The organism is Pseudomaricurvus alkylphenolicus (assembly GCF_011683955.1).
Lineage (GTDB): Bacteria > Pseudomonadota > Gammaproteobacteria > Pseudomonadales > Cellvibrionaceae > Pseudomaricurvus > Pseudomaricurvus alkylphenolicus.
The window spans coordinates 230,685-337,690 of the sequence record NZ_JAAQPI010000011.1 but is presented as its reverse complement, the minus strand read 5'-3'; the positions used below and the strand labels follow the sequence as shown (position 1 = coordinate 337,690).

Below are 107,006 nucleotides of genomic sequence, written 5' to 3'. Positions count from 1 at the left end.
TCTTTCCCGGTCAAAGATTGACCAGATTGTAGGGCTTCCAGTGCTTTGTTAAAGTCGAACTCGTTGGACATGTGTCGTTCCTTTTGGGTCGTGATTATAGGAATGACACAGAATTTTTAACAGTCCCAATAATAATGATTTTCTTTATCACTCTCTCCTGCTAACAAGACGACCAAGCAGCTCCTCCTCCAAGGTCTCTGCGTCAACTAAGCATGCGCTTGCAGAGCAACCTGTCTGTAAACTCCAGTGCACACTTCTTTACTAACGTACCTTTCACCGTATAATGGCCATCATCAACACGGATGATCCGTAAACCCCAAGGAATAGGACATTGTCAGCATGCCCCTCACCTTTAAATCTTTAACCGTCGCCATTTCCGTTCTGGCGTTGTCTGGCTGCATGAGTGCATCTCAACATCGCGCAGACGTACACGATGATTCTACAGACCGCGTGACTGTAGGTGTAGTGCAAAAAGAAATCCGCATAGGAATGGCTGGCGGAGAAGTCGCAGCCACCCTGGGATCTCCAAATATCGTTTCAACAGATGAAAATCGCCGTGAAGTATGGATATACGATAAGATCTCAACCGACGTATCCTATTCCAAGAGCTCTGCAGGGGTGTCGTCCCTCATCCTGGGAGCGAGCAGTGCTGTTTTAGGTGGCGTGGGTGGCAGCGCTAGCCGAAGCGCCGGCGCAGCCTCCAAGTCCCAGAAAACTCTGACGATTATCATCAAATTTGATGAAAACCGCCTGGTAAGGGACTTCGCTTACCACACCTCAAGATTCTAATCACTATATAACACTAGGGTATTTCTCTTGAAAAACTTCACTCTCCTCTGCGTTATCATTGCTGGGTTGGTCGGCTGTACTCCGACGATTCCCAAGGATGCCTTTAAACTCTCTCCAACTAGCCTCGAAGACCGTCAACTTCAAAGCAGAAAATTCGACACACTCGACAGAAAAGTCTTACTGGCATCTGGTGCCGCAGTATTGCAAGACATGGGCTACGCGCTGGATGAGTCAAATGCCACTCTGGGCATACTTACAGCATCCAAGAAAGCTGACGCTACCGACGGCGCTCAGATTGCTGGAGCCGTTGTGGTTGCCCTGCTAGGTGGAGGCGCCATGCCCGTCGACAAAGAACAAAAAATACGAATATCCCTCGTTGTGAACGAGAATCTGAGTGACAGTGAATCCTCGATAGCTCGTATTTCATTCCAACGCATCGTGTGGAATACACAAGGACAGATCAGCCGCGTTGAGACACTAAAGGAGCCAGACCTTTATCAAGGGTTCTTTGAAAAATTATCCAAATCTGCATTTCTTGAGGCTCACCTGATATGACTAAGAACTCTTTTATTTTCGCATTTACTGTAACGATCGCGCTGCTGACCGGCTGCGCCAGCCAGAACAGCCATGTGCTTGCCGGAGGCAGTCAGGTTGAGCTTCGGAGCATTCAAACTAGGTCTTTTGATTCAAACGACCGCACCAAGATGCTTCGCTCAATTGTTGCAACGACTCAAGACTTGGGCTTTATTGTCGATAAAGCGGATAGCGATCTAGGCACAGTAACAGCAACCAAACTGAGTGGCTACCAGATCCGCATGACTATCACTGTTAGGCCGAAGGGAGACTCCCAACTGCTAGTGAGAGCAAACGCCACTTACAATTTGCAGGCGATTGAAGATCCACAGCCCTATCAGGACTTCTTCAATTCGTTGAGCAAAGCCGTTTTCCTCACTGCACACAATGTAGACTAACTCTGTCGCTATCGGCAAGCGGGGGCTGCAGCGCCCTTCCGGATAGATCATTGGAACAGCGCCAGTTGTGGCTGTAATGCTTCACCGAGCATGATTATCCTTCCGGAAGGGCGGCACCTACAAAGAACGCGAAGCTGCCAACTTTGTGCCCTCAAAGCCTGTGTGGAAAAAGTCAGCGAGGAGGAGCTACCAAGCGTAGCGATACCGCTCGGGATGAGCTGGTTACTGGCGGTGGTCGATTGAAAGTGCCTTGTTTGCGCATTGAGGAAGCTTCCGGGGAGAGGCGCTGGATGTATGAGTCCGGCCATATTATCCGGTATCTTGAGGGGCGGTTTGGGCAGGCAGTCTGAGGGTTGCCGTCCAAATTCAACATTTCCATATACCCACCTTCCAACGGTCCACGTCATGAATCGCCGTAAAAAGGCCAAGCAGATATTCGAGAAGAAGCTGAAAAAGGCCAAAGCCAAGCTGGATCCCAGGAAGAAGCCGCGCTATGTAGCCAAGGCTGACCGGGAGAAGGCTGTGGAAGGTGAGGCTGGGACCTAAGCTGGGTCTTGGTTAGCGTTGGCCTTTTTTCCTTTCCTTGGCTCAAAGAACGATATTGGTCAGCATAATTGCCTCATAGCCATGAAACTCTTCACCCTTTTGACTTTACTGTCCGGCTCAGTGTTGGCATCTGACGCAAAGCTGAAGCCATTTACCAGTGATGGCTGCAGTGCCTTTCCGGACGGCTCCCTGGAACAACGCCAGCTGTGGCTGCAATGCTGTACCGAGCACGACTATGCCTACTGGAAAGGTGGCACCTACCAAGAGCGCGAGATTGCTGATTTTGCACTCAAGGCCTGTGTTGAGAAGGTTGGCGAAGAGGAGATCGCCCTGTTGATGCTTGCCGGGGTTCGCGTGGGTGGGACGCCCTTTCTGCCGACCAAGTTTCGTTGTGGTTACGGTTGGTCATACCCCAGGTTCTATGGGGAGTTGTCTCAGGAGGAGTTACAGCAGGTTGAAGAGGCCGCCAAACAAGCCAGTGGGATACCATAGGCCCACCCCGCAACCGATCACTTTTTGATCAGCCATTTTCTCCAGGTAATAAAAAGCCCCGATCAGTGTCGAGGCTAAAGCAGTCATGAGGAGAGAGTCATGAAATCTGTATACTCTGACCGGGCGATTTGGGGATAGTTCCATCTGCATCCCAAAAAAACCAAATATTTGTCTAAACTTATGAGCGCCCTCGAAATTGATGTGCAGGGAGGCTCACATGGAACACCGGCACACCAAAACAACTGCCTCCCTGTTGCTGGCCGCTATCGCCCTTCCCTGTAGCGAAGCCCTCATCCTTGTATAAGAAGGGACTGATATACGGGCTCTCTACCACCCGGTATCACCCTGTCCGAAAACGGCTTCACCAACCCGGCCAGATCACTCGGCGGCATCATGGCTAGAGCCGCACCAGTACTCCTTTAAGCCACCCAGAACGAGTCCCAGAGGGCTTGATCATCGATCACTCCTGCTAGAGTAACTTCTTCTTCAAACACATAGTCAATAATATCGATAGCACGATTCACGCTATCTACGTCAGAGGTCACCGCCGAGAGCAACTCATTGATGCTGTTATCAAAGCCTTCATCAGGATAAAGCATGGTTTGCTCAGCATAGTAGATGGAAACATCGTGCTTGTTGCTCAAGAGCTGCCGATCTTGCTCGCCGCCAGTTGGAGAGTATGCTGCATTGATAACAGCCAGCAGGAACACTGCCTTATCCATACCGTTGTTCAGCTCTTTCTCCCAGTAGTCCCAACCGGCTGCTTCTGGTGCACGGTTGAACATGTTTTGGTAAACCGATTCTACAAACTCTCGGTTTGTGGAACCTTCCGGGTAGGTTGTTCTGAATTCTGTTTGATCGGCAAAACTCTTCGCGGTAGACAGAAAATCCAGTGATCCTGTGTAGTTTTCTTTAAACCAATAAGTCAAGCCTTCCGCAGCGGGGGCGCGGCCGAAATAGGCGATGTACAGGTCACTGATTTTGTCGAGCAGCTCAGCCGCGTAGGTTTTTTGCGTACCGACCTCACCATCTGGATCGACAAGATCATCCAACTCCACGTCAACGATGTAGGCATCATGACCCATGCCGTAACCAAAACCAATGGACTCTATGCTATCCAAGTGGTCATCACCCTCGCTGCCAGACAGGATTCCGTCTGATAAAATGTATTGACTCGGAAGATAGCGAGCTGTCATCACATCGAAACCATTACCTCCACTTATCTCGTCATCCGCCAAGGTGCCACTAAGAATATCATCGATGTCGCCACCAAAAACCTCTGCCCCAACCAACAGTGCATCGGAGGTTACACTTTCTTCAACACCGTAGCCGTCGGTGTAGCTGACCACGGCCTGGAGCTTTGATTCGACATCATCTTGCTGCAGTTGGTATTCTTGAACAAACGCCCCCGCTATTTCAGTGCCATCACGCAGCCATTTATAAATGAAAGACCCGAGCCCATCGGGATCCTCAAGATCGACCTCTACTGAAACGGTTTGTCCAACCCTTACAACACCACGGATTAAAACGCTTCCCTGTGGATCGTCATTGAGGTTGGCCACAAGACTATCCACCGTTGTGGTTACCGCTTCTTCCACGTCGAAGCCATCGGTATATCTGGCAGTAACGGTAATACTTTTGCCGACCAGATCTTGCTCCAGAGTTAACCGATCACTGGTGGCACCGTCGATGGCCACACTATCTGCATACCACTGGTAAGAAACTACCCCCAAGCCGTCTTCATCAGACAGGGTATTAGATACCGTTAAGATTTGATCTTCTTCAGCTGTGCCGACAATGGTGACGACGCCCAAGGGCTCATCATTCAGATTGTCAACGATACTGGTGTTTTCGCTAGCGACAGACTCTGCGGTGCCCCAATCATCGGTATAGTAGGCAGCAACGTTAATGGCTTTGCCAACCTGATCCTGTCCCAGAGTTAGTTGATCGCTAGTGGCGCCCTCGATGGCCAGACCATCGGCGTACCACTGGTAAGAAAGCGCCTCAAGGCCGTCCTCATCCGCCAGGGTACTGGATACTGTTAAGGTCTGATCTTCTTCAGCAGTGCCAATAATAGTGACTGTGCCCAAGGGTTCATCATTCACATTGACAACGATACCGGTGCTTTCACTGAATACAGACTCTTGCGTACCCCGCATATCGGTATAGCGAGCAACGACACTGAGGGTTTTGCCAACCTGAGTTTGCTCCAGAGTCAACCGATCACTGGTGGCACCCTCAATGACAAGACTGTTCGCGTACCACTGGTAAGAAACCACACCTAAGCCGTCTTTATCGACCAGGGTATTGGACACCGTTAACGTTTGATCTTCTTCCGCTGTTCCGACAATGGTGACGGCGCCCGTGGGCGCATCATTCACATTGACAACGATGCTGGTGCTCTCACTGAATACAAACTCGTCTGTGCCCCAGTCATCGGTATAGCGGGCAGCAACGCTGATGGTTTTGCCAACCTGATCCCGCCCCAGTGTTAGTTGATCACTGGTGGCACCATCGATGGCCAGACTGTCCGCGTACCACTGGTAGGTAACCACACCCAGCCCGTCCTCATCCGCCAGGGTATTGGACGCCGTTAACGTTTGATATTCTTCCACTGTGCCGACAATATCGACGGTGCCCGTAAGCTCATCATTCACATTGACAACGATACCGGTGCTTTCACTGAATACAGACTCTTGCGTACCCCAGTCATCGATATAAAGGGCAGCAACACTGATGGCTTTACCAACCTGATCCTGCCCCAGAATTAGCTGATCACCAGTGGCGCCATCAATGGCTAGATCATCCGCATACCAATGATAGGAGACCACACCCAGACCGTCTGCATCAACCAAACTATTGGATGCCGTTAAGATTTGATCTTCTTCGGCGGTACCGACAATGGTGACGGCGCCAGTGGGTTCGTCATTCACATTTTCAACGATATCGGTGTTGTCACTGATGACAGATTCTGCGGCCCCAAAGCCATCAACGTAACTCACCTGCAAACTGAATACCGATCCAACGTCGTCCTGCGTTAACTGATACGCGTCAGCCGTAGCCCCCTCAACTGGATCGCTGTCGCGCAACCATTGAAAGTGGAGTTCACCAAGGCCATCTTCGTCTTCTATGTTGTGACTGTATTGCAGTACTGCACCTTGACGAGCGGCGCCAATGATTTCATCACCACCGATAGGATCATCGTTTACATTGGAAACCGCGTCTGCTGTGCCAGCGGTCAGCTGTTTTTCTTCTCCCAGACCAGTGGTGTAAGCAACGGTAACCGAAATCGATTTGTTAACGTGGCTCTGAGCCAACAATAGTGTCGAGCTTGTCTCTCCATCAATGGCCATTCCATCGGCGAACCATTGATAAGATAGCTGTTCATACCCGTAGGGTTCCTGAATACCGTCAATCTCTGCAGTTAGAAGCTCCCCCTCAGTCGATGAGCCCGATACCGAGATGAACTGGTGAGAAATGCCAAGCTGGTAGCCATCGGCATCATAGCGCTGGGCATAGATGTCATAACCAGAACCGTCCTCGTCATTGACGGTCCATGTGACTACCCAGCCACCATCCGCCAAGGTGGCAATCCTTAGGGAAGACTCCCAGTGACCAGACTCGTAGTGCCTGCTGTCAACATTGAGCCGAAACTCCGACCCCACCGAATTGCCATTGCTGTCATAACGCTTGACGTAGACGTCACTGCCTGAGCCAGTCAGCGCGTAGGATGCCCAAATCACTAGCCAGCCGCCATCCGCCAAGGGCTCAACCGCTCGTACAGACTGGGAGCCAAGGGAGAAGGTATTGACCTGAAATTCCGACCCTACCGAATTGCCATCGCTATCATAGCGCTGAGCAAAAACGCCCCCCCTAGAGCCGTCCTGCTGATAGGAGTTCCAGCTCAGTAGCCAGCCTCCATCCGCCAAGACGGCAATCTTTGGTGAAGACTGGGAACTATAGGTATAGGTGTTGACCCGAAATTCAGATCCCACCGAATTTCCATCACCGTCATAACGCTGGGCATAAACCCCAGAGCCAGAGCCATCCTGCTGATAGGAGTTCCAAGCCACCAGCCAGCCGCCATCCGCTAAGGCAGTAACCACGGGTTGATACTGGCGGTCATCAGTGTAAGTGTTGACCTGAACTTCCGCACCCACCGCATTGCCATCGCTATCATAACCCTGGACATAGATCCCATTGTCAGAACCGTCCTGAAACCAGGATGACCAGGTCACCACCCATCCGCCATCCTTCAAAGCAGCAACCGCAGGATAATACTGGGAATCGTCAGTGTGGGTGTTGACCTGAAATTCCGACCCGATCCTATTGCCATCACGATCATAACGCCGTGCAAAAATCCCGTTGTAATTACCGTCCTGAGACCAAGATTCCCAGGTTACAACCCAGCCGCCATCCGGTAAGCCGACAACCGCTGGAGCTTGCTGGTGGCTGAAGGTGAAAGTGTTGACCAGGAACTCCGACCCCACCGCATTGCCATCGGCATCGTAGCGCTGCGCATAGACTTCTTCGCCCCATCCACCCAACTGTTTGTCGGAATGCCAAGTCACGATCCAGCCGCCATCCGCCAAGGGGGCAACCTCGTGCTCGAACTGATCGTCATCGATGTAGCTGTTTACCCGTACATCAGGAAACGCCACCCGAATATTGGAGAAAGACACCGCAGAACTGCCAGAGGTGTCTGTCGCGATAATCTTTATCGCCAATTCACCATGATCATAATCTCCGGGAGCCGCAGTAATTGCACCCGTTTGCGAGTCTATGGACAGCCATGAAAGCAGGTCAGTGCTGTCTTGCATTTCCAGAGAGAAAGTTAATTCATCCCCGTCCGGGTCTACAAACAAACCCTCAGGAAGCTCGAAGCTTGATGAAATACCGGGCGCTACGATTTGATCAGCAAGAATCCCAGCCAGATATGGGGCGGTGTTGTCCGTCATGAAAGTACGTTCCTTGTCTAGGTCTTGGCAGCCGTGCCAGGGTTCGGTTGTAGAGTGAGGAGTTTGTCCAGCGTTTAATAAGACTGAGGCAGACACCAAGTGTCTGCCTTAGAGTGGAAACGCCGCCATTCATCCTTGTTTGCCACCATCCGTTCAAAGATGAAGATAATATCACGGAACTCCCCTCCCCAATATCCCTCACAGCCACCTCAAGAACATCGGCATCCCATTTGGAGAAGTCCTTCATCACCATCTATCGAGGAATTACCAAGGGCGACACCTTCCACATCATCAACAGATCCACGGACCCAAGCTACTCTCGGACTGCCACCGGAGCAATCACCTGCCACGCCACTGTCGACAGTTCAGACTCCACCCCCGAAGAGGCCCGGACTATGAATCATGAATCGCCGTAAAAAGGCCAAAGCCAAGCTGGATCCCAGGAAGAAGCCGCGCTATATCGCCAAGGCTGACCGGGAGAAAGCTGTGGAAGGTGAGACTGAAGCGTAGCGCTGTCTCGTGTAGAACACCGGCCTTTTCACTTTCTTGATGCTACTGTCCAGCTCAGTGTTGGCGTCAGACGCAAAACTGAAGCCATTTATCAGCGACGGCTGCAGTGCCTTTTCCGATGGTTCCTTGGAACAACGACAATTGTGGCTGCAATGAGCATGATTATGCCTACTGGAAGGATGGCACCTTCAAAGATCGCGAGAATGCCGATTTTGCTCTCAAGGCCTGTGTTGAGAAGGTCGGCGAGGAGGAAATTCCCTGCTTATGCTGGCCGGGGTTCGCGTGGGTGGGACACCCTTTCTGCCGACGAAGTTCCGCTGGGGCTACGGTTGGCCATATCCCAGGTTCTATGGGGAGTTGTCTCAGGAGGAGGAGTTACAGAAAGGGTCACTATTTGACGCCGTCAACAGGAAGAAGTCTGGCAGAATGCCAAGGTTGAAGCCCTGTATCGCCTCGCCGCTGCCAGCGTGAGAGTACCAAAACCTTTTGGGTGCTTTGGCGGTGTGCTGCTGATGGAACTGGTCACCGATGACGACGGCGATGCCGCTCCGAGACTGGGCGAAGTGTCAATGTCAGCGGAACAGGCCCGAGAAGACCACGCCCTGATAATGCATTACGTTATGCTTAAAGCATCTTCCTTGCAGCTAAACCGCCTTGCTGGGTGTTCTCCCTGCTGTTTATCAGGTTATGGGATCGCTTCTGAGCTGGCACCTGGCGACACGCGAGGCATTCATCGAACCTGCGCCAAGTGGCGTAGCTGAAAATGACACTACTCGTAGGGCACTATCCGAACAAAGCATACAAGATCATCGCCCATAGCGATGACCCCTCCACCTGGTGCTTCTACAATTGACTTCACGTCTTCCAAGTTGCACCCCCACTCTTGGCGACCGACTTTCGCCGTCGTGTTAACGTCATACACACCTACTGCGTTGAGCTCACCTTCTGCGATATAGAGGTTTGTCCCATCATTGGACAACCAGGATTTCCCAGATGGGAATTTGGCCACCTGATTGAACTGAGACGTAGCCAATACCTGACCAGAGCTCAGGTAAATCAAACTGCCATCAGCGCTAAGAGTGAGATTATCGGTCCCACTGACCTGCCCGTGGTCGTCTTCAAGTACGATGGGCAAACTAGCATCGGACGCGTCCAGCTTGTACAGGGAGTTCGGTGAGAATCCCGAGCCAATGTAGACGGTTTGGTTCGCTGGATCGGCTGCGAAGATTGGTCGAGCCCTGATAATAGTTCCACCGGCGACTCGTGTCGCGGCATTATCCTCATCTCTTCGAACTTCTACTATATAGGCGAAACCATTACTTCCAGGATTGGAAGAAACGACTATTCTGTTATGTTCCACTTCAGCGACATCCCAAGTCCTGTCATCATCCAACTGCGTAGACAGATCCACAACGTCTGTTTCACCCGTGGTCAGATCTAGATAACCGATATCACCGTCTCCAAAAAGCGCGGCGTATAGTGTTTCTCCATCCGCTGACAGGTCAATCCCTTGCGGCGTCCCAGGCATTGCATATCGGTTAGCAATCGAAACTTCATTCAAATCTACCTCTGCAATCTGTTGCATCGATGGGATCGAAACCAGCAACCTTTCCTCCGCCCTATTAAAAGCCATATCAGCTCCAACCGCGCCTAACTCAATTCTGGCATGACTGGTGCACTTTTCAGCCGACACCCCAGTTCCTCCCTGAGCAAGAATATCTAGCTTGTCGCAGGTAATATTATCGTTTTCCCGTACATCAAGGGCCGTTAGCGATGTTAGTCCAAATAGGTATTCAACGTCTGACACATTGGTATTTCTTAGCGACAAAGACTCGATACTTTCCGCACTCGCCAGAGGTTCGAGAGAGAGGACACCATGACCTGACAGATCCAAGTGCTTTAGGTTTTGCATCTTTTGAATGGCGTTTAAATTCAGTATGTTGGTTTCGGAACCGCTGCAATCCAACGCTTCAAACTGATCGGGCGATGTATACCCGCGTTCCTGGGCCGCATCGATCACACATCGTTCCAGCCCAAGATCGTCAAATCGCAGTTCAGCGAAAGCGTCGTTGCTTTCAGAGACAGACACCGATCCATAGATGCACAACACATCCGATTGAAGCAACGCAAAGTTCGTATCCTGGTTAAACACATTTATGCGTTTCGATGCTCCACTGGAACATCCGGTATCAATGCTTCGTTGCATTTCCAGCGAATCAAAATCATAGACCAGTATTCCGCCGCCACTGGCGTTAACAAAGAGCGTATTTGTAGTTTTGCTAGACACCGAAATTCCGGAATTAACGCGTCCCTCCTCAATAAAAGACCCGGTTCGCAACACCTGTCCGCTCCCTAACGCTATTCGTGTACCTTCTGGATTCACCGTTAGATTGTGTGTCCCACTAACGCTGCCATGATCGTCTTCGAGCGCAATTCCAGCATCCGGATCCACTAAACTGAGTTTGTATAATGAGTTGGGAGAAAACCCTGACCCCACATAAACGAATTGATGATCCGGTGAGCGAGCGAACGTTGGCCTGGATCTTATGTACTGATTATTGGCAACCGACGTCGCCAAATTAAACTCATCAAGCCTAATTTGGGCAACCCTGGCAAGACCTCCGCTCCCTGGAGAGGCCGACACAAACAACCTGTTTTCTGCTCCCTCAACGACATCATAGGTATCCGGGTGACCCGTTTTGTCTGCCAATGGGATAAGTGTTATCTCACGCTGCTCCAGATCAAGGGATGCGATTGAGGTGGAACCTCTCAACGCTACAAATAGTCGACTTTCATCAATACTCAAATCAATTCCGTACGGGGAACCCGGCAACGAAATTCTATCCACTACTCTGAGTTTCGAGGTAGATACCACAACAATTTCATTTCGCGATGGGATAGATATATAAATTTGCTCTCTCGTTTCATCAATCGCTGTATCGAAGCCGATAGCGCCAAGCTCAATCGATCTGGATGTCACGCAGTAATCATCTCTATAAAAGGTTTCCCCCAAATTCAACTGAGACTCAAGCGATTCTATTTCTGAACACGACAAACCACTGTTGCCAGTGATATTCAGTGTTTCCAAGTTGGTAAGGGAGAAAAGACTATCAAGTGCGGAAACAGTGTTGTCAGGAAGGCTCAGGCTGGCCAGCGCCAGGAACATTTCCAGCCCGGACAGATTACCCACGCCACTGCATTCCAGACTGGTGACTTGACCTATATCAGTAAAGTCATTTGAAGCGGACTCCTGTTCTATACATTGATCAAGGGCCACATCCTCAACTTCAACATCTTCCACATTAGCATAAGCCCGCACGGCCAGCTCTACCAGAGCCGACCTGCGCTCGTCGTCTTCAAACTCGATCTCCACTTGGAGTGTTACCGCAGAGTCTTCGCTAACTTCAGGCAGCTGAAGACCTGTTTCCAATGCTGCTGGATTCAGAATATCGACGGAAGGTCCTGCAACCTGACTCCATGTAATATCTCGAATATCTGTTCGAGAACTTGTGGCTGCAATTGTTGCTACGCCTCGTTCATAGCCTTCCACATCATTGGGGACTGTTAACCAAAGGTGCTCTCCATTCGGCTTCCATAGCACAGCCTGCAGCGTCACCAATTGCTCGCCTCCTGTCGCACTGCTATAGAGGCTGATTCGGGTGTTAGATTCGAACTCCGCATAGATACTCAACTCCGAACCGGCGTCATTGCGTGTACTGAATTCACAGTCCATTCCAAGGTTGTCCGAAGTGATAAGGAGATTCAGCTGGCGTCTCAATCCCGCTCCCGAGACGACATATCGGCCCAAGGCGATTTCCTCATTAGAATTTATCTCTAGAGTACCGTCCTCTGAGAAATAGTAGGTTTCATCACAGGATTCCCTGGGATAGGAAAAACCCCAAGCCCCGACCATATTGGCAGTAGAAGAACCAGTCTGTGCTGCATAAATCTCAGCGAGCTCCAACGCTCTATCAACACTCGTTCGAACGTCGGTAACATCAGATAAAACGTCTCGTGCGGCCAGGATGAAACTGCTATCTACAGCAGTAGACGCTGTCTCGTCGGTAAAAAACTCGGCAACTTCGAGTTTGTTTTTCAGTACGTTCAAATCCGCCTGCGCCTGCGGGTCGTCTGGTGCAGCATTCCGCACAGCATTGATCACCGCGTTTACAAACTGATCGGTGTTAACCCGGCCGCTATACAATTCCTCTCGCCAATAGCTCAAGCCCGCTGCGGCCGGCTCTCTTTCGAGAAAATTCTGGTAAATAGCGCGGATCAATTCAGAAATCGTGAGGTTTTCGTAGATTTCTCTGTACTCCACTTGCTGGACAAATGAAGCTCGAGTGTGCTCCAGGGTCAGAGCACCCCGAGAGATCTGGTTGTACCAGTAATCCTGGCCATCCTTGTGGGCTGCACGCCCCAGTATTCCAATATAGAGCTCATCGATGTCCTCTCTAAGTGCCTGACCATCCTGAGCGGAGAGGGATGCTGATATCAGCATCAGAAGGAGTGCGATTAATCGCATGGAACAATTCCCTTTGAAGTGTGACCGGTGCGGATTCTACTGGAATGCCAGTTTCGAATCAAAACGTGGCTTTATGTGCTTGCTTTGCCAAGCGTTGTGATACCGCTCGGGATGAGTTGGTTGCCGGGGTGGGCGGCTGAAGGTGCCCAACACAATGAAACTTGCGCCAAAGCTCTACACCTGCTAACTTTCTTCCATCCATACAACGGAATGATTGTCAGGAAAAAGGAAAACGCAGGATGAAATTTCAGGGACTGATCGCTTCGATATGTTTACTCTCTAGCTTTGCCGTTTTTTCATCCCCAATACAGATCAAAGTTGAGGGGACCGTCACGCAAATAGATCCAATATTCTCGCCACTGGTTTCACTCGGCGACCTAATGACATCTACATTTGTCTATGATCCTGCTGAGATTTCAGGATCGATAGAATTCGATGATGACAGGTACTTCTATTATTCTCCTTTGATTGAATATGAGATCACCATGGGTGGAGTGTTCGCCTATGGCACGAATGGCCGTTCAGAAGTCACTAACGATCATATAGATTCATTTGGGCGACAATGGGATAGATTTATATTGGAAAACAGCCCTAATCAACCTTCGATCCCTACATTGGAAAGCCTGTTCGACATTAACAGACTGGCCATCGGACTGGTGCTTTATGATTACAACGATGCTGATGCGTTATCCAACGCTCTCCCCGTTGGAGACATCCCCCTGGATTCTTTCGACTTAGATCAGTCTTACGTCACTATCCAAATGGAACTGGAAGGCGGCGCATTTGAGTGGGAACCAATGTTTGCCCACATCACAAGTGCCGAAGTATCATCAGTACCCCTGCCATCGTCTCTGTGGTTACTTGGCGGCGGCCTTATGGGCTTGTTTGGCTTTGCTAGACGAAAGGCTTCCAGCCATCAGGTTGTGTGAGCAGCCCTAAATCAAGATACTGGTACCTGGATTGCTCCCACTCTTGTAGGTAATCAGTGTTTTGATCTGCTCCTCCCCTCGTACAAATAGCAATTTTGGCCTGCTTGAATTTAAGAAGACCATCCACTTAATTACCGTGTTGATGTTTCTGCCAAGTACAATTTTTGATTCAGTGAATACTCTGCAGATGGCTGCAGACTCTGCCTCAACATTCTATTTGTCATCGAGAGCGCCTCTGACGTAACGAACATCAATAATAGTAAGCAATCCAAATGAGCCCGTAAGATGTCTCTTAATATTCTTACCGGTTTGATTGCGTCTCTCTGGGTATCTTATATGGGGGCACCTTTCCGGCGTCTCCTGCAACTTTCACTAAGATACTCGGAGGCGACCATGCTCAATAACAACAAAAGACCAAGATGGTCAAAATACGACCAACCCATCGGCAGAACATAGCTCTACCGCCAATCCAGACATTTCGGGGACCTGATAGCTATTGCCTGGCTCGAATTTGCAATACACTGTGCCGCTTGTCTATCTCAATACTCACTCGGTCCAAACACACCCCAAATGAAAGCCCCAAAACGCATACAACCGCTGATTGATGACGGCATTGTCGACGAAGTACTGTACCGCTTGATGAGCGGCAAGGAGGCCGATGTCTTTGTGGTGCGCTGTAATTCGGAAATTCGCTGCGCCAAGGTGTACAAGGAGGCTGCAAAACGTAGCTTCAAAAAGGCCGCACAATATCAGGAGGGCCGTAAGGTCCGTAACAGCCGCCGCGCCCGAGCGATGGAAAAGGGTTCGAAATTTGGACGCCGTCAACAGGAAGAAGTCTGGCAGAATGCCGAGGTAGATGCCCTGTATCGCCTTGCCGCTGCCGGCGTGAGAGTGCCACAGCCCTATGGATGTTTCGACGGCGTGCTGCTGATGGAACTGGTCGCCGATGAAGACGGCGATGCCGCCCCGAGGCTGGGCGAAGTGACGATGTCTGCAGATCAGGCCCGAGAAGACCACGCCCTGATGATGCATTACATTATGCTTATGCTGATCGCTGGTCTGATCCATGGTGACCTGTCTGAGTTTAACGTGCTCGTTGATGAATATGGTCCGGTTATCATCGATTTGCCACAAGCGGTGAACGCAGCTGCCAACAACAACGCACGTGCCATGCTTTGCCGCGACATCGACAATATGAATCGCTATTACGGTTTATTCGCACCTGACTTGCTGAACACCCGATACGCCGATGAAATGTGGGCGCTTTATGAAGAAGGCGAATTAACTCCGGAAACACAGCTTAGTGGTACATTTGAAGACGACGACAATCTCGCGGATGTGGATTCTGTGATGGAGGAAATCAAGGCGGTTTTGGCAGAGGAACAGGCCCGCCAGGAGCGGTTACGCGACGAAGCACTTTAGCAACCAGCCGCTCACCAACTAAAATGGACCAAATCTTCGCCGGTATTGCCGCATATCGGCAAGAACGATTTCCCGACAGTCCGATTCTGCCTGTGAGCCCCACAGGATGCATCCATGAAAGGGCACAATGTCCATAGGCGCGCCCTTATCATTTGCGTTAGCATAGCTGGATCATTACAACTGCTTACCTGACCGGGCTTGTGCCATGCAGAATTCCAACTCAGTCTTTGCCAGGCTCCTGAGTGACGATATCGTCGAGTTTGAGAATCTGGGCTATACGGAAGCGGCGTCACTGCTGTCCCGCTACCCTCGCTTTCGGATTCATCACGACGATGACGATGAGCTGGGTTATGAACAGTATATTCGCATCAGCGATGGTGTGCTGCTGCGTTTGGTGGATGTGGACATACTGCGGGACAACCGCGTCAGCGTCTGTACCCTGGGTGGCTACGTCAGCTGCATTTTTCATCTCGGCGGCGGCTCGCAGATTACCGAGGAGGATGGCTCCGAGTATCAAACTGTCGAAGGTACCTGCAGCATTACTTACTACCCCGAAGACAGAGCCCTGGAAGACTTCTGCCGTGGTGGGGTCAAGTATGTGCTGGTGGAGGTGCTGATTCGCTGGGAGAGGCTCCTGGAAGATTTCTTCAATGGGGATCCGGCGACCATGCCGCACCTGTTGCGCTCCACCTGTATGGCAGAGGACATAGGTACGGTTCTGGCCCTGCCCCTGAGTGCCGAGCTGCACCAGTGTTTGAAGACACTGACGTCCACGGACTTTTCCGGCGCCTTACGCGAACGTTTTCTGGAGGCCAAGTGCGCAGAGCTGGTGTGCCTGACGATGGGCCTCTTGCAGCGACGGGAAAGGGGGAGTTCACGCCGACCGCTGCAGGAACGGGATATGGAGCAGCTGGATAAGGTCCGCTCTGCGCTGGTGGGTGACCTGTCCGTCCCTCCCAGCCTTGATGAGCTGGCCAGTAACCTCGGCATGACCAGAGGCACCCTGTCCGAACGCTTCAAGCAGTACTACGGTCTATCCATCCGCGAGTACCTGCTACGCGAGAGAATGGAGGAGGCCAAATCGCTGCTGGCCCGTGAAGACCTTCATATCAATCAGGTGGCCTGGCAGCTCGGTTATGAGCATGCCTGCAATTTCGTCACCGCCTTCCGGCGTCAGTTTGGCCTGACACCCAACGCTTATAGAAAATTGGAACTAAAGAGTTAGTTTTCATATTCATAAACGGCTGGCCTTCAATCCCCCAAACAGGGGAGACCCGGCGGCATTCCGTGCCGCTGTTTTCCTCATTCACGCTCTATTGCCGGATTTAGCAAAACTTTTGCCGAGTTCGTCAAAACTTTCGCTGCCCCGAGGTTGGTAACCTAGTTTCAGCCTTTTCGGAGGTCATACAAAAAAAAGCGTGCCGGCCCAAGGCCATTGTCAATCAAACACTCTGGTGGGGCTGTCACTAGCAGGAGAGCATAATGACGAAAACTGTATTTCATCGCACTTCACTGTCCGCAGCCCTGATCGCCGCCATATCCGGTGTGCATATCGCACCAGCGAACGCCGCCCAGGCTTTCGAGCTGGAAGAAATTATGGTGACCGCCACCCGCAGGGCGCAGTCGGTTGAAGACATCCCCTATAATATTTCCGCTGTTTCCGGTGATGCCATCGCCAATGCCGGCGTCAGTGACTTGCAGTCCCTGACCCGAATGATCCCCGGATTGACCAGCGCCGACCTCGGCCCACGCGCCAGTGGTATCAACAGCAATCTGATTATTCGTGGCCTGAATACCAACAGCTCCGCGGCCAGCAGTACTGTGCCTAACCTGACCGTACCGCTGGTGTCCACCTACGTTGACGAAACCCCGATGTTCGTCAATCTCAAGCTCCATGACATTGAGCGTGTGGAAGTGCTGCGCGGTCCCCAGGGCACGCTCTATGGATCCGGTTCCATGGGTGGCACCTTGCGGTTGATCCACAGAAAACCGGACTCTCAGGAGACAACCGCCGATGTGTCCGGAAAGCTTTCCTTTACCGATGATTCCTCGGAGCAGAACTACAGTGTCGACGGCGTCTTCAATTTGCCATTGAGTGAAGACCTGGCACTGCGCATCGGCCTTGGTTACGAAGAGGTTGGAGGCTTTATCGACGCCAGTCAATTGGCCACCTTTGACGCCAATGGCCAGCCGCTGCTGGCCTCGCCTGAAGATCCGCTCAACAGTGGTCTCGCTTATCACAGTGCCGAGGACGTTGACAGCGCCGATCTGCGCTACCTGCGCTCGTCGCTGCTGTGGAATATCAACGACGATGTCGAAGCCCTGTTCACCTATCACCGCCAGGAGGAAAACTCCGACGACTACAGCGTTCAGACCACGGGACTGAACAACGAACACAACCTGGCCATCTCCTCGCCGCTGGAACGGGAAGTGGATCTGGTCAGCGTCGACATCAGTGCCGATGTGGGTTTTGCCTCCTTCAGTTCTTCGACCTCCTACTATGACAATGAGTCGCAATCACTGCGCGACGGCACCGGTTTTATGGAAAACGTCGCTGCCAGCCCGGTGACCTATGGTGGCTTTCCCCGCGTGCTGTCCTCCTTGACCGAGAGCGCCAGGGATCGCTCCCTGACCCAGGAATTCCGCCTGGTATCCAACGGCGATGGCGACCTGGATTGGGTAGTGGGTGCCTTCTATCGCGACCAGCGCCTGGGCGTCACTATGCAGCCGCAATTGATGCACGGCTTTGCCGCCTGGGCCGATCTTCCCGGTTCGGGGGCGGTGATCAGCGACCTGTTTGGAGCCCCCGGTGCCTTCGACAGCTTTGCCGACTTCATCATGCTGTACAACGGTGCGCCGCGTCCCAGCGACCGCAGCATGGCCGACTATGTTTTCGGTTTTGATCGCGAGGTGAGCTTCGAGGACCTGGCCGTATTTGGTGAACTCACTTACCACATCACCGATGCCTGGCAGATGACCGTCGGCATGCGCCAGTTCTGGCAGGACTTCGAGCAGGAACTGACCCAACAGCTCCCCATATGCGGCCCGTATTGTTCCTCCGACGGTCTGGATCCGTCCGGCACTCTGACAGTGGATACCGCGGCTGATTTCGAAGATGCCATTTACAAATTCAATTCCTCCTACGACCTCAATGAGAACACCATGGTCTACTTTACCTGGGCCGAGGGATTCCGCCACGGTGGTGCCAACGGCCTGGCCATCGGCGACTGCGGCCTCTGTGAAGCAGACGGTTCGCTGCTGACGTTCGACTCCGATAACGCCACCAATATCGAGGCCGGGGTGAAAGGGCGCCTGGGCGACACCACCAGTTATACCTTCTCGCTCTACAATATCGACTGGCAGGATGTGCAACTGGATGCGTTTACGGATCCCGGCGCCTTTCCGTTCGTGATTAACGGCGGTGACGCTCGCTCTCGCGGGCTGGAACTGGAGATTAACACGCAGTTGACGGAAAACCTCAGTGCAGTTGTCGGTTACGGTTATGTGGACGCTGAATTGCGTGATGACTTTGTGGTGGAGAGAACCGTGGGGGAAGCGGGCAACCGTCTGCCCGGAGTGCCCGAACACCAGCTGTCGCTGTCACTGGATTACTTCAAGCAGCTGGACAGCGGTATGGAGTTGCATCTGCATCTCGACGGTTTCTATCGCGACCAGGTGACCACCACCGTCAGCGACAAGATTTACGACAGTGCCATTGGTCAGGTGGTGGTCGACACCAGCCAGGCCGGGTTTACGGTGCTTGATGACTTCCAGGTCTGGAACCTGTCGGCCAATCTGAGCGGTGATCGCTGGCGCGCGGGTCTGTTTGTCAACAACCTTGGTAACGAGGACGGCGTATCCGGCCAGATTCTCGACCAGTCTCAGGACTACAACCGCCAGTATATTTCCCGGCCGCGCACCGTCGGCGTGTCCTTCGGTTATCGCTGGGAATAAGACTCCTCTCTGGGCTCTTCGGAGCCCCTTTTTTCATCATTTTAATGAAGTGGTTCAGCGAGTCTGGACAACTGTGACATTGTGGTATTGCTATGAACAAAGGAAATCATTTCAAACTGTTGCGCACCCTCAAACGAGTATCGGCGGGGGTGTTGTTAGCGGGATTGAGTTCAGTAGCGCTGGCCAGTGCTGATCTGGTGCTGGTAAACGCCGACGTGCGCACGGCCAACCCCGAACAGGCAAGGGCGCGGGCTCTGGCGGTAAAGGATGGAAAATTTATCCGTGTCGGCTCCGAGCGCGAGGTCAAGGCCCTGATCGGGGCTGACACTCGGGTGGTCGACCTGGAGGGCAAGACGGTGATTCCTGGGCTGGTGGACGGACATACCCACCTGCAATTGGGTATTGAGCTGGTTCAGGGCGTGGATCTCTATGGTTTGAAAACCAAGCAAGAGTGGCTGGACGCCATCGCTGAAGCGGACCGCAAACTGCCGCCGGGAATGTGGCTGCTAGGAGGCCGCTGGGACTACACCCTGGGCGAAAACGGCGTGCTGCCCACCCGAGAAGACTTGGATGCAATAGTCCCAGACCGCCCGGTTATGCTCCGGGATATTGATTACCATTCCGCCTGGGTCAACAGCAAGGTACTGGAGTTGGCCGGCATCACCGCCGACACACCATCCCCTGAAGGCGGTGAAATTGTGAAGGACGCCAGCAGCGGCCAGCCGAGTGGCATCTTGAAAGAAACCGCCATGGGACTGGTGATGGCGTCGGCGCCCTTTGCGGACAATGCCCGCAATATGAAACTGGGGCTGCGGGACACGGTGCGCTACGTCAACAGCATGGGTATTACCAGTGTGCACGATATGGCCAGTGCTCAACAGTTGCAGCAGTATCTGCAGTTGATGGAGCGCGACGAGCTTTCCTTACGGGTCTGGTTTGGTGCATTTGCCAATATGGGAGAGGATGGTGATTCCAGACCGCCAGCCGAATTGATGCGCAGCTTCGCCGGGGAGAGAGATAAGGTGCGCGAGCGGGTGTCGGCCTATGAGAGCAGAGATCCTCAAGGTCCGCTGCTGCAGTTTGGCTACGTCAAAGTGGCTTACGATGGCGTGCTTTCCACCTACACGGCAGCGCTCAAGGCTCCCTACAGCGATCGCCCGTCGTTGCTGGGAGATCCGTTTTTCGCCCAGGCCATTCTCCGGGATATGGTTGCTCAAGCCAACAGCCAGGGCTTTCCCGTGGCGGTGCACGCCATTGGCGATCGCAGTGTCAGCCACACCCTAGATGCCTTTGCCGCCTCGACGGACAGGGTTGCCTACCCCAATCGCATTGAACATATTGAGGTGCTCGATCCCGAAGACACGCAGCGTTTTCACAAGCTGGATGTGACTGCCTCCATGCAACCCAATCACGGAGTCGCCGGTGACTATATCCTCGAACGTATCGGTACCCAACGTGAGCCCCATGCCTACGCCTGGAAATCGATGCTCAATAACGGTGTCAATCTGGTGCTGGGCAGCGACTGGCCCACAGCCATGCTCGACCCGCTGTCACAACTTGGCGATGCGGTGTTACGCGAGCGTCGCGGCAAACCCTGGCAATCCCACAACGCCCTGACCTTCGATGAGGCGCTTTTCGCTTACACCCAGGCGGGTGCCAATATGACCGGTTGGGGCAGCGAAATTGGCAGTATTGCCTTGGGCAAGTGGGCTGACTTTGTCATTCTTGACGGCACACTGCCACGACCGCTTGACGCCAGCATTCGCCAGCGTCGGGTGGCGGCTACCTATCTTGCCGGTGAACCTGTGTACCAGGTGCGGCAGAGTTTGGGGGCTACTGCCGAAGTGAAACCATTCTATCCGTAAAGGTACTCGGCAATAGCCAAGGTGCAGCCGTAACCAACGCTGTAGGCAACCAGCAGCATGGGCGTGTAGCGCAGGTAGCTGACAAACGTCAGCTCCTTTACTTTGCTCATTACAATAATCCCCGCGGCGGAGCCGATTGCCAGCAAAGAACCCCCAACCCCAACAGCATAGGTCAAGGCCAGCCACTCACTGGTAACCAGCTCCGGAGAGGCTTTCAACAAAGCCGCTGTAAGCGGCACATTATCCAGAATCGCAGAGATAGCGCCGGCCAAGTAGTTGGAATATCGCGGATCATACTCTGAATAAAGTGCCGCCACAGTCGTCAGCACACCCACTTCCTTCAGCATCCCGACCAATAGGAGAATTCCCAGAAAGAATAACAGCGTATCGTATTCAATTTGACGGATGTATTCGAGAATTCGGGTTTGCTCATTATCCGTGTTCGCCATTCTGCCCACCAGGAACATAACCGAGAGTCCCAGTAGAAATGTCAATACGGGGGGGACGCCATAAAAAACGTTGAACATCATGGTGGAGAGAATTGTCGCAAAGAATATTGCGGCAATGACCACATCAATACGATCAAAGCGCCTTTGCACTGCCTCCGTAGATACCCACCCACTACTGCGGAGTGAGAACAACAGGGCCAACACCAGCACACTGACCGCTGCTGGGGCCAAGAGCACCAGCAGCTGGGACATGCTCACGTGCCCTTCCAGAAAGATCATCAGGGTTGTAACGTCTCCGGTGATCAGGGCAACCCCACCTGAGTTGACTGCGAAAATCACCAGTGCCGCTAATTTTAACTTATCCTGTTTTTCCAGATTGAAGGATTGAACCAAACCAAGAGCCACCAAGGTGGCGGTTACATTGTCACAAATGGCAGACAACACCAGCGCAAAAAGCGCCACCAGCAACATGAGTTTTCGCAGCGTCAACTGCAGCGGAAACAAACGCTGCACCAACGCTTGTATCATGCCTTTGGCATTGAGGTAGGCAACGAACGTCATGGTAGACATGAGAAACAACCAGAGCGTCGCAATTTCAAGCAGGTTTTCGTCCAGTTGCAAGCTGACCTCGTGTTGAGCCTGCGGAGTGCCCGCAGCAACAAACAGAATAAGCCAGGATAGACAGCCAAAAAACAAAGTTGTTTTGGCTTTGTTGACGTGAATCACTTCCTCCAGGACGATACTTAACAAGGCCAAAACCGCCAGACCTATCAAAATTGTATGTATCATATGGCATGCATCCGAAGGAATTAACGGCACGCATACAACCAGGACCCACTGTCCGGGTCAATTCGACTTTGGTTGAAGAGCACTTGAAACTTGGGGTAATAAAAAGCCCCGATCAATGTCGGGGCCAAAGCAGTCATGAGGAGAGAGTCATGAAATCTGTAGTCTATGACCGGGGGTTTCGGGGTTAGTTCCACAGTTATGAAAAAAAGTGCCTCTTTTGAAACTCCACCCGCCAAAACACAAGACCAACTGACCACAAATCAACCAAGTGTTGACATTCGCGCCACTGCCGTTATACTTCCCGTCCTGCCAATCGGCAGCATGGATGGGTACGCCAGCAACATGGATCCCACCCGCTAAACTTCCTATTAGAGAGCCGGATTGATCCAGCCCTCCGACAATAAAAAGACGGACCTTAGCCGCGAACATAAATTAACCGTAAACTGATTTACCCGGAGATGTAGCCTGGGGACGGAGCCATTATGTTTGAGTGTCGACGCAGAAACCGCGGAACATTCTGTGACCACCAAGGGAACCCCCTGCCAGACCGCCGCGGCAACGGCGGACTGTTTAACGTCAATGAACACTGGTGGCTGAAGGTACAGATACTGGACGACAATAAGGCGGATGACCCATTGGCGCTGGCCAGGGAAGTTATGTCACTGTCTCAAAGACGAGCCTGATGGCGATCTGTTAGTAGTTATCACAAGTCTCTAGGTTGGCCCCGGAATCGTAAGTCATCGAACTGTGACTTACATCATCCACACAGGTTTGAAACATTACAGAGCGGTTCTTGACCGTAGTGATCAGACTGGCCTCACCATTTGCATCAGTCACCGCCGAAATGGTCTCGTTGTGTGAGCCACTGAACGTTGCCGTCACGGTAGCGCCATCAACCGGTGCGCCGGTTTCGTCGAGAACTATCACATCAGCGGTGGCTTTCTTGTTTGGTCCGCCGCCGGACGAACCTGGCACGATCGAATCAACATGCGTGAACTCCGCCTCGGGAGTCAGGGAAGAGCCACCGAGGACGGTGTATCCGTTGTCGCTAATGCGCACATAGTCCACCACCATTTCCGCAGGTATGGGGGCGGAGATATCATTTGCACGGGTCAGACCGGTAAAGGTGCCGCCGACGGCCATATTGAGAATAAAGAAGTGCGGTTGATGGAACTCCGTACAATCGGTGCAGGAAGCGCTGGAAATATCAATTGTCCAAATCCAGTTGTCATCAATGTATGTGGACACCTCTGTTGGCGTCCACTCCATACGGTAGACGTGGAAGCTGCCGTTGAGGTCCGTTGGATAGTCGAAACTGAGCCCGTAGTTCGCATGCCCTCCATTATGCTCCCAATGGGCAGTAGAGCTCACGCGACGATTGACCACGCCCTCAGAAATAGCGGCCGCTGAACCCATTTCCATGACATCCAGCTCTCCACAATCGGGCCAGCCGACTTCACCGAAATTATTCCCCAGTGTCCAGAATGCGGGCCATAATCCGTCAGCAACGTTGGGTGTTTTGATTCGTGCTTCGATGGTACCGTACTTGAACGTCAGCTTATTTTCGGTTTTCACCCGAGCGGAGGTGAACTGGCGCCGGCCCCCTTTGAGGATCTGCTCCTGGGCAGAAATGATCAGGTTACCCCCTTCAACCCGTACATTGGCGGCATCGTTCGTGTAGGTCTGCAGTTCACTGTTGCCCCAGCCACCGGCGCCGAGGTCGTATGACCAGACTGCGCTGTTTGGTGCAGAGCCGGAGTCAAATTCATCACTCCACAGCAATTGGCTCGACGCTTCGAAAGACACACCAAGCAATGCGCCAGCAAGGACAAAGCTGCGTGTCAGGGAAACCGGGGGGAACAAATCTGAAGGGAAGGTCTTCATCGTCGCTTATTTCCTTTAATAATTATTTTCGTAAGGCACCGTCATTTTCTTATCGTTATTACGGGCCGTGTATGCAGCGTTACCGGACTGGGAGGCGCCTATGGCTTTCTTTTATCCCGGGCACTGGCAGGGCGTTGACTATTCAATAAAAGTGCAGTGTTGAGAAGATAATCCAACTGCAAAAACGACAAAGCGGACTTTGCGCACGATAACCCGGACCGATACACCAACCATCAGACCTGACATAGATACACTTTTTGTACTAGTCGCTATCGGCTTGGCGACCTAGTATCGGTATCGAAGTTCAGTTGAACCCTTTTCTGGAGAAAGACGATGTTACCCTCAACACTTAGATACTGGTTATTTGACACTCTTTCGGTTCAAACCATGCGTTACGTTTCTGCGGTGCCGACTCGTACGGCAAAAGGACTCACTCGCGATGTCTACAATATGATTCGCGAAGACTTTTTTAAGAACGGCTCCCTGACAAGCCGCTCAAAAGTCCCAGAACTTATGGCTGCCATTTGGACCGGTGGTCGTGAGGCCATGCTGGTTGAAGACAAGGTGGACCGCACCACAAAAGACGCGATTTCGGCGGTATTGTCACAGCTAAATGACTGTCCCTACTGCGAAGATATGCTTATCAGCCTGGTCCATGCCGCAGGTGATCACAGCGTTGCCGGGGACATATTCTCACAAAGTACTTTCGATTCATCAGACAATATTATGAAAGAAAGGTTGGCATGGGTCAGGGCGATTGCCACTTCTGACCTTGACGGCATAGCCAGAACGCCATTCACTGATGAACAATTGCCGGAGGTCATTGGCACGATGATGGGTATGAGCGACATTAACCGTTTCAGCCATGTCGTCATGGAAGATTCACCGGTGCCTGCTCCCTTCGGATTGCAGAGAATAAAGGCGTGGGCGCTAAAGATTTTTGGTAACGAGCTCGAGTCTACCCGAAAACTATCGCTGGAGCCTGGCCGTGCTTTGTCACTGTTACCGAAAGCGGAACTGCCGGCGGATTTGCAATGGGCGAAATCCAATCCACGAGTTGCTGATGCCATAGCAAGATGGACCGCGACCGCCGAACAAGAAGGCGCAAAGGTTATTTCGCCGAAAGTCCGAAGACAGGTTATTCATTCGCTGAACAAATGGAACGGCGAGATGATGCCGCTCGACAGCAGCTGGATAGAGCAGGATATTGCAGGCCTGGAAGGGCAAGACAAAGCCATCGCGCGTTTGGCAATCGTCGTCGGCAAAGCCTCCTATCGCGTCACCAACGATATGGTGAACGATGTGTTGGGCAACGATAAAGACGAGGAGAGATTTATTCGAATTCTCGCCTGGTCGTCATTTTCCGCGGCCAGAAGGTTTTCCCAGATCGTCGTCCAGAAAATACAGACCGGACGCCACCTCGTACCAATGGCAGATGTCGCTTAAAGATTATGCCGACGCGGATTTGACGTCGGCAAACGCACTGCAACATAACCAGTGTTTCATAGAGCGCTTTAGGTGTGCATCACCTTCTGCGCTCAGTTTCTTTTCTTTGCCCAACCGTGTGAATGACATGTCACCCATCCAAAACGTGGTGAATGCCTTGAGGTCTGCCTTTATCGATAAGTCTACGTCATAGCCTGGGCTCTTCATGCAGACTTCCACGTTTTGGTCTTCCACAACCAACCAGAAAAAACGCTGCCTGGAAGCTGTCCCATAGAATTCGAATTGAATGACTTTGCGTTCGATGGGGAATGGATCGGTATTGACGCTTCGATGCAGATCCCACATTAACAAGGAGGCATCCAGATCGCCGTCGCTGTAATCACTGCGCACCCATCGCTGCCCCCAGACACCCAGCTGCATAATCATTTCCTTGAGTTCGCTTCCGGCATCTGTCAATGAGTAATAAACTCCCTTGCCGGTTTTGGTTCTTGCGATCACATTGTTGTGCTCAAGGGATTTGAGCCTCTTGGAAAGCAAGGTGGGAGAAAGCAAAGGCATTCCCTTTCTGAGCCCGTTGAATGTCTGGTCCTCTATGCACAGCTCCCTGAGTATGAGGATTGACCACTTTTCACCTAAAACCTCAGCGGCTTTCGCCACAGGACAATATTGACCGTATCCCGACATTCCAGCCCCTCCCAGGAAGACGTTGGTGTGCTCCCAATAGGCAATATTGGTGTGCTGCCGCCATTGTAAACCACTGTGCCGAATCCATTAAGTACACTTTCTGTACTAGATTGAGTTCACAAATGCACGCACCCTGAGTTCAGTTCCATACCCGGAGGTTTCTACAATGAGATACAGACTTTTGGTAAAGATAAAAGTGGTCGTCAAGCGTTGGATCGACATACTCGTTTGTGATTCGCATAGCTATTTTGCAGAAACATCCCAAGCACAGCAGAAACGAATTGAGCAACTGGAAGCAATGCAGGATCGATGCAAATGCACGAGAGAAGATCACAAATTTCACCGCACATCCTTTTACTCAAAGCAGTAAAAATTGCTTTCTAAGCAGGTCGATTATTGACAGAGATTATTCTTGTCATGCAACCAACGTTTACCGTCGAGAAAGAGTTGGTTTTTGCCATAATCCCAACGCAGCTCATAGCGACTGACCTGACCGTCGTTAAAGCTCAACAACAGCTGTCCGTACTCGCCCTGCCCCTTAGCTTGCCAGCGGCCACCATAATGCCCCTGAAACGCACCGGACGCACCGGGGGTTCCGCCACCAAAGCCGCCGCTGTCAAAGCTTCTGCGGAAACGGCCATCGCTGCACATCCAAATGTGCTGCTCTTCCGTGTAGCCGGATGTCGTATAGAAACGGACAATATGCTTGCCTTTCAGGTAACCCGCCCAGGTGTCGTCTGAATCTGTCGCCGCATCCTGAGTGGTGGCGGTAGACTTGGTAGCTGCCGATACCGTCAGACTGGTGAAGGATTTTTCAAGCTGCTGCGCGTAGCTTTCCAGGGCGTCTTTTCGCGATAAGAGAAAGAAAGCTATTGATGTACCCGCTTTGGTCGTTGTGGCCATCACCCGCGCCCTGTATTGAGGTTGATAGGCGACGTTGTAGTGGGCCGAAAGGTCTCCACCGGAACGGGTGATCGGACCATCCAGCGTTAGCTGTACCCGATCATTGAGGGGAATTGGCCCCTGCAGTTGGGTGTAGGCCTTCTCTTTAGAGAGCTTGTCTGCGACAACGAATAAGGTCGCACCGGCATCGCCGGGTTCCATCAGAAAGCTTTCGCCGGAGGGAGCCAGCGCTCCCCGCCAGCCCTGCGGAATGTTAAAACCAACCCCGAGTTCAGAACTTGAGATGAGCGTCCCGCCGGTGTAGATCTGACCCGGCTGAGGCTCTACCGCGTTCGCACTCAGGACCATCAGGCTCACAAGTAATAGCAGGCACTGAAAAGAGGCCTGGCCGCAGGTATTGAGATTCACGTTAGATCACCTCATCTTAGATGCATCGGCAAGTTTAAAGCTTGCCATAGTTTGCCACACAGGGATATCTCCACCTATGATACTGCTAAACTTGTTAGATTCTGGTTCAACTGCGGGCGGCTCCCCATGGACGAGTCAACCCATGACCCCATTCTGACCCGGATTATGATGGATCAGCTGGTCAAGAAATGCATTCCCCGGGCCTTGAGATTAAAAGACCGGGTCTATTGTGGCGAACGGCTTAATGACTTCGATATTATTTTTTTAAATGATACATTGACGGATATCACGTCGATCAAGCCCATCGCCGATCGTAATCCCGATTATCGCCAGGTGGTACTGCGCATGGTGCAACTCTGTAAGGACATCAGCGATAAAGCTCTCGAAAACGAAACCCGGCATCATAAACCACACGGTTAATATTCCATTTTGTACTCAGATGGCCACTCGGATTGATCTATGATTAAAACCGGTTCTGGGGTCGTGTCGGAGGGCACAGATATGGCTTATGCGGACTGGGAAATCGAAGGCTCGGAGATCAGCAGTTGCAATTGCGATTGGGGTTGCCCCTGCCAATTTAACGCCCTGCCAACCCATGGCAACTGCCAGGCCGCTGTGGTGTTTCATATTGAAAAAGGGCACTTTGGTGACACCAACCTGAACGGTTTGCATTTCGCGGGTGTATTCCGATGGCCCGGTGCCGTTCACGAAGGCGATGGCGAGGTTTTACCGATTGTCGATGAACGAGCATCGGAGGAACAACGCAACGCTATTTTACAGATCATGTCTGGCCTGGAAACCGAACCCGGCTCCACCATCTTTAATGTTTTTGCCGCTACCTACAGCAAGGTTCATGAACCGGTATTTACCAGCATTGATTACAACGGCGATGCTGCGACCCGTCGCGGTAAATTTGGAGCTGCGGGTTTTATCAAGGCCATGATTGAGCCCATCACCAATCCGGTCACTGGAGAGGAACACATCGCCCGCGTCTCACTCCCTCACGGATTTGAATACCTGCAGGCGGATTATGCCAGCAGCACCGTAGAAACCGCCGGCCCTATCGAACTCAGCTGGCAGAAGTCCCACGCACATTTTGCGCGTATCCACATGGGTACTAATGGAGTTATGAGCTGAAGACTGCTGCAATAGAAAAGCTCCTGGCGAAGGATCGCTGGTTCGTTATTGCCGCCATCACCGTCGTAACACTGACCTCTTGGGGTTATTTACTATGGGACGCCTCTCGCATGAACTCGTCTATGGACATGGCTGCTTCTATGGACATGGTGGGACGCGCCAGGATGCAAGTCCAATTTCAGCCCTGGAGTCTGACGGAAACCCTGCTGACCTTTTTGATGTGGAGCATCATGATGGTGGGCATGATGATGCCATCGGCCTCACCCATGGTACTGCTTTACGCCCGAGTTTCCCGACACCGCGATAATCAGCCCTCCCACCGTAACGACTTGACTAAAGAGCTCTCGCTGTTTATCGCCGGGTATCTATTGGTTTGGACGTTGTTCAGCGCTCTGGCTACCGCCTTGCAATACGGCCTGGAATCTCTCGCCCTGCTCTCACCTATACTGGTCAGCACAAGCCATATACTGGCGGGCGCATTGTTGATTTTGGCAGGCCTGTATCAACTCACCCCCTGGAAAGAAAACTGCCTGCGCCTTTGCCAAATGCCCGCAGCATTTATTGCCAGCCATTACCGACCGGGTGCCAAAGGAGCTTTGAAAATGGGTCTGCAACACGGAGCCTATTGCGTAGGCTGCTGTTGGGCACTGATGTTATTGCTGTTTGTAGGCGGGGTCATGAATCTGTGGTGGGTATTGTTGCTGACACTTTATGTGCTGGTGGAGAAGCTGGTCCGCTTTGGCAATGTGATAAAGCTATCTGCCGCCGCTCTATTGACTGCTTATGGCAGCTACCTGCTGCTGGGTTGATATACCCAGACCAAATTGAGCTCTTCGGCACCCAATTCAACATACGATATTCCTAATACCAAAGTTCACTTGCTTTTTCTTCTCTGCCCACTCAATCTTGGGGTATCAGGGAATGACGTGTTTAATGATGTATGTAGTATTTCGCGACATGGCGATGTTCAACTTTTGGCACGGGCCGAGGTTCCGCACAGGGCTGATAAGTGCTCTGCTTTTGTTTGCTTGCACTGGTGTTTCGGCGGGTCACCGCCCCACTGAAACCATCAAACTGAGTTACGGTGAAAACAGCTTTGCCCCTTACTATTATTTTGACCGCAAGCGTGAACCGGTCGGGGTGATGCTGGATCTTGTGCGCCTGGCACTGAGTGATCGGCATATACGCTTCGAGGCTATCGATGTGCCCAGAAAGCGCCTGGCCGAAGCCTTTCATTCCGGCACCGTCGATATGGACTTGATGAAACGCGAGTGGCTGCCAGCCCACATGCCGGTAAGGTTCAGCCGCCCGGCCATTCCTTACACCGAAACCCTGTTTGTGCGCGTCGATGATGACCGCTCGTGGAAGACGCCCCATGATCTCAAAGGACGTCTTGTCTGTTCCCACGAGGGTTATGTGTATGGTGAGTTTGATCGCCTGACGCGGGCTGGTGCGGTGCACGCCGTAAAGAGCCGCTCAGAAGTGACCATGATGAAAATGCTGGCTCATCGTCGATGCGACGCGGCTATTGGTAATCGGTTTCCGTTTTTGTGGCTGGCCGCTCACATGGGTTACTCCGATATTGTTCGACCCACCGCCATCGAAGAAACCTTTGCTGCTGTTCCCATTATGGTGCACGAAAGTCGCGCACGGTACCTGCCCGCGCTTGATCGACTGATCGGCCAACCTGATTTTGCAGATATTCTGCAAAAGCTGACCGATGTTCATCTGGAAAAGATGAACAGTTTGGCAAGGGACTCACTGAATATTGAGGCAGATCCTTAGCGAACGATCGCCACGGATTTGATTTGCGCCCACAGCTGCCGGCCCGGCTCAACCCCGAGTCGCTGCCGGGATCGCTGAGTAATCCGCGCAATCAAATATTCTTTTCCCGATTGCAGGCGCACCATCGCCATAGCCTCATCCTTGTCGGCAGCGATTTCCGACACTGTGACTGGCAATCGGTTGAGGATGCTGGAGTCCTCGTGGCAGGCAAGCGCCAGACTGACATCTCTGGCAAGCACGCGCACTCTGACCGACCGACCAAGAGCGTCACCTCCATCTCGCACCCAAAGTTCACCGCCCTCAAAGCCGACGCGGGCGAGGTGCCATTGGGAATCCCGTTCCACCACTTTCCCCTGCAGCACTACTCCCGCGTCTTCGCCAAACCCCAGTGGTAAATCGATGCGCGAAAACACGTCGGCCAAGCGCCCCTGGGCCACCACCTCGCCTTGATCAAAAACCAGAGTGCGATCAGCCAGTCTTGCAACTTCGTCGACAGAATGACTCACGTAGAGCACTGGCACATCGAAAGTTTCGTGCAGACGCTCCAGATACGGCAGAATCTCCTGTTTTCTGGCCATATCCAGTGACGCCAGAGGCTCGTCCATCAGCAGCAGACGCGGCTGAATCAAGAGAGCCCGGGCAATGGCCACTCTCTGACGCTCGCCTCCCGACAGTTGGTGGGGATGTCGCTCCAGCAAGCTGTCGATTCCCATCACCTCAAGCACGCGATCATAGAGTTCGACGTCAAAAACATCGGACGCCCTTTTGATGGCGTAGTCCAGGTTGCCCTTTGCCGTCAGGTGCGGAAACAGACTGGCCTCTTGAAACACATAGCCCAAGGGGCGCCGGTGAGTGGGTAATAATCGAGAGGGCCCCTGCCAGACTTCTCCCTTTACATTGAGGTACCCGTCGTCGGGCTTTTCCAGCCCCGCCACGCAACGCAGAAAGGTGGTTTTACCAGAACCGGAATGACCGAATACTGCGGTAACACCCGTAGCTGGCACCGTCACATCGACATTCAGGCAAAAGTCACCCTGGCGCTGAAGCGCAAAACGCGCCTGAATTGTGTCAGAAGGGCAGTCTGAGATGCTCACCGATTCTTTCCGTAAGTTAAACCGAAGGTGCCTTTTTGACGCTGAACGCCATAGAGTCCCAGTAACACCAGAAAGGAAAACAGCACCATAATGGCCGCGAGCCCATGCGCATGGGCATAGTCCAAGGCCTCGACATGATCATAAATCTGTACCGACACCACTCGGGTTTCTCCGGGGATGTTACCGCCGATCATCAAAACCAGACCGAACTCTCCCACCGTGTGGGCAAAGCCAAGCACCGCTGCGGTTAAAAAGCCCGGTCTTGCCATCGGGACCACCACGGTAAAAAAGCGATCCCAGGGCCCGGCTCTGAGAGTGGCCGCCGCTTCCAATGGTCGCTCTCCCAGAGCTTCCATCGCATTTTGTATCGGCTGGACAACAAATGGCAGGGAGTAGAGCACGGAAGCGACCACCAGCCCCCAAAAAGTAAAGGGCAAAGTGCCTAGCCCGAGGCCCTGGGTGAGCTGCCCGATTGCGCCTTCAGGCCCCATCGCCAGCAGCAAATAAAATCCCAGCACGGTGGGGGGCAGCACCAGGGGCAGAGCCACGACTGCACTGACGACCCCCTTCCACCAGGACCGAGTCCGTGCCAGCCACCATGCGATCGGTGTACCAACAATCAGCAAAATCGCGGTCACCGTTGTCGCCAGCTGCAGCGTCAGCCAAAGTGTCGCCAGGTCGTCTTGGGAAAGATTCATGGCAACAAATAACCTTGCCTGACGATAATGGCTCCGGCTTTTTCCGAACGAATAAATTCAAGCAGCGCCCGGGCGGCAGGACTGTATTCACCTCGTTTTAGCAAAACTGCATCCTGGCGGATCGGGCGATGCAGCGTTTGAGGGACTTTCCAAGACGAACCAGACGCTTTGAGTCCGTTTGAATCACGAAAAGAGGAATCAGCCTGGAGTTGGGAGAGCGCCACAAAGCCGATATCCGCATTGCCCGTGCTGACAAACTGATACGTCTGCGAGATGTTTTCCCCCTGAACCCATTTGGGTCGCGTCGCGGCCGTAAGTTTCAAACTCTCCAATACTTCGATTGCCGCGACACCGTAGGGCGCCAGTCTGGGGTTGGCCAACGCCAGCCGATTAAACTCGCCACTGGCCAAGCGCTCCTGACCGTTGGTAAGGAAACCGGGCTTGGCAGACCATAGAACCAACGTGCCGATGGCATAGGTAAAGCGGCTGCCAGGCACGGTCAGTCCAGCGCTTTCCAGCGCTTGGGGCTTGGCTTGGTCCGCTGAGAAGAACACCAGAAAGGGAGCTCCGTGACGGATTTGCGCGTAGAACTTGCCAGAGGATCCGAACGATAATCTGACGTTGTGGCCACTGTCCCGCTCGAACTCTCGCGACAACTCTTTAATAGGGGCCATAAAATTAGAGGCAACGGCAACATCAATCCTCTCGCCCTGCGCCGTTCCTGCCAGAAAGCAGGTCAACAACAGGCAAAGCCATCGGTTCAACAGCATGGGCAGTGGGTCTCTATCGGCAACCGGGGCATACTGCATCATATAATGGGAAGTAACAAGATCTAGAACTCCTGCTTGCCCTTAAACAGAATTTGAACACTGTCGACGTCATCCGGTCTTCGCAGCGGAAAAGCCACATCTACATGCAGAATACGACGTGTTTCGGCGCGGGATGAGGCAAACCTGAGACCGAATCCGACATTGCTTAGCACTCCTGTGGCATCTCCGCCGGATTCCCCCGGAAACCAGGCTCGACCGACGTCCAGGAACACGGCAGCGCCCGACCTGAACAGCCGCCACCAGTGTTTTTGCGAGTAGTAGCGTTTTTCCAGTGTCAGCAGGAAACGGCGATCGCCGTGCTGGTAGCGCAACGGATAGCCGCGCAGGTTCTCCTCGCCCCCCAACAACAGTTGTTCGCGACCGGCCGGATTGCGGATGTACCCCAGGCTAAGTTCGGCAAAGGTTCCCGAATTTGGGTCACTTTCGTGGTAGTAACGCAGTCGTGTATCCAGTTGAATATCGTCGCTTGCGTCCTGCTCTGTGTCCCACCCGCCATTCAACTCCAACTCATACAACAACAGATCGGTGCCAGAAATCTGCCAGGCGTTCTCGTAGTTGAGGTCGTAGAGCAACCTATCGCGATCACTGCCCCAGGCCTCATCCGCCCATCCCAACTTCAATCGCCATTGCGGACCAAGATTGATGTCTTCAGTGCGATAGATCTGATTGAGGTTATTGGTTTTGGCAAAGCGCTCTTTGATGACTTCGTGGCTGAACCACAGTTGATTGACTGTGCGATTTTCGGGGAAAGGATCGGGGACCACCTCGCCGGGCTCTGGCTCGTACTGGCTTTCATACCACTCAAAGCCCAAGCCGTAGCGAATCGTTTTGCCACGCTCAAGCCCCGGTGAATAACCACCGCTGATCTGATATTGATTTTCCGTGGTTCGAAACTCTGAGACGCTGTCGCCCCGTTCGTAGAGTTTATCCACACGCTCATCTTGCAACACGTTCAACCCGAATCGCCAGCGGGTATCCAACGCGTAAAACGGGCGCTGCAGGCTGTACTTCTCCAGACGCCCGTCGTCGTTGTCAGCGTAAAGCAAATCCAGCGTCCAGCGGCTACCCAACACATTGGGATCCCGATACTCGATTTGCCACCCCTTGCGGTCCACACCATCGCGTCTCGCCACCCCCACGCGCTTGCCCCATCCCATCAGGTTGGAGTCGCTTAATGAAAGGCCACTGGTGTTTACGCCGCCCGCCCTCCCCAGGGAGATTCCGGGCGTTAATGTCCAGACATCTCTTGTCAGAACCCATAAATCAACCGCGTTGCCGCAAATCCGATGGGGAAATACCTGGGCGTCATACAGGTAGGTGTTTTTCCTCAGCAACCGTTCCGACTCTTCAATCAAACGCGGCTGATAGGGATCGCCAGGTTGTATCAATAGCTGCTGCGATAAGGTTTGCTCCTTGGTTTCGACATGCAGCCGATTGAAGCCCAGGAACAGCCAGTTATTTTCTTTAGGGTCGTGAGGATTAAAGATGGGCAGACGCTTGAACTGCAGGTTGCCAACTTCGGCATTTGCAGGAAGGCTCTGCGGAACAAGTTCACGCTGCTGGCGGGAAAAATCAAAAGACAGCTGCTCCTCTGCCACCAGCGTCTGGCAACTTTGCGCAAGCTCTGCATTGATTTCTGCTTCCTGTGCTAAGGTACTGATGGTTGCAGAGAGCAACAGCGTCGCTATGAACTTTCGGATCACGAGTTTCACAGGCTATCGGCCCAGCGGCCATCGTTCGAGCTGTACCTTCAGGACGCCCGCTGTACGCCCCCAGCCCCAGTAGCTGATAAAGTAAAAGATGATCATCAGCAATGCGAAGTTCCACTCAAAAATATCATCGAGTTCATCGTAGTGGTCGTAGAAAATTTCACAAAACAGATTTGCCAGCCCCAATAGCAGCATCAAAAGACAGACGACCAGCTGGCTCTGATAGACGCCGGCGAGTTCAGTAATATTCAGCCGCGCCAAACGTCGCGTTGCCAGCAATTGCGCGACGTAGGTCAATCCAAAATAGAGTATGACACCAATCCTTCGTTGCGTGCGGTAGATATCACCGATCGAACCCAGCACACAGGTGTAGAGAATCAGCCCCAAGGACGCCACCACTCCCAACACTATCAGAGTTCGCCGCTGGGCCTCTGAGTCGTCTCCCAGCAGCTTGAGCCATTGACTATAACAAAACCAATAGGCCCCCATCACCACGGCAGCGGGAATCATCAAGCCTTTGAATACGAAATAGGCAGCACCATGACGTCCGCCCCCGCTGATGGAGGTGCACCCCTGCAGATAAGGCACGCACCAGTCTACATGCCCCTGCCAGGCAGACAGCAGGTAACACAGGTGAACGGCAACAAAAGGTAACGCAGAAGCCAACAGCGCCAGATGTTTAAGCGGCATGATCCAATATCCAGTTGATATAACTGGTTATAGCTTAGATCCGCAGGCTGCGCTGCTTCTTGTAGTAGTCCAGACGAATACCGTGGCTACCGTCCTGCAGGCGGCGCTCAATTTTGAACGAAGGGTCCAGGCGCCCCCGGTCAATATCGGCGAGGTTCAGTACCTGTTCCTTGATACGCTTTTTGACGGCATTGCGTGCCACCAGAACCCTGGGTAAATGGGCCTGTTCGCGATTGGTGTCCAGTACGATGGCCACACATCCGTTATTGAGCTCCACCAGATTGCCCGGTGGATACAGGCCTATCATTTCTCCAAATCGCTCCACCAGATCGGCATCAAATTGGGTTCCGGAGTTATCCTGCAGCTCTTTAAGCGCCTCCACTGAGGTTTTGGCGGCTTTGCCACCGTGATGGGTGGTCATGGCGTCGTAGGCATCAACAATGCTGATGATACGGGTGAATTGTGATATACCCGTGGCCTTTAGGCCCCTCGGGTAGCCCGTGCCGTCCAGGCGCTCGTGGTGGCTGTAGGCCACATCCACAACACCATGATAAAAACCCGGCGCCCCCATCAAAAGATTGCGGCCATTGAGCGCATGGGCCTTGACCAGCTTGTACTCCGCCGGGGTCAGGACACCTTGCTTGTGTAGAATTCTCGGAGGCACCTTCATCATGCCAACGTCGTGCAGCAGCCCACAGAGTCCGATCTTGTGGAGGTCCTCATCACTCATGCCCAGGTGACGCCCGAAAGACACCGCCAGAATGCAGCTCTTAAGGCTGTGTTCGGCCATATATTCGCTTTCACTGCGCAGGCGGGACATCCACATCAGGGCATCGGGATTACGCAGAATACTGGCAATACAGTCGCTGACGACGCCCTTGGCCTGCTCTGAGTTAAGCGCACGCCCCAGGCGGGCTTCATCCATCAGCGAGCGGGTGATTCGACGGGCTTCGCGATAGACGCCGAGAGCCTGTCGGTTTTGGTCCTGAGTTGAAACCTTTTTGATAAACCGCTGTTTGCGTGTGCCCGCCGCAAGCTCCCCTTGCTCGGCAGGAGGAACGTAGTGCTCTTTCAGGGCTTCGATCCAGACGTATTCGCAATATTGTGCAACAGTATCGACGTCTTCTTGGGTCTCTACGGTAAAACCCTGCATCAGAAAGGGGGTATCGAGCCAATCCCGGTCCAGCTGGCAAATTTGCATGCCAATGGCCAGCTTGGAGACATGAATCTTGCGTGTGCGACCATCTGACGGGGTATGGTCCCGCTGCGTGGCTAAGCTTAGAGGTATCTGATCGCGATATTTCATGGCTCTTATCTTAACGGTCCTGCGTACGGAAACTATTAACCAGGTCTCAAAATGGAGATTTACGCGCCAAACCTCTTCCTTGGCCACTAACCATGCTTGTGAGATATATCTCACAAGAGGTAGAGACTTACGCCACTGTTCTCCGGCTGCATATTGCCTATCATGGTGTGGTTAACAGGGACATTCAGGTAATGAAGGACAAGCTCTCGGAGTGGCAAATGCCAAACGACCCCATTATGGAATCCTTGCAGGCGGACGTGGATTTTCTGACCGCTCGCATTCAGGCACTGCAAAACCACCCCAGTGCCTATGAGTCGCTGCGTGCCGCCAAACAGGAGCTGCAGGTTAAAAAGCAGGCAATTGCCAATCGTTCACGCTTCTTGGAACATAGCTGATACCACACCCGAAACGCTCATCAGATTCCTGCCGTTTCCTGAACAACCGTATCTCCGCACTGCGTCTGTCGCTTAAGCCACTCACATAAAGCCATTCCACATAAGACCATAGCAATTCCGATGCTTCTAGCGGAAAATGCACCGGCAGAAACGCTAGGAGCCCTGTCAAACTGTGCAAAAATTGATCTTCGCCCATCAGCTGCGTGGGCTCGCCGCCCTGCTGGTCGTCGCCTCTCACCTGATCGGAGTCTATTGGGGCATGCGAGATGTTGTTGCGCAGGTCACTTTTTCACCCCCTCTCGAGGCCCATATCCCGCCCATTGTCGCCGTGGCCTTTCAGCCCTATTACTTGTTGGGGCCTCTGGGGGTTTCGCTGTTCTTTTTGATCAGCGGTTTTGTTATCTCGTTTTCGATCAGTAAGAGTCGCCGACTTCCGTTTCTGCTCGCCCGGCTGTTCCGTATCTACCCCACTTATGTAATCTGCAGTTTGGCGAGTCTGAGCATTGTTGCCCTGTCGGCGCTGTATTGGGGCCAGGACTTCCAGATGGACTGGAATAAGTTGATCTCCAATTTGCTGCTGATTCACAACTATGCCGGCTATGGCAGCATTGATCTGGTCAACTGGAGCCTCGCCATCGAGATCAAATTTTATCTTTTAATGGCCTTGATCGCTCCGCTGATCGTTCGTCAGAGAGTCTACCCACTGTTTGTCATCAGTCTCGTTACTCTCGCGTTGCACTGGTTCCACACACCGCTTATCCACTTTTTCAGTCATGAACCCACCAATTCCTGGCTGCGAGCGTTTACAACAGAAATGCTGTATATCTCCTACATGCTCATTGGAGTGCTTTTCTACTATCACTACAGTGCCCGCCTGTCTCACCTCGCGTTTGCTCTGTACCTGCTGGCACTTTCAGGCATCAACAGCATCACCTGGGCCTATGGGATGTTGGAACATCAATTTCCCGCTGTGACCATTAACTATGGCTATGCCATTGCCATTTTTTTACTGGCGTACACGCTTCGAGGTTATTTCCGCCCTCAGCTCCTGCTCGATCAACTCGGCAACATCAGTTATCCGCTCTATATTGTGCATTCGCTGGTTGGTTACAGCCTGATGCGAATACTCATGGACTTGCAGCTGTCTTACGAGCAGTCTCTGGTGATCGCCTTGACTACGGCCATGGTGCTGGCCTACACCATGCATCGGTTGATTGAATTGCCCAGTAATCGCTTGGGCAAGCAGCTGGCGGCTGGATTTGCACCGCCGACGACCGTTTTGGGAAAAAGCTAAAGGGTTCAGGAGGGCTCGCCGGCCGCCACCAACTGCTCCAAAAATTCCTGCTGAGGCTGCTGTAAATCGATAAACCGCAGGGCCAGATACCGCCCCGCCATACGAGCAATGCGAAAAGCCGCTTCCAGATGCTCATCACCGAAGTCCATCCAGCAGGAACCCTGATCTCCCAACTGCAATATCGCCGGTATGTCATCGGACAGCTGCACCAACACCCCGCCGGCGGCAATATTGGATGCCCGGCATGGGATAAACTCCTCTTTGATCTGCAAGGCCACCTCACAGTCAATGCTCAGGCGCGCATGCCGTCTTCTCTCATCCGTCTGCATGTTTACTTCCAGTTTTATCAGCGGCAGGCATTGAGAAACCTCTCCAGTGCAGCCGCCCCCTCTTCAATGCGCAAGAACCGCGCCCCCAACACAAAATGTCCTTTATACCGACGCCCGACGAAAATGCTACTGCAAATCCCCCGGACTTCTTCGCAGTGAGCATCGGCGTCCGGCAGAATAAAGTAGACCTTAAACGTCACAGGTGAGTGCAGACCGGGTTGGTAACGCCGATCAAACACGGACTCGATCAGCTCCTGCCCTCCTTCCAGATTCAATCCTGCGGGGCTCAGGTTGGCTATTGTCGCAGCGAACCGTGCTCCCGTTTCGGTTTGCACTTCAGCGCGACAATGGCTCTTCCAGCGGAAATGGTGCCGTCGCTCCACCTTGCCTGCCTCTCTCACGACCTGCGTGTGACTTGTCTCTATCATCAGTTTAGACGAAGCGCTCCAATCAGGTCCCCAAAGCTAAACCCGGACAATAAGGGTTTATGCTTCGAGTCATAGGCTTTGAAGTAGGTCACCGCGTAGTCGCGGGGGTCGATATAGCAATAAATATAGGCTTCTTCAAATACGTCCAGATCACCAACGTCAGCTTTGAGGGCTACCAGATAGAAACGGCGATCTGCTTCGAAGCGGGTAGAGTGCCAATCGGTAGAGGTGCGCAGCAAGGTATCGCCGATTTTGCTTCGGGCCGTCTGTTTGCAGGAAGAGGTCGCCTGGTAGCTATCAAGAGGCGCCCTATCAGCTTTTGATGTCTGTGCCGACAGCACAGGCTGTTCCGGCGGCGCTATGCGCTGCAGCCACGCCAGCGTCAACAGACTGTTTACGACCGCAATCAGTAATACTGCCAGGGTGATCATCAACCCTTTTCTGTGATACAGCAACCAATCTGACATAGCGTATGCTCACTGACTTAGGCCAAGAAATGACCTGGTCTGCAATATTTCAGTTGAGCGAATAAAAGGTATTGCGCACAACTCCCTTCGGTAACCGTTCGACCCCTCTTGAGCATCCAAGGGTAGGGCACTGGCTTTGCGTCCCCGTGTTGCCACGGGTTTGCCCGTTCGAGGAGCGGATGGGACGGGACCATCGACTCCACTGGTGGCCACTTGCCTGATTCAGGCCACCAGCGATTCGAACTGCGGTGCACCGGATGAATCCGGTAAATAAACCGCATGTGTTGTGAGGGATTATTGAATGACCCACCTGGAATGTCAACCAGGTCACAGAGTCGCACCCTCACCCACATAGCCTGATGGCTTTATGTTAAAGCGGGCTCGGAATCGCCTCTTTGATACGGATCATGTCCGGGGCAGGAAATAAAAAGCCCCGATCTATGTCGGGGCCCAAGCGAGGAGAGTCATGAAACAATCTGCTTACTGAGACTCACCCCGTTGCGAAAGGTTCCAAAAAATTATCAAAAATATTTGGATACCGGCCTTTAGGCCACTTATGACCTAAGTTCGACCTGAGGCCTCCGGCCTGCTTACTCTATTGACAGCCCTGAGGGCTCGTGCCATAGATAAACCAAGACCTTGCAGGATCTGCGACATGCATTCAACTCCAGCCGAATTGTCACTGCCTTCGGATCAATTCGAACATCCGGTTATCAGCGAAAAATCAGTCTATGAGCAACGGCTGAAGGGCCTGCAAAAACAGATGATGCTGGTTCAGCAGGCGTACTACCATCAAGGTCAGAGAGCCATTCTCTGCTTTGAAGGCTGGGATGCTGCGGGCAAAGGCGGAGCCATTCGCCGCCTGACGGAAAGGCTGGACCCGCGCAGCATTCACGTTTACCCCATCGGCGCTCCATCCGCAAAGGAACAGGGCACCCATTACCTGTATCGATTTATGACCCGCTTGCCCGCTGCAGGTCATATCGCGGTGTTCGACAGATCCTGGTATGGCCGTGTACTGGTGGAGCGCGTTGAGCGGTTTGCGGAAGAACAAGCCTGGCGACGTGCTTACGACGAAATCAATCAATTTGAGCAAACCCTGACCAATGATGGGGTTCGGATTGTAAAGCTGTTCCTGCATATCTCCCCTCTGGAACAGATTCGTCGGTTTCGGCAGCGCCTTGAGACACCACTAAAACACTGGAAGCTAACCGAGGAGGATATCCGCAATCAATCGCGTTGGCAGGACTATGAACAAGCCATCAACGCTATGTTCTCGCGCACATCCACCGAAGCGAATCCATGGAAGATTATTCTCGCCAACCGCAAGTGGTATTGCCGCGTCGCCGTTCTCGAGTACATTGTCGGCCAGTTGAGCCGGGGGATCGATCTGACTATTCCAGAGATGGAGCCTGGCCTGCGGGAGAGCGCACAGCGCCAACTCGATGAATTGGAAGAGCGCATCACTTTTAAACCGTAGCTGTTTTAAACCATTGCTGTTTTAAACCATAGCTGTTTTAAACCATCGCCACGCCGGCAAACGGCAGTGATGCAAAAGCGCCGGATAACAAGACCTCCAGTTCTTTCCTGTCGGGCAGGCCCCGGCTCAGGTCCAGATGATAGGTCAGATGCCAGATCGTCTCGCCAGTGGCATTGTCTTTGATCTTTATGGCCAGACCGGCGTCCATTTCTTCTTCATCGCCCGCCTCCAGTCCATCAATATTGATGTCCTGCCGGTGGCGCAGCCCATAGGCATATTTAAGCAATAGATCCGGTGATTCCCCTGCATCAATGCTGTCCCGATCCATGACTTGGTAACCCCTGTCCTGGCAGGCGTGAGTGACGGCCTGTTGCAACAGTTCGGTGACTTCCGGCCGCCGATCGCGGTTGCCCAGCTTGCGACTGACCACGATAGTGTTGAAGTGCTCAAACTCAGCATCGGGCTTTAACCAGTACTCGGGGCCTTGCTTGCGATGCGGCTCTGCCTGTACACCACTCTTAAGCTTGATGCGCAGGTTTTGTCTGGAATCCGCCATCTTGAGCGCTTCCTTGCGCGAGACTTTGCCCTGGTCAATCAGGTTAAAGAGGCAGTCGTCGAACGTGTGGCAGCCACCGGCTTCCACGCCAGACATTGCTTCGCGAATTTTCGCGGTTTCGGATTCCTCCAGATATTTGCGAATCAACGAGGTATTTAGCATCACCTCTGATGCCGCGACACGACCGCCAGCGGTTGCCGGCACCAATCTCAGGCCTATGATTGCCAACAGATTGTCAGACAACTCCAGGCGCTTTTGATGTTGATATTCCGAGGGAAATAAATTGAGGAATCGATCAATGGCCGCTGTGGTATTACTGGCGTGGAGCGTGGACAGACACAGGTGACCACTTTGGGCATAGTGCAGCAATTGACTCGCGGTCTCATGTTCACGAATCTCACCCAGCATAATCGCATCGGGGGCTTCGCGCATGGCCTGTTTGAGCGCCTGCTGAAAGGAATGCGTATCAATACCCACCTCCCTCTGGCTGACGATGCTGCGATGATGCTGGTGTTCGAACTCGATAGGGTCTTCGACCGTCAGCAAGTGGCCGAAATGATTTTGAATTCGGTAATCGAGCATGGATGCCAATGTAGTGGATTTGCCACTACCGGCCATACCCACCACAAGTATCAGGCCCTGCTTTTCCATAACCAGATCGTGCAGCACTTCCGGTAAATTGAGTTCCTCAAGAGTGGGAATCTTGCTGTTAACGTAGCGGACAACCAGAGCCGGGTTGGATTTTTGTTGATAAATATTGATCCGAAAGCGCCCCACACCGTCGAGGTTAAGGCCAATGTCCAGTTCCAGATCCCGCTCATATTGCTCGCGCTGAGCTTCATTGGTGACGCTGCGAACCACCGCCTCCAGATTCGCTCGGGTAAGGGGCTTACCCATCAGCCGATGTTTGCCACTGACATTGAGAATGAGGGGCGCCCCCACCGTGATATACAGATCCGTGGCGCTTTCTCTCGCCATCAGCGCCAAAACGTTGTCGAGTTGTCGGTTTTCTATCATGCCAGTGAGTATCCCAGTGAAGGTCCCTGCAAGTATTGACCAAGAACAAGGATTTGGCATGAAAGTGCGAGGATATCAGTCACATAAAGCGCTAATTCAGAGATAAGAATCACACAGATTCCACCAAATCGGCGGCTTTGGCAGTGGTTTTCACCAAATATACCGGTCTGTGCGTCGTGGAGGTAATAAAAAGCCCCGATCAAAGTCGAGGCCTAAGCGAGGAGAGTCATGAAACAATCTGATTACTGAGACCCGACCCGCTGGCATTAGTTCCACAGATTTCCGATTTTTTTCAAAATAATTGGATTTTGCGATCAAATCACTCCTGAGCTTGCGATGGTACAGCTCCACCTGCGGTCATCATCCACTGCAGATTTCCGCCACTGCGCTTGTCAGCGATATAGAGGAGTTGTTGAATTTGCTTAAGCGATGCCTTCTCACCATTCTGACTTGTTTGGCACAACGCGGACGACTGGCTCAGAATCGGCGCAAGATAACGACTGGCAGAGGCATCGGCCAACCCAACTGCAAAGAAATGGGTATAGGGCCATTCCCGACGCTGGGCAACCGTCGGCTGTTGATTATTGTTCTGAGGGACCGCCAGCGTTTGCTGAGCCGTGACTCGATTACTCAGTACACCGGTCTCCTGACACTGATCGGGCAAAATCTGTACAAATTGTCCCATTTGATTACCGGCGAACAGGTAGAGGTCCAGATCCCGAGCCGCAGTCACTCTGAGCGATAGGCAGCCATCGTCGTCTATCGGGTTAGCGCCATCCACGGCCTGCTCACCATAAGCCCAGGGGCCGGCGCTATTGCAAAGCTGCTTGCGGGCGGGTTTGACCAATTGCAGGCTTTTCAGCAGTGGCGGCTGGCGGATAAAGCCGAGATTCTTGAGCCGCACCTGCATCATGTCCTCGTCGACCAAAAACAAGGCCCCCAGGTCGTGATCGATGCCTTCACCGATTTCCTCTCTCAGCAGCATTGCAGGTTCCAAGGCGGTTGGGTCCACTCGTAAAATCCCATCGGCCATGAGCTTGGCATGGTAGTAATGCAGATAACTGAGGGTAAAACTTTTGTGCTGCTCGAAACTCTCAAGTGGTAACCACACCAGACGTGCCCGCTTGCCTTGCTCGCGCAGCTTTAGAATGCTGCTCAACAAGCGCGGATTCTTGATATCCGGTGCACGGGCGGCGGGGTTTTGTAGTAAATAAAGACTCTCAATGAGGTCTTCAAAACGCGGATCGGCCATGACCTTACTCGCCTGACTCAGGCGCTTGCGGGCTGAACGCCAATCCTGCTCCGCAATGGCTTCTGTGGTCTGAATCCACAATGTCTGCAGCCACTGCGCCTGCAGGTTTTGTGATTCCGGCAGGCTGCCCCAGTCTATCTCCACATGGCCCTGCAGTCGTTGTTGCAGACCGATAAAATCATCCTTGGGGAATGACACGCCTGATAATTTGAGCGGGGCCTGGGTTTGAATATGGCGTTGGTTGCCGGCAAATTCACTCTTGGATATGTCAGCATTGGCGCTGTGATTATCCAATGCCAATTGGTTATCGACAAAGCGACTGTCCTTCACACTGAGCTTGCCCCGATGCAGAGCCACCGCCACCGACGCCTGCTGAAAATGACATTTCGACACCTTGGCGTCGGCGCCCTGTTGCAACTGCAGCTGTACTCCGGTCAAGGTACAATTGCCCAGCTCCACACGGGCCTGTTGCAGCCGGATCAGCCCTTCACTGGGCTTTTTCTCTCCCTCGACCGAATTGGCGTCTGCTCGAAAATGAATATGGTCATATAGGCTCAGACTCGGGGAAGGCAGGGTATGATTGATCTGCCAACGATTGCCTTTGACAATGATGGGCTCACTGGGGCGTCCTTTGGCAGTAATACTGCCAAGTACCGTCAATGATGACTCCGGCATGAATTCGATCACGCTGCCCGGTTCGAATTCGACCTTGACGTCCTTGAGGATATTGACCGCCCCGGAAATCTGATACGGACTCCCCGCGGCCTTGTAAAACACATTCTGGCCAATGTCTTTGTCGATACTGGTGGGGCCGTACCTGAGCGTTTCCACCTGTACCGTGCTGGAGCGTCCACGGTTGCCTGCGGGATCGATGGGTGTTACCCGATAACGATAGGCGTTGCCCGGTTCCAGGGTATCGTCTTCGAACTCTGTCAGTTCGATAATGGCCAGGCGATTAAACTTACCGGACTTTTTCAGTGCCCGCTCGATCATGTATTTTTCTTGGGCGGATTCATCCCCCTGACTTTGCCAGGTCAGCTGCACCAGGTTGGCCTGGGGTAGCGCGTTGAGGCTCGTTACCGGTTTGGGAGGACGAGTATCAATGACCACTCTGCCGGGCACCAGCCAGGTGATAGGTTTCTCACGCCCACGCTGTACCTGCAGGCTGATTTGCGCCTCGTCGACATTCAACCCTTTGGGCACCACAAAACGGCCGGTGTAGCGCCGCAACGGCGACTTGTGAGCTTTCGCCGCTGCGCTGAGCTCGCCACTCTTTTTGGTGCTCTGCTCAGACAGCGGCCACAGGCGATCACTATTGGATAACTGAAACTCAATGTTGAGATTCGGCTCCGCCTCTACCAGTACCCGTATTTCATCACCGCTGGTAAATGGTCCCTCCGAAGCATTGCTCAGTGCCGATACGATTTCCGGCGGTTTGGCCTTGGCAAACAGCGCCTGGGGCTGGGGTACTTTTTTGGCAAAGCGGCGGGCCAGTACGTCTGTTAACTGAAGGCGCACTGCATCCGTCAGAATTCGGGATGAGGAAATAGCGGTCGCAAGAAAACTCAGCGGATCTGCGCTGATGCCCCCCTCTCGCTCGGTTTCGCTGTCCTCATGCTCCCAGATAATGCGGTCATGCTGTAACGAGTAAAACTTGATCCGAATCGCGACCTTATACTGGGCGTAGGCCGCTACGTAAATCTTGCTGATTTCCACCATTTCGACGTAAATCAGACCGTCCACACGCAAGCGCTCAGCCAATTGTTTGGCTGGCATGGTCTCCAGAGTGAGGGACTCGTCGAGAAAGATGGTCTCCAGCAACTGCTGGGTGGAGGCTGGCTTCAGCAACTCAAAATTACTGGCTCCCAGAGCATTGTTCACCGCCAGATGGAGATCGTTGCGTTCACCCTCCGTGCCATCGCCCAATGCCGGTAATACCGCCACATATCGCGGTAAGGACTCGGGGCTGATATCAGCGCCCTGGACCGGTTGCACCAAACCCGACACCAAAAGGACACTGACAAGCAATGATGACAACCAACGAAAGTCACGAACGGCCTTCTCCATGATGCGGGTTTCCCTAGCGCGATTGATAGCGATGTTCATTGTTGCCCAGGAATTGGTTCCATCCGGCTCGACCTGACCCCAAGCGTCGGTTGACCCCCATAACGGTCAGGCGCCCGTTTTGGCTCACGGCGACGATATCCACGTTGAGATCACCATTGACGTCTCCCAGCACCGGGCTGGCCACGAAACTGTCTGCACCCTCAATATCCAGACTGTCAGTCAGGGCTTCTCCACGACGACCATCGATAAAGTGCAGGCTCCCCTCCGCATCCGCTACCAGGATGTCCGCCACTTTGTCGTAGTTAAAATCGAACAGCGCCGGACTGGCCTGCACCGCGGCATCCACCGACACCTGCCACAGTGTTTCTCCGGTCACACCATTGATAGCAGTCACTTCACCATCGTGGGCCACAGCCAACAGGTCGTCAGTTCGGTCTCCGTTCAGATCCGCCCCCAGGAGCGAGGCATAGAGCGCCTTCGGATGTGCACGCTGCCACACCAGCGCACCAGTGGCACCACTCAGGACCAGGATCTGATCTTCATGGGTGGCAACGGCCACTAACGGGGTCTGGGCGGTTTGCAATAGCGCCGGCGCGGCAAACAGGATCGGCGCCAGCTGCTGTTCCCAGAGTTTGACCGGCGCTCCCGCGTCAATGCCAACCGCCAAAACCTGCCCGCTGTCACTCACAGTGACAAAATCGATGCCGCCATCACCGTTGATATCCGAGGCGAGAGGTTGCGCTGTGAGACGCCCCCGTGTCAGGTCAGCGGTATGCCACAACAGCCAGCCTTCCCGGTCTCCATCCAGCGCCACAAGCCCTTTGCCCTCGCTGGTCAGCAGGATATCCGCCTGGCGGTCGCCGTTAACATCGACCACCATGGGCCTCTGTATCAGCGCTCCCAGCTCCAGCCCTTGCGCGGATTGCCAAAGGGTTTGCCCGCGAGCACCCAGTGCATCAATTTGTCCGCTGTAACGGGATATGATCATCGCCGGACCTTCCGCCAGTCTCATCTGGGCCGGAGGCGCCAGAACCTTGCCACCGCCGCGGATGGCAAACAGGGTTTCGCCAGTGCGACCGTTGATCACACTGCTGTACCCTTGAGAGTCACTGAGCAAAATGTCTGCAAACTGGTCATTATTGATATCGGCCAGCTGTGGTGTATTGACAATCCGCTCGCGCGGCAGAGACAGGGACGGCCAGGGTGGAGTGAATTCCAACTCGGGGCTGTTCACCTCACCGCTCATCTCCGCTGTCACCTGATCGGTATAGTCGCGGATGTCGTCAATGGTATTGCTGCGCGGCAGCAGTGGTGCCAACCATGACGGGGGATAAATCCACAGTGCCAGGGCAATGGCCAATGCCAACCCCGCCACCAGGTAGCGATTGGGGCCCTTCTGCGTCGCCTCAGCTGTTGCCGCGGCTGCCTGGGCTGCTACCGGCGCCTGCTGCTCCTTGGGTGGCGACTGATAAAGTCGATATTCCAGGCAAATATCCGCAACGGACAGCACCTGACCCACCTTGAGATTGGTTTTGTTCACCCGCTCACCGTCAACGAAGGTGCCATTGGAGGAGTCGAGATCACGCACCAGCCAGCGGCCACCCACATAGCTTAACTCGGCATGGCGGCCGGAAACCGAAGGGTAATCCAGCACCAGATCGTTGTCTTCATCACGACCGATAGTGACCACCAACGATGTGAGAGGAAACTCCTGTTTATCCACCGGGCCACCCTGCCCGACCAGCAACCCCGGTGTAATGGTAATGGCCTGGGTGGCACCACCAGGATCGGTTTTAATGTCGGCATCTGCCAGCGCAGTGGTCAGCGTGGTAGCTTCAGCCTCATCCCCATCCTCTGGCCCATGTACCCAAAAGCGTATTTCGTCAAACCGGATACAGTCCCCCGGCCGCGCAAACTCCTCGACGATTTTGGTGTCATTGAGGTAGGTGCCATTGCGCGACCCCAAGTCACGTACGCAGAGCTTGCCTTTTTCCAGCTGCAGTTCCGCGTGCTGACGCGAGATGCCGTGCAAAGGCACCACCAGATCGACATCGCTGGAGCGCCCAAGCGTCAGGGGTTTACTGCCTGCAATTTGAAATTCGGTTTGCTCTATATCCGCTTCGCTGGCCAGCTGCAACGACCAACCCGCGGTCTGTGAAGATGATTGCGCCATAAGACACACTGTCCCTGAATGGTAAAGACCCCGGCACAGACCTCCCGCCGGTCGTATATTGTATGCGGCAGCACTGATTATTGTTCGCTCTAACCTCGTCACGCCACCACAAGGCTTCAGATGACAAATATAGAACACCTGAGGTGATGCTTTCAAACCGTAACAGTGAAGTAAAAGGCCCAGATACAAAAGACCCCGGGAATATACCGGGGCCAGGCAGGAGAGAGCTATGAGGAAACCCTGAAGAAGACAACCACGCAACCGCTGCGTGGAGGCCACTACTTCGATGGAGTTATTTTTAAAGTTAGTCGGCTTCTCTGTATTTGCCAGTCGATTTTGAAAAAAGTTGACGGACTTCACGAAATTGTCACATGTTTCCTCCCTGCGGCTTTGCAAACCATCGCTATCCTTCAAGGCTCAGCGCTTTGCCCGACATCAATTAGGAGCTAGAATGATTATTGGACTTTGAGCTAAACCGAGGATGCCAAAGCGGTTTGTTGCCGCGGGCTCCATCTCAGTTGACTCTGACAGGAAGCAGACCACATGCAATTCATCCGCCGGAATCTGTGCAGCGCGGGACTGACCGCCCTCATCACGCTGATGGCAACCGGATCAAGTACGGCTGAAGACACCGAAACCCAAGTGGATGATCGAGCCCTGAGGCTGGCCCAGGCCGTCTACGATCGCCCCATCGGACGTGATTCCGCTTCAAGAGTGACCATGCTGCTGGGCAAGAAAGGCAAAAAAACGAAAAAACGCATCCTCTACGCCTATACCCTCGACAAGGGCAACTCCGAGCGGCGGGCGCTGATGCGTTTTATCACACCCAAAGATGTGAAAGGAACCGGCTTACTGTCCATGGACTATCCAGGCGATGAATCGGACCAATGGCTGTATCTCCCCTCACTGGATCGCGTGCGCCGCATTTCCTCAAAACGAAAAGGCGGTCGCTTTGTCGGGTCTGACTTCTTCTACGAAGATCTCGCTGATCGCGAAGTCGATATGGATAAGCATCGGATACTCGGGCAGGACAAGGTGGGAGGCGTCAACTGCACACTGTTGGAAAGCATCCCGGTAAAACGCTCAAATTCAGTGTATACGAGACGAATTGGCTGCATCCACCCCAAATTGCTGATTCCCCTGCGGGTGGACTTTTATCAGAAAAAGGACAAGCCAGTTAAACGCCTTCAAGCCCGTAAGATCAAGAAGGTACAGGGCTACTGGACAGTGTTCGAGAGCATCATGACAAACCTCAAGACGGGACACCGTACGCAGCTGATCACCAACGACATTGTCTATGATCAGGACATTCCTGACAGCCTGTTCAGCCAAAGAGGGTTGGCAGATGACAGTCGCGAAGCGGTATTCCGTCCGAAATCCAAAGCCGCGCTCAAGCAAGCCACCACGGCCTCGGCGGGGACCCACTAGCTCCCGCGTATCAACCATAACAACATCACAGGAAGAATCCATGGCCGGAGTTTCCCCCTTACTAATACCTGTCACTCTGCTTGCGGCATTAGCGTTGCCCAACCATGCCCAGGAACTGATTATCGAGGATGACTCCGAAGAGGAGCTGGTGATCGAAGACGATGCCGAACAGGGCCTGGTGATCGAAGATGATGGTGACGAGGCTCTCGTCATCGGCGATGATGAGGAGAGCGATCTTGAGGATACCGTCAGCAATTACGACGAATATGAAGACTCCGAAGAGGAAGAGACGGGCCTGCGGCTGAATCTGGAACAGCTTCGGGCTGAATACGGGCATTTTCTGGACAGCGATACCGCGCGCTACCAGCTCTACGGGCAAGCTCGATTCAGCCTGGAATGGCAGAACGAGACTTGGGAACTGAAGATTGGCGGCCGCCTGGATTCATTTCACGAACAACCGGAAGAAGGCCAGCTTGACGGCTGGCATGATACTGAGTTGGATTATGACGAAACCTATATCCGTTATAAGAGTGGCGACGGCATCCTGACCCTGGGGGCACAGAAAATTATCTGGGGACGTATTGATGAGTTTCCTCCAACGGACAAATTGAGCACTCAGGATCTCAGGCGCGGTGCGCTCGATGAGCTCGATGAACGCAGGCTGGCCTCTCTGGCGGTACGCTATGAGCACTTCTTTGACGTCGGCAAGTTGGATCTGGTCTATTATCCGCGATTCCGGGAAGCTCAGCTTGCGGGAACAGACAGCGTCTGGCACTCGGTAAACCGCAGGCAAGGGACGATTTTTGGTCTCGACACTCCGGCGATGGTGGAGCAGGTGGTCCGACAAGCCGATATTCGAGAGAAGGCTCCGGACACCGAAGGCGGTATTGGCATTCGATTTAATCGCCTTGGCGATCAGGTGGACTATGCGTTAACCCTGCAGCGTGGCATCAACACCCTTCCTTATTTTGCCTACAACCCTTCCACCAATACCCTGGAAGGCCGGTACCCCCGTACAACCGTTGTCGCCGCGGACATGGGTTTTGAGGCCTTGGGGGGCACTTTGAAACTGGAGGCCGCGTGGAACAGTGACACGCCTGTAACCCGTAACGATGGCCGCTTTGATACCGTGGCCAGTGTGGCCTGGGGGGTCGCCCTGGAACTGTTTCCCGGCGACGGGGACGCACGCCTGAATCTGCAGTTGGTCGGCAATCGTCTCCAGGATGCCGACGATGTCCTGGATCGGGATAACAGCTCGGCCTTTAACGGTTCTTTTGAAGCCCCGTTTGGTGAGGACAACTGGCGAGTAAAGTTTCGCTTCAATATAGGGCTGGACAAAAAAGATCTCTATCTCAACCCGGAACTGGCGTACATCGGCTGGAGTGACCAGGAAGTGTATTTGGCCGGTCATGGATTTGATGGCGACAAAGCCACAGCTGGTGGGTTTTATGAAGATAACTCGCTGTTGAATCTCGGGTGGCGAGCTAATTTCTAGCTGACAACTTGATCACGACGGAGCGACGCTTATCAACACCGAACGGGAATATCTACAGCACCTGAACCGCCAGCGGCAGGCCATGGCCGTATTGGATGACGGCATTCTGGTACTGGCCAACGAAACATTTGCCCAATGCCTGGGTTACAGTGATTTCGAGGACCTCGAAGCCACGAACCTGTTGGACCACACGGTAGACCTTGATAAGGACGAACTGAGAATATACCTGAAGCAAGCGGCCCGAACCGACCGTTCCGAGAAACAGCTGCCCGCATTACCGGTGGTGTTTCGAAAGGCCAACGGCAATATCCTGCACGCCGAGCTTTTCGCCTACCATAGCCGCTTCGACGGACAGGATGTGATCGAAATCTATATCCTTACCGCCGCTGATAGAAAACTGGTACGGCGAATCATCAATTTGCCCTGGAAACTTTATCTTTGTTTTGCCCTGCTCATCGCCATCTCTGTGCTGCCCAACGCACTGCTGCCCAAGCTGAACATCAATAACTCACCCACGACTTTTCTTCCTCCGGATGCTCCCTCGCGCCTGTTCAATGACGAAGTCAGAGAAGTCTTCCCGGACGACGAAGTCATCCTGTTGCTCTTCGAAGGGGTTGCGTTGTTTTCGGATGGCTTTCTGCTGGCGTATGACGATTTGACTCAATCGCTCGAAGAGATCGATGGCGTGGAAGATGTCATCAGCCTCACTCGTCAGGACCACATTACCGGTACCGAAGACGGCTTTGAAGTCAGCCCGCTGGTTGATATTGAGCTTCTGGATGAATCCCACCCCAGAGACCGAAGAGCGTCTGTTACTGCTGACCGTTTTGCACGTAACTCTCTGGTTCCCCCCGACGGAACCAGTATCGCGCTGGTGATTATCCCCGAAAGCCTGGACAACAGCATACTCTACCTGCAACTGGAAGAAGAGATTCTCACTCAGGTACGCGAACACCGACTCGATGGCTATTTGTCGGCAATGACGGGCGAAATCTCTACGGATGTCGCCCAGGTAAGGATGATTCTCAGCGATAACATGGTCTTTATTCCAGCCACGGTGGTTATCGGACTGATCCTCACCTGGCTGCTATTTCGGCGCTTGCTCGCGGTTATCGTGACCGGCGTCGTGACCGGCGCCGTGGTCAACTTCACCATTGCCTTCTATGTGGTTTTTGAACAGCCTTTTAACAGTATATCCGGCGCCTTGCCGCCACTCTTGTCGGCTTTGACCATTGCAGTGCTGGTACACTTCTACAACGCTTTGTACTACGCCTCCAAACGAGGCCTCACCGGCAGGAAACGTGTCGACTCCGCCCTGGCGGAAATACGCAAGCCCGCACTGTATAGCACCCTTACCACCTCGGTGGGACTGGCATCGCTGGGACTTAGCCCTATCCCGCCCATCAGCATGTTTGGCTTGGCTTCAGCGGCAGGTGTCTTTCTGATCTACCTGATCGTGATACATATTCTTCCTCCGATTTTTGTGCAGTTCGATCAGCAGCCCTGGCCAAACCGACGTTTCGGCCTGCAGTATATGGATAAGCTGGTCAGTGCCATGTTGTCGCTGAGTTTACGCCGCCCTGTGGTGGTTATTGTCTTGGTGGTGATTTCATTGGGTGCCTGTTTACCCATGGCGGCACGTATTCATGTCGAAACCAATTTGTTGGACTTTTTCCCGAAAGACCATGAACTCCGACGTTCTACGGAGCACGTTGAAGATACGCTGGTGGGCACACTGCCACTGGAAGTGGTTTTAACCAGCGAAAGTGGAGAGTCGCTGTTGGATCCGGATACGCTGCTGGACGTACGTCAGTTGCAGCAGTGGGTTGAGCAGCTGGACTCCGTTGACAAGACCCTGTCAGTGGCGGACTTCATTGAGGAAATGCATTGGGGATTCCATGCCGAAGATCCGGCGTATCGCGCGATTCCCGAAGACGCCGAACTCATCAGCCAATATCTCTTCGTGTACGACGGCGAAGATATCTTTGATTTTATCGACGGCGACTACCAGATAGCCCGTATTGCCATCAATGCGAACGTTCATGGAACCAGTGAAATCAGCGATTTGATGGATAGCATTCGTGATCGTTTAAGGCAAATGCCAGGATTCGAACAGCGCGATATCAGCTGGGAGATTTCCGGCGCGGGTCGACTGCTGGCCGATCAGGAGGATCTGTTGATCGAGAGCCAGGTCGTGAGCTTAGGCGGTGCACTTGGACTTATTTTCCTGTTGATGCTGGTTTCCTGGCGGTCACTGCGCGACACACTCATCTGCATGATCCCGAATCTGTCCCCGATCATCCTGATTTTTATTGTCATGGGCTTCCAGGGTATTGCACTGGATCTCGCAACAGCCATGATTGCCAGCGTCGCAGTCGGTATCGCCATTGACGATACCATTCATGTTTACCATGGCTTTATTCACCGGGTCCGTCAGGGTATATCACCTGTGCTGGCGCTGGTACGAACCTATCAGCAGGCAGGTCGGGCGGTGATGACCACTACACTGATTCTTTGCAGTCAGTTTTTGCTGTTGCTTGGCAGCTCCTTTGTGCCCATGGGTCATTTCGGAATGCTGGCCAGCGTCGGCCTGGTGGCGGCATTAGTGTTCGATTTGCTGTTGCTGCCGGCCATATTGATTCTGGTCTTCAAGCGCAAAGAGGAAGCCACTGTCATGGAAGCTGTGGCCTGAACGCGGCCACCGTTCAGTAGTAAACCCTTATTTGGTAGTAAAGGTAAATACACCGTCCCAATCCCGGGGCGGTGGTCGCTCGATGAACTGCTGGCAGCGTTCCAGATAAAGGCGATACAGCTTGCTGTCCCCGTCTTTTTCGAGCAGGTGCTCGAAGCCCTGCTGCGCCTGCTGCCACCGCTGTTGCCGATAATCGGACAGCGCTTGATGATAGCAGGACAGACAATCGCGCTGCTCATCGCTGAGCTCATTCTCCAGCCCCAGAGGCTCATAGATCGCCACGGGTTCACGCTTGCCTTTGACACGAACCAGATCCAATTCCCGATAGGCGATATCCTCCACCGCTTGGCGGGTACTGTCACTGACGATAAGGTAGGCACCATAGTTTTTGGTCAAGCCCTCAAGGCGGGAGCCCAAATTCACGGCGTCGCCCATAACGGTATAGGACTTTCGAAACTCCGAGCCCATGTTGCCCACCGTCATATTACCGGTATTCAGACCAATACCTATCGTAATCTGCGGCCAACCCCGTGCTGCAAACTCTTTGCGCAGCTCCTCTACACTGGTCAACATATCCAATGCCGCCAACAGTGCCAGTCGGGGATGTTCTTTTTCCGGAACCGGCGCGCCCCAAAATGCCATAACGGCGTCGCCAATGTACTTATCGATGGTTCCCCGGTGCCGGTGAATAATGTGTGTCATGGGCGTCAGGTACTCATTCATCAACTGCGTGAGTTCTTTCGGGTCAAGTCCTTCGGAAATACTGGTAAAATCCCTCACATCGGAGAACAGCACTGTCAACTCGCGATTTTCCCCCTCAAGGCTGAACGCCGCGGGATTCACCGCCATCTCCGCGACCAGCTCCGGCGGCACATACTGCCCAAATACCCGAGTGATCAAACGCTTGCCCCGTGACTCAACAAAAAAGCCGTAGGACATATTTAATACAAACAGGATGGTGGCCAGTATCAGCAGTGAGGCCAGCGGCAATACCAGGTTGCGCTGCCAGGCATACAGATTGATCAGGATGATGACAACCAGCATACCCACAAACAACATCAGCGCCTGCAACGGATTGCAGCGGGGAAGCACGATCATCAACACCAGCCCCACCAATACCAGCGCGATAAATTCTAGCCCTTCGCTGTATGGAGGCTGTTGCTTGACATTGCCATCGAGCATGCCCGCAATCAGGTTCGCGTGAACTTCCACACCGGGATAGATGTCCTGCACCGGTGTATTGCGCAAATCCATCAACCCCGGTGCGGTGGCACCAACCAGCACGATAGCGTCTTGCAGCAGCCCTTCGGGCACCCGATCATTCAACAGATCTGTGGCGGAAAGATAGGGGAAGCTGCCTTGTTTTCCCCGGTAAGGCACCAAGGCACCGACTTCTGCATCCACCGGTATGGTGCGCCCTGCGAATTCCACCGCCTCCAAGGCTAGAGGATCACTGGGATCGCCATCGTAAATCAGTCTTATGCCAGGCTCCCGAAATGCCAGGCGCGCCATCGCCAGAGACAGGCCCTCATAGAGTTGCCCCTGGTACATCTGCACCAGAGAGAAGCGCCTGAACACACCGTCTTTGTCCACTAACGGTGAAGCATTGTAATAACCGGCGCCCATGGCGTGCTCTTGCAGATTTGCCAGGTTACCGGTGTAGCCCGTCGCATCCGCAGCACCCAATTTAAAACCCTCAATCTCTTCCCTGGTGAGGATCGGTTGGGGTAACGCACCCACGCCAGGCGCCGTTCGCTCCGGATCGTGATCAAAATAGTAACCGAGTACCACGCGCTTATCTCGCAGACTCATGGCAAAGCGGCGGTTATAGTCCAGCAGGGGTTGCAGCATTTGCACCTGGCGGCGAAACTGGGGAACGTGATAAAGCTGGTTGTTGGCGAGCGCCTGCAATTGCTGCAAACCAGAACTGCGATCGGCTTCCGCAAACACCATGTCAAATCCAAGTACATCGATCTCGTGTTTGTCGAACAGCAGCTCGATCATCTTGGCGATACGATCGCGGGGCCAGGGCCAGTGCCCCTCATCGCGCAGGCTTTTTTCATCGATATCCAGGATGACCACGCGCTTGTCCACACCGCCTGGCATGGTCATATTGAGGCGAAGATCGTAAGTGTAGGCTTCGAGTTTTTGCAGCAGGTCGACGTAGTAATACCCCAGTCCCCAGCCAACAAACACACCGACAAGCAGTACGTTCAGGAAAACACGCAAGAGGTAACTGCGATTGCGCCACACGCGATTTGAATTATTGGAAGCCAGAATGGTGTCCCTTACACACTACCAACTCAGGTGAAAACCGAAGTGGGCATTTACGTCTCCGGCTTCCTGTTCGCCCGCCTCATCAAGCACCTGAGCGACATCCAGCCTGATGCTGAGCATGTTGTCGAGCTCCATGCGCAGCCCGAGGCCGGCGCTGCCCAGAGAAACTCTGGCGCGATCACTCTCACCGGACATCAGTACCCGCTCACCGCGCGCATGGTCCAGAAAGAGCAGGGCACGAATACCACCGTCTTCGAAGACTCGTTCTCCCAAAACGCCACTCAGATCGGGAGAGAACAGTTCTGCCGTGGTGACGTAACCCCGGTCTCTGGACTCCTCACGTTCTTCAAAACCACGCACAGCCCAGACCCCGGCCAGGCCAAACTGTTCACCGGCAACCAGCGGCTCATCGGTATATTGAAGTTTGGCCCCCAGATGTAATTGCCACTGGCCAAACAGCTGCCGCTGCCAGTCACCGCTGATGCGAATCACGTCATAGTCGGCCTGAGCGCCGTCCGAGGGATCAGTATCATTCGGTCGCACCAGAATAAAGTCTTCGTCATCGCCATTGTCTCCACCCGCAATGTTGTGAAGATAACCGACGTCAAATCTCAGGGTCTGGTTGCTGCTGCGCCATTGCCCCTGGTAGCGCAGAGAAAGTGGATGCACGGTAACATCTGCTGAAGCCGCTCCACAGCTCACATTATCCAGGTCACATTCGTTATCGTAAGCTCGCCAATCGATTCCCGCCGTTAATTGTGATGAGTATTCACCTCGCCGGGCGAAGTAATGGTTGTAATACATCGCATAGACGTTACCTTCTCCGCTGAAATTCAACGGGCCGAAGACTGTCTGTGATGTTCCTGCGTCGATTTCACTTTTTGCCAGAAGGATATCGATACTGTCCCCCAATCCGTACAGGGGCAGACGATAACTGATGGAATACTGTTTGACACGATCCGTATGTTCGGGGCTGGTGGTAAAATGCAGAGCCAGACTGTGATCGCGATTAAACAGGTTGTCGTGCCGGTAACCAATACCCGTGCGCCATTCTCCGGTATCGTCACTACCGGTATTGTCGGCGGTCACCACAAAGCGCCCCGGAGCTTTGTCTTTTACGTCAATCTTCGCCTGGATATTGGCGTTGTCGGTCAGGCTGAAGACCACCTCAAGATTGCGGGAGGGATTTTGATTGGCCAGCTCAAGGTTTTCTGAGAGTTTGCGAGCATTAGGTACCTTGCCTTGCTCAAGATTGGGTAACGCCCCCAGAATATTTGCCTGATCGTGGTATTCGTTACCTTCAATCACAACTTTTTGCACGGTGCCTTCAAACACCTGGAGCTGGACAATCCCTGCGGAAATTTCCTGCTCGGGCACCAGTACCTGCACCGTTGTATAGCCGGCCTCACGGTAGGCCAGTCGTAGAGCATCCTGCGCCCTTTGAATATCACCAAAGCCACGATCAGCACCACTGAAAGGTGCCAAAAGATTTTGAACCTGCGTCCTCGGCAACAGATTATTACCCACTACCTCATAGGACTCGATAGTCACTCGAGGTGAAACCTGCTGTGCACTGATGGTTGACGCCCCCAACAGAGCCGCAGCAACCATGCTCACCGCCAGGGCTACTGGCTTACGAAGTGGGAATGGTGCACTGTTCATCGTTGGCATCTCCAAGTCCATTGCCGTTCATATTATTTTTGCTGATACGGGTAGGCATTGTGACTTGCACACCCTGCTCTGGCGGCAACAGCACTGGCGGGGTATTAATATCCCGCACATAGCCAAACTGCCCGGCGGTGACTAATATCTGGCCAGCACCGTTGGAAAGAATCACAGCACCCTGTGCGACATCCACGTAGAGCCCGTTAGCCAATTGTTGCCCCGAGGCATTCGACAGGTCGCCGCAATCGCCGCTGCAGAACAGCGCGCCGTAATTGGTGCCGCGAATACCGATCACCGCAACGGGGGTTTCCACTTTATAGTTTTCTTTTTTGGTTTCGCCGATATATCCCGTGACGGCTCTCAACCCCCCCTTGAGTAACCGCATCAGAGACGAGCCTTCTCCATTTTTAAACTTGTACTCGCTGACCTGAAACCGGCTATTGGGGCGAAGCACCACTTCGCCGTCGTCAATGAACTTGATTCGTGCGAATGACCGGGCCGCCGTCTCCAGCACATCCCCTTCGATGACCTCCGATTTTACGCCGAGCAGTTTGCTCCTCCCATCGGTGCGTAAAGCAGACAACACGCCATCGAGGTGTGTTACGTTACCGACGACACTCGTTTGAGCCAGGACTGGAGCAATAACCAACAGGCACACCAGACCAATTATGCATTTTGTTTTAGCAATCATTGGGCTGGTCTCCACCTTCCGATTCGGGTGTGGTCGTCGCCCCACCGAAGTGGCCGCTATTGCCTCCTACGTTTTCACCGCTGCCGCCATCACCACCGCCATCATCATCCAGGCTGTTGATAATGTGAATATTAAACAGGCTGGTGCCCACCAGAATACCCTCGTCGACCAGAATGGCATCCACATCATGAATCAGAGGCACATCGACATCTGTCACTACCTCAATCACCGGCACGCCAAACGCCAGGTCCAAACCAGCCTGACTCAGCAAACGTTGATAGTCGATGCCTTCCGGCTGCTGGATGCTGGCGAAAGATCCTGTCAGCAAACCGTTCGATCGAATAAGCCCGGGATAGATACTGTTATCAACCGGATTAAATTCATTCAAATGAGTGATTTGCAAGGTGCCATCCAGGTCAACACGCCCAGACACATTCAGCACGTCGTATTCTGTACCTGGCGCCGTTCCTGCCAACTCCATCCTCAGTACGGCCCCAGCCTCCATAAGGTAGTCGCCATCAACACTTAGGCTGCCTGGCGAAGCCCCTGGAGAAAGTACACCTCCAAGATGCTCCAGATTACCCACTAATGTCCAGTTATTGCCGTTAAGCGAGCCGCTATTGAGAACCACATTGCCCTGGAGCTCGCCTGTTCCAAAAAATGATCCTCCACTGATGTCCAGAAGAGCGAGCTGAGATTGGTGCTGAACCGATGTTCCGAGCGTCAGCGAACCCTGGCTCATGCGCAGTGAGCCTCCCCCGGTAATCGTTTCGAGTACCGTGAGATCCGGCAAGTCATAATTGACCGTTATCCCGGCTGGTAGCGACAGGTTGAGTACATTGGTTGCCGTTGGTATCACACCATTTTGCCAATTGGCGGGATCCGACCAGTTGCCCTCAGATGCCCCGATCCAGGAAAGGGCCTCCAGCGCAGTAATACTGGCAAATGGATCATCCGGTGACGTGAATACGTAATTGTTCACGTCTGTACCACTCAGGGAGAAAAGTGCACTGACAGGCTTGTTGGTGCCGATATCGGGGCTGGCGAAGGTTCCCGTGCCACTGATCTGAACGTCATCTCCTTCCACCAGACCAGTAAGATCACCCAGTATCAGCGTTGCGTCGACACCGCCATTGAAGACACGATCCTCTGCGTCCACGCTGGTCAGTGAGAGGCCTGCCGCACTGACGGTCGCGGTTGCGGTGGGCAAGTCTGTGGTTACTATGTAGTTGCCCGCGTCCGCACCATTCAAAGTAAGTTGCAGAGAAACCTGCTGGTCCTCACCGACATTCTTATCGGCCAGGGCTCCTGCCGCACCGAACTGAACGTCATCGCCCTCAATAACCCCATCTACCGTTCCCAGCTGAACCTCAATATCGGTGCTGCCGTCATAGACTCTGTTGGTCGCGCTAAATTCGGATACCGTGACAGTTGCCGGGGTAATAGTAGCCTGGCCGCCCTGATGAGGGTTTGTCAGACTATAATTTCCGACGTCCGTCCCTGCCAGCGAAGCTATCGCCATTACCGCCTTGTTTTCTCCGACATCGCGAGTGTCGAAACTGGCGGTAAACTGCACTGTCAGATCGTCCCCTTCGATGACACCCTCCAGTTGATCGGCTTCAACCTGGGCCTCAACCCCTCCGTCATAGGTTTTGTCTACAGTGGAAATTCCCGTCAAGGTGACATCTGCCGGCGTAATACTTGCTGATACGACAAACTGTTGCTCATTCAGGGCGTAATTGCCCGCATCGGAACCTTTCAGGCTGGCCTCGACGTTCACCACCTTGTCGTCACCAACGTTCTTGTCCTCAAAATTCGCGAGAAAACCGGCGCTGACAACGTCGGCACCTATCACTCCCTGTAGCTCATCCCCCATTGCCGTGGCTGTGACGCCACCGTCATAGACCTTGTCGGAAGCAGTAACGTTATTGAGATTCAACGTTGCCGGATTGATATTCGCCTGCCCCTCGACCGTGGTATTTGCCAGCTGATAGTTACCTTGATCGGCGCCCGTTAACATCAGGGAAGTGGTTACCCCGATGTTCTGCCCCACATTTTTGTCGGCAAAACCGGATTCGGTGTTAACGTCAACGTCGTCGCCAGCAACAACGCCTACCAGAGCAGCGCCACTATCCTGTGCCACCGTGGTGCCATCGTAGATCTTGTCTTGCAGTTGCAAACCGGTCAGGCCAAGCGTTGCGGGAGTGATGTCGGCGTTGCTCATCAGTATATCTTGTGCCAGCTGATAGTTCCCGGCATCGGTGCCTGTCAGAGTGGCCTGCAGAGTAACGTCGATGCCATCGCCCACATTTTTGTCGGCAAAATCCCCTGCGATGGAAAACAGTACATTATCCCCCCCAATCACTCCCGCCAGGCTGCCTCCACCGGCCTGGGCAGTCGTCGTACCGTCGTAGATTTTGTCGAGTGCATCAACACCGCTGAGCGTGACCGTCGCCGGCGTAATACTGGCAGAGGATAATAGCTGGCTTTGCTGTAACTCATAGTTTGCAGCGTCGGCACCGTCCAACAGAGCATCAACCGTTACCTGCTTGTTATTGCCAGCATCGGCATCGATAAATTGAGCAGCGACGTTCACGCTGACGACATCGTCACCAATGATTCCCGCCAGAGCTCCAGGCGTCGCGCTCGCATCTGTGTTGCCGTCGTACACCTTATCGCTAACCGCCACATCACTCAGCGATAATGTTGCCGGTGTAATATCGGCGTTCCCCAAGACCACAGGGTTGTCAAGAAGATAATTGCCACTGTCCGCTCCGGACAACGCCAAATTAGCCGTGACTGATTTGTCTTGTCCGACATCGCTGTTATCAAAAGAGCCTTCAGCATCTACCGTGACATTATCCCCATCAATGACCCCTAACAGGTTTCCAGGTGTTACCTGCGCAGAAACATCGCCGTCATAGACCTTGTTCTGGGCATCGATAGCCTCCAGAGAAATTGACAGCGGGGTGATCGCAGCGGTGGTTTCCAGAGAGTCTTCGAGCAACGCGTAATTGCCGGAATCGGCACCCGTCAAACTCAACGAAGCGGTGACTGTTCGATTGTCACTGACCTGTTTGGCATCAAAGCTGCCCACCAGATCAACGCCAACCTCATCGCCATCCAACACACCCAGCAGGTTTCCAGCGGTTACATCGGCAGCTACGCCACCATCGTAGACTTTGTCGCTTGCCAAGATGGATTCCAGCGATATGCCAAGGGCTGTAATGTCTGCGAGGTCATTAAACAGTGTCTGCGTCAGTTGATAGTTTCCACTGTCCGCACCGCCCAGGCTCAAAGTGGCGGACACTGTTTTATCAACGCCCACCGCTGAGCTGTCGAAGCTGGCGACCAGACCCACTGACACGTCATCACCATCAACAACCCCGGTCAAACCATCGACCGTGGCAACGGCATCGGTATTGCCATCATAGACTTTGTTATTGGCGATAATGCCGGCCACATCTAGAGTCGCAGGCGTAATATCAGCGGTTGCAAGCTGCGCTGGATTGTCGAGTTGATAATTCCCTGAGTCCGCACCCGTCAGTGTCGCCGTCGCGGAAACGGTTTTATTCACGCCGACCTGTTTCGTATCAAAGTTACCCGTCAGCTCAGCGGTTACGGCGTCCCCCGCCACAATGCCCGAAAGATCACCGGCAGTCACTTGAGCGTCTGTGGTTCCGTCATACGTCTTATCGGCAGCCGATATACTATCCAGTGAAATTGAGCGCGCCGTGATATCCGCTGTATCCCCGAAAACCGTTTGATTCAACTGATAGTTGCCCGCATCAGCACCTGAAAGGCTGAGGTTTGCACTTACCGCCTTATTGAGCCCCGCGCTGGCGCTGGAAAAGCTCGCATCTGCTACAACATCCACATCGTCGCCAGACAACACCCCTGAAAAGCCAACGATATCGACTTCCGCAGCCACATCGCCGTCGTACTCCTTGTCCATGGCATTGACCAGCGCAACGCTTAGGGAAGCCGCCGTGATGTCTGCGCTGAGCAAGGGAGAACTTTCGTCCAGTTGGTAATTACCCGCGTCGGTGCCGGACAAGAGAAGATTCGTGGTCACTGCCTTGTTCGTACCGACATTCTTGTCATCAAAACTGCCTGCCCCCGAGGCTGTGACCGCGTCTCCAGCCAATACGCCCTGCAAGGAACCGAGTGTCAGTGTCGCATCGGCATCGCCATCATAAACCTTATCATTGGCAAGGACGCTGCTTAGGCTCAATGTTGCAGGGGTAATATCGGCAAATAACGTAGGAGAACTATTTGACAATACATAGTTGCTGGAATCTGCACCCGACAGAGACAAGTTAGTGGCAACACTCTTGTTGGTTCCGGCGTCGGCAGTCAAGAAGTTACCGTCAAGATTAAGGGACACACTGTCTCCACTCACAACGCCCGCCAGCGATGCCGCCGTAAGCGATACGGCCGTAGTGCTGTCATAGATTTTGTCACTGGCGACCAAACTGACGGGACTCACCACTGCAGCCAGAATGTCCGCAGATGTCGTATCGGTCGTCTTGGTTAACGTGTAGTTTCCGCCATCAGTACCCCCTAGCGAGATTGACAGGACATTTACCGGTATGTTTTTGCCAACATTTGCATCGGTAAAGACGGAAACATGGCTAAAGCTAAGGGAGTCACCGGCAATTCGGTTGTCGGTGAAGTTTACCGACGCTGCTGTTCCGCCGTCGTAGGTTTTGTCCACGCCAGTGGCATTTGGAGTCAATGATCTGCGTGAAATGCTGCCGATATTTCCCGAGGCATTTGTCGTCGACAGCTGGTAACCGAACACGGGAATAGTGGGCCCATCCGGAATTTCGTAAGAGGCGCCTGACAGTGAAAATCCCGTGGCGTTGACCAATGTCGTGCCCACATTCTTGGCCGCAAAACTTGACCCCGTAGGCGCATTCAGGCCGACATCATCGCCATCGATTGCCCCGGTGAAGGTTATATTGCCGGCCGCAAGAGTGATGCTGGTATTGCCGTCATAGGTTTTGTTGACCGTGCCGGTAAGCTGGGGGGTGATCATAGGGGCAATACTGTAGATCAGGCCGTCTCCAGTTGATGCCAACGTAGAGGCGCTGGTGGCATTGTACTGTTTAAAACCGGGGTCCAGACCACCCAGGGTATTCAGTGCCGGATCCGTTGAGTACACCAGCCAGCGGCCTGTAAGATTGAAAACGCCGCCGCCATCGTTGTTAAAAAAGTCGCCCGCACCGGCATCAATAATAATGTCCCCGGTGGCGTTTAGCTTATTGTTAAGAGCAATATCACCATCCGCCCCTTTGTTTTGGACAACGATTTGACCGCCCGTGATTTGCTCCAGCGTGATGGCTCCTGCGCCAGAGTTTGTTAAACCGGCACCATCATGAATCTTGATATCAATATCGCCGCTACCACTACCCACAGTGCTGATGCTGGTACTGGCGGCCATTGTGATCATAGCGAGGCCAGGATCCCGGTGAGCGTCCTGGACACCCGCCGCCAAAGGTTCGTTGGCGCCGATGGCCAATCCTCCACCATCGGTATCAATATTGGCATTAATAAAGACACTCCGCCCTGCCTGTAACGTAAGTTTCCCACCTGCGCCACTGGCATCGGCGTTGATCACATCTTCTACCTTGATATCGTTATTGGCCTGAAGGATCAAATCGGTACCGGCATCCAGAATGACCGTCACATCATTGGGATCGAGTGTATGGGTTGATCCCGGATCATCGGTAAAGAAGTGAGTACCGGCGCCGAAGGGCGAACCAAACTCAATGACGATATCCTTTGGATCAAACAGGACTTCACCTCCGCGCCCAGCGCGAACCTCGCCACGAAACACGAGCTGCTCGGCACCGGACACCTCGATTTTTCCACCGGTGCCCAGTTCACCCCCGGTCGCTTCGATGGTACCGGCTGCCAGTGTCTGCTGATCTGCCCACACCACCACCTGGCCACCATTGCTTTGCGAATCCATACCCCGCGCACTGACAAAACTGCCCTCTTCCATCAGCAGCTGCTGGGCATTGGGCAGCTCATCTACCTCAAGATGTTTGCCGCCCTGGTATTCCCCGCCAAGGCGAATCCGTCCTCCCCCTTGGGCACCGTCCGCCGTGATGGAGCCCTCAGCCAACGTCATGTCAGGCGCCGTGGCGTCAATCTGCCCGCCACGTATCCCGTCAGCACTGATGGCACCTGCCAGCTGCATGCTTTCGCTTGCCCGCAGATAGACTTTGCCACCGTCGCTGACCAGTCCATCGGCGTTAATCACTCCTTGATTATCCAGTTGCCCGGCCACCGCGCTGATAGCCCCCTGTTGAGCCAATAGCTCTCCGAGGTTCAATACGGTGCCGGCCGGAGCCGTAATTTCTGCACTGACGCCGGGTGTTGTCGTATTACCGATCTTGATGCTGTGGCCCGCCGCCAGCAGCAGCTCACCCTCCGGTGAGGCAATAATGCCGGAATTGGTCACATCGTTGGCCAACAGATAGATACTGCCGCCTTCACCACTGATGATCACGCCATCGTTAATGACACTGCCAGTTTGTTGGCCGGCATCAAATTGGTAGTTCCGGGACAGGAAATCTTCGTTGCTGATATCGAGGGTCGAGGCCACCAGGGACCCAACATCGATTCTCGCCCCTTCACCCACCAGAATACCGCTGGGATTGATTAAAAATACTTTGCCGTTGGAGGTCAGATTGCCGAGGATACTGGTGGGGTCACTGCCCAGAACACGGTTGAGAACACGGCTGGAGGAGGAAGGCTGGTTAAAACGGGTGGATTCATCAGTACCGATATTAAAACTCTGCCACTCAATAATGGCACCATCGGTATTGGTTACACTCAATACTGAACCTGCATGTTCGAAGGTGGCACTGCCGTGAATGACCTCTGCACCGGAGGGATTGGCGAGTGCTGGTGTACCCTCCAACACCGCTATCAACGTCAGGCCTGCGGGTAACACCAGGCTTTTTAGCGGTGCGATCCGCCACTGTTCCCAACCGCTCTCCATGTTTTTATCCTTGCCGTCAGAGAATTTTACACTTGTTCTATTTCACGCCGACTGCTGTCTGATTGCCGCGGATCTTTCCATTAACTGTAGATAAAATGCCACCACTGGCAAGCCAGTCTACCTGCGATGCTAACAGCAATCACGCAATGTCGCCCCAACCCCGCCGGGAAACATCGTTATTCTGCAGTGGCACGCAAATCATCCCTTCAGCTTCGCTAAAGGTTAGTAAGCGTTGACAATGCCCGTCGATCCCCCTAACAATAGGCTCGTTGTTGGGTCGATGGCACAGTTCCTGCTCTCTTACTGGACAGAAGCAAAATCAGGCAAACAAACAAGCCAATAGAACACAGATTGGCTTAGAAAGCCTGGAACTGAACACTTGAGCGGCAATGCGCTGCCGCTTTCTGCAACCGGGGGGAGCAGAAACCTATGGCCGATATGGCGTCCGCACAATCATTGCGGGAGTTAAAGCATCATTACCGTCGTCTGGCGGCTCTTCATCATCCCGATCGCGGCGGCGACCTCCTCTCCATGCAGAATATCAACCAGGAATACGAGAAACGCCTGCAACAATTGCGGATGGAAATATCACTGGATTCCAGGACTCGACCCGGAAATACCGAAGCCTCTTCAGATTTCAGTCACCTGCAACCCGGGGATCATATATTTGTAAACGCAACAGAATGTGAGGTGCTCGAAGTAAACCAGCGGTACTTCCGTGCGGTTGCGAAGGGGCGCTGCCGCCAGGCACAATTTGATATTCGCACGGGAGTCGGTGTTTACAACCAGCGCTTAAGAGCCAGTTTTACACCCCGGACACGCCCGGACACCAATTAATGGCTGCAATGCAATGCGTTGCCTCCGCAGCGTTTAGCGCTGTACATGGCCTGATCAGCGCGTCGCATCAAGGCATCGGCGTCTTCCTGCATATCGTACTCCGCCACGCCAATGCTCACACTCAAATCCACACACAAGCTGTCTGTACCGGTGATGCATTTACAAGTTGCCCGTCGGATGCGCTCACCCAAGGCAACCGCTTCACCCATCTGAGTTTCGGGCAGCAAGACCATAAATTCATCACCACCATAACGGAAGGCCAGATCCGCACTGCGCAGTGCATTGCGCAGGGTCGATGCGGTTGCGCTGATAACCTTGTCGCCTTCCTGGTGCCCCATCAGATCATTGACCTGCTTAAAGTTGTCCATATCAAGGCACATCAGGCTGAGCGGTCGGCCGTAGCGGCGACTGCGTATGAGTTCGTCTTCCAGAGTGATGTTAAAATGACGTACGTTATAGAGACCACTGAGATCGTCAGTAATGCTCAACTGACGCAAGCGAGACTCCATGGCTTTGGCGGCACTCATATCATGAAAGAAACCAATGCTGCCAATTTCCTCGTCATTATCCAGTAACAGTGTTGCAGAAAGCCTGATAGGCAGCTGGCGTCCGTCCGACGTCATCAGGCAGGTTTCGTATCCTTCGACCTTGCCGCGACCTCCCCAGTCTTCGCCATGAATCGCGCGTTTGATAGCGCGCCCAGTTTCGCGGCTGCCGTAGAGGCTGGCGATATTGACCAGCCCCACCACCTTATCGTGAGGGTAGCCCAATAGTCGGGACGCCGAACCGTTAAAATGATTAATCGTGCCGTCACGGGACACCCCTATCACAGGGTCCGGACATATGGACACAAGGTTTTGCAGTCCCTTCGCAGTTATCTCGGTCATGGTTGTTCTTCTTGTTAAACCTGTTACCTTGAATCTGTTGTCTTCACGCATTACCCGCCGAAGGGCCACTCCCTCCCCTAAAATAGGACCTTTGGCGCGCCAATTGCTGAATCGGCGTGAATTATAACCTGTCCTCCCTTGGCTTTGAACCGCGTCCGGACTCTCTAAACTCCTTCCCTATAACCCCAAAGAGCCTCACATCAGGTCCTGATAATAATTGTTAATGTCACTGGTCAGCTCACCCATGCACGCATAGTATTACAACCAATACTGAACTCCAGTGTAGTGTACCGATAACAGTAACCGCCTGCGGCAGAGAACAGCCTATGCCCGAGAACGCTAACACCCAAATCATCAGCCTGGAAACCTTCAGTCGACTGCTGGACTGTCTCTATCGCGGCGCTCGGGACAGTGCCCCCTGGCAGGGGTTTCTGGCGGAAATCAAAGACCTTCTCAACCTCCAGTACTCCACATTGATCCTGCGCCAACCAACACCCACAGACCCGGGCCTGATGTTTACCAGCGGAGGCGAAAGCCTCAACGTACTGGACAACACCGAAAACGAATACAGCGGAGAATTCTTTGCCCAGGACCCCCTCATCAACTTGCCTATAGATCGTATTATGACCCTGGACGACATAATACCCCGCAGCGAATTGGAGCAAAACGACTACTATCGAATGTTCCTAAAACCCTTGGAAATTGACTATATCACCGGATGGGATTGGATCAGCAGCAATGGCAGCCGGGTCTCCATTCGCTTCACCCGAACGCAGAAACAGGGACAGTTCCAAGCACAAGAAAAAGCCTTTCTGGAATTGCTGCGACCCCATCTCACCAATGCCGTTGCCTTCTGCCTGGAACAACAGCAACTGGCCTCCGAGCGACAGGTCTATGCCCAGTTTATTTCCAAGCGCTCCATTGGCATCATCACCCTGGACAAAAACGGTGAAATACTGCAACTCAACACCACCGCCGAACAATACATCGCCAACGGCGACGCCCTCAGCCGTACCAACAACCAACTGTTAACCAACAGCCCAGCACTCAACGACAAACTCAAGGGTTTTATCCAAGACGCCCTGAATGCCAAACGCAACCGTCAACGCGCCCCCATCAATGCACTGTCCGTCCCCCGCACCTCCGGCTTACTGGACTATCAGCTGATGGTCAAACCCATGCCGTCGGATCGGCACAGTGAATCCGAATCCGCACCGCAGCTCATGATCTTTCTGCAAGACCCGGAAAAAAATCTGGAGATCTCGGTAAGACTGCTGATGAACCTCTACCAACTGACCCTGTCAGAAGCCACCATCGCTATTCTGCTCTCGGAAGGCAACACCATGGACGACGTTGCCGAAGAACTCGATATCAAAAAGAACACCGTTCGGGCTCACCTGCGCTCCATTTTCGCCAAAACCGGCGTCACCCAGCAATCCATGTTGGTATCTCTCGTACTCACCAGCCTGGCCTCTACCAGCTAGCTCCCTTTGGTTCGCTGGCGTGCACAGAGAAAATATGTAATTGTGTTACACGGGTTATGTATTGACCCTACACAAGTTGACACAGTGAGCACTTATGGCCCAACCATCGAAACCCTCCACGACTCGCCGTACACAGGCACAACGCCGGGCAGAAACCCAATCCGCAGTGCTGGACAGTGCCGTTCGCCTGTTTGGCAAGCACGGCTACCAGCAAACTGCATTGGAAGATATTGCCCGCGATTGCGGTGTCACCATCCGACCGATTTACCATTATTTTGACAATAAACAGACCCTGTTTCGAGCCGTGGTAGAAGTCATGGAAGCAAGAATCCTGGCGACCTATAGAGAAACCGGCCCGGATTCCAGCCTCCACCCGATGCTGCGGCGCTGGCGGGCGTTTCTCGATCTGTGTAAAGATCCGGCGTTTTGCCAAATCGTACTGATCGATGGTCCCAATATCCTTGGTCGTGAGCACTGGAACAACAGTGCCGTTGCGAAGAGTGCGCAGAAATCTCTGCAAAGCTACTTTGGTAAGATGCCACCGTTTAAGGCTCAACTGGCGGCTCGAATGCTGACAGCCGCCCTTAGCGAGGCCGGCATGATGATTGCCACCGCCAAACAGCCCCACAACGCACGTCGACAAGCCGATGAGCTGGTTACCGGGTTAATGACCCAGCTCACCAGTCAAAGTGATAACTAGTGTAGTGTATCAACAATCCATAAGTTCGGTGGCAAGGGTCGTGTCGCCTGCGCTTGCCTCACCACGAAACTCGCTGCCAAGATGACAAGCCGCCAGATAACCAAACGTCATGGCAGGCCCTAAGGTCGTACCGGCACCCGGATAGGTACTGCCGACCACAGAGCTGGAAGTGTTGCCAATGGCATAAAGACCTTTGATAACGTCACCTTTCTGATCCAGAACCCGCGCATGCTGATCCGTAAGAAGGCCACCTTTGGTACCCAGGTCACCGGGATAAACACGTACTGCATAAAAAGGCCCTTTCTCCAAGGGAGCCAGACACGGATTGGGATCGCAGGTTTTATCGCCGTAATATTTGTCGTGCAGATTACCACCACGCTGAAAATCCCTATCCTCGCCATTGCGGGCAAAACCATTAAACCTTTCGACGGTAGCAGTCAGTTTGTCTGCCGGCAGATTAATCTTGTGCGCCAGTTCTGCAAGGGTATCCGCTCGATGATAGAAACCTTGTTTGAGGGATTTCGGCAATAGGGCATCCGGAGTAATCGCCGCCGGCATCATGGGGCCCAGCATATATTTGCGGCGGTAGTTTGCATCAAAAATAGCGTAGGCCGGAATCGAGCTGATTTCACCGCCATGAGCCCGGTAGCAGTTAGGGCCGTAATCCTGATACGGCGCCGCCTCATTTGCATAGCGCTCGCCCCGACTGTTGACGAAAATCAAACCCGGTAACGATTTCTCAGCAAAAAGAACACGCGCAACCGCTTCTGTATTTACCCTGACCGCCGGCCCCCACCAGGCGTGCTCCATCAGAGAAGTCTGAGCCCCCAACTTGAGACCAGCTTGAATTGCGTCACCGGTATTGCAGGGGTTACCTGCACTCCAATGACTGCTCGTGGGCTGAGGCAAGTATTTCTCACGCATCTCCTGACTGTGTTCAAACCCGCCCGCCCCGAGAATAATGCCCTGGCGAGCATAGAGCTCCTGAGGTTCGTCCGCGCCAGATTCTGCGTCCCGTCTTATCTTTACACCTACGACGCGCTCACCATCCAGAATCAGATCAACCAATGCCGTATTGAGCAAGAGAGGAATATTGCGATCCATCATGGAGCGCCTCAGACGACCAATAAGGGCATTGCCCAGCGCCAGGCGAGAGTCTCTTTTGCCTTTTAATCGCGCGCCAATATTCGTCCAGTAATTGGCCATCAACTTTAGCATGACCATCATACTGCCTGGCTCTTTACTGAAAATCCGCCGACCTTCAGCCATAGTGATAGCGTAGCGACCTAAAGCCAGCGTCTGAGGATGCTGCTGGCGCATTCGCTTGAATTCATCACCAAGTGCTTTGCCGGAAAATGGACTGGGGTCCAGAGTTCGACCTCCTGTTTTGGCCCCTGGCAAATCAGGATAGTAATCGGGATAAATGTCCTGGGGCACCACTTCGAGCTGTGTGTGCTCTTCCATGTAACGTACCATTTCAGCGGCGCGTTCCAAATAGGCTTTCAATCGCACGTCGCTGACAGAGTCTTCCACCAGCGCACGGGCGTATGTCCAGGCATCTTCCGGCGAGTCTTCTATCTTTGACGCTTTGCCATGATTGGGCACCCAAATGCCACCACCGGACATTGCGGAGGTGCCACCGTAGACATTTGCCTTTTCGATCATGGTAACGGACATGCCTTGGTCATGGGCTTTGATGGCCGCAGTCATTGCGCCTGCACCAGAACCCACCACTACAACATCACTGATGTTATCTGCCATGGTTTCCCCTTTGTCAGAGTTGGCCCCAATTACATATGGGGCGGATGAATGGTTGCGGAATTGTCGACGCAGATCGCAGCGCCATTGATGTGACGGGACTCGTCCGACGCCAAGAACAACAGTGTATTGGCAATATCTTCCGGTTCGCACATAAAAGGTACCGCGCGCATGGCGGACTGTTCATCGGCAGGAGGTAGATCAGAGGCGACATCCTGAATCATAGGCGTGTTGATGCCGTCGGGATGGACAGTGTTGCAGCGCACGCCATTCATGGCTTGCTTGCAGTAGACCGCTGTACTCATGGTAATGCCGCGCACCGCTGCCTTGGCGGCACCATAGGCAGAAAAATGGGGCATCCCCATCAGTGCAGACGAAGAAGACATGTTAATAATCGAACCACCACCACTGGCCGCCAGCAGCGGTAACAGGGTATTGATGCCAAGGAATACGCTGTCGGCGTTGACCCGCATCATTTGCTGCCAACCCACCAAGGTTTCTTCCACCGGGTTCGCGCTGCGCAGCATGGCCGCGTTGTTAATCAGGATGTGCAGTTTGCCGAATTCACCTTCCAGCAGCTCCCGCAGCTGCCGCCAGTCCTTTTCATTGGCAACGTCCTGGGGAACAAAACGCGCACCAATTTCAGCCGCAGTGGTTTCCCCTGCTTCAGCGTTAATATCAGTGACAATAACACTGGCTCCTTCCTGCACCAGTCGTTTGGCCACTGCCCGACCAACACCACGGCTGCCGCCCGTTACAACGGCAACCTTACCTTCCACTCGCTGACTCATAGGTACCCTCAAGCATGTTCGATCAGATTGAATACTGACAACATGCTATCGACAGCCGACCAAAACCGGCATCGCACATTCGGACTATGGGCAAGACCCCGCTGGTCCTGACAGACAGTCCACAGGGTTATGCTGCCTGTTATTGACGAAGATGACAGACTATGCCCCCGGGAGCCTCAATGGTGGTGACGCAGCGATTACATTCGGTGCAACCACTGTGGTAGGTGTCCGGAGCCGCCATAGCGTTGTTCACAAAAGCGGGATCGCGTATCAAGGGCCTGCCCAACTGAACAAAGTCGATACCTTCTGCCATGACCTGAGCCAGGCTTTCCAGCGTGTGACAGCCGCCGATATAGACCATCTGCGCGTTTTTGACCACGTCTCTGACCCGTCGGCATCCGTCCAGAAAATAGAGTTCTTTGTACGGATACTGTTTGAAGATCTTCGGCCCCATCTGTCGAAACAGCCATCGCATCAGAGCATTGGGCTGCATATCGGCGATCCCCTCAGCGATGGAATCACCCCGAAACATGTGCATGACGTTATAGCTGCTGGTTCCGCCGCTGGTAATCAGGGCATCAATACCACCGGCATCAAGCATCTTGGCTACACCTACCGCTTCGTCTTCACTCAGACCACCTTTTACCGCATCGGTAAGCCCCATTTTCCCGAGTATCGGGAAGTCGTCTCCCACCGCCTTGCGCACGGCCTCCAGAACCCGCAATGGCAAACGCATGCGGTTTTCCAGGCTGCCCCCATAGCGATCATTGCGGCGATTGGTTTTGGGGCTGATAAACTGGCTCAATCCGTAGCCGTGGCTGAAGTGAATTTCTGCGGCATCGAATCCTACCTCTTTCATATACACTCCGGCGTCATGGTAGCTTTGCACGAGCGTGTCGATATCCCGTTCTGTCATGGCATCCGTCCAGAACATCCCCACCGCCATACCAAGGTTATTGAATTGCGGACTGGGGCCTTTGGGGCGCTTTAGCCGCTGTAGATTTCGGTTCTTGGAAAAGTGACCGCAGTGAGTCATCTGGCCGGAAATACGCGCTCCCGTGTGCTTAAGCTCGGTAATCATCTGCTTGAGTGGCTCTCGGGCTTCGTCTCCCAGGAACATCATTTCTTCGCTAATTCGACCATCGGCTTCTGTAGTACAGTAACCAATCGTGGTCATGCCGACACCGCCTTGGCAAATCTCGCGATGAAATTCGTATAGCTCCTTGCCAGGAATACCCCCTGGGCTTTTGCCTTCGTAGGTTGCCGCTTTAATCACCCGATTACGCAACTCCAGGCTTCCCAGTCGGGCGGGCTCAAATGCCCGTTGCAGGTGTTGACTGGTTAACTGGTGACTGCCTGATTGGTTCATATTGGCCTCACTAAACTTATGTAGTTACACTGCATAAGTTATGCAACACGACTACATATGTCAATGATGAGCGGTGTAAAGATGAGTTCACGCACTCAAACTCAGCAAGTAAATGACTTTTCTGTCTACAGGGGTGTCGGACCGGGGTTGCGATAAGCGTTTTGGTCAAAAGCTATTGGGCAGAATGCTCAGATCGTCGCCGTCGGAAACAGCGCCAATGATTGGTGCGACAGGAGATGTGGAACTGGCAATGCACCAGCCTGATCAAATGGTCAGCGAGCGTCTGAAACAGTGGCCCGCAATTGAAGAAACTGAAACCGCTTAAATTAAGCCTTGGGCGCACCCCAAAGATCTTTCAGACGCTGATCCCGACCACAGCGGTAACGGTAGTATTTGTAGCGCACAGGATTTTTTACATAGTAGTTTTGGTGATAATCCTCGGCAGAATAAAACGCCTTGAAGGGCTCTATGGGAGTGAGGTTTTTGTGGTTTAAACCTTTGGAAATCTTGCTCTTGCTGGCTTCCGCCAAACGTCGCTGCTCTTCGTCATGAACAAAAATCACCGGCCGATAAGAATGCCCCCGATCACAAAACTGCCCCCCGGCATCCACCGGATCTACATTGCGCCAGAAGACTTCCAACAACTCTGCGTAAGTGATTTTTTCAGGATCATAAGTTATCTGCACTACCTCAGTATGACCGGTATTGCCTCTGACCACCTGCTCGTAGGTAGGGTTTTTGACATGCCCGCCACTGAAACCGGAGATCGTTTCCAACACGCCATCCAGCTTGTCAAAGGGCGGCTCCATACACCAGAAACAACCACCACCGAAAGTCGCTTTTGCAGTAGCGGCTGCGCCGACACTGCTTGTTAACAGCAGGAAAAAACCTACCGCCAATGATCGAAATAACTGCCCCATAAAGACTCCTCAAATCATCCACTAACCTGTTCGGTCAATTCGTTGAAAACTGGCCCAGAATTTTTCGACGAACTTCGGATACACTACACTAGGCAGTATGACTGGTAATCTCCGAGAAGGTTCAGAAAAATAAAAGCGGCCTGTGGCCGCTTTTATTCGATAGGTCGAAGGAGGCTTTTTAAGAAAGCAGCGGTGCAATCACCAGGCTCACAATCGCCATCACGTTAATGAGGATATTCATTGCCGGTCCACTGGTATCCTTGAACGGATCGCCAACGGTGTCACCCACTACCGCCGCTTTGTGTACTTCAGAACCCTTGCCGCCAAGATTGCCCTTTTCCACATACTTCTTAGCGTTATCCCAGGCCCCACCAGCATTGGCCATCGTCAGAGCCAACAGAACACAGCTGATCAAAGCGCCGCCAAGCATGCCGCCAAGAGCGGCGGGACCTATTCCAAAGCCCACCACCACAGGTGCGATGACGGCCAACGCCCCCGGAAGCACCATACGCCGCAGTGCTGCTTGGGTAGCAATATCCACGCAGCGGCCGGAGTCCGGTTTGGCTGTGCCTTCCATCAGCCCCGGGATTTCCTTAAACTGACGGCGGATTTCTTTAATCATGTCAAAAGCCGCATCCCCCACCGCACGCATGGTGATGGCACTCACCAGGAAGGGGAAGATCCCGCCCAGGAACATTCCCATCAACACCACAGGATTGGAAATATTCAGACTAAAGCCCGGAACATGGTGGGTCACCGTCTCAATATAGGCCGCAATAATGGCCAGTGCCGCCAAACCTGCGGCACCTATAGCAAAGCCCTTACCAATTGCTGCCGTGGTGTTACCCACTTCATCGAGGCCATCGGTGATTTTTCGCGTCTCCTCACCCATTTCAGCCATCTCAGCAATACCACCAGCGTTGTCCGCCACGGGGCCATAGGCATCGATCGCCATAGTAATACCCACTGTCGCCAGCATGCCAACCGCTGCGATACCGACACCATAGACACCGGCACCCACCGGCAACAACACGCTGGTGGTATAAATGATACCGGCGATCATCAGCACCGGTACTACCACTGACTCCATTCCCACAGCCAGCCCCGAAATCATCACCGTTGCCGGACCGGTCTCACCGCCTTCGGCGATCAGGCGCACGGGCTTGCCACCGGTGTAATATTCAGTGACCAACCCTATGACCATGCCGCCAACGGCACCACAAACCACACACATCCAGACATTATTGGATATACCCATGCTGGAGATCAGCCCCCAGGCGGCGATAACAAACAGAATCGTCGCCCCGATGGTACCAGCCCTGAGCGCCACCTCCGGCGATTTAGAGGATGCGATGCGCACCAGGCAAATACCCATAATCGAGCAGACCAACCCGACGGAAGCCAGGGCCAATGGGGCGAACATCAGCTGGCCTCGATCCCCTCCCAGCAACTCCACCGATCCAATTGCCATGGTGGAAGCAATGGCAATGGTGGCAATCATGGAGCCACAGTAGGATTCGAAGATATCCGAGCCCATGCCCGCGACATCACCGACGTTGTCGCCCACATTGTCGGCGATTACGCCGGGGTTCCGGGGGTCATCTTCCGGAATGCCGGCCTCGACCTTACCCACCAGATCTGCACCGACATCCGCACTTTTGGTGAAGATGCCGCCACCTACGCGGGAGAACAGCGCCACCGTTGAGGCACCCATACCAAATCCGTGAATCGCTTCGGCATGCTCCGGGTCGGCTCCGAATAACAGGTAGAGCCCACCCAGGCCCAGCAGCCCCATTGAGGCTACCACCATACCCATGATGGAGCCCCCAAAGAAGGCAACGCTCAACGCCGTGGCCTGCCCTTCATTGGCCGCCGCCACCGTGGTGCGCACGTTGGCCTTGGTGGCCGTATACATGCCCACATAACCGGCTGTCGCCGAACACAGGGCCCCGACAATAAAGGCGACCGGCGTGCGCCAGCTCTGGAAGCCAATAAACAGAAAAACGGTAATCAGGGCCGCAAAGCCGAACAGAATCGAGTACTCACGGCGCATAAACACCATGGCCCCCTGGTGGATGGCATCGGAAATCTCCGTGACCAGACCCTCCCCAGCCGGGTAGCGCTTGACAATACCATAGAGAATAAAGGCTGCGAGCAGCCCCACGCCGCCGAGAATCGGTGGCAAGAACAGCATATCCATAAAAACCCCCAAATTATTATCGTTTGCCCACTGTAGCGGGCCCTGACGGCCGGGGAGGGAACTGCATCCTCGCGGTACAAATCTGACCGCCTGCTTTCAGTCTATGCAACAGCAGGTACTCCTTCAAGAAATAACAGTGCCGATTAGGCCACCCTTCCTCCGCATTACGACCTTGGTTTGATTGAGCGACACCCCAAATGACGGTAAAATCGCCGCCTCTTTAAAGACCACCGGTGGAACCCAGATCATGAGTTACGATCACGTCTCAGCAGGCAGAGACTTGCCCAGCGACATTAACGTTATTATTGAAATCCCTCTCAACGGCGACCCAATCAAGTACGAAGTCGATAAAGACTCAGGCGAAATCTTCGTCGACCGTATGCTCGGCACTGCCATGCACTACCCCTGCAACTACGGTTACGTACCCCACACCCTGTGCGGTGACGGCGACCCCGTAGACGTGATGGTAGTAATGCCCCTGGCCGTGGTACCTGGCGCTGTGATCCGTTGCCGCCCGGTTGGCGTTCTGAAAATGACCGATGACGGCGGCGAAGACGCGAAAATCGTTGCCGTTCCCCATGAGAAGGTGACGCCACTCTACAAAGACGTAGAGGACATCAACGATCTGCCGCAGCTGACGCTGGACCAGATTTCTCACTTCTTCCAGCACTATAAGGATCTGGAGCCAGGCAAGTGGGTGAAAATCGACGGCTGGGGCAACGCCGAAGAAGCGCGCAAGGAAATCTCCGATGCGGCTGATAACTTCAACAACGCCAAGGACAAGCCCCATTTCTAATGCTGTCGGCTTTTTGGCCCCATAAAAAAACCGCGCTTTTTAGCGCGGTTTTTTTATTTACAGGGGTGCAATATATACCCGAATACAAGTGCAAATGGTGCGGGTGCCCTGGGGGTACAAGGTGAATCGAGCGCAGCTCAAAGAGAGGGCTGCCTGGGCTGTACCGGGAGCAGCAATGGTTTCACTCCAGCGACAGGCCACTGATATCCGGATTCAGAGGGGTTTTGTCATCCTTCAGTTGCCCCAGATCACTGCCGGTGGGAGCCAGATCGACGTCCGGCACTTCTATCTCCGGTAATGGCAGAATATTGCGCTCCTCCTCAGACAACAGATCTGCACCCGGCTCACTCAGTTCGGCGTCGAGATCCGCGACCAAAACCTCTGCTGGACGATCGATCTCTGCTGGGTCCACCAAAAAACCTTCATTTTCTCGCAGTGAGAAGGCGCTCAAATCCAGTTCCTTCTCCACATCCTGGGCGCGTTCTGAAGGCTTCAGCAGATCAGCGCCGGCCGGAGCGAGTGTGAATGCTCCAGTCTCTTGAGCCCCGGCTTCCGTTGTCTCCGCTTCCGGGGCTGTGGCCCCTGTACGGGTTTCTTGTTGCTGGGATTCTTGCGCCGCAAGTCGCTCTTTGAGGGTGGTTCCCGCCTTGCGCTGGGCCGGCTCCTTGCGCTCGGGTCGCCTTGCGGGTTTCTTTGCCTGTATTTTGCCCGCTGGCGCCACCTGAACGTCGGCACCCGCCTGGCGCAATGCTGCCTGGTAGCGTTCTGCAGCCGACTTTTCCAGATTGCGTTTCAGCGGGATGGCCGCACCGGTAAACAGACTATTGATCTTCTGCTCGTCGGCTTTAAATAGCTGGGCCAAGCGCTTTTTGACCTCCAGAAGCTGCTGACCGGGCAGAATATCGCCACGAAAAACGATATCGAAGAGTTGGTTGGAAGATTCGCTCATGTCACTCATCATAGCACCATTGTCCGCAAAATCTCACACGCTTTGGAGACATTCCCCACTGGCCAATTTTCAGGCCCCGTTCCATACTGCCCTTAATGGACAGAAGACAAGGAGCGGTCAACAGATGAGCAGATCCCCTTCCCTCGTTATCGACAATCAATCCGTCAAATTTGAAGCCATCACTCAGCGACTGCAAAAAGACATCGCGTTTCTCAGTGAAAGACTTGAGATGCTGGAAAACCAGCCCCCCGGCAGCACACTCGTGCGAAAAACCTATGCTGACATGTTGGAAAATCGCCGATCAGTATTGAAATGGCTGTCTGATTACAACTCTGGTGAACAAGAAGATAAGTCTGACGGGCGCCGGCAGTCTTGAAAGATGATCAGAGTTTGAAGGTAAAAACAACGACGTGGCCCGGAAGGACCTGACCGTGATAAACAATGCCAACGCGTACGCCACTAACAAGCGCTCTAAAACTCTCTGTTTTGGTGACCACAAGGTGAGCTGTTTTTTGCTCGAAAAACAATTGCAGCAGGAAGTCGGTGAACTCAGTCGGCGCATCACAGAGCTTCAGCAGACCAACCGGCCCAATCTCACTCAGCTTCAGCATTTGGGTAATATCTTACAGAGTCGGCAAGCTGTATTGCACTGGCTTCACACCAGTGCTCATCTTCGATATTGACGTTAAACCGCCGAAGCCTTCAGATCCTGCTGGCCCACCACTTTATTGCGGCCGGATTCTTTGGCTTGGTAGAGGCTGGCGTCCGCGCGGCTGAATAGCGTGTCTGCAGTGTCTTTTTTACGACACCAACTGACGCCAATAGATACCGTGATAGGATCCACCGGTTCCTGGTTGGAGCCAATGGTTAGCTTGGTACCGCCAATGCGATTCGCAATGGATTGCGCCAGAGCCATTCCCCCGCCGTACTCAGTAGCGGGCAATAGGACAGCGAACTCCTCGCCGCCAAACCGGGCAACAAAGTCTTGTCCTTTGATCATTTTTTTCAGAATGGACGCCACAAATCGCAACACCTTGTCACCGGATTGATGGCCATATTTATCGTTGAAGACTTTGAAGTGATCAATATCAAGCAACAGCAAACAGCATCCGCGCCCCGTGGTCTTGGTCAGCTTGACCTGTTCTTCAAATATCTGGTCAAACGCACGGCGATTGGCGATCCCCGTCAACGCGTCCTCCAAAGCACTGCGCTCCAACTCCTGCAGCGTATTGCGCAGCTGATTAACCTCTTCATTCAAGGTTTCGATTTTCTGGCGAGCCTTGCAACTGACATTTTTGGCTTTTTGGGAATGCTGTAAGAGCCTATCGACGAGTTGCACCAACGACGCCTCATCCTGCTCGCCACGCAGGCTCTCGGCACAATCGTTGAGCACCTGCTCATAGTCGGTAATACCATCGCTGAGCACATGTATATGATCCAGAAAGTGGGCAATCAACTGCCTGATGGCATCGCGCAGCAGATCCATTTTGCGCCGGTCCACTTCGGTGAAAAAGCGATGGTAGAGCTGATGACAGATCTGTGGAGTAAACGCCAACTCACGATTGATAACACGGTCCACTTCACTATTGAGCTGAGGAATATCCTCGACCACATAGTGATACCACACCATGATATTCTCGGGTGTAGCAGGAATTGCATGTTCGCGCATTTTTTCGAGCGCGGATTCCAGGCGCTGCATCGCCAGTTGCATCAGCGCATCATCCTGAGTGGAATTCAACCCTTGTTCTCCTGACTGCCCATAGTTCTTCTTGCTTCTTGTTGTTGATAATGATGACCTGGACTGACACTCACTGTTGAGCGTCCTCACCCAGCTGGTGATCCATATTGAGCGCGGGCGCTTCGCATTGGGGTCGCCCCACCACTTTGGCAGGCACTCCCGCAACTGTAGTGTGAGCGGGAACCGACTCCAGCACCACACTGCCCGCACCAACCTTGGCACCGTCACCCACCGTGATACCACCAAGGATCTTTGCACCCGCACTGATCAAAACGCCGCTGCCAATCTTGGGATGACGATCACCGCCCTGGCAGCCTGAGCCCCCCAATGTCACCGCATGCAACATGGAAACATCGTCCCCAATCACTGCTGTTTCCCCTACCACCACACCGGTGGCGTGGTCAATCATAATGCCTTGACCAATACGGGCTCCCGGATGAATATCGACACCAAACACTTGGGAGATCTGGTTTTGGAGATACAGTGCCAGTGGCTGCCGCTGTTGCTGCCAAAGCCAGTGGCTAACTCGCTGTGCCTGCAGTGCATGAAAGCCCTTAAAGTAGAGGAACGGCATAGTGAACTTGTCGCAGGCGGGGTCGCGATCCTTATAAGCTTTGATGTCCGCACGCATGGCGACACCGATGCCGGGGTCTGCTGACAGTGCTTCTTCAAAGACTTCTCGAACCGTCATGGCCTGTACGGTAGAGCTATCAAGTTTATTGGCCATATGGAAACTGATGGCAGCCTCGAAAGACGGATGATTCAAAATTGCCGCGTGATAATAGCTGGCGAGCACCGGTTCTTCACGACTGGCGGTTTCGGCCTCCGCTCGAATCGCCTGCCAGATAAAGTCTTCCGCGGGCGCCTGCAGGTTCTGAATGCTCAAGTCCGGGGTATTCATAGCTTACGTTCACTCAATCAACAGGACTAATGCCAAGATTTGGCAGATATCACCTATGCGAATAAAGGTAACACCTTAGCCAATGGAGCTTAGCATAGAGTGGCGCCCTCCGGCGCCACATAGCGTTGGTAAATTTCCTGTGCGCGTGGCTTTATCCACTCCAATAATGGCCATTCTCCCTGTGCCATCAGGCGTTGGAAAGCATCGAAATCAAATGATCGCGCAAAAGAATCTGCCAGAGGGCGGTAGCTCAGGTGCCAGGGCTCCGGGGCGACGCCACCCCGATCCAGGTCAAATGGTCGGAAGAAACCGTGGCTGTCACCACTGTTGATACAGTCATCCAACCAGCCATGAAATGCTTTGAATAGACCTTCGCACTCCTCTGGCGTCAGTTGCAGTTGATAGTCCGCTGGCATCGCCGCCGCATCGTAAACATCCAAATCCGTACCCCAGTGGTGGCGAGAGGTTCCAGGCAGCGCCGACCAACGCAATATCCGCTCCAGTATTTGCTCTTCACTCAAGTCGGCAGAGTCCAGGGCAGTGCCGTTGTCCGCGAATAGCGGCCGCTGTCCAGCTGCTTTGGCTTTCCAGATAGACAGCTGTCGTTGATAGCTTCTGTAGCTGCTGGCGATGGCCAGCTCAAACCCGGCTTGCATCGCGGCCTGACGCAACTCCTCCAATGCGGGCAGCACCTGTGCGTGTACAAGGTGACCGCTCCAGCAGGGCACAAGATGCCGCTCGGTTTGCCCCGTGAGCAATTCAAAAAGGTCCTGGGAGGCCATAATACTCCTGAATTTGCCATGCCTGGATAAGCATGTATTATAACAATCAGGCCTATAGCGCTGAAATTAGAAACAATAAATACAATAACACTGTCAACTTGGGGACTCGACGTTATGACGCACAGTCATAGTGATTTGCTCCAGCTTAAAAATCTGGGGGCCGCCTCAGTGAATATCCTGCATGCGGTAGGTGTTCATTCTTATGAAGACCTGAAGGAAGTTGGGGCCGTTGAGGCCTACATCCGAATCAAAACTCGTGGTATCCATGTTTCCAAGGTAATGCTGTACGCCCTTCAGGGGGCACTCATGGAGGTTCATTGGAACGACCTGGAGCCCGATCTGAAAGAACGTCTGGTCATGGAAGCAGAAGGTGCGCTAGCTAACGTCAGCTGACCACCTGTTAATACAATTTTCCCAACCTTAATGACGATCAAACATTTTCTAAAAATGAGAATAATTCTTATTGACTTTCAAATGAGAACGAGTATTATTAGCAACACGTTTCGCAAGAAACGCTGAGTCAAGGTTCTCATGACCTTCTCTCCTCGGGAAGTCTGACTTCCCAACAGGCTAATCACGGTTGTTGAGCCACCCCGATTGGGGTGGCTTTTTTTCAATTCTTTACCCGTCGATCGCCCCTTCCCATTGAATTTTTGTCACAGGCACACATCTTACTTACCTGAATACCTTGTTTTTAACCGATATTTAGGAGAAAGCTTCAGTGTTGCGAATCGGTCTGTTTTTACTCACCAACCTGGCAGTGATTGTGGTCGCCAGCATCACCCTCAATTTACTGGGTGTTGGCTCCTACCTGGACCAGAGCGGTACCGGGCTAAATCTCACCAACCTGCTGATCTTCTGTGCAGTATTTGGCTTTAGCGGCTCACTGATCTCGCTGTTCCTGTCCAAATTTATGGCCAAGCGCGGCACTCGCACCCAAATCATTGAAACTCCGTCCAACGCCAGCGAGCAATGGCTGTTGGAAACCGTTGCCGAACTGTCCCGTGACGCCGGCATCAAAATGCCTGAAGTAGGCATCTTCCCCGCTCAGGAATCCAATGCCTTTGCCACCGGCTGGAACCGTAACGATGCCCTGGTGGCTGTGAGTGCCGGGCTACTGCAACGATTCAGTCGCGATGAAGTACGTGCGGTGCTGGCGCACGAAATTGGCCATGTGGCCAATGGCGATATGGTGACTTTGGCGCTGGTCCAAGGTGTTGTGAACACCTTTGTGATGTTCTTCGCCCGTATTATCGGACACCTGGTGGACCGCGTACTGCTCAAAAATGAAGAGGGTCACGGTATCGGCTTTTATATCGCAACCTTTGTGGCCGAGATGATCCTGGCCGTGCTGGCTTCTATTATTGTTATGAAGTTCTCCCGCTACCGCGAATTTCGTGCCGACCAGGCCGGTGCACGGCTTGCCGGCCGCAGCGCCATGATTGGCGCCCTGCAGCGTCTGCAGATGGAAGTGGAAGCCCAGGTACCCAGCTCCATGCCCGACAGCATTTACGCTTTCGGCATCAGCGGCGGTTTCAAACAACAGATGTCCAAATTGTTTGCCAGCCACCCTCCCCTGGCCGAGCGCATTGCCGCCCTGCAGCAAACCGCTTGATATTGATCTACGAGAGGCCTGTTCACATGACCAAACTGATGAGCATGCTGGTGCTGCTCGGAGCCATCATTGGCCTAAGTGCTCCAATCAGCGCCAAAGCAGCTTTCTCCACGGATGACGAACAAAACACCATCGAGGTGTTTCGTTACGCCAGCCCAGCCGTTGTCTACGTGACCAACCAGGCCGTGGTGCGGGATCGCTATAGTTTTAACCTGCAAACGGTACCCCGGGGAACAGGCACCGGGGTAATCTGGGACAAGAACGGCTACATCATTACCAATTACCATGTAATCGAAAAAGCCAACAAAATCACCATCACCATGCATGACCAGAGCCACTGGCCGGCGGAAGTGGTGGGTATCGCGCCCTCCAAGGATTTGGCCGTACTGAGAATCAAGGCACCCAAAGACAAGCTTCAACCTCTGCCTTTGGGGGATTCCGGAAAGCTAACGGTGGGCAACAAGGTTCTGGCCATCGGCAATCCCTTCGGCCTGGACACCACTCTGACTGTGGGCGTGGTCAGTGCTTTGGAACGGGAAATCAAGTCCAGCAATCAGCGCACCATCCGCAATGTAATCCAGACGGACGCCGCCATTAACCCAGGCAATTCGGGAGGGCCGCTGATTAATTCCAACGGCGAGCTGATTGGCATCAACACGGCCATATACAGTCCCAGTGGCGCCAGCGTTGGTATCGGCTTCGCCATCCCCATCAATACGGTCAAAAGCATTGTGCCAAGCCTGATTGCCAATGGGCGCCTGCAGCGCCCCTCCCTGGGTATCGAGATTGGTCCCAGCCATTGGGCTCGTCAGTACGGCGTCAAGGGAGTGCCGATTCTCGCCGTCGGGCGCAACACGCCAGCGGCACAGGCTGGGTTAAAGGGGGTCAGCAGAACCCGCTGGGGCTCTTATCAGCTGGGCGATGTGATCATCGGACTCGGCAGCGATGTGGTGGAAAACACGGACGATCTTCTCAGCGCCCTTGAAAAGCACAGCCCCGGTCAACGCGTGCAGGTGGATCTGGTGCGGGATGGCAAGGTAATGCAACGCAAACTGAAGCTGGCACCGCCCTCACAATGATCGAACTGTGTCTATTAGAGCACATCCCCAATCACCAAAGCCGGGGATTTAAGCTGGGCGAAGATGAGCTGTTCGCGGTCCGCCACAACCGCACCGTTTACGTCTACCGCAACCGCTGCCCGCATCTGGGTATCCCGTTGGAGTGGGTACCGGATCGGTTTTTGGATACGGATGGGGAGCTGATCCAGTGCTCCACCCATGGCGCTCTGTTTACCATCCACGATGGCTTTTGTGTGTCCGGCCCCTGCAGCGGCCAATCCCTGCAGGCGCTGGAGTGCAGCGTCGAAGGTGGCGTGGTTCGGGTCAGAATTGACTGATCTGTACCCGCCGACCTGATCTCTACCCTGATGGACTATATCGCCACTGCCAGCGCCTCGGTCAGAACTATTTCTGTGGGGTCCAGCCTGGCCTTGTAAGCCACAACCTCCACACCTTCTGCCACAACCTCCCGCAGGGTATTGGCGTATTCCGGATCGATGCTTTGCGCCGGAGAAACGCTCTCAATACCACTGTGTTGGACGCAAAACATCAACACCGCCCGGTGCCCTTGAGAAGCCATCAACGCCAACTCCCGCAGATGTTTGGTGCCACGGCTGCTCACGGCGTCTGGAAAAAAGCCCTGGCCTGCGCCTTCGCATAGGGTGACGTTCTTGACCTCCACGTAGCACCTCTCGTCGCCACGACTCAACAGAATGTCAATACGACTGCGCTCCTCACCGTAACGCACTTCGGTCTTAAGCTCGTCATAGCCCTGCAGCTCCGCAACCACTCCACTTTCGATAGCCTCAACCACCAGTGCATTGGCCCGCCCGGTGTTGATACCGGCAAGATCGCCATCGGGCGTGGTGGCAATTTCCCAGGTGTTGGGGTATTTGCGCTTGGGATTATCGGAAGTGGAAAACCAACAGGGACTGCCTTCGGCCAGGCAGTTTTTCATCGAGCCTGTGTTGGGGCAGTGAATCGTAATTTCCTTTCCATCGGGCAGGCGCACATCAGCAAGGAAGCGTTTATAGCGGCGCAGCAGAACGCCCTCTTCGAGGGCGGGATCGATCTTCATGGGGTCAGTGTAATTCCGTAACAGTCGGTGGGTAATGTTGCTCCAATTAAGAGCACTCACTATAGGGATTGGGGCAAAAACTGCAACGCAGACAAGGTCCTTTCCGGCCTCACCGCAAATATTGGCCACTGTCATCAATTTGCAGTTGACAGTGCCGTTCGATGGGCGCAGTATCCGCGCCCGATCCAGAATCGGAGGGGTGTAAAAACCACTGGCTAGGGTTTTCAGGATCTGGTAGCTTGCTCGGTCTGGCCAAGAACGGCCAATCGACGGTGCGGGCGTTGAACCCGGTATTGAGAGCCCAGTTTCAAGAAACCTGTGACTGCCCTTGAAAAGTGGTCAGATCACCCCCATGTCGACCCAATTGGAAGCAACGAAGAGGCGCATAAAGATGCCGGATAACGCTAAGAAAGCTGAAAGTATTACGCTGCGTGGCTTTGAGCCCTATCAGATGAAAGAGGGCGAAGAATACATGAACGAGGCTCAGCAGGAGCACTTTAAGGGGCTGCTGCAGACCTGGAAGACTGAATTGATGGAAGAGGTGGACCGCACCGTCTCTCACATGAAGGACGAAGCCGCCAACTTCCCGGATCCCGCTGACCGCGCCAGCCAGGAAGAAGAATTCAGCCTGGAACTGCGCACCCGCGACCGCGAGCGCAAACTGATCAAGAAGATTGACAGCACCATGGAGCTGATCGAAAACGACGATTACGGCTATTGTGATACCTGTGGCGTCGAAATCGGCATCCGTCGCCTGGAGGCACGCCCCACCGCCACACAGTGCATCGACTGCAAAACCCTGGACGAAATCAAGGAAAAGCAGGTCGGCGGCTAATTCGCCCAGCCTCCGATAAGATACAGGGCGCCATTCACGGCGCCCGACACTTACCCGGTGCAGATGATCTGCCCACTCTCAACCAGCCCAAGGCGAACCCACAGGTTCAGCTGCAAAGGTTTGACCGACCTTGACCTCCTATATTGGCCGCTTTGCCCCATCACCCACTGGTGAACTCCATCAGGGATCACTGCTGACCGCCGTTGCCAGCTATCTCGATGCCCGTTCGCAGGATGGCACCTGGCTGGTACGCATGGAGGATCTTGATCCGCCGCGGGAACAACCCGGCGCTGCCGATGCCATTCTGCTATCCCTGGACCGGCATGGATTGCATTGGGATGGAGAGGTGATGTACCAGAGCAAGAGATCACCAGCCTATGACGAGGCGCTGGAGTTGCTTCGGGCCAGAAACTTAACGTATTGCTGCGACTGCACCCGCCAGCGGCTGAGAGGGTTACGCGCCTATGACGGACACTGTCGCCGGCACCCTCCCTCGCAGGATCGGCCTTGTGCAATACGCCTGCAGATACCCGACAAAAACAGCGCCACCATAACCTACAACGATCTGTTTCAGGGACCTCAGGAACAAGATCTGACAGAGGAGCCGGGCGACTTCGTTATCCATCGCAAGGACGGGCTCTATGCTTATCAACTCGCGGTGGTGGTGGACGATATCGATCAGGGCATCACCCATGTCATCCGGGGCCTGGACCTGCTGGATTCCAGCCCCAGACAGCGCTATCTGTTTGAGGTGCTGAACCGGAAACCCTCTTGCACACCGGAAATGGGCCATCTGCCAATTATTGTTAACCCGCAGGGTCAAAAACTGAGCAAACAAACTTACGCGCCAGTGCTGGACGCGACCCGCGCCAATGAAAATCTGTGGCAAGCATTGTGCGATCTCAATCACCAACCCCCGGCCGCACTTCGGGGCGCAACCTGTAGCGAGCTGCTAAGCTGGGGGAGGGAACATTGGAGCCGTCAGCGCGTGCCTCGCTGCGCCAGCCTGCCCGCCGTGACAACGACAACTTAACGAGCGCCCGGTTAACCAGTACAATCGCCGCCGTAATAATAATCGAACAACCTGGCGACCCCCGCCCTCTCAAAAGATCACCTTTGAGAACACCGACGGGAACGCCATCGCGATAAGACCATGAATAATCAGCGCCTTCTTATTTTATTTCTGCTGATCGCCTACATCTTCTCCCCTACCCTGTTTACCTGGGTGGTTAACCCGGAAGGTGCCTGGTATCGCCCCTATATTCTCTGGGCCATCCTGATCCTGGCGGCTTTTATCTTTCAGAGGCGAAGCAACTCCGATGACCTTTGATATCACCACCATTGCTCTGATCGGTATCGCCTATCTGCTGCTGCTGTTCGGGGTTGCCTATGTTGCCGAGCGGGGCTGGATATCCCATCGCGTCCTGCACCACCCGATCACCTACATTATGTCGCTGGGTATTTTCGCCAGCGCCTGGTCGTTTTACGGCGTCATAGACCTGGCGTTTCAATTTGGCTATGGCGCTCTGGCTTATTACCTGGGCACCGGCGCGTTATTCCTGTTTGCCCCTGTCGCAATTGCACCGCTGGCTCAGCTCGCCCGCCGCTTCCAGATTGGCAGCCTGGCGGATCTGTTGGTATTTCGGTACCACAGCCAGGCGGCGGGCAGTCTGGTAACGGCCGGTATGGTGATGGCCTGTCTGCCACTGCTGGCCCTGCAAATACAGGCGGTTGCCGACACCCTTCAGATTATCACCATCAACAGTACCGAAGAGCTCCCGGATGCACTTAACGACTGGAGTTTCCGTGAGGTGATGGCTCTGGCCTATTGCGTATTGCTGGCCCTGTTCACCGTACTGTTCGGCTCGGGCCGCGATCAACATCCAGGCCTGGTGGTCGCCATGGCGCTTGAATCTCTGATCAAGGTAGTCGCCCTGATGGCAATTGGCCTGCTGGCTGTCTATGGCGTTTTTGGCGGACTTGACGAACTGGACCAATGGCTGCTGGACTACCCAGAAAACCTGGAATTACTGCACCAGCCAATCCACGACACCGCCTCGCACACCCTGCTGCTGGTATTCCTGGCGACGGCCATCTCCATGCCTCACATCTTCCATATGAGCGTGGTGGAAAACCCCCTGCACAAAACCACGGCCACACTGAGCTGGGCCTTTCCCCTGTTTTTGCTGTTTTTGGCGCTACCCATCTTCCCGATTCTCTGGGCCGGCTTCGAACTGGGAGTCAACTTGCCAGCCCAGTACTTTACCCTCGGCATCCCCATGCAAATGAACTCTCCCGGGTTCACCCTGCTGGCCTTCCTCGGAGGCGTGGCGGCGGCCACCGGGGCCATGGTGGCCCTGTGCCTGGCACTGAGCACCATGCTGCTCAACTACTGGTTGTTACCGGCCACCCGATTGGGGCGTCACAACCTCTATCGCCAACTGCTGTGGTCACGGAGAGTATTGATTTTATTGGTATTCTCTGCCGGTTATGCCTTCTATCAATTGCTGGATAATAACTACAGCCTTACCCATCTGGCGCTGATGGCATTTATTGAAACGCTGCAGTTTCTGCCAGGCATCTTTGCCGTCGCCTACTGGCCAACGGCCAACAGCCGGGGATTTATCTGGGGGCTGTGCCTCGGCACACTGGTGTGGATGGTCGGGCTCTTACTGCCAACAGTCTTTGGTATCGATCACGTAACCGTGCCTGTGCTGGATAAAGAAATCGGACTGGGAATTGATTACTGGAATACCATCACGCTGATGTCCCTGGGCCTCAATGTGGGTGCATTCGTTCTGTTGTCACTCACCACTCGCACCAGTGAGGAAGAGCGTTACAGTGCCGAGCTTTGCGCCGAAGATGAACTCAGCCACCCCCTGCGTATGATCCTCGACGTACACAGCGCAGATGAATTTGCTACCCGCCTGGCCAAGAGTCTGGGCGAAGACAGTGCGCGCAAAGAATTGAAGCGGGCGCTGGACGATCTCAATCTCAACCGCAATGAACGTCGCCCTTACGCCCTCAGGCGTCTGCGCGACAAGCTGGAAGCCAACCTGTCGGGCCTGATGGGCACTGCGGTGGCATCCGAAATCCTCGACCGCCACATCCCCTACCATCTGCCAGAGGCGAAGGGCACAGCCGACATCAACCTGATTGAAAACCGCTTGACCAAATACCGCAGCCAACTGACCGGCATGGCGGCCGAACTCAACAACCTGAGGCTGTACCACCGCAACACCCTGGAAGAACTACCGATGGCGGTTTGCTCGCTGGGGCAAGACCTGGAGATCCTGATGTGGAACCAGGCAATGGTGGCGCTGACCGATATCCCATCCGAGACAGTGATAGGATCGCACCTGGACGATCTCAAACAACCCTGGCGCCAACTGTTGGAAGACTTCTCCCGCAGCCCTATGCCCCACTTGCATAAACAGCAGCTGGACCTGGGTGGCCGCTCCCATTGGATTAGTCTGCACAAAGCCAATATCGCCAGCCCCGTGGCCAACAGCGCCGATGGTCAGGTCATTCTGCTGGAAGACATGACTGAAACCCAACTGCTTGAGCAAGAACTGGTGCACAGTGAACGACTGGCCTCCGTGGGCCGACTGGCCGCTGGCGTTGCCCACGAAATTGGCAACCCCATCACCGGTATTGCCTGTCTTGCCCAGAACCTAAAGTACGAGACCGATGATCCGGAAGCAGCCGAAGACACCGCCCAGCAGATCCTCAGTCAGACCCAACGGGTCAGCCGTATTGTTCAGTCTCTTGTGAGCTTCTCCCACACTGGCCAGCAAGACAAAATCGACTTTATGACGGTGAGCCTGAGAGATTGCGCCGAAGAAGCCATTGCTCTGCTGTCGCTGCAAAAGGATAAGACACAGGTCCGCTTCCGCAACCACATCGACACCCACCTTTCTGTGCGTGCCGACTCACAGCGCCTGATCCAGGTGTTTATCAACCTGCTGTCCAATGCCCGCGACGCCAGCCCCGAAGACAGTGAAGTCAGACTGGAAAGCTCGATAGAAGGCCACTTTGCCCAGTTCCGTGTCATCGACCAGGGTAGCGGCATACCCGCCGAACACCAGGAACGGGTATTGGAACCCTTTTTCACCAGTAAAGACCCCGGCGAGGGGACGGGGCTGGGCCTGGCCATGGTTTACAGCATCGTCGAAGACCACGAAGGGCACCTGGATATTCTCAGTCCGGCCCCCGGACAAACACTTGGCACTCAAATTTCCATTAAATTGCCCCTAAACCTTGAAAGTCAGCACGAGTCAGGTAACACTAACTGATTATTCTTGTAACAAATCGGGTAACACTGCGTCTATGAGTAACATTCTGGTTGTTGAAGATGAGGCCATCATCCGCACGGCACTGCGCAAATTGCTTGAGCGCAACAAATACAGTGTCAGTGAAGCCGCCTCGGTCAAGGAAGCCTGCCATCGCCATGATCTCAGCCGCTACGACCTCATCATCAGTGACCTGCGCCTGCCCGGTGCTCCAGGCACCGATCTGATCAAGGAAGCCGGCGAAGTTCCGGTGCTGATCATGACCAGCTACGCCAGCCTCAGATCCGCCGTGGACTCCATGCGCTTGGGTGCCGTCGATTACATCGCCAAGCCCTTTGACCATGACGAAATGGTCAACGCAGTCAAACGAGTCATCGGCAAAGCCAACGACGCCGCCCGCCAACGAAAACCCAGCAAGACCTCCAGCCACCAGATCCCGGGCATGATCGGCACCAGCCCGGTCATGAAAACCCTCTACAACCGAATCCACAAAGTCGCCCCCACCTCAGCCACTGTCCTGGTCAATGGAGAAACGGGCACCGGAAAAGAACTCGTCGCCAGGGCCATCCACAGCGAAAGCCCTCGCCAGAACAAACCCCTGATCTCCGTCAACTGCGCCGCCATCCCTGAGACCCTGATTGAATCCGAGCTTTTCGGGCATGAAAAAGGCGCCTTTACCGGTGCGGCCAGTAAGAGTGAGGGCCTGGTGGCCGCAGCTCACGGTGGCACACTGTTCCTGGATGAAATCGGTGAACTGCCTCTGGAAGCCCAGGCTCGCCTCCTGAGGGTGCTACAAGAGGGCGAAGTCCGCCCCATCGGCTCCACCGAATCCCACAAAGTTGACGTTCGCCTGGTAGCCGCCACTCACCGCGACCTGCGCAAACTCTGTAAAGAAGGCAAATTCCGGGAAGATCTCTACTACCGTATCAACGTTGTACAACTGCAACTGCCACCACTGCGAGACCGCGGCAAAGACATCATCGCCCTGGCTGAGCACCTGCTGCAGCGATTCTGTGACGACATGGACAAACCCCTGCTGTCCCTCAGCCCCGAGTCCATACAGGCTGTTACCACCTACACCTGGCCCGGTAACGTCCGTGAACTCGAAAACGCCATGCAGCGCGCTGTGATCCTCTGTGAAGACGAAAAAGAAATCAGCCACGACCTGCTTGCCATCGACCTCGACCTGGTCCAGATCAGCGACGAAAAAGACGAAATCATCCAGCAAGTACAAATGACCCAGAAAAGCCGGCAGCAGACCAGCAGCCCGGCCCAGGATCCCAACGAAGATCTGTCACTGGAAGATTACTTCCAGCGTTTCGTCCTGGAACACCAGGACACCATGAGCGAAACCGAACTGGCCCGTAAACTGGGCGTCAGTCGCAAATGCCTGTGGGAACGCCGCCAACGCCTGGGCATTCCGCGCAAGAAGACCGCCGCCGGGGCCAAGTAACACCACCCCGCCGCTTCTGAGGGTGGAAATCGTGTTCCACCCCCGTATCCCTTCCAATACTCACTCTCTAGCTGATACCCCTCCTGAATCACTGTGATTCCAAGGAGGCTGACCCCTTAGTCTCCTTGGCCTTAAAATACCAATGAGGCACAAAGCTCAGCGCACTACGGTGTAAAAGGTGGCTGGGGTACTGTTTCCGGAGCATTAAAGAGGGTGCCGAAAGAGCAAAAGAGACCGGCGTCTTTTGCTGGGCTCTTTTGGGACTGAGGGAAGCCCGGAGGGCCACCCGACCGCTCCGGAAACAGTGCCCCAGCCACCGTTTGAGGCACGATAGTCTATGCTCCCCAAAGCCCCTTGCCGCCGCTTGAGGCACGGACCTGGAAACCCGGAACCACCAAACCTCAACCCCCGGAAATATCACCAACCCGAACCCAATACCAAATGTAACAGTCACCCGTTACACGTATTTCAAAGTGTTACCAACGTCACAGATTCGTAACAAGATTCGGGACAATAGGTAACGAGCGGTAATAACGAATCCAAATAAGCAAACCTTTCTTAACCTACAAGTCATTGAAAAATAAGGAAATTTCAATGTTGGCACGGGCAATGCTTTAGTGGGCAGCATAATAAAAACAACAAACAATAAAAACAAACGACATCAACGCTAATAACAACAAACAATAAGAAAAAGATTAATAAAAATAACAACAACAAATAATAAGAAAAAAGCTACTTAGAATAAAAACAACAAACAATAACAACAAAGACTAAATTAACAATAAGAACAAAAAACAATAACAAGAAGACATAATTTAATAACAACAAAAAACAATAAGTACAAAAGCGTTAAAAACTGACTGTTACAACTGACTAAAAAACTTGGAGAGGATTTGCCATAGAGCAAACAACCCTGACGCAAGGAAGCTGCGCTCTTTTAGACAGCGCGACTGCTTAGAATAATAAGGACAATAAAAAATTCTGCGGGAAAGCCTCGGCTTTCCCGTTTTCATTTCTGCCCTCCGCTCTCTATCCCACGCCGCTTATAAAAGCCGCCAACGGCAGCACAACAATGCCTTTACCCGGTCACCGTGATACACTTCGCCCCCGAAAATGAGACCCTGCGTCCTCACACACCCAATATCAGCAGTCCAGACCATGTTAAAGCGGCTATTCAGCTTACCGTTCAAGAACCCCCTGGCCCGGTCTACCCCGGCCATTAACCACCAGATACTGCCGCGAGATGAGCACAACATCTCACGCCGCCAGATCAGCCGTGCCGCCCTTAAAGTCATGCAACGCCTTGGCGATGGAGGCTACGAAGCTTACCTGGTCGGCGGTGGCGTCCGGGATCTCCTGCTGAAAGACCAGCCCAAAGACTTTGACGTCGCCACCGATGCTACCCCGGAACAAGTCAAACAGCTGTTTCGCAATGCCCGCATCATTGGTCGCCGCTTCAAAATCGTCCACGTTCGCTTTGGCAGAGAAATCATCGAAGTCACCACCTTCCGTGGCCACCACCATGACGCCTCCAGCTCCAAACACTCTGCCCGCTCCGAAGATGGCATGCTGCTGCGCGACAACGTGTATGGCGACATCCAGTCCGATGCCATTCGTCGTGACTTTACCGTCAATGCGCTCTATTACACCCTGAATAAATTCAGTGTCCACGACTTTACCAATGGTATGAGAGACATCCAGGAGCGCAAAATCCGGATGATCGGCAAACCGGAAACCCGCTACCAGGAAGATCCGGTGCGAATGCTGCGCGCCGTAAGATTCGCCGCCAAACTTAACTTCGATATCGAACGGTCGACGGCAACCCCCATTGGCAAAATGGGCCCACTGCTGGAGAACATCCCAGCGGCCAGACTGTTTGAAGAGGTTCTCAAACTCTTTATGGGTGGCTACGGTGTCGCCGTTCTTAAAGGCCTGCGCGAGTATGACCTGCTTCAATACCTGCTGCCCGCAACCGATCAGGCGCTCAAACAACAGCTACCCTATGCCGAGGCCCTGTTCGAGCAGGCCGCCCACAACACCGATGATCGCATCCAGAGAGATCTGCGGGTCACTCCGGCATTTATCTTTGCCGCTCTGCTTTGGCCCAGCGTTCAGTCCGAAACACGCAAATTGCTGGACGAGGGTATGCCTCCGGTGCAAGCCTCTGCAGAAGCCGCTCAAAATGTGATCAGCCAGCAACTGCAACGCACTTCTATCCCCAAACGCTTTACTCAGGGCATGAAAGAAATCTGGGACCTTCAGCATCGCTTGACCCGCCGCCAGGGCAAACGCGCCGAGCGGATCTTCGAACACCCCCGCTTCCGGGCCGCCTATGACTTTGTATTACTGAGGGAGCAGGCCGGTGAGGATCTGGAGGGCCTTGGAGATTGGTGGACCCGCTATCAGGATGTGGACGCGGACGAACGCACCCGCATGAGTGAAAAGATATCGGGCCCGGGTGGGGGAGCCAACCGTCGCCGTCGACGCAGACGCAAGCCCTCCGGCGGCAACCGCGGCGGTAACGGCAGCTCGTCTCATAACAACTCTTCTCAGAGTTGATTTATGGTCTGCGCTTACATCGGCCTTGGCAGCAACCTGGCGCAACCGCTGGAACAGGTTCGCCGCGCCATAGCGGAACTCGATCAAATCCCCGAGACCCGTGTGCTGGCGCATTCCCGCTGGTACCGCAGTGTGGCCGTAGGGCCTGGAGATCAGCCCGACTACATTAACGCTGTGGCGGAATTGGAAACCGATCTCGAAGCCCACGCCCTGCTCGACCAGCTGCAGGCCATTGAACAGGCCCACCAGCGGGTACGGTTAGAGCGATGGGGACCGAGAACACTGGACCTTGATCTGCTGCTCTACGGCGACGACATCATCGCCACCGAGCGATTGACCGTACCCCACGCTTATCTCAAAGAGCGAAACTTTGTGCTGTTCCCACTGGCAGACCTGGCGCGCGATTTAACGCTTCCCTCCGGCGAGTCACTTGAGTCATTATTGGCACTGAGCACCAGCGATGGCCTGGAGGCGCTCGAAGATTAGCCTCCCGCGAACAAATCAGGAGTGGATTCATGAGTGACGGTTTTGCCCTTTCCCTCAATACTCAGGGCCTGGATCTGCCGCAGTTTATCGCCGTAGAAGGTCCCATAGGCGCCGGCAAAACCACTCTGGCCCGTAACCTGGCCCAGACCCTGAACGTGGGTCTGCTGGAAGAAAACGCCGAGGCCAACCCTTTTCTGGAACGCTTCTACCGCAACCCACGGGCTGCGGCATTACCGACGCAACTGTTTTTCCTGTTCCAGCGCTCTCAGCAACTGCAGGACCTGCGCCAACAGGACCTGTTCCAGCAATCACTGGTTGCAGACTATCTGATGGATAAAGACCAGTTGTTCGCGCAAATCACCCTCGACGAGGATGAACACAAGATTTACCAGCAGGTTTACGACAGCCTCAACATCGAAGCCCCCCTGCCCGACCTGGTGATCTACCTGCAGGCACCCAGTGATGTCCTTCAAGAACGAGTGGCGGCACGCGGACTTGAGGCTGAACGCCATATGACTCGCGACTATCTGGACAACCTCAACAACGCCTACATGGAATTCTTCCATTTTTACAACCGCGCCCCTCTGCTGATCGTCAATGCGGCTGAGTTGGATCTCGCCCACAACATCGATCACTACCGGCATCTGGTTGAATATATGCTGACCATTAAGAGCGGCCGACACTACTACAACCCCACCCCGACCCTGTAAACTGGGACGATGTGATTTTCGATCGGAATACCGAACCATGCCATACGGAACTGTTCAGGCCGACAGCGGCCTTACCAAACCCATTACCACACTGACACTGCGCAAAATGAAGGCCGAAGGCCATAAATTCGTAACCGTCGCCCTGTACGACGCCCCCATGGCGGCAATGGCGCAGAAAAGTGGTGTCGAGGTCTTGCTGGTGGGCGACAGCCTGGGCATGACCGTGCTGGGTTACGACAGCACTATCCCCGTCACTATGGAACAGATGATTTATCACGTGGAGGCGGTGAAACGCGGCAACAGCAAATCCCTCATCATGGGTGACATGCCGTTTATGACCTACGCCACGCCCGAGCAAGCCATGACCAACGCGACCCGCATCATGCAAGCCGGTGCCCACATGGTCAAAATCGAAGGTGGAGAATGGTTGGCCCCCACCGTCAGGATGCTCAGTGATCGTGGTATTCCCGTTTGCGCGCATATCGGACTGACACCACAGTCAGTGAATAAGTTTGGTGGCTTTCGCGTTCAGGGCCGCAGCGACGAGCAGGCCGAGCAGATTCTGAAGGATGCCATTGCTCTCGACCGGGCCGGGGCCGATCTGTTGGTCCTCGAATGTGTTCCCAATGAACTGGCCAAGCGTATTACCGAAGCGGTGAGCATGCCGACGATTGGTATCGGCGCCGGCAGAGACACCGATGCTCAGGTCCTGGTGATCAATGATATTCTCGGCCTCACCGAGCAGCCCCCCAAGTTTTCCAAAAACTTCCTGGTGGAGGCCGAAGATATTCCGGGGGCCTTGCGCAAGTACGCCAGCGATGTGAAAAGCGGTGTGTTTCCTGATGACGAACACACTTTTGGTTGAACTCTCAGGCGCTATCTAGAGCGGTACATCCGGGCAAGGGAAACTGACCTCAAACTCCACACCACTGTCGGGCCGATTGCGGGCCGTTACCGTGCCGCCATGAAACTCCACAATCAACCTGACGATGTGAAGCCCCAAACCCAGGTGGGTGGTCTCACCCCCTGGTTCGCGTACAGACACCAGCGAATCAAACAGTTGCCCCTGCATTTTCTCCGGCAACGGCGGGCCATCGTTGGCCACCGTCAGCAGCAATCCTCGCTGCCCCGCCAACAGAGTGATCTTCAATAGGCCGCCAGAGGGGCAAAAGTCGGCACCGTTATCCACCAGTTTGTCGAGCATCTGCACCACCAACTCCACCGAGCCTTGCAGCTTGCGCCCGCGCGCCAGGTCATCAACCTCCACCTGAAGACACACATGCTGATGCAGATCCGTATAAGCCTGGCCCAGACTCTCGATCACCGGCGCCAGCTCAAATGTCTCCGTCTCTGCATGGCGAATGCTCTCCTCCACCCGGCTGGCAGAACTCATCGCCGTGATAATCGACGACAATCGCTGGCTGCCCTGCTGAGCCCTTTCGGCATAGGTGCGGGCCGACTCCGACAGCGCCTCATGCTCCAGGTTGTCCAATGAACTGCGCACTACCGCCAGCGGCGTTCGCAGTTCATGGGAAAGCTTGCTGGACAGACTGCGCAGATAGTCCGTGTACTCACGCAATCTCTCCAGCAGGGTGGCGTAGCTGCGGTTCAAATCGCCCAGCTCATCGGCGGATTTCGAATGGGGGAACTCCACCTGCAGCCGCCCACCTTCCAACAGCGCCTGATCGGCAGCTTTGCTGAGCCGACGAATGCGAAATGACAGCCAACTCGCATAGGCCAGCAATCCCATCCCGGTGATCAGCGTCGCCAACAGCGTAAAGTGGAATAACCGGTTAAAGGCACTGTTTGTCAGAGCCAACAACTGTGCGGAGGTTTGCTCCGCAAGAACCACTGCAATCACTTCCTTGTTCCGACCTCTGATCGGCAACGCCACCTGCGCCAATCGCAGATCCCGCCACTGGTACCAGCCACTGGCAGCCTGCCCCTGCTGTGCTTCCAAAACCTGGGGAGAACCGGAACGGCCATTGATTGCAGGCTCCGCAGCAGGGGGCAGGTAGTTGTCCGCCAGCACCCGGAGATAAATCCAACTGAGCAGACCATGCTGTTGCACTACCCTATAAGGCGGCTGCAGATCACCTGCCTTAGCCACTTGCCAACCATTGCGGCTGAGCAGCTGTAAACGCAGCCCTTCATCGCTGAACACTTCAACCGCGCGTTGCAGGGGCGCTTCGAGACCAGCGAGGGGCGCCGGTCGCTCCTGCCCGTGAACCGTACCCAGCCACCGCGAACCGCCACCTTCCCGACGATCAACCACCGCCACCGAGAGCCCCGCCTCCATCATTGTCAGCGGCATCTGCAGTTCCAGTTGATATCCCTGTTGATGTTCCTGCCAATACCCGCGAATTCGGGGTTCCTCGCGCACTCTGCCGGATGAATCTCGGTAGCGTGCCTGAATTTCGCCCGGTGCTCCGGCCCTCAGCACATAATCCTGAACCCGACCACCCGGCTCCATACCCCGAAGAAGCAGATGATCACCACTGGCCAGTGGAGATATAGAGGGGTTGTGATATCGAATATTCGGATCTGTGACGCGAACAAACAGCAACACCTGTTGCGCCTGCCGAGCGAGCCGCAGCTCCATTTCAAGACTGTTATCCACCAGGTCGCGAAAGCGCCTTGGACGAATCCGTGAATGACGCCAGTCGTCGTCATACCCGTCGATCTGCATGGGTGTGTTTATCGGGTGAAGATACAGCTGTCGCTCGAAGGGCTGCTGCCAGTCAGGTTGTTGCAAGCGCTGCACAAAGTCCGCTTCACTGCTTACCCGATCCGCCACGGCCTTAGCGGTGGCGCGCAGGGCCTCTACTTGCCCCTGCCGTAGAGCACTCTCCATTTCTTGAATGTACTGGCATCCGGCCCAGGGCAAACTAAGCGTGAGCAGGCTGACCAGCAGCAGTTGGCGGCGTAGTTTCATTTGCTCAGGGCTTCACAGAGACTTACTCACTGATCCAGCGATACCCCATGCCATAAGCGGTCTCAATGGATTGGAAATTCGTGTCCACCATCTGGAATTTCTTGCGAATACGCTTGATATGGGAGGTGATGGTATTGTCATCGAGAACGACATTGGCAGCATCCATCAACTGCTGACGATTTTTAACGTGGCCGGGGTGTCGGGCCAGAGAATGCACCATCCACAACTCGGTCACCGTTAACTCCACCCGCTGGTCACGCCAATGGGCGCTCATACGATCCATATTCAGACTCAAGGCACCGCGCTCAAGCACATCCTCCGCATCACTTTTGAAAGACTCGCTCAGCGCATCCACCCGACGAAAAAGGGCAACAATGCGGGCCAGCATATGGGGCTGGCTGATGTCCTTGGTCAGGTAGTCGTCCGCCCCCAGCCTCAACCCGGACACCACGTCAAACTCACTGTCCCGGGCGGTGAGAAAAATGATGGGGAGTTGTGGTGCCCTTGCCCTCAGCTCGCGACAGAGATCGAAACCACCTTCCACCTCTTCACCCAGGCCCACATCAATAATCGCCAGGTCCGGCAGTTGCCTGTCGAACGCCGCCATTGCCTGCGGCCGATCCCGGTATAGTCGGACCTGATAGCCCTGGCGCTGCAAGGCATCGCGATAATTCTCTGCAATGGCAATTTCGTCTTCTACCACAGCAATGGTACGAGCCATAGATTTTCCCTGATCCGTCTCTGTTCCTGTCCCGCCATTGTACCGGACTCCAGGCCGGCGACCAGTCAGAGCAGGAAGTCATCACAATTCATCATATTTGATCGCAATGGCGTCAGGTTGCAGGCGGGACGGCAATGGCGCAGAGGAATAAAGAGGAGCAGATGGGGGTTGGAGGTAGAGCAGGCGCCACTGCAACGAAGAGCGGCCGCCTGCTCGGCAGGGAGTTTAGGCCGAGGCCGCCAGCGAAGCCGCCTCCAGCACCACACTGTTGTCACCCGCCAGCGCGTTCTCAATAAGATCCTGATAACGTTTTTCCAGATCGTCACGCAGAATCTTCAGAGTGTGAGTGAGCAGCCCGTTCTCGATCGTCCAGGCTTCAGCACAGACAATGACATGGCTCATTCGCTCATGGACTTCCAGCTGAGCGTTCACTGCCTCCATTTGTGACTGCAGGCTCTCCAGCATCGACGCCGCATCAACGCCCTCTGACAACACCGTCAGCATCACCGTTTGAGGCAAACCACAGCCTACCAGACAGCACTGTTCGACGCCCGGCAGCAACCCAAAGCGATTTTCCACCGGTGCCGGAGCCACATACTTGCCCTTGGCGGTCTTAAAGATATCTTTGACCCGACCGGTAATGAACAGGAAGCCATCTTCATCGATCCGCCCTTTGTCACCGGTACGAATCCAACCATCCACCAGGGTTTCCGCTGTCTTCTCCGGGTTGCGGTAATAGCCAAGCATGTTGCCCTGAGAACTCAGTAACAGCTCACCTTCTTCCGAAATTTTCATCTCGGAATTCGGCGAAATCATCTGGCCCACACTGCCGATCTTGAAGCCCTCAATGGGATTGAAGGTCCCGCCCATGGTCTCTGACTGACCAAAACCCTCACACAGCGGCATACCCAGGCAGCGCCAGGCACGAATGTCATCGGGTGGAATCGGAGCACTGCCGGTCAGAGCGATGGTGACCTGATCCAGTCCCATGGAGGCAAGAATTTTCTCACCCGTGGCGCGGCCAAACTCGGGCTCTTCAATGCAACGAAGCCAGTTTTCCTTACCCAACTGGGCAATGATCCCCGCTTTCAGATTGGCCCAGATGCGTGGCACCGAAAAGAAGAACGTGGGTCGAATTTCCAGCAGATCCGCGACGAATGATTCCTTGTCGCGGTTGAAACCCACCATGGCACCGGCGTAGTAGGAGTGGATATCAATCACACAGCGTTCGGCAATATGCGCCAGTGGCAGATAAGAGAAAAAGCGCGTGTCCGGCCCCGTCTCGGCGAAAAAGCCCAACTCCTTGGCGGAGAATGGCAGGGTCTCAAAACTGTGCATGACCCCTTTGGGCTCACCTGTCGTACCAGAGGTGTATGAAATACTCCAAAGGTCACTGTGAGCACGTTGAGGTTGACCTTGCAATGGTTTGGTCTGCTCAAGCCTGGCCCAGTCTTCGTCGCCCTGTCCGTAGCCACAACCCAACACCTGAATGCCGGGGAAGCCCTCGCGCACTGCCTCTACGCTGCGAGCGCACTTGTCGCCTACCCACAGTAACTTCATGCCACTGTGATCAACCACATAGCGAATCTTGTCTTCTGGCATTGAGGTGTAAATAGGCACGCTCACCAGGCCAGCCATCATGATGGCCAGATCCAACAGCATCCAGCGGGCGCTGTTTTCCGCGTAAAGGCCCACCCGATCACCGTCTTCCAGGCCCAGCTCACGCATACCGGCCGCCAGTGCCCTGGCCGTCTGACCTGCCTGGGACCAGCTGATGTTGACCCACTCAACGCCGTCATGCTGGCGCAGCCAGGTCTTATCGGGAGTCTGCTGCTCCCACTGATAAAACATATCTAAAGGGGACTTGAAGTCTGTTTCGCTCATGCTTGTGTCTCACCGTTGTATTTTTGATCAAAGGGGTGGTGGTTTTATCTTAGCAAGTCGAGGAAGAGCCGCTTGTCATAAGAAGACAAAGGCTTAACATAAGGCGCCATGAAGACGTATCTGGTACGAGCCGAAATCATCGAAGGCTTTACACAATTGGTCACGGAGCTGGGTCAAGACCCTGAAGCCCTGTTACTCGAAGCGGGTTTATCGCCAGCGCTGGTGGCTGATCGTGACCGTCTGCTGCCTAACAGTGCTGTGATGCAGCTCTACGAAAATGCCAGCCGAGCCTGCCGTCGAGAAGATTTTTGCCTGCAGCTGGCCAGATATCAGCGGCCGCTACCCATTGGCATCTCCAGACTCAGCGTCCAGCATGCCCCCACCGTTGGACAGGCCATGTCCATCATGACGGACTATATCCACCTGCACTCCGAGGGCATCCTCTGGTTAATGGATAGTGATGGCCCGCAAAGCTGGCTGCTGAGGGACGACCGCACCGCCGGGCGCCAGGCCGGCTTCCAATACGCCACCTTATCCATGGCCCACGCCATGATGGCGATGCGATTCTTGACCGGTGAAAAATGCTGGTACCCCAGCGCACTGCACTTTTCCTTTGGATCAGTGCGGCTACCCCAGCGCTTTAACCATTACTTTGGCTGCCGGGTGGAATTCAATCGGGAACGCACCTGCATGAGGTTCCCGACTTCTCTGCTGGAGCGGGCTGTTCCCTATCACCAGCCCCAGCTGCAACAATTGGCCCGAAAACACCTGCAAAAATTGCCCTCGGCCGACCGCCCCTTGCTGCAGCGGGTTGAGACACTGATTCGCTCACAACTGCATAAACAGGAGTGTCAATTGGAGACACTGGCGGCCAGACTCAAACTGCACCCCAAAAAACTGCAGCGCAGCCTGGAGAGCGAAGGCTGGACCTTCCGCCGACTGAAAGCCGAAATCCGCTTGGATATGGCCGAACACTACCTCAAAGACTCAGATCTGCCACTGACCACCCTGGCAGACATCCTTGGCTTTAGCGAACTCAGCGGCCTGACCCGAGCCTTCAAACACCGTCATGGTATCTCCCCCCAGCGCTGGCGCCGGCAACACAGCCAACACTTCTCCGGAACAGATGGCGACTAGGGACATTTTCTTGTCGAGTCAGGAATACCTGTTGGTCACAAATTCAAGCTAGAGTGGCTCGATAACACATTCCGCGGGTGCTATACCCATCAGAACGTGCAATTAACGGAGCAAGCGATGAACCCCTATATCCCATCTGACTTCAAAATGACCGGTCTTGACGCCCTGCAAACACTGGAGGCGACACCGCTGGGTGAACGCGGCCTGCCCGCCAGCACCTACCAACTCCTGAGCGAAGCGGCCGAACGTCACGGAGACAAAATCGCACTGCGTTTCCTGCTGCAGGGACTCGCCGACGAAGATGGCATCACCTACAGCTATCGCGAATTTTTGCAGCGCATCACCCAGACGGCCAACGCCTTCCACCAGTTGGGCATCAACAGCGACGACACCGTAGCCATGCTGCTGCCCAACCTGCCCCAGGCCTACTTCACCATCTGGGGCGCCGAAGCCGCCGGCATCTTCAACCCGATCAACCCGCTGCTCGAAGTCGAACACATCGCTGCTATCCTCAATGAGGTCCATTGCCCCGTCCTGGTCACCCTGGCCCCCATGGCAGGTACCGAACTCTGGGCCAAAGCTCAACAAATCAAGGCACGGGTACCGTCGCTGAAAACCATCGTTGCCGTAGATCTTGCCAACTTCCTCGGCGACGACATGAAAGCCCTGGTCACCGCCGACCGCGAAGACTACCTCAACGACAACGTACTCGACTTCGACCAACTCATTGGCGGCCAAAACAGCGATGGACTGGACAGCGGACGAATCATCGACAGCGAAGACATCGCTTCCTACTTCCACACCGGCGGCACCACCGGTACCCCCAAACTGGCACCACACACGCACGCCAACGAAGTTGCCAGCACCTTCCAGATCAACACCGCCACCTCCATGAACGGCGACATCGTCACCCTCGTTGGCCTGCCGCTATTCCACGTTAACGCTGTGTTCACCGGACTCTCCACTTGGCTGGGCGGCGGCGAACTGTTACTGGCCACACCCCAGGGCTACCGAACCCCGGCGCTGATGGAAAACTTCTGGGCCATCGTCGAAAAACACCGAGTGGGCGTCTTCAGCGCCGTACCCACCATCCTCAGCGGGCTGCTCAACTTTCCCACCGAAGACTACGACCTGTCCTCCCTGCAATTCGCTATCTGCGGCGCCGCGCCGCTGGCCACCGAACTGGCCCGACAATTTGAAGACCAGACCGGCCTGGTACTACTGGAAGGTTACGGTCAGACCGAGGGCACTTGCGCCAGTACCATCAGTCCCCGCTTTGGCGACCGCCGCATCGGCTCCGTCGGCGTAAACCTGCCCTATCTGCAAGTGCGCATTGTCGAAGTCGACGAAAAAACCGGTCTGGCTGTACGCGACTGCGACACCAATGAAGCCGGCGTCATCGCCATCAAAGGTCCCAACGTCTTCAAAGGCTACAAACAGAAACACCAAAACCAGGGCCAATGGGTTGACGATGGCTGGTTCAACACCGGCGACCTCGGCCGCCTCGACGCCGACGGCTACCTGTCGCTCACCGGCCGCAGCAAAGACCTGATCATCCGCGGCGGCCACAACATCGACCCCCAAATGATCGAAGAAGCCCTGTTCGAACACGACGCCGTGGCCGACGTCGCCGCCATCGGCAAACCTGACGCCCGCGTCGGCGAACTGCCCATCGCCTACATCCAGCTCAAACCCGGCGCCACCGCCACTGTGGAAGAACTGCTCGCCTTCGCGGCCGAACACATCTCCGAACGTGCCGCCGTCCCCAAAGAAATCCATATCGTCGATGCCATGCCACTCACCGCCGTCGGCAAAATCTTCAAACCCGACCTGCGCAACGACACCGTGGAAACACTGGTTAAAGAGGAAATGGCCAAGCTCGGATTGGAAATCGCAGAACTATCTGTTGAAGTGGACAAAAAATACGGCCAGTTCGTAAAACTCAAAGTGGCAAACAACGCCGACCAAACCCAAGCATCCGAATGCCTGGGCCAATTTGCATTCAAAACTGAGATTTCTGCCTAACCTCACCCACTCACATCGAACGAATGCCCCTAATGCCCTAATGGTCGTACTCCAATGTTTGGTAGGTGGCTGGGGGTTTCGTTTTCGGCGCATTAAAGAGCGCGCTGAACGAGTAAAAGAGACCGGCGTTTTTTGCCGGGCTCTTTTGGGAGAGAAGGCACCCGGGACGGGCGCGCGACAGCGCCGAAAACGGAACCCCCAGCCGCCTTGGCACAATGCCCTCAGCAACCCTGGCACGAACATCCCACCCCTACTGACACACCCTGTCAGCCCCCTCCCCTATGCTTACCCAAGTCCGGACAACACTCCTCAACACAACCCGACACAAGGAACACAAGCATGGAAAAGACAACCGTAGAAATGGTCTCCTACCGCCTCAAAGACGGCGTTACCGAAACAGACCTCAACGCCACCCACGACCAGGTCAACAACTTCCTCAAGGCACAAGACGGTTTCTACTACCGCTCACTCAGTCAGGGAAAAAATGGACTGTGGTACGACCTCGTCTTTTGGCAAAATATGGAATGCGCCAAAGCCGCCGGCGATGCTTTTATGAAAAGCCCCGCCGGCCAGAGCCTCATCGCGCTGACCGACATGGAAAGCGTCAACATGCAACACATGGAAGTCGCCACAGAAGCCATGACCGGCAACTGCGAAGAAGCAGCCATGTAATTATTACTCTACTGTATTAAACGAAAAAGCGGTGGCGGACAAGGAAACACAACCATGCAGAAAGCCGAACGACTCTTCCAACTCATGACGCTACTGCGCAGCCGCCGCCGCGCCATCACCGCTGAATCCCTGGCACAACTGATGAACGTGTCAGAGCGCACCATCTATCGGGATATGCAAACCCTGACCCTGTCTGGCGTACCCATCGAAGGCGAAGCCGGTGTCGGCTACCGGCTCAAACCCGGCTTCAGCCTGCCGCCCCTGATGTTCGACGAACAAGAACTCGAAGCGCTGCTACTCGGAGTCAGAATGGTGCAGGCCTGGAGTGACGAGGCCCTCGGCAGCGCCGCCGACAGCGTACTCAACAAAATCCGCGCAGTACTGCCAGACCGGCTTCACCACCTGCATACCTCCAGAGAAGAGTGGCTGCAAGTACCTGATATTTACCAACAGCAAAGCGCACCCTTCAGCGCCGACATACGGGCCTCCATCAAACACCAGAACAAACTGCGTATCGACTACACCCGCGAAGACGGCGAACACTCCAGCCGGACACTGTGGCCACTGGGCCTGTTCTATTGGGGACGCACCTGGACCCTGGTGGCCTGGTGCGAAGAGCGCAACGACTACCGCATGTTTCGCCTGGATCGGATCAACACACTAGAGACGCTGGAAGAAACATTCGAAAACCGGGCCGACCGCAGCCTGCAGCACTACATGTCGATGGTCTGCCCGGACCAATAATCAGGCGGTAATCACGTACTTCAGAATCTCCACCACCTGCGCAGGTGTTTTCGCCCACGCCATGGCTTGTGCATCCACCTCTTTGAGAGGGTGAATAATAGCTTCATCATGCAAAGTCACATAGGGCTTGCCCAGCGCCGCGCAATAACCCGCATCAAATGCCGCATTCCACTGCTTGTATTTGTCACCAAAGCGCACCACCACCAGATCGGCTTTTTCGATCATGGTTTTGGTGCGAATCAGATTAACCTTGGAAGACTGGTGATCGCGCCAGAAACCATTGTCATTGGGCATCAGATGATCACCGGCCGCATCCGAAGCATCGTGATCAGTGACTGCGGAAGAAAAGCTGACATCCAGCCCGGCCTCACGACAACCCTGCTCAATCTGGTCACGCCAGTCTGTGTGGATCTCTCCGGAAAGATAAACGTTCCAGCTCATACTCGATACTCCCGTTAACAATTAAATTACTGCTTGAGGCTGTGGTCCGCGACAAACGGATTGGTCTTGCGCTCCTGCCCAAATGTGGAGGTTGGCCCGTGCCCCGGAATAAACTGGACATCATCCCCCAATGGCCAGAGCTCACGCCGAATCGACTTGATCAGAGTGTCGTAGTCACCCTTTGGAAAGTCCGTGCGACCTATCGAGCCCTGGAACAAGACATCACCGACCATGGCCACCTGGCTGGGGCGATGAAAGAGAATCACATGACCCGGAGTATGGCCGGGACAGTGACGCACCTCCAACACCTCTTCACCGACAGTCACCGTATCGCCCCCCTGCAGCCAGCGGGTTGGTTCAAATACGTCGGTGGGTGGAAAGTTCATCATCTGTGCCTGCTGAGGCAGCATATCGATCCAGAACTGATCCTCTCGGTGCGGCCCCTCAATCGGCAGCCCCAGTCGCTTGGCCAGCTCCGCCACGCCGCCCACGTGATCCAGGTGAGCGTGTGTCACCAGGATCTTCTCCAGCTCCACGCCATGCTCTGCAATGGCCTGCTCAATGCGCTCCAAATCCCCACCGGGATCCACCACTGCGGCCTTATTGGTGGCTTCACACCACAACAGGGTGCAGTTTTGCTGGTAGGGGGTTACGGGAATCACCTGGAACTTCATGGAGTTGTCTCGCGCTGGCTTCTGGGCAAAAAACGGCGAGAAGGATACCACAGGCGTACGGGTGTACGCCAAAGTGGTAGT

85 protein-coding genes and 1 riboswitch are annotated in these 107,006 nt (G+C 54.1%); of the genes, 46 read left to right on the top strand and 39 right to left on the bottom strand.

The features are described 5' to 3' along the window. Positions 1–339: 339 nt before the first annotated feature. The 5 genes from HBA55_RS25410 to HBA55_RS25390 all read left to right on the top strand — a co-directional run bounded on the left by HBA55_RS25410 (position 340) and on the right by HBA55_RS25390 (position 2,798). A complete protein-coding gene (locus tag HBA55_RS25410; RefSeq protein ID WP_166997216.1) occupies positions 340–789 on the top strand; it encodes a hypothetical protein in 450 nt (149 codons plus the stop codon). 27 nt (positions 790–816) lie between these two features. Further along, positions 817–1,344: a hypothetical protein gene (locus HBA55_RS25405; protein ID WP_166997214.1), complete on the top strand. Its 528-nt coding sequence runs from the start codon at positions 817–819 to the stop codon at positions 1,342–1,344. Then, complete coding sequence (locus HBA55_RS25400) at positions 1,341–1,760, top strand: hypothetical protein (RefSeq protein WP_166997212.1); 420 nt, start codon at positions 1,341–1,343, stop codon at positions 1,758–1,760. Before HBA55_RS25405 ends, HBA55_RS25400 begins: the two co-directional genes overlap by 4 nt. A gap of 405 nt (positions 1,761–2,165) precedes the next feature. Further along, a complete protein-coding gene (locus HBA55_RS25395) occupies positions 2,166–2,306 on the top strand; it encodes a DUF2986 domain-containing protein (RefSeq protein WP_166997210.1) in 141 nt (46 codons plus the stop codon). A gap of 81 nt (positions 2,307–2,387) precedes the next feature. After that, a complete protein-coding gene (locus HBA55_RS25390; protein ID WP_166997208.1) occupies positions 2,388–2,798 on the top strand; it encodes a hypothetical protein in 411 nt (136 codons plus the stop codon). Positions 2,799–3,217: 419 nt separating this feature from the next. On the opposite strand, the gene HBA55_RS25385 is transcribed toward HBA55_RS25390, so the two are convergent. Continuing rightward, entirely contained in the window at positions 3,218–7,756 is a 4,539-nt protein-coding gene (locus tag HBA55_RS25385) for a DUF4214 domain-containing protein (protein ID WP_166997206.1), read from the bottom strand. A 402-nt stretch (positions 7,757–8,158) separates the two neighbouring features. On the opposite strand from HBA55_RS25385, the gene HBA55_RS25380 reads away from it, so the two are divergent. Beyond that, positions 8,159–8,266, top strand: a complete 108-nt coding sequence (locus HBA55_RS25380) for a DUF2986 domain-containing protein (protein ID WP_166997204.1) — start codon at positions 8,159–8,161, stop codon at positions 8,264–8,266. A 443-nt stretch (positions 8,267–8,709) separates the two neighbouring features. Then, positions 8,710–9,027: an RIO1 family regulatory kinase/ATPase domain-containing protein gene (locus HBA55_RS38080; RefSeq protein WP_166997250.1), complete on the top strand. Its 318-nt coding sequence runs from the start codon at positions 8,710–8,712 to the stop codon at positions 9,025–9,027. Positions 9,028–9,035: 8 nt separating this feature from the next. On the opposite strand, the gene HBA55_RS25370 is transcribed toward HBA55_RS38080, so the two are convergent. Continuing rightward, positions 9,036–12,791: a DUF4214 domain-containing protein gene (locus HBA55_RS25370; RefSeq protein ID WP_166997202.1), complete on the bottom strand. Its 3,756-nt coding sequence runs from the start codon at positions 12,789–12,791 to the stop codon at positions 9,036–9,038. 239 nt (positions 12,792–13,030) lie between these two features. On the opposite strand from HBA55_RS25370, the gene HBA55_RS25365 reads away from it, so the two are divergent. The 5 genes from HBA55_RS25365 to HBA55_RS25345 all read left to right on the top strand — a co-directional run bounded on the left by HBA55_RS25365 (position 13,031) and on the right by HBA55_RS25345 (position 20,961). Next, positions 13,031–13,720 (top strand): PEP-CTERM sorting domain-containing protein, encoded by a 690-nt coding sequence (locus HBA55_RS25365; RefSeq protein WP_166997200.1) that lies wholly within the window; start codon positions 13,031–13,033, stop codon positions 13,718–13,720. Between the two features lie 570 nt (positions 13,721–14,290). After that, on the top strand, positions 14,291–15,142 hold the full coding sequence (locus HBA55_RS25360) for a PA4780 family RIO1-like protein kinase (protein WP_166997198.1): 852 nt from the start codon (positions 14,291–14,293) through the stop codon (positions 15,140–15,142). A 205-nt stretch (positions 15,143–15,347) separates the two neighbouring features. Then, positions 15,348–16,367, top strand: a complete 1,020-nt coding sequence (locus HBA55_RS25355) for a helix-turn-helix transcriptional regulator (RefSeq protein WP_166997196.1) — start codon at positions 15,348–15,350, stop codon at positions 16,365–16,367. A 257-nt stretch (positions 16,368–16,624) separates the two neighbouring features. Beyond that, positions 16,625–19,096, top strand: coding sequence for a TonB-dependent receptor (locus HBA55_RS25350; RefSeq protein ID WP_166997194.1), 2,472 nt, complete (start codon positions 16,625–16,627; stop codon positions 19,094–19,096). Between the two features lie 92 nt (positions 19,097–19,188). Then, entirely contained in the window at positions 19,189–20,961 is a 1,773-nt protein-coding gene (locus tag HBA55_RS25345; protein ID WP_166997192.1) for an amidohydrolase, read from the top strand. Here the strand turns inward: HBA55_RS25345 and nhaD are convergent. Further along, positions 20,952–22,199: a sodium:proton antiporter NhaD gene (gene nhaD, locus HBA55_RS25340; RefSeq protein ID WP_166997190.1), complete on the bottom strand. Its 1,248-nt coding sequence runs from the start codon at positions 22,197–22,199 to the stop codon at positions 20,952–20,954. The genes HBA55_RS25345 and nhaD overlap by 10 nt on opposite strands. 482 nt (positions 22,200–22,681) lie before the next feature. Between nhaD and HBA55_RS25335 the strand changes: the two genes are divergently transcribed. After that, positions 22,682–22,882, top strand: a complete 201-nt coding sequence (locus HBA55_RS25335; RefSeq protein WP_166997188.1) for a hypothetical protein — start codon at positions 22,682–22,684, stop codon at positions 22,880–22,882. Positions 22,883–22,892: 10 nt separating this feature from the next. Here HBA55_RS25335 and HBA55_RS25330 read toward each other — a convergent pair whose 3' ends face one another. After that, positions 22,893–24,083, bottom strand: a complete 1,191-nt coding sequence (locus HBA55_RS25330) for a family 16 glycosylhydrolase (protein ID WP_166997186.1) — start codon at positions 24,081–24,083, stop codon at positions 22,893–22,895. A 450-nt stretch (positions 24,084–24,533) separates the two neighbouring features. On the opposite strand from HBA55_RS25330, the gene HBA55_RS25325 reads away from it, so the two are divergent. Beyond that, positions 24,534–25,529 carry a carboxymuconolactone decarboxylase family protein gene (locus HBA55_RS25325; RefSeq protein ID WP_166997184.1) on the top strand — a complete coding sequence of 332 codons (996 nt, stop codon included), beginning with the start codon at positions 24,534–24,536 and terminating at the stop codon, positions 25,527–25,529. 3 nt (positions 25,530–25,532) lie between these two features. Here the strand turns inward: HBA55_RS25325 and HBA55_RS25320 are convergent, their stop codons facing one another. Both HBA55_RS25320 and HBA55_RS25315 read right to left on the bottom strand, forming a co-directional pair. Further along, on the bottom strand, positions 25,533–26,213 hold the full coding sequence (locus HBA55_RS25320) for a winged helix-turn-helix transcriptional regulator (RefSeq protein ID WP_166997180.1): 681 nt from the start codon (positions 26,211–26,213) through the stop codon (positions 25,533–25,535). 393 nt (positions 26,214–26,606) lie between these two features. Further along, the gene (locus HBA55_RS25315) at positions 26,607–27,524 is read right to left on the bottom strand and encodes a hypothetical protein (RefSeq protein WP_166997178.1); all 918 of its coding nucleotides are present in this window, start codon (positions 27,522–27,524) and stop codon (positions 26,607–26,609) included. A 126-nt stretch (positions 27,525–27,650) separates the two neighbouring features. Here HBA55_RS25315 and HBA55_RS25310 point away from each other — a divergent pair, with 126 nt between their 5' ends. The 4 genes from HBA55_RS25310 to HBA55_RS25295 all read left to right on the top strand — a co-directional run bounded on the left by HBA55_RS25310 (position 27,651) and on the right by HBA55_RS25295 (position 30,446). Next, complete coding sequence (locus HBA55_RS25310; protein ID WP_166997176.1) at positions 27,651–27,944, top strand: hypothetical protein; 294 nt, start codon at positions 27,651–27,653, stop codon at positions 27,942–27,944. 39 nt (positions 27,945–27,983) lie between these two features. Next, complete coding sequence (locus tag HBA55_RS25305) at positions 27,984–28,661, top strand: DUF1326 domain-containing protein (protein ID WP_206019961.1); 678 nt, start codon at positions 27,984–27,986, stop codon at positions 28,659–28,661. Between the two features lie 110 nt (positions 28,662–28,771). Continuing rightward, positions 28,772–29,470 (top strand): DUF2182 domain-containing protein, encoded by a 699-nt coding sequence (locus HBA55_RS25300; RefSeq protein ID WP_166997174.1) that lies wholly within the window; start codon positions 28,772–28,774, stop codon positions 29,468–29,470. A gap of 211 nt (positions 29,471–29,681) precedes the next feature. Then, entirely contained in the window at positions 29,682–30,446 is a 765-nt protein-coding gene (locus HBA55_RS25295; protein WP_166997172.1) for a substrate-binding periplasmic protein, read from the top strand. Here the strand turns inward: HBA55_RS25295 and modC are convergent. From modC to HBA55_RS25265, 6 genes are all read right to left on the bottom strand, one after another. Beyond that, on the bottom strand, positions 30,443–31,540 hold the full coding sequence (modC, locus tag HBA55_RS25290; RefSeq protein ID WP_338109456.1) for a molybdenum ABC transporter ATP-binding protein: 1,098 nt from the start codon (positions 31,538–31,540) through the stop codon (positions 30,443–30,445). The two genes, HBA55_RS25295 and modC, sit on opposite strands and share 4 nt — an antisense overlap. Continuing rightward, entirely contained in the window at positions 31,537–32,238 is a 702-nt protein-coding gene (gene modB, locus HBA55_RS25285; RefSeq protein ID WP_166997170.1) for a molybdate ABC transporter permease subunit, read from the bottom strand. The genes modC and modB overlap by 4 nt, the downstream gene beginning before the upstream one ends. Further along, on the bottom strand, positions 32,235–33,008 hold the full coding sequence (modA, locus tag HBA55_RS25280; RefSeq protein WP_166997168.1) for a molybdate ABC transporter substrate-binding protein: 774 nt from the start codon (positions 33,006–33,008) through the stop codon (positions 32,235–32,237). The genes modB and modA overlap by 4 nt, the downstream gene beginning before the upstream one ends. 62 nt (positions 33,009–33,070) lie before the next feature. Beyond that, the gene (locus tag HBA55_RS25275) at positions 33,071–34,780 is read right to left on the bottom strand and encodes a BamA/TamA family outer membrane protein (protein WP_166997150.1); all 1,710 of its coding nucleotides are present in this window, start codon (positions 34,778–34,780) and stop codon (positions 33,071–33,073) included. A gap of 3 nt (positions 34,781–34,783) precedes the next feature. Continuing rightward, entirely contained in the window at positions 34,784–35,467 is a 684-nt protein-coding gene (locus HBA55_RS25270) for a hypothetical protein (RefSeq protein ID WP_166997148.1), read from the bottom strand. Positions 35,468–35,501: 34 nt separating this feature from the next. Then, the gene (locus tag HBA55_RS25265) at positions 35,502–36,773 is read right to left on the bottom strand and encodes a cyclic di-GMP phosphodiesterase (RefSeq protein WP_166997147.1); all 1,272 of its coding nucleotides are present in this window, start codon (positions 36,771–36,773) and stop codon (positions 35,502–35,504) included. A gap of 92 nt (positions 36,774–36,865) precedes the next feature. Between HBA55_RS25265 and HBA55_RS25260 the strand changes: the two genes are divergently transcribed. Both HBA55_RS25260 and HBA55_RS25255 read left to right on the top strand, forming a co-directional pair. Next, positions 36,866–37,168, top strand: coding sequence for a hypothetical protein (locus tag HBA55_RS25260; protein WP_166997145.1), 303 nt, complete (start codon positions 36,866–36,868; stop codon positions 37,166–37,168). A gap of 172 nt (positions 37,169–37,340) precedes the next feature. Continuing rightward, the gene (locus tag HBA55_RS25255; protein ID WP_166997143.1) at positions 37,341–38,462 is read left to right on the top strand and encodes an acyltransferase family protein; all 1,122 of its coding nucleotides are present in this window, start codon (positions 37,341–37,343) and stop codon (positions 38,460–38,462) included. 5 nt (positions 38,463–38,467) lie between these two features. On the opposite strand, the gene HBA55_RS25250 is transcribed toward HBA55_RS25255, so the two are convergent. Genes HBA55_RS25250 through HBA55_RS25240 form a run of 3 tightly spaced genes read right to left on the bottom strand, consistent with a single transcriptional unit; the run spans position 38,468 to position 39,686 of the window. Further along, a complete protein-coding gene (locus tag HBA55_RS25250) occupies positions 38,468–38,791 on the bottom strand; it encodes a PilZ domain-containing protein (RefSeq protein ID WP_166997141.1) in 324 nt (107 codons plus the stop codon). Between the two features lie 17 nt (positions 38,792–38,808). Further along, on the bottom strand, positions 38,809–39,219 hold the full coding sequence (locus HBA55_RS25245; protein ID WP_166997139.1) for a PilZ domain-containing protein: 411 nt from the start codon (positions 39,217–39,219) through the stop codon (positions 38,809–38,811). After that, the gene (locus tag HBA55_RS25240; protein WP_166997137.1) at positions 39,219–39,686 is read right to left on the bottom strand and encodes a hypothetical protein; all 468 of its coding nucleotides are present in this window, start codon (positions 39,684–39,686) and stop codon (positions 39,219–39,221) included. The genes HBA55_RS25245 and HBA55_RS25240 overlap by 1 nt, the downstream gene beginning before the upstream one ends. 86 nt (positions 39,687–39,772) lie before the next feature. Beyond that, positions 39,773–39,861, bottom strand: a riboswitch (cyclic di-GMP riboswitch). A 480-nt stretch (positions 39,862–40,341) separates the two neighbouring features. Here HBA55_RS25240 and HBA55_RS25235 point away from each other — a divergent pair. Further along, positions 40,342–41,166, top strand: coding sequence for a polyphosphate kinase 2 family protein (locus tag HBA55_RS25235; protein WP_166997135.1), 825 nt, complete (start codon positions 40,342–40,344; stop codon positions 41,164–41,166). A 37-nt stretch (positions 41,167–41,203) separates the two neighbouring features. Here the strand turns inward: HBA55_RS25235 and HBA55_RS25230 are convergent, their stop codons facing one another. From HBA55_RS25230 to HBA55_RS25220, 3 genes are all read right to left on the bottom strand, one after another. Continuing rightward, the gene (locus HBA55_RS25230; protein ID WP_166997133.1) at positions 41,204–42,739 is read right to left on the bottom strand and encodes a PilT/PilU family type 4a pilus ATPase; all 1,536 of its coding nucleotides are present in this window, start codon (positions 42,737–42,739) and stop codon (positions 41,204–41,206) included. Between the two features lie 319 nt (positions 42,740–43,058). Further along, complete coding sequence (locus HBA55_RS25225) at positions 43,059–46,097, bottom strand: fibronectin type III domain-containing protein (RefSeq protein WP_166997131.1); 3,039 nt, start codon at positions 46,095–46,097, stop codon at positions 43,059–43,061. After that, positions 46,072–48,231: an FHA domain-containing protein gene (locus HBA55_RS25220; RefSeq protein WP_166997129.1), complete on the bottom strand. Its 2,160-nt coding sequence runs from the start codon at positions 48,229–48,231 to the stop codon at positions 46,072–46,074. Before HBA55_RS25220 ends, HBA55_RS25225 begins: the two co-directional genes overlap by 26 nt. Positions 48,232–48,774: 543 nt before the next feature. On the opposite strand from HBA55_RS25220, the gene HBA55_RS25215 reads away from it, so the two are divergent. From HBA55_RS25215 to HBA55_RS25205, 3 genes are all read left to right on the top strand, one after another. Next, positions 48,775–49,659 carry an outer membrane lipoprotein-sorting protein gene (locus HBA55_RS25215; RefSeq protein ID WP_166997127.1) on the top strand — a complete coding sequence of 295 codons (885 nt, stop codon included), beginning with the start codon at positions 48,775–48,777 and terminating at the stop codon, positions 49,657–49,659. Between the two features lie 40 nt (positions 49,660–49,699). After that, the gene (locus HBA55_RS25210) at positions 49,700–51,154 is read left to right on the top strand and encodes a hypothetical protein (RefSeq protein ID WP_166997124.1); all 1,455 of its coding nucleotides are present in this window, start codon (positions 49,700–49,702) and stop codon (positions 51,152–51,154) included. A gap of 82 nt (positions 51,155–51,236) precedes the next feature. Beyond that, positions 51,237–53,846: an MMPL family transporter gene (locus HBA55_RS25205; protein WP_166997122.1), complete on the top strand. Its 2,610-nt coding sequence runs from the start codon at positions 51,237–51,239 to the stop codon at positions 53,844–53,846. A gap of 27 nt (positions 53,847–53,873) precedes the next feature. Here the strand turns inward: HBA55_RS25205 and HBA55_RS25200 are convergent, their stop codons facing one another. The 4 genes from HBA55_RS25200 to HBA55_RS25185 all read right to left on the bottom strand — a co-directional run bounded on the left by HBA55_RS25200 (position 53,874) and on the right by HBA55_RS25185 (position 65,494). Continuing rightward, positions 53,874–56,075: a CHASE2 domain-containing protein gene (locus tag HBA55_RS25200; protein ID WP_206019960.1), complete on the bottom strand. Its 2,202-nt coding sequence runs from the start codon at positions 56,073–56,075 to the stop codon at positions 53,874–53,876. 66 nt (positions 56,076–56,141) lie between these two features. Further along, on the bottom strand, positions 56,142–57,785 hold the full coding sequence (locus tag HBA55_RS25195) for a ShlB/FhaC/HecB family hemolysin secretion/activation protein (protein ID WP_166997118.1): 1,644 nt from the start codon (positions 57,783–57,785) through the stop codon (positions 56,142–56,144). After that, complete coding sequence (locus HBA55_RS25190; RefSeq protein WP_166997116.1) at positions 57,757–58,479, bottom strand: FecR family protein; 723 nt, start codon at positions 58,477–58,479, stop codon at positions 57,757–57,759. Before HBA55_RS25190 ends, HBA55_RS25195 begins: the two co-directional genes overlap by 29 nt. Continuing rightward, on the bottom strand, positions 58,469–65,494 hold the full coding sequence (locus HBA55_RS25185; RefSeq protein ID WP_166997114.1) for a YDG domain-containing protein: 7,026 nt from the start codon (positions 65,492–65,494) through the stop codon (positions 58,469–58,471). The genes HBA55_RS25190 and HBA55_RS25185 overlap by 11 nt, the downstream gene beginning before the upstream one ends. A gap of 429 nt (positions 65,495–65,923) precedes the next feature. Between HBA55_RS25185 and HBA55_RS25180 the strand changes: the two genes are divergently transcribed. Then, positions 65,924–66,331 (top strand): hypothetical protein, encoded by a 408-nt coding sequence (locus HBA55_RS25180; protein WP_166997112.1) that lies wholly within the window; start codon positions 65,924–65,926, stop codon positions 66,329–66,331. Here HBA55_RS25180 and HBA55_RS25175 read toward each other — a convergent pair. Next, positions 66,328–67,218, bottom strand: a complete 891-nt coding sequence (locus HBA55_RS25175) for a sensor domain-containing diguanylate cyclase (protein ID WP_166997111.1) — start codon at positions 67,216–67,218, stop codon at positions 66,328–66,330. The two genes, HBA55_RS25180 and HBA55_RS25175, sit on opposite strands and share 4 nt — an antisense overlap. Positions 67,219–67,544: 326 nt before the next feature. On the opposite strand from HBA55_RS25175, the gene HBA55_RS25170 reads away from it, so the two are divergent. Beyond that, positions 67,545–68,702: a helix-turn-helix transcriptional regulator gene (locus HBA55_RS25170; RefSeq protein ID WP_166997109.1), complete on the top strand. Its 1,158-nt coding sequence runs from the start codon at positions 67,545–67,547 to the stop codon at positions 68,700–68,702. Between the two features lie 94 nt (positions 68,703–68,796). Next, positions 68,797–69,402, top strand: coding sequence for a TetR/AcrR family transcriptional regulator (locus tag HBA55_RS25165; RefSeq protein WP_166997107.1), 606 nt, complete (start codon positions 68,797–68,799; stop codon positions 69,400–69,402). Positions 69,403–69,411: 9 nt separating this feature from the next. Here HBA55_RS25165 and HBA55_RS25160 read toward each other — a convergent pair whose 3' ends face one another. The 5 genes from HBA55_RS25160 to HBA55_RS25140 all read right to left on the bottom strand — a co-directional run bounded on the left by HBA55_RS25160 (position 69,412) and on the right by HBA55_RS25140 (position 76,440). Beyond that, positions 69,412–71,163 (bottom strand): FAD-binding protein, encoded by a 1,752-nt coding sequence (locus HBA55_RS25160; protein ID WP_166997105.1) that lies wholly within the window; start codon positions 71,161–71,163, stop codon positions 69,412–69,414. A gap of 29 nt (positions 71,164–71,192) precedes the next feature. Further along, positions 71,193–71,951: an SDR family oxidoreductase gene (locus HBA55_RS25155; protein ID WP_166997103.1), complete on the bottom strand. Its 759-nt coding sequence runs from the start codon at positions 71,949–71,951 to the stop codon at positions 71,193–71,195. Between the two features lie 139 nt (positions 71,952–72,090). Continuing rightward, positions 72,091–73,320 carry an NADH:flavin oxidoreductase gene (locus tag HBA55_RS25150; protein ID WP_166997101.1) on the bottom strand — a complete coding sequence of 410 codons (1,230 nt, stop codon included), beginning with the start codon at positions 73,318–73,320 and terminating at the stop codon, positions 72,091–72,093. Positions 73,321–73,646: 326 nt separating this feature from the next. Further along, positions 73,647–74,240, bottom strand: a complete 594-nt coding sequence (msrA, locus tag HBA55_RS25145; RefSeq protein ID WP_166997100.1) for a peptide-methionine (S)-S-oxide reductase MsrA — start codon at positions 74,238–74,240, stop codon at positions 73,647–73,649. A gap of 178 nt (positions 74,241–74,418) precedes the next feature. Further along, complete coding sequence (locus HBA55_RS25140) at positions 74,419–76,440, bottom strand: sodium-translocating pyrophosphatase (RefSeq protein ID WP_166997098.1); 2,022 nt, start codon at positions 76,438–76,440, stop codon at positions 74,419–74,421. Positions 76,441–76,687: 247 nt separating this feature from the next. Between HBA55_RS25140 and ppa the strand changes: the two genes are divergently transcribed. After that, the gene (gene ppa, locus HBA55_RS25135) at positions 76,688–77,236 is read left to right on the top strand and encodes an inorganic diphosphatase (protein WP_166997096.1); all 549 of its coding nucleotides are present in this window, start codon (positions 76,688–76,690) and stop codon (positions 77,234–77,236) included. Positions 77,237–77,417: 181 nt separating this feature from the next. On the opposite strand, the gene HBA55_RS25130 is transcribed toward ppa, so the two are convergent. Further along, entirely contained in the window at positions 77,418–78,185 is a 768-nt protein-coding gene (locus tag HBA55_RS25130; protein ID WP_166997094.1) for a hypothetical protein, read from the bottom strand. A 124-nt stretch (positions 78,186–78,309) separates the two neighbouring features. On the opposite strand from HBA55_RS25130, the gene HBA55_RS25125 reads away from it, so the two are divergent. After that, a complete protein-coding gene (locus HBA55_RS25125) occupies positions 78,310–78,561 on the top strand; it encodes a hypothetical protein (protein ID WP_166997092.1) in 252 nt (83 codons plus the stop codon). 7 nt (positions 78,562–78,568) lie between these two features. Here the strand turns inward: HBA55_RS25125 and HBA55_RS25120 are convergent, their stop codons facing one another. The 4 genes from HBA55_RS25120 to HBA55_RS25105 all read right to left on the bottom strand — a co-directional run bounded on the left by HBA55_RS25120 (position 78,569) and on the right by HBA55_RS25105 (position 81,606). Next, positions 78,569–78,796 carry a hypothetical protein gene (locus HBA55_RS25120; protein ID WP_166997091.1) on the bottom strand — a complete coding sequence of 76 codons (228 nt, stop codon included), beginning with the start codon at positions 78,794–78,796 and terminating at the stop codon, positions 78,569–78,571. A gap of 74 nt (positions 78,797–78,870) precedes the next feature. Further along, entirely contained in the window at positions 78,871–79,923 is a 1,053-nt protein-coding gene (locus tag HBA55_RS25115; RefSeq protein WP_166997089.1) for a GGDEF domain-containing protein, read from the bottom strand. Between the two features lie 70 nt (positions 79,924–79,993). Beyond that, positions 79,994–80,824: a serine O-acetyltransferase gene (cysE, locus tag HBA55_RS25110; RefSeq protein ID WP_166997087.1), complete on the bottom strand. Its 831-nt coding sequence runs from the start codon at positions 80,822–80,824 to the stop codon at positions 79,994–79,996. 89 nt (positions 80,825–80,913) lie between these two features. Continuing rightward, positions 80,914–81,606: a M15 family metallopeptidase gene (locus tag HBA55_RS25105; protein ID WP_166997085.1), complete on the bottom strand. Its 693-nt coding sequence runs from the start codon at positions 81,604–81,606 to the stop codon at positions 80,914–80,916. Positions 81,607–81,720: 114 nt separating this feature from the next. On the opposite strand from HBA55_RS25105, the gene HBA55_RS25100 reads away from it, so the two are divergent. The 4 genes from HBA55_RS25100 to HBA55_RS25085 all read left to right on the top strand — a co-directional run bounded on the left by HBA55_RS25100 (position 81,721) and on the right by HBA55_RS25085 (position 84,617). Further along, positions 81,721–81,999: a TfoX/Sxy family protein gene (locus HBA55_RS25100; protein WP_166997083.1), complete on the top strand. Its 279-nt coding sequence runs from the start codon at positions 81,721–81,723 to the stop codon at positions 81,997–81,999. A gap of 328 nt (positions 82,000–82,327) precedes the next feature. Continuing rightward, entirely contained in the window at positions 82,328–83,221 is an 894-nt protein-coding gene (gene htpX / locus HBA55_RS25095; protein WP_166997081.1) for a protease HtpX, read from the top strand. Positions 83,222–83,247: 26 nt separating this feature from the next. Beyond that, positions 83,248–84,300 (top strand): S1C family serine protease, encoded by a 1,053-nt coding sequence (locus tag HBA55_RS25090; protein ID WP_166997079.1) that lies wholly within the window; start codon positions 83,248–83,250, stop codon positions 84,298–84,300. After that, positions 84,297–84,617: a Rieske (2Fe-2S) protein gene (locus HBA55_RS25085; RefSeq protein ID WP_166997077.1), complete on the top strand. Its 321-nt coding sequence runs from the start codon at positions 84,297–84,299 to the stop codon at positions 84,615–84,617. Before HBA55_RS25090 ends, HBA55_RS25085 begins: the two co-directional genes overlap by 4 nt. A 35-nt stretch (positions 84,618–84,652) precedes the next feature. Here HBA55_RS25085 and sfsA read toward each other — a convergent pair whose 3' ends face one another. After that, on the bottom strand, positions 84,653–85,357 hold the full coding sequence (gene sfsA / locus HBA55_RS25080; protein ID WP_166997073.1) for a DNA/RNA nuclease SfsA: 705 nt from the start codon (positions 85,355–85,357) through the stop codon (positions 84,653–84,655). A 391-nt stretch (positions 85,358–85,748) separates the two neighbouring features. Between sfsA and dksA the strand changes: the two genes are divergently transcribed. The 9 genes from dksA (at position 85,749) to panB (ending at position 96,557) form a co-directional block, all read left to right on the top strand. Further along, positions 85,749–86,192: an RNA polymerase-binding protein DksA gene (dksA, locus tag HBA55_RS25075; protein WP_166997069.1), complete on the top strand. Its 444-nt coding sequence runs from the start codon at positions 85,749–85,751 to the stop codon at positions 86,190–86,192. Positions 86,193–86,322: 130 nt separating this feature from the next. Beyond that, positions 86,323–87,225 carry a tRNA glutamyl-Q(34) synthetase GluQRS gene (gluQRS, locus tag HBA55_RS25070; protein WP_166997067.1) on the top strand — a complete coding sequence of 301 codons (903 nt, stop codon included), beginning with the start codon at positions 86,323–86,325 and terminating at the stop codon, positions 87,223–87,225. 120 nt (positions 87,226–87,345) lie between these two features. Then, positions 87,346–87,522, top strand: coding sequence for a hypothetical protein (locus tag HBA55_RS25065; RefSeq protein WP_166997065.1), 177 nt, complete (start codon positions 87,346–87,348; stop codon positions 87,520–87,522). Beyond that, entirely contained in the window at positions 87,512–90,487 is a 2,976-nt protein-coding gene (locus HBA55_RS25060; protein ID WP_166997063.1) for an ATP-binding protein, read from the top strand. Before HBA55_RS25065 ends, HBA55_RS25060 begins: the two co-directional genes overlap by 11 nt. Before the next feature lie 34 nt (positions 90,488–90,521). Next, positions 90,522–91,937: a sigma-54-dependent transcriptional regulator gene (locus HBA55_RS25055; protein WP_166997061.1), complete on the top strand. Its 1,416-nt coding sequence runs from the start codon at positions 90,522–90,524 to the stop codon at positions 91,935–91,937. A 1,158-nt stretch (positions 91,938–93,095) separates the two neighbouring features. Further along, positions 93,096–94,496: a polynucleotide adenylyltransferase PcnB gene (pcnB, locus tag HBA55_RS25050; RefSeq protein WP_166997059.1), complete on the top strand. Its 1,401-nt coding sequence runs from the start codon at positions 93,096–93,098 to the stop codon at positions 94,494–94,496. A 3-nt stretch (positions 94,497–94,499) separates the two neighbouring features. Continuing rightward, a complete protein-coding gene (gene folK, locus HBA55_RS25045; protein ID WP_166997057.1) occupies positions 94,500–94,982 on the top strand; it encodes a 2-amino-4-hydroxy-6-hydroxymethyldihydropteridine diphosphokinase in 483 nt (160 codons plus the stop codon). A gap of 29 nt (positions 94,983–95,011) precedes the next feature. Next, on the top strand, positions 95,012–95,692 hold the full coding sequence (locus tag HBA55_RS25040) for a deoxynucleoside kinase (protein WP_166997055.1): 681 nt from the start codon (positions 95,012–95,014) through the stop codon (positions 95,690–95,692). Between the two features lie 37 nt (positions 95,693–95,729). Then, complete coding sequence (gene panB / locus HBA55_RS25035) at positions 95,730–96,557, top strand: 3-methyl-2-oxobutanoate hydroxymethyltransferase (RefSeq protein WP_166997053.1); 828 nt, start codon at positions 95,730–95,732, stop codon at positions 96,555–96,557. Between the two features lie 15 nt (positions 96,558–96,572). Here the strand turns inward: panB and HBA55_RS25030 are convergent, their stop codons facing one another. The 3 genes from HBA55_RS25030 to HBA55_RS25020 all read right to left on the bottom strand — a co-directional run bounded on the left by HBA55_RS25030 (position 96,573) and on the right by HBA55_RS25020 (position 101,232). Beyond that, positions 96,573–98,627, bottom strand: coding sequence for an ATP-binding protein (locus HBA55_RS25030; RefSeq protein ID WP_166997051.1), 2,055 nt, complete (start codon positions 98,625–98,627; stop codon positions 96,573–96,575). 22 nt (positions 98,628–98,649) lie between these two features. Further along, positions 98,650–99,348, bottom strand: a complete 699-nt coding sequence (gene pdsR, locus HBA55_RS25025) for a proteobacterial dedicated sortase system response regulator (protein WP_166997049.1) — start codon at positions 99,346–99,348, stop codon at positions 98,650–98,652. A gap of 225 nt (positions 99,349–99,573) precedes the next feature. Then, the gene (locus tag HBA55_RS25020) at positions 99,574–101,232 is read right to left on the bottom strand and encodes an AMP-dependent synthetase/ligase (protein ID WP_166997047.1); all 1,659 of its coding nucleotides are present in this window, start codon (positions 101,230–101,232) and stop codon (positions 99,574–99,576) included. Between the two features lie 108 nt (positions 101,233–101,340). Between HBA55_RS25020 and HBA55_RS25015 the strand changes: the two genes are divergently transcribed. The 4 genes from HBA55_RS25015 (at position 101,341) to HBA55_RS25000 (ending at position 105,810) form a co-directional block, all read left to right on the top strand. Continuing rightward, the gene (locus tag HBA55_RS25015) at positions 101,341–102,369 is read left to right on the top strand and encodes an AraC family transcriptional regulator (protein ID WP_166997045.1); all 1,029 of its coding nucleotides are present in this window, start codon (positions 101,341–101,343) and stop codon (positions 102,367–102,369) included. Between the two features lie 117 nt (positions 102,370–102,486). Further along, positions 102,487–104,394, top strand: a complete 1,908-nt coding sequence (locus tag HBA55_RS25010) for an acyl-CoA synthetase (protein ID WP_166997044.1) — start codon at positions 102,487–102,489, stop codon at positions 104,392–104,394. 339 nt (positions 104,395–104,733) lie between these two features. Beyond that, positions 104,734–105,066 (top strand): hypothetical protein, encoded by a 333-nt coding sequence (locus tag HBA55_RS25005; RefSeq protein WP_166997042.1) that lies wholly within the window; start codon positions 104,734–104,736, stop codon positions 105,064–105,066. Between the two features lie 54 nt (positions 105,067–105,120). Continuing rightward, positions 105,121–105,810 carry a helix-turn-helix transcriptional regulator gene (locus HBA55_RS25000; RefSeq protein ID WP_166997040.1) on the top strand — a complete coding sequence of 230 codons (690 nt, stop codon included), beginning with the start codon at positions 105,121–105,123 and terminating at the stop codon, positions 105,808–105,810. Here the strand turns inward: HBA55_RS25000 and HBA55_RS24995 are convergent, their stop codons facing one another. Together HBA55_RS24995 and HBA55_RS24990 are read right to left on the bottom strand one after the other, a co-directional pair. Continuing rightward, positions 105,811–106,251, bottom strand: coding sequence for a YtoQ family protein (locus HBA55_RS24995; protein WP_166997038.1), 441 nt, complete (start codon positions 106,249–106,251; stop codon positions 105,811–105,813). 26 nt (positions 106,252–106,277) lie between these two features. After that, positions 106,278–106,925, bottom strand: coding sequence for an MBL fold metallo-hydrolase (locus HBA55_RS24990; protein ID WP_166997244.1), 648 nt, complete (start codon positions 106,923–106,925; stop codon positions 106,278–106,280). Positions 106,926–107,006 lie beyond the last annotated feature (81 nt).

What these genes read in the sequence shown, in the direction of transcription:
- HBA55_RS25410 (WP_166997216.1), top strand. Translation starts at nt 340, where the DNA reads ATGCCCCTCACCTTTAAATCTTTAACCGTCGCCATTTCCGTTCTGGCG.
- HBA55_RS25400 (WP_166997212.1), top strand. Translation starts at nt 1,341, where the DNA reads ATGACTAAGAACTCTTTTATTTTCGCATTTACTGTAACGATCGCGCTG.
- HBA55_RS25395 (WP_166997210.1), top strand. Translation starts at nt 2,166, where the DNA reads ATGAATCGCCGTAAAAAGGCCAAGCAGATATTCGAGAAGAAGCTGAAA.
- HBA55_RS25390 (WP_166997208.1), top strand. Translation starts at nt 2,388, where the DNA reads ATGAAACTCTTCACCCTTTTGACTTTACTGTCCGGCTCAGTGTTGGCA.
- HBA55_RS25385 (WP_166997206.1), bottom strand. Translation starts at nt 7,756, where the DNA reads ATGACGGACAACACCGCCCCATATCTGGCTGGGATTCTTGCTGATCAA.
- HBA55_RS25380 (WP_166997204.1), top strand. Translation starts at nt 8,159, where the DNA reads ATGAATCGCCGTAAAAAGGCCAAAGCCAAGCTGGATCCCAGGAAGAAG.
- HBA55_RS25370 (WP_166997202.1), bottom strand. Translation starts at nt 12,791, where the DNA reads ATGCGATTAATCGCACTCCTTCTGATGCTGATATCAGCATCCCTCTCC.
- HBA55_RS25365 (WP_166997200.1), top strand. Translation starts at nt 13,031, where the DNA reads ATGAAATTTCAGGGACTGATCGCTTCGATATGTTTACTCTCTAGCTTT.
- HBA55_RS25360 (WP_166997198.1), top strand. Translation starts at nt 14,291, where the DNA reads ATGAAAGCCCCAAAACGCATACAACCGCTGATTGATGACGGCATTGTC.
- HBA55_RS25355 (WP_166997196.1), top strand. Translation starts at nt 15,348, where the DNA reads ATGCAGAATTCCAACTCAGTCTTTGCCAGGCTCCTGAGTGACGATATC.
- HBA55_RS25350 (WP_166997194.1), top strand. Translation starts at nt 16,625, where the DNA reads ATGACGAAAACTGTATTTCATCGCACTTCACTGTCCGCAGCCCTGATC.
- HBA55_RS25345 (WP_166997192.1), top strand. Translation starts at nt 19,189, where the DNA reads ATGAACAAAGGAAATCATTTCAAACTGTTGCGCACCCTCAAACGAGTA.
- nhaD (WP_166997190.1), bottom strand. Translation starts at nt 22,199, where the DNA reads ATGATACATACAATTTTGATAGGTCTGGCGGTTTTGGCCTTGTTAAGT.
- HBA55_RS25335 (WP_166997188.1), top strand. Translation starts at nt 22,682, where the DNA reads ATGTTTGAGTGTCGACGCAGAAACCGCGGAACATTCTGTGACCACCAA.
- HBA55_RS25330 (WP_166997186.1), bottom strand. Translation starts at nt 24,083, where the DNA reads ATGAAGACCTTCCCTTCAGATTTGTTCCCCCCGGTTTCCCTGACACGC.
- HBA55_RS25325 (WP_166997184.1), top strand. Translation starts at nt 24,534, where the DNA reads ATGATTCGCGAAGACTTTTTTAAGAACGGCTCCCTGACAAGCCGCTCA.
- HBA55_RS25320 (WP_166997180.1), bottom strand. Translation starts at nt 26,213, where the DNA reads ATGTCGGGATACGGTCAATATTGTCCTGTGGCGAAAGCCGCTGAGGTT.
- HBA55_RS25310 (WP_166997176.1), top strand. Translation starts at nt 27,651, where the DNA reads ATGGACGAGTCAACCCATGACCCCATTCTGACCCGGATTATGATGGAT.
- HBA55_RS25305 (WP_206019961.1), top strand. Translation starts at nt 27,984, where the DNA reads ATGATTAAAACCGGTTCTGGGGTCGTGTCGGAGGGCACAGATATGGCT.
- HBA55_RS25300 (WP_166997174.1), top strand. Translation starts at nt 28,772, where the DNA reads ATGAACTCGTCTATGGACATGGCTGCTTCTATGGACATGGTGGGACGC.
- modB (WP_166997170.1), bottom strand. Translation starts at nt 32,238, where the DNA reads ATGAATCTTTCCCAAGACGACCTGGCGACACTTTGGCTGACGCTGCAG.
- modA (WP_166997168.1), bottom strand. Translation starts at nt 33,008, where the DNA reads ATGCTGTTGAACCGATGGCTTTGCCTGTTGTTGACCTGCTTTCTGGCA.
- HBA55_RS25270 (WP_166997148.1), bottom strand. Translation starts at nt 35,467, where the DNA reads ATGCCGCTTAAACATCTGGCGCTGTTGGCTTCTGCGTTACCTTTTGTT.
- HBA55_RS25265 (WP_166997147.1), bottom strand. Translation starts at nt 36,773, where the DNA reads ATGAAATATCGCGATCAGATACCTCTAAGCTTAGCCACGCAGCGGGAC.
- HBA55_RS25260 (WP_166997145.1), top strand. Translation starts at nt 36,866, where the DNA reads ATGCTTGTGAGATATATCTCACAAGAGGTAGAGACTTACGCCACTGTT.
- HBA55_RS25250 (WP_166997141.1), bottom strand. Translation starts at nt 38,791, where the DNA reads ATGCAGACGGATGAGAGAAGACGGCATGCGCGCCTGAGCATTGACTGT.
- HBA55_RS25245 (WP_166997139.1), bottom strand. Translation starts at nt 39,219, where the DNA reads ATGATAGAGACAAGTCACACGCAGGTCGTGAGAGAGGCAGGCAAGGTG.
- HBA55_RS25240 (WP_166997137.1), bottom strand. Translation starts at nt 39,686, where the DNA reads ATGTCAGATTGGTTGCTGTATCACAGAAAAGGGTTGATGATCACCCTG.
- HBA55_RS25235 (WP_166997135.1), top strand. Translation starts at nt 40,342, where the DNA reads ATGCATTCAACTCCAGCCGAATTGTCACTGCCTTCGGATCAATTCGAA.
- HBA55_RS25230 (WP_166997133.1), bottom strand. Translation starts at nt 42,739, where the DNA reads ATGATAGAAAACCGACAACTCGACAACGTTTTGGCGCTGATGGCGAGA.
- HBA55_RS25225 (WP_166997131.1), bottom strand. Translation starts at nt 46,097, where the DNA reads ATGAACATCGCTATCAATCGCGCTAGGGAAACCCGCATCATGGAGAAG.
- HBA55_RS25220 (WP_166997129.1), bottom strand. Translation starts at nt 48,231, where the DNA reads ATGGCGCAATCATCTTCACAGACCGCGGGTTGGTCGTTGCAGCTGGCC.
- HBA55_RS25215 (WP_166997127.1), top strand. Translation starts at nt 48,775, where the DNA reads ATGCAATTCATCCGCCGGAATCTGTGCAGCGCGGGACTGACCGCCCTC.
- HBA55_RS25210 (WP_166997124.1), top strand. Translation starts at nt 49,700, where the DNA reads ATGGCCGGAGTTTCCCCCTTACTAATACCTGTCACTCTGCTTGCGGCA.
- HBA55_RS25205 (WP_166997122.1), top strand. Translation starts at nt 51,237, where the DNA reads ATGGCCGTATTGGATGACGGCATTCTGGTACTGGCCAACGAAACATTT.
- HBA55_RS25195 (WP_166997118.1), bottom strand. Translation starts at nt 57,785, where the DNA reads ATGAACAGTGCACCATTCCCACTTCGTAAGCCAGTAGCCCTGGCGGTG.
- HBA55_RS25190 (WP_166997116.1), bottom strand. Translation starts at nt 58,479, where the DNA reads ATGATTGCTAAAACAAAATGCATAATTGGTCTGGTGTGCCTGTTGGTT.
- HBA55_RS25185 (WP_166997114.1), bottom strand. Translation starts at nt 65,494, where the DNA reads ATGGAGAGCGGTTGGGAACAGTGGCGGATCGCACCGCTAAAAAGCCTG.
- HBA55_RS25180 (WP_166997112.1), top strand. Translation starts at nt 65,924, where the DNA reads ATGGCCGATATGGCGTCCGCACAATCATTGCGGGAGTTAAAGCATCAT.
- HBA55_RS25175 (WP_166997111.1), bottom strand. Translation starts at nt 67,218, where the DNA reads ATGACCGAGATAACTGCGAAGGGACTGCAAAACCTTGTGTCCATATGT.
- HBA55_RS25170 (WP_166997109.1), top strand. Translation starts at nt 67,545, where the DNA reads ATGCCCGAGAACGCTAACACCCAAATCATCAGCCTGGAAACCTTCAGT.
- HBA55_RS25165 (WP_166997107.1), top strand. Translation starts at nt 68,797, where the DNA reads ATGGCCCAACCATCGAAACCCTCCACGACTCGCCGTACACAGGCACAA.
- HBA55_RS25160 (WP_166997105.1), bottom strand. Translation starts at nt 71,163, where the DNA reads ATGGCAGATAACATCAGTGATGTTGTAGTGGTGGGTTCTGGTGCAGGC.
- HBA55_RS25155 (WP_166997103.1), bottom strand. Translation starts at nt 71,951, where the DNA reads ATGAGTCAGCGAGTGGAAGGTAAGGTTGCCGTTGTAACGGGCGGCAGC.
- HBA55_RS25150 (WP_166997101.1), bottom strand. Translation starts at nt 73,320, where the DNA reads ATGAACCAATCAGGCAGTCACCAGTTAACCAGTCAACACCTGCAACGG.
- msrA (WP_166997100.1), bottom strand. Translation starts at nt 74,240, where the DNA reads ATGGGGCAGTTATTTCGATCATTGGCGGTAGGTTTTTTCCTGCTGTTA.
- HBA55_RS25140 (WP_166997098.1), bottom strand. Translation starts at nt 76,440, where the DNA reads ATGGATATGCTGTTCTTGCCACCGATTCTCGGCGGCGTGGGGCTGCTC.
- ppa (WP_166997096.1), top strand. Translation starts at nt 76,688, where the DNA reads ATGAGTTACGATCACGTCTCAGCAGGCAGAGACTTGCCCAGCGACATT.
- HBA55_RS25130 (WP_166997094.1), bottom strand. Translation starts at nt 78,185, where the DNA reads ATGAGCGAATCTTCCAACCAACTCTTCGATATCGTTTTTCGTGGCGAT.
- HBA55_RS25125 (WP_166997092.1), top strand. Translation starts at nt 78,310, where the DNA reads ATGAGCAGATCCCCTTCCCTCGTTATCGACAATCAATCCGTCAAATTT.
- HBA55_RS25120 (WP_166997091.1), bottom strand. Translation starts at nt 78,796, where the DNA reads ATGCTGAAGCTGAGTGAGATTGGGCCGGTTGGTCTGCTGAAGCTCTGT.
- cysE (WP_166997087.1), bottom strand. Translation starts at nt 80,824, where the DNA reads ATGAATACCCCGGACTTGAGCATTCAGAACCTGCAGGCGCCCGCGGAA.
- HBA55_RS25105 (WP_166997085.1), bottom strand. Translation starts at nt 81,606, where the DNA reads ATGGCCTCCCAGGACCTTTTTGAATTGCTCACGGGGCAAACCGAGCGG.
- HBA55_RS25100 (WP_166997083.1), top strand. Translation starts at nt 81,721, where the DNA reads ATGACGCACAGTCATAGTGATTTGCTCCAGCTTAAAAATCTGGGGGCC.
- HBA55_RS25090 (WP_166997079.1), top strand. Translation starts at nt 83,248, where the DNA reads ATGACCAAACTGATGAGCATGCTGGTGCTGCTCGGAGCCATCATTGGC.
- HBA55_RS25085 (WP_166997077.1), top strand. Translation starts at nt 84,297, where the DNA reads ATGATCGAACTGTGTCTATTAGAGCACATCCCCAATCACCAAAGCCGG.
- sfsA (WP_166997073.1), bottom strand. Translation starts at nt 85,357, where the DNA reads ATGAAGATCGATCCCGCCCTCGAAGAGGGCGTTCTGCTGCGCCGCTAT.
- dksA (WP_166997069.1), top strand. Translation starts at nt 85,749, where the DNA reads ATGCCGGATAACGCTAAGAAAGCTGAAAGTATTACGCTGCGTGGCTTT.
- HBA55_RS25065 (WP_166997065.1), top strand. Translation starts at nt 87,346, where the DNA reads ATGAATAATCAGCGCCTTCTTATTTTATTTCTGCTGATCGCCTACATC.
- HBA55_RS25060 (WP_166997063.1), top strand. Translation starts at nt 87,512, where the DNA reads ATGACCTTTGATATCACCACCATTGCTCTGATCGGTATCGCCTATCTG.
- HBA55_RS25055 (WP_166997061.1), top strand. Translation starts at nt 90,522, where the DNA reads ATGAGTAACATTCTGGTTGTTGAAGATGAGGCCATCATCCGCACGGCA.
- pcnB (WP_166997059.1), top strand. Translation starts at nt 93,096, where the DNA reads ATGTTAAAGCGGCTATTCAGCTTACCGTTCAAGAACCCCCTGGCCCGG.
- folK (WP_166997057.1), top strand. Translation starts at nt 94,500, where the DNA reads ATGGTCTGCGCTTACATCGGCCTTGGCAGCAACCTGGCGCAACCGCTG.
- HBA55_RS25040 (WP_166997055.1), top strand. Translation starts at nt 95,012, where the DNA reads ATGAGTGACGGTTTTGCCCTTTCCCTCAATACTCAGGGCCTGGATCTG.
- panB (WP_166997053.1), top strand. Translation starts at nt 95,730, where the DNA reads ATGCCATACGGAACTGTTCAGGCCGACAGCGGCCTTACCAAACCCATT.
- HBA55_RS25030 (WP_166997051.1), bottom strand. Translation starts at nt 98,627, where the DNA reads ATGAAACTACGCCGCCAACTGCTGCTGGTCAGCCTGCTCACGCTTAGT.
- pdsR (WP_166997049.1), bottom strand. Translation starts at nt 99,348, where the DNA reads ATGGCTCGTACCATTGCTGTGGTAGAAGACGAAATTGCCATTGCAGAG.
- HBA55_RS25020 (WP_166997047.1), bottom strand. Translation starts at nt 101,232, where the DNA reads ATGAGCGAAACAGACTTCAAGTCCCCTTTAGATATGTTTTATCAGTGG.
- HBA55_RS25015 (WP_166997045.1), top strand. Translation starts at nt 101,341, where the DNA reads ATGAAGACGTATCTGGTACGAGCCGAAATCATCGAAGGCTTTACACAA.
- HBA55_RS25010 (WP_166997044.1), top strand. Translation starts at nt 102,487, where the DNA reads ATGAACCCCTATATCCCATCTGACTTCAAAATGACCGGTCTTGACGCC.
- HBA55_RS25005 (WP_166997042.1), top strand. Translation starts at nt 104,734, where the DNA reads ATGGAAAAGACAACCGTAGAAATGGTCTCCTACCGCCTCAAAGACGGC.
- HBA55_RS25000 (WP_166997040.1), top strand. Translation starts at nt 105,121, where the DNA reads ATGCAGAAAGCCGAACGACTCTTCCAACTCATGACGCTACTGCGCAGC.
- HBA55_RS24995 (WP_166997038.1), bottom strand. Translation starts at nt 106,251, where the DNA reads ATGAGCTGGAACGTTTATCTTTCCGGAGAGATCCACACAGACTGGCGT.
- HBA55_RS24990 (WP_166997244.1), bottom strand. Translation starts at nt 106,925, where the DNA reads ATGAAGTTCCAGGTGATTCCCGTAACCCCCTACCAGCAAAACTGCACC.